79 protein-coding genes and 1 tRNA gene are annotated in these 108421 nt (G+C 40.7%); 64 read left to right on the plus strand and 16 right to left on the minus strand.

Features of this window, described 5'->3' with window-relative positions:
- Both argS and WJP93_RS10085 read left to right on the plus strand, forming a co-directional pair.
- Positions 1-1644: arginine--tRNA ligase (gene argS / locus WJP93_RS10080; protein ID WP_337548089.1), on the plus strand; the 1644-nt coding region annotated here is incomplete at its 5' end.
- A 124-nt stretch (positions 1645-1768) separates the two neighbouring features.
- Positions 1769-5038: a DEAD/DEAH box helicase gene (locus WJP93_RS10085; RefSeq protein WP_337548090.1), complete on the plus strand. Its 3270-nt coding sequence runs from the start codon at positions 1769-1771 to the stop codon at positions 5036-5038.
- Here the strand turns inward: WJP93_RS10085 and WJP93_RS10090 are convergent.
- Positions 4994-6400 (minus strand): hypothetical protein, encoded by a 1407-nt coding sequence (locus tag WJP93_RS10090; RefSeq protein ID WP_337548092.1) that lies wholly within the window; start codon positions 6398-6400, stop codon positions 4994-4996. The genes WJP93_RS10085 and WJP93_RS10090 overlap by 45 nt on opposite strands.
- Before the next feature lie 85 nt (positions 6401-6485).
- On the opposite strand from WJP93_RS10090, the gene WJP93_RS10095 reads away from it, so the two are divergent.
- The 3 genes from WJP93_RS10095 to WJP93_RS10105 all read left to right on the plus strand — a co-directional run bounded on the left by WJP93_RS10095 (position 6486) and on the right by WJP93_RS10105 (position 9699).
- Positions 6486-7328 carry a PHP domain-containing protein gene (locus WJP93_RS10095; protein WP_262537461.1) on the plus strand — a complete coding sequence of 281 codons (843 nt, stop codon included), beginning with the start codon at positions 6486-6488 and terminating at the stop codon, positions 7326-7328.
- Positions 7329-7390: 62 nt separating this feature from the next.
- The gene (locus WJP93_RS10100) at positions 7391-8107 is read left to right on the plus strand and encodes a hypothetical protein (RefSeq protein ID WP_118613048.1); all 717 of its coding nucleotides are present in this window, start codon (positions 7391-7393) and stop codon (positions 8105-8107) included.
- A 32-nt stretch (positions 8108-8139) separates the two neighbouring features.
- On the plus strand, positions 8140-9699 hold the full coding sequence (locus tag WJP93_RS10105) for a glycoside hydrolase family 28 protein (protein WP_262537465.1): 1560 nt from the start codon (positions 8140-8142) through the stop codon (positions 9697-9699).
- A 230-nt stretch (positions 9700-9929) separates the two neighbouring features.
- Here the strand turns inward: WJP93_RS10105 and WJP93_RS10110 are convergent.
- Positions 9930-10017: transfer RNA gene (locus tag WJP93_RS10110), tRNA-Ser, on the minus strand.
- 140 nt (positions 10018-10157) lie between these two features.
- Between WJP93_RS10110 and WJP93_RS10115 the strand changes: the two genes are divergently transcribed.
- The 17 genes from WJP93_RS10115 to WJP93_RS10195 are packed head-to-tail and all read left to right on the plus strand — an operon-like array spanning position 10158 to position 32125.
- On the plus strand, positions 10158-10862 hold the full coding sequence (locus tag WJP93_RS10115; RefSeq protein WP_118613050.1) for an ATP-dependent Clp protease proteolytic subunit: 705 nt from the start codon (positions 10158-10160) through the stop codon (positions 10860-10862).
- A 14-nt stretch (positions 10863-10876) separates the two neighbouring features.
- A complete protein-coding gene (locus tag WJP93_RS10120; RefSeq protein WP_337548096.1) occupies positions 10877-13999 on the plus strand; it encodes a DNA translocase FtsK 4TM domain-containing protein in 3123 nt (1040 codons plus the stop codon).
- A gap of 25 nt (positions 14000-14024) precedes the next feature.
- Positions 14025-15695 (plus strand): formate--tetrahydrofolate ligase, encoded by a 1671-nt coding sequence (locus WJP93_RS10125; RefSeq protein WP_337548098.1) that lies wholly within the window; start codon positions 14025-14027, stop codon positions 15693-15695.
- A 25-nt stretch (positions 15696-15720) separates the two neighbouring features.
- Positions 15721-17223 carry a UDP-N-acetylmuramoyl-L-alanyl-D-glutamate--2,6-diaminopimelate ligase gene (locus WJP93_RS10130; RefSeq protein WP_337548100.1) on the plus strand — a complete coding sequence of 501 codons (1503 nt, stop codon included), beginning with the start codon at positions 15721-15723 and terminating at the stop codon, positions 17221-17223.
- Positions 17220-18593 (plus strand): UDP-N-acetylmuramoyl-tripeptide--D-alanyl-D-alanine ligase, encoded by a 1374-nt coding sequence (murF, locus tag WJP93_RS10135; RefSeq protein ID WP_337548101.1) that lies wholly within the window; start codon positions 17220-17222, stop codon positions 18591-18593. Before WJP93_RS10130 ends, murF begins: the two co-directional genes overlap by 4 nt.
- A gap of 10 nt (positions 18594-18603) precedes the next feature.
- On the plus strand, positions 18604-20814 hold the full coding sequence (gene priA / locus WJP93_RS10140) for a primosomal protein N' (RefSeq protein ID WP_337548103.1): 2211 nt from the start codon (positions 18604-18606) through the stop codon (positions 20812-20814).
- 34 nt (positions 20815-20848) lie between these two features.
- Complete coding sequence (def, locus tag WJP93_RS10145; RefSeq protein ID WP_066562252.1) at positions 20849-21382, plus strand: peptide deformylase; 534 nt, start codon at positions 20849-20851, stop codon at positions 21380-21382.
- Positions 21383-21409: 27 nt separating this feature from the next.
- Complete coding sequence (fmt, locus tag WJP93_RS10150) at positions 21410-22363, plus strand: methionyl-tRNA formyltransferase (protein WP_227099949.1); 954 nt, start codon at positions 21410-21412, stop codon at positions 22361-22363.
- Positions 22364-22399: 36 nt separating this feature from the next.
- Positions 22400-23104: a zinc metallopeptidase gene (locus WJP93_RS10155; protein WP_337548105.1), complete on the plus strand. Its 705-nt coding sequence runs from the start codon at positions 22400-22402 to the stop codon at positions 23102-23104.
- Positions 23097-24437 (plus strand): 16S rRNA (cytosine(967)-C(5))-methyltransferase RsmB, encoded by a 1341-nt coding sequence (gene rsmB, locus WJP93_RS10160; RefSeq protein WP_337548107.1) that lies wholly within the window; start codon positions 23097-23099, stop codon positions 24435-24437. Before WJP93_RS10155 ends, rsmB begins: the two co-directional genes overlap by 8 nt.
- 16 nt (positions 24438-24453) lie before the next feature.
- A complete protein-coding gene (gene rlmN / locus WJP93_RS10165; RefSeq protein ID WP_227099947.1) occupies positions 24454-25491 on the plus strand; it encodes a 23S rRNA (adenine(2503)-C(2))-methyltransferase RlmN in 1038 nt (345 codons plus the stop codon).
- Positions 25492-25505: 14 nt separating this feature from the next.
- On the plus strand, positions 25506-26231 hold the full coding sequence (locus WJP93_RS10170; protein WP_066562244.1) for a Stp1/IreP family PP2C-type Ser/Thr phosphatase: 726 nt from the start codon (positions 25506-25508) through the stop codon (positions 26229-26231).
- Between the two features lie 25 nt (positions 26232-26256).
- Positions 26257-28818, plus strand: coding sequence for a Stk1 family PASTA domain-containing Ser/Thr kinase (pknB, locus tag WJP93_RS10175; protein WP_337548109.1), 2562 nt, complete (start codon positions 26257-26259; stop codon positions 28816-28818).
- 23 nt (positions 28819-28841) lie between these two features.
- Positions 28842-29729 (plus strand): ribosome small subunit-dependent GTPase A, encoded by an 888-nt coding sequence (gene rsgA / locus WJP93_RS10180; protein ID WP_308731847.1) that lies wholly within the window; start codon positions 28842-28844, stop codon positions 29727-29729.
- A gap of 18 nt (positions 29730-29747) precedes the next feature.
- Positions 29748-30416, plus strand: a complete 669-nt coding sequence (gene rpe, locus WJP93_RS10185) for a ribulose-phosphate 3-epimerase (RefSeq protein WP_066562237.1) — start codon at positions 29748-29750, stop codon at positions 30414-30416.
- Positions 30417-30455: 39 nt separating this feature from the next.
- Positions 30456-31109, plus strand: a complete 654-nt coding sequence (locus WJP93_RS10190; RefSeq protein WP_337548112.1) for a thiamine diphosphokinase — start codon at positions 30456-30458, stop codon at positions 31107-31109.
- Positions 31110-31135: 26 nt separating this feature from the next.
- Positions 31136-32125, plus strand: coding sequence for a peptidylprolyl isomerase (locus WJP93_RS10195; protein ID WP_337548114.1), 990 nt, complete (start codon positions 31136-31138; stop codon positions 32123-32125).
- 152 nt (positions 32126-32277) lie between these two features.
- Here WJP93_RS10195 and WJP93_RS10200 read toward each other — a convergent pair whose 3' ends face one another.
- Positions 32278-35709, minus strand: coding sequence for a family 78 glycoside hydrolase catalytic domain (locus WJP93_RS10200; protein WP_337548116.1), 3432 nt, complete (start codon positions 35707-35709; stop codon positions 32278-32280).
- 172 nt (positions 35710-35881) lie between these two features.
- On the opposite strand from WJP93_RS10200, the gene WJP93_RS10205 reads away from it, so the two are divergent.
- The gene (locus tag WJP93_RS10205; RefSeq protein WP_337548117.1) at positions 35882-37366 is read left to right on the plus strand and encodes a C69 family dipeptidase; all 1485 of its coding nucleotides are present in this window, start codon (positions 35882-35884) and stop codon (positions 37364-37366) included.
- 18 nt (positions 37367-37384) lie between these two features.
- On the opposite strand, the gene WJP93_RS10210 is transcribed toward WJP93_RS10205, so the two are convergent.
- Positions 37385-38326, minus strand: coding sequence for an AraC family transcriptional regulator (locus WJP93_RS10210; RefSeq protein ID WP_337548119.1), 942 nt, complete (start codon positions 38324-38326; stop codon positions 37385-37387).
- A gap of 181 nt (positions 38327-38507) precedes the next feature.
- Here WJP93_RS10210 and WJP93_RS10215 point away from each other — a divergent pair, with 181 nt between their 5' ends.
- The 6 genes from WJP93_RS10215 (at position 38508) to WJP93_RS10240 (ending at position 46842) form a co-directional block, all read left to right on the plus strand.
- On the plus strand, positions 38508-39635 hold the full coding sequence (locus WJP93_RS10215; RefSeq protein ID WP_337548121.1) for an aminoglycoside phosphotransferase family protein: 1128 nt from the start codon (positions 38508-38510) through the stop codon (positions 39633-39635).
- Positions 39636-39703: 68 nt separating this feature from the next.
- On the plus strand, positions 39704-41491 hold the full coding sequence (locus WJP93_RS10220; protein ID WP_337548123.1) for a sensor histidine kinase: 1788 nt from the start codon (positions 39704-39706) through the stop codon (positions 41489-41491).
- Positions 41467-43044, plus strand: a complete 1578-nt coding sequence (locus WJP93_RS10225; protein WP_337548124.1) for a response regulator — start codon at positions 41467-41469, stop codon at positions 43042-43044. Before WJP93_RS10220 ends, WJP93_RS10225 begins: the two co-directional genes overlap by 25 nt.
- A 125-nt stretch (positions 43045-43169) precedes the next feature.
- Entirely contained in the window at positions 43170-44867 is a 1698-nt protein-coding gene (locus WJP93_RS10230) for an extracellular solute-binding protein (RefSeq protein ID WP_337548126.1), read from the plus strand.
- 82 nt (positions 44868-44949) lie between these two features.
- Complete coding sequence (locus WJP93_RS10235; RefSeq protein ID WP_337548127.1) at positions 44950-45888, plus strand: ABC transporter permease subunit; 939 nt, start codon at positions 44950-44952, stop codon at positions 45886-45888.
- A gap of 12 nt (positions 45889-45900) precedes the next feature.
- A complete protein-coding gene (locus tag WJP93_RS10240) occupies positions 45901-46842 on the plus strand; it encodes a carbohydrate ABC transporter permease (RefSeq protein WP_337548128.1) in 942 nt (313 codons plus the stop codon).
- Between the two features lie 2 nt (positions 46843-46844).
- On the opposite strand, the gene WJP93_RS10245 is transcribed toward WJP93_RS10240, so the two are convergent.
- The gene (locus WJP93_RS10245) at positions 46845-47786 is read right to left on the minus strand and encodes a helix-turn-helix domain-containing protein (protein ID WP_337548130.1); all 942 of its coding nucleotides are present in this window, start codon (positions 47784-47786) and stop codon (positions 46845-46847) included.
- An 86-nt stretch (positions 47787-47872) separates the two neighbouring features.
- Here WJP93_RS10245 and WJP93_RS10250 point away from each other — a divergent pair, with 86 nt between their 5' ends.
- The 7 genes from WJP93_RS10250 to WJP93_RS10280 all read left to right on the plus strand — a co-directional run bounded on the left by WJP93_RS10250 (position 47873) and on the right by WJP93_RS10280 (position 61008).
- Positions 47873-49075, plus strand: coding sequence for a glycosyl hydrolase family 8 (locus WJP93_RS10250; protein ID WP_337548132.1), 1203 nt, complete (start codon positions 47873-47875; stop codon positions 49073-49075).
- Between the two features lie 197 nt (positions 49076-49272).
- Positions 49273-51606 (plus strand): glycoside hydrolase family 95 protein, encoded by a 2334-nt coding sequence (locus WJP93_RS10255; protein WP_337548134.1) that lies wholly within the window; start codon positions 49273-49275, stop codon positions 51604-51606.
- 33 nt (positions 51607-51639) lie between these two features.
- Positions 51640-53202 carry a glycoside hydrolase 43 family protein gene (locus WJP93_RS10260; RefSeq protein WP_337548136.1) on the plus strand — a complete coding sequence of 521 codons (1563 nt, stop codon included), beginning with the start codon at positions 51640-51642 and terminating at the stop codon, positions 53200-53202.
- Positions 53199-55805, plus strand: a complete 2607-nt coding sequence (locus WJP93_RS10265) for a glycoside hydrolase family 2 TIM barrel-domain containing protein (protein WP_337548138.1) — start codon at positions 53199-53201, stop codon at positions 55803-55805. The genes WJP93_RS10260 and WJP93_RS10265 overlap by 4 nt, the downstream gene beginning before the upstream one ends.
- Entirely contained in the window at positions 55798-57342 is a 1545-nt protein-coding gene (locus WJP93_RS10270; RefSeq protein ID WP_337548139.1) for a glycosyl hydrolase, read from the plus strand. The genes WJP93_RS10265 and WJP93_RS10270 overlap by 8 nt, the downstream gene beginning before the upstream one ends.
- 107 nt (positions 57343-57449) lie before the next feature.
- Positions 57450-59186, plus strand: a complete 1737-nt coding sequence (locus tag WJP93_RS10275; protein ID WP_337548198.1) for an ABC transporter ATP-binding protein — start codon at positions 57450-57452, stop codon at positions 59184-59186.
- A complete protein-coding gene (locus WJP93_RS10280) occupies positions 59170-61008 on the plus strand; it encodes an ABC transporter ATP-binding protein (protein WP_337548140.1) in 1839 nt (612 codons plus the stop codon). The genes WJP93_RS10275 and WJP93_RS10280 overlap by 17 nt, the downstream gene beginning before the upstream one ends.
- Positions 61009-61083: 75 nt before the next feature.
- On the opposite strand, the gene WJP93_RS10285 is transcribed toward WJP93_RS10280, so the two are convergent.
- Complete coding sequence (locus tag WJP93_RS10285) at positions 61084-62481, minus strand: sodium:alanine symporter family protein (RefSeq protein ID WP_337548141.1); 1398 nt, start codon at positions 62479-62481, stop codon at positions 61084-61086.
- 184 nt (positions 62482-62665) lie between these two features.
- Here WJP93_RS10285 and WJP93_RS10290 point away from each other — a divergent pair, with 184 nt between their 5' ends.
- Complete coding sequence (locus WJP93_RS10290) at positions 62666-63202, plus strand: GNAT family N-acetyltransferase (protein ID WP_337548142.1); 537 nt, start codon at positions 62666-62668, stop codon at positions 63200-63202.
- Positions 63203-63208: 6 nt separating this feature from the next.
- On the opposite strand, the gene WJP93_RS10295 is transcribed toward WJP93_RS10290, so the two are convergent.
- Positions 63209-64096 carry an MBL fold metallo-hydrolase gene (locus WJP93_RS10295; protein ID WP_337548143.1) on the minus strand — a complete coding sequence of 296 codons (888 nt, stop codon included), beginning with the start codon at positions 64094-64096 and terminating at the stop codon, positions 63209-63211.
- Between the two features lie 86 nt (positions 64097-64182).
- Here WJP93_RS10295 and WJP93_RS10300 point away from each other — a divergent pair, with 86 nt between their 5' ends.
- Complete coding sequence (locus WJP93_RS10300; protein ID WP_337548144.1) at positions 64183-64815, plus strand: epoxyqueuosine reductase QueH; 633 nt, start codon at positions 64183-64185, stop codon at positions 64813-64815.
- Complete coding sequence (locus tag WJP93_RS10305) at positions 64815-65867, plus strand: acyltransferase (protein ID WP_337548146.1); 1053 nt, start codon at positions 64815-64817, stop codon at positions 65865-65867. The genes WJP93_RS10300 and WJP93_RS10305 overlap by 1 nt, the downstream gene beginning before the upstream one ends.
- Positions 65868-65881: 14 nt before the next feature.
- Here WJP93_RS10305 and WJP93_RS10310 read toward each other — a convergent pair whose 3' ends face one another.
- Positions 65882-67027 carry a hypothetical protein gene (locus WJP93_RS10310; protein WP_337548147.1) on the minus strand — a complete coding sequence of 382 codons (1146 nt, stop codon included), beginning with the start codon at positions 67025-67027 and terminating at the stop codon, positions 65882-65884.
- Between the two features lie 328 nt (positions 67028-67355).
- On the opposite strand from WJP93_RS10310, the gene WJP93_RS10315 reads away from it, so the two are divergent.
- The 9 genes from WJP93_RS10315 to WJP93_RS10355 all read left to right on the plus strand — a co-directional run bounded on the left by WJP93_RS10315 (position 67356) and on the right by WJP93_RS10355 (position 76216).
- Positions 67356-68891, plus strand: coding sequence for an ABC transporter substrate-binding protein (locus WJP93_RS10315; protein WP_337548149.1), 1536 nt, complete (start codon positions 67356-67358; stop codon positions 68889-68891).
- A complete protein-coding gene (locus WJP93_RS10320) occupies positions 68881-69831 on the plus strand; it encodes an ABC transporter permease (RefSeq protein ID WP_337548150.1) in 951 nt (316 codons plus the stop codon). The genes WJP93_RS10315 and WJP93_RS10320 overlap by 11 nt, the downstream gene beginning before the upstream one ends.
- Before the next feature lie 56 nt (positions 69832-69887).
- Positions 69888-70712 carry an ABC transporter permease gene (locus WJP93_RS10325; RefSeq protein ID WP_337548151.1) on the plus strand — a complete coding sequence of 275 codons (825 nt, stop codon included), beginning with the start codon at positions 69888-69890 and terminating at the stop codon, positions 70710-70712.
- Positions 70713-70737: 25 nt separating this feature from the next.
- Positions 70738-71532, plus strand: coding sequence for an ABC transporter ATP-binding protein (locus tag WJP93_RS10330; RefSeq protein WP_337548153.1), 795 nt, complete (start codon positions 70738-70740; stop codon positions 71530-71532).
- A 42-nt stretch (positions 71533-71574) separates the two neighbouring features.
- Positions 71575-72351 carry an ABC transporter ATP-binding protein gene (locus WJP93_RS10335; protein ID WP_337548155.1) on the plus strand — a complete coding sequence of 259 codons (777 nt, stop codon included), beginning with the start codon at positions 71575-71577 and terminating at the stop codon, positions 72349-72351.
- 55 nt (positions 72352-72406) lie between these two features.
- Positions 72407-73462: an amidohydrolase family protein gene (locus tag WJP93_RS10340; protein WP_337548157.1), complete on the plus strand. Its 1056-nt coding sequence runs from the start codon at positions 72407-72409 to the stop codon at positions 73460-73462.
- Between the two features lie 238 nt (positions 73463-73700).
- Complete coding sequence (locus WJP93_RS10345; RefSeq protein WP_337548159.1) at positions 73701-74501, plus strand: ATP-binding cassette domain-containing protein; 801 nt, start codon at positions 73701-73703, stop codon at positions 74499-74501.
- A gap of 5 nt (positions 74502-74506) precedes the next feature.
- Positions 74507-75310, plus strand: coding sequence for an ABC-2 family transporter protein (locus WJP93_RS10350; RefSeq protein WP_337548161.1), 804 nt, complete (start codon positions 74507-74509; stop codon positions 75308-75310).
- A gap of 3 nt (positions 75311-75313) precedes the next feature.
- A complete protein-coding gene (locus tag WJP93_RS10355) occupies positions 75314-76216 on the plus strand; it encodes an ABC-2 family transporter protein (protein ID WP_337548163.1) in 903 nt (300 codons plus the stop codon).
- Between the two features lie 206 nt (positions 76217-76422).
- On the opposite strand, the gene WJP93_RS10360 is transcribed toward WJP93_RS10355, so the two are convergent.
- Positions 76423-76872, minus strand: coding sequence for a hypothetical protein (locus WJP93_RS10360; protein ID WP_337548165.1), 450 nt, complete (start codon positions 76870-76872; stop codon positions 76423-76425).
- Between the two features lie 170 nt (positions 76873-77042).
- Here WJP93_RS10360 and WJP93_RS10365 point away from each other — a divergent pair, with 170 nt between their 5' ends.
- From WJP93_RS10365 to rsgA (WJP93_RS10375), 3 genes are all read left to right on the plus strand, one after another.
- The gene (locus WJP93_RS10365; protein ID WP_227099913.1) at positions 77043-77561 is read left to right on the plus strand and encodes an NUDIX hydrolase; all 519 of its coding nucleotides are present in this window, start codon (positions 77043-77045) and stop codon (positions 77559-77561) included.
- Positions 77562-77639: 78 nt separating this feature from the next.
- A complete protein-coding gene (gene cas6, locus WJP93_RS10370) occupies positions 77640-78641 on the plus strand; it encodes a CRISPR system precrRNA processing endoribonuclease RAMP protein Cas6 (protein ID WP_337548166.1) in 1002 nt (333 codons plus the stop codon).
- A gap of 143 nt (positions 78642-78784) precedes the next feature.
- Complete coding sequence (gene rsgA, locus WJP93_RS10375) at positions 78785-79819, plus strand: ribosome small subunit-dependent GTPase A (RefSeq protein ID WP_337548167.1); 1035 nt, start codon at positions 78785-78787, stop codon at positions 79817-79819.
- Between the two features lie 66 nt (positions 79820-79885).
- On the opposite strand, the gene WJP93_RS10380 is transcribed toward rsgA (WJP93_RS10375), so the two are convergent.
- Together WJP93_RS10380 and WJP93_RS10385 are read right to left on the minus strand one after the other, a co-directional pair.
- Positions 79886-80731 (minus strand): N-acetyltransferase, encoded by an 846-nt coding sequence (locus WJP93_RS10380; protein ID WP_337548169.1) that lies wholly within the window; start codon positions 80729-80731, stop codon positions 79886-79888.
- Positions 80732-80850: 119 nt separating this feature from the next.
- Complete coding sequence (locus tag WJP93_RS10385) at positions 80851-82281, minus strand: spore germination protein (protein ID WP_308731665.1); 1431 nt, start codon at positions 82279-82281, stop codon at positions 80851-80853.
- Positions 82282-82644: 363 nt separating this feature from the next.
- Here WJP93_RS10385 and ilvN point away from each other — a divergent pair, with 363 nt between their 5' ends.
- The 3 genes from ilvN (at position 82645) to clpX (ending at position 86120) form a co-directional block, all read left to right on the plus strand.
- Positions 82645-83142, plus strand: a complete 498-nt coding sequence (ilvN, locus tag WJP93_RS10390; protein WP_337548179.1) for an acetolactate synthase small subunit — start codon at positions 82645-82647, stop codon at positions 83140-83142.
- Positions 83143-83253: 111 nt separating this feature from the next.
- Complete coding sequence (gene ilvC, locus WJP93_RS10395; protein WP_227099907.1) at positions 83254-84279, plus strand: ketol-acid reductoisomerase; 1026 nt, start codon at positions 83254-83256, stop codon at positions 84277-84279.
- A 377-nt stretch (positions 84280-84656) separates the two neighbouring features.
- Positions 84657-86120, plus strand: coding sequence for an ATP-dependent Clp protease ATP-binding subunit ClpX (gene clpX, locus WJP93_RS10400; RefSeq protein WP_337548180.1), 1464 nt, complete (start codon positions 84657-84659; stop codon positions 86118-86120).
- A gap of 73 nt (positions 86121-86193) precedes the next feature.
- On the opposite strand, the gene WJP93_RS10405 is transcribed toward clpX, so the two are convergent.
- Positions 86194-87048, minus strand: a complete 855-nt coding sequence (locus WJP93_RS10405) for an AraC family transcriptional regulator (protein ID WP_262535690.1) — start codon at positions 87046-87048, stop codon at positions 86194-86196.
- Positions 87049-87382: 334 nt separating this feature from the next.
- On the opposite strand from WJP93_RS10405, the gene WJP93_RS10410 reads away from it, so the two are divergent.
- From WJP93_RS10410 to WJP93_RS10450, 9 genes are all read left to right on the plus strand, one after another.
- Positions 87383-88678, plus strand: coding sequence for an extracellular solute-binding protein (locus WJP93_RS10410; protein ID WP_337548181.1), 1296 nt, complete (start codon positions 87383-87385; stop codon positions 88676-88678).
- 177 nt (positions 88679-88855) lie between these two features.
- Positions 88856-89725 carry a sugar ABC transporter permease gene (locus tag WJP93_RS10415; protein WP_262535867.1) on the plus strand — a complete coding sequence of 290 codons (870 nt, stop codon included), beginning with the start codon at positions 88856-88858 and terminating at the stop codon, positions 89723-89725.
- Positions 89718-90524, plus strand: a complete 807-nt coding sequence (locus WJP93_RS10420; protein ID WP_262535692.1) for a carbohydrate ABC transporter permease — start codon at positions 89718-89720, stop codon at positions 90522-90524. The genes WJP93_RS10415 and WJP93_RS10420 overlap by 8 nt, the downstream gene beginning before the upstream one ends.
- On the plus strand, positions 90524-90976 hold the full coding sequence (locus tag WJP93_RS10425; protein WP_337548182.1) for a hypothetical protein: 453 nt from the start codon (positions 90524-90526) through the stop codon (positions 90974-90976). The genes WJP93_RS10420 and WJP93_RS10425 overlap by 1 nt, the downstream gene beginning before the upstream one ends.
- Positions 90936-92249 carry a polyhydroxyalkanoate depolymerase gene (locus WJP93_RS10430; protein WP_337548183.1) on the plus strand — a complete coding sequence of 438 codons (1314 nt, stop codon included), beginning with the start codon at positions 90936-90938 and terminating at the stop codon, positions 92247-92249. Before WJP93_RS10425 ends, WJP93_RS10430 begins: the two co-directional genes overlap by 41 nt.
- 54 nt (positions 92250-92303) lie before the next feature.
- Positions 92304-94466, plus strand: a complete 2163-nt coding sequence (gene gnpA, locus WJP93_RS10435) for a 1,3-beta-galactosyl-N-acetylhexosamine phosphorylase (protein ID WP_337548184.1) — start codon at positions 92304-92306, stop codon at positions 94464-94466.
- A 79-nt stretch (positions 94467-94545) separates the two neighbouring features.
- Positions 94546-96306, plus strand: a complete 1761-nt coding sequence (locus WJP93_RS10440; RefSeq protein WP_337548186.1) for a S8 family peptidase — start codon at positions 94546-94548, stop codon at positions 96304-96306.
- 179 nt (positions 96307-96485) lie between these two features.
- Positions 96486-98228 (plus strand): heparinase II/III family protein, encoded by a 1743-nt coding sequence (locus WJP93_RS10445; RefSeq protein WP_337548187.1) that lies wholly within the window; start codon positions 96486-96488, stop codon positions 98226-98228.
- A 63-nt stretch (positions 98229-98291) separates the two neighbouring features.
- Complete coding sequence (locus WJP93_RS10450) at positions 98292-103073, plus strand: DUF5722 domain-containing protein (RefSeq protein WP_337548188.1); 4782 nt, start codon at positions 98292-98294, stop codon at positions 103071-103073.
- A gap of 101 nt (positions 103074-103174) precedes the next feature.
- Here the strand turns inward: WJP93_RS10450 and WJP93_RS10455 are convergent, their stop codons facing one another.
- From WJP93_RS10455 to WJP93_RS10470, 4 genes are all read right to left on the minus strand, one after another.
- Entirely contained in the window at positions 103175-104452 is a 1278-nt protein-coding gene (locus WJP93_RS10455) for a hypothetical protein (protein ID WP_337548190.1), read from the minus strand.
- Positions 104442-105581, minus strand: coding sequence for a DUF58 domain-containing protein (locus WJP93_RS10460; protein ID WP_118615585.1), 1140 nt, complete (start codon positions 105579-105581; stop codon positions 104442-104444). Before WJP93_RS10460 ends, WJP93_RS10455 begins: the two co-directional genes overlap by 11 nt.
- 15 nt (positions 105582-105596) lie before the next feature.
- Complete coding sequence (locus WJP93_RS10465; RefSeq protein ID WP_118615583.1) at positions 105597-106538, minus strand: MoxR family ATPase; 942 nt, start codon at positions 106536-106538, stop codon at positions 105597-105599.
- Between the two features lie 78 nt (positions 106539-106616).
- Positions 106617-107255 carry a polysaccharide deacetylase family protein gene (locus WJP93_RS10470; RefSeq protein WP_337548194.1) on the minus strand — a complete coding sequence of 213 codons (639 nt, stop codon included), beginning with the start codon at positions 107253-107255 and terminating at the stop codon, positions 106617-106619.
- 289 nt (positions 107256-107544) lie between these two features.
- Here WJP93_RS10470 and WJP93_RS10475 point away from each other — a divergent pair.
- Positions 107545-108421: histidinol-phosphate transaminase (locus WJP93_RS10475; RefSeq protein ID WP_337548196.1), on the plus strand; the 877-nt coding region annotated here is incomplete at its 3' end.

Here is a 108421-nt window from a genome sequence, read left to right on the forward strand (position 1 = left end):
TGTGAATATCAGTGTAATGGCGCAATGGCTGGTGCAAAGAAATATCACAAAGCTCCTTTTATGATAGCAGATGAGGTGGCAGAGAAGCTGCAGTCTTCAAAGGTAGTAAAGGATGTAGCATCTGTAAAGCCAGGATTTTTAAATTTCAATCTTGATAATGAATACTTGGCATCTTATATTAATCAGATGAAGACAAGTAAGAAGCATGGAATTGAGCTGTCAACACCAGAGAAGATTGTAATTGACTACGGCGGACCAAATGTAGCAAAGCCGCTTCATGTTGGTCATCTGCGTTCTGCAATTATCGGAGAGAGCGTAAAGAGAATCCTTCGTTATGCAGGAAATGAAGTTATTGGTGATGCGCATCTTGGTGACTGGGGCCTTCAGATGGGTCTGATTATTACTGAGTTAAAGGAGAGAAAGCCAGATCTTGTTTATTTTGATCATGAATATACTGGTGAATATCCTGAGGAAGCGCCATTTACAATCTCTGAGTTAGAGGAAATCTATCCGTGCGCAAGCGGTAAGGCAAAGATAGATGAGGAGTTTGCAAAGCGTGCACATGATGCAACTGTTATGCTGCAGAATAAGGATCGCGGCTACACTGCGATTTGGAATCACATTTTGAAGGTTTCTATCGAAGATCTTCAGAAGAACTACAGCAAGCTAGACGTTCATTTTGATCTGTGGAAGAAAGAGAGTGATGCGCAGCCGTATATTCCGGACATGGTTCAGATGTTAAAGGATAAGGGATTGGCTTATATTTCAAATGGTGCACTTGTTGTTGACGTTGCAAAGCCGGAGGATACAAAGGAAGTTCCGCCGTGTATTATCTTAAAGTCAGATGGTGCAAGCCTTTACCAGACAACAGATCTTGCTACTATCGTAGAAAGAGAAAAGCTGTTTAAGCCAAACCGCATTATTTATGTTGTTGATAAGCGTCAAGAGATGCATTTTACACAGGTATTCCGCGTATCCAGATTGGCAGAGCTTGTTCCAGAAGATACAAAACTTCAGTTTTTAGGCTTTGGAACTATGAACGGAAAGGATGGAAAGCCGTTTAAGACAAGACAGGGCGGTGTTATGCGTCTTGAGCACCTGATTCGTGATATTAACGATGCAGTTTATGATAAAATCATGGCAAGCCGCGATGAGGATGAAGAGACAGCACGTGAGAATGCAAAGATCATTGGTCTTTCTGCAATTAAGTATGGTGATTTGTCTAATCAGGCATCAAAGGATTATGTCTTTGATGTAGATCGTTTCACTTCTTTCGAGGGAAATACAGGTCCGTACATTCTGTATACCATCGTAAGAATCAAATCTATATTAAAGAAGTTTGGTCAGGAGATTCCAACTGCAATCACTGTGCCGAACGGTGCCGCACAGAAGGCACTTATGCTTGATATGACAAGATTTTCAGATGTATTTGCACAGGCAAGTGCTGAGTATGCACCACATAAGCTGTGTGCATATATTTATGATTTAGCAAATGATTTCAATCGTTTCTATCATGAGACAAAGATTTTGGCAGAAGAAGATCAGGATAAGAAGAATGGTTACATTGCTCTGATTTCTTATTGCAAAGATATTCTGGAGACCTGCATTGAACTGTTAGGATTTAGTGCACCAGAGAAGATGTGATGCAACAGTTCACGCGTTCAGACAAATTCGAAAAATCCCATGCTTGCATGAGGATTTTTTGAAGTGGCTGAACGAAAGAAACTGTTTTATAAAATAAAAACCTTTAGTGTATATGGGGAGAAGTATGGAGAAAACCTACGAAATGCTGCAGCAGTATGCGGTAAACTCTTTGGAATATCAGAAAGGACGTGCCCTTCATCAGCGCGGACAGGCAGCTTTGTCAAGCGCTGAGGAGGCACATGGAAGAACACAGATACAGGCAACGGTTAGAGATTTAAGCAGACGCTATGATGTAGAGGTGACAATACAATCAACAGGTCTTGCAGCTGATGGAAATTGGGGAGACTTTGATATAGAGGAATCTTCATGTTCCTGCGGCGAGTATCATACACCGGGAAAACTTTGCCGTCATGAGATTGCGGCAGTTTTGCAATATTTTTGTGAGGGAGAGCTTGTATCAAGTGTTCATACCTCAGCTGCCTGCATAAGTATGATTCAGGCATACGAGAAGCGTTATACGCTGCAGTATCAAAAATCCAATATTTCAGATGTAAAAGTAGTACCAAAGTTTGTGACAGAGGGAAAGAAAATCGGGCTGGAATTTTTTGCCGGAACACGTCATCTTTATCCTATTCGCGATCTGACTGCCTTTAAACAGAGCTATCAAAAAGGTGAGGACATTTCTTTTGGTAAGCAGCTTTCGTATCCAAACTGTGAATATTCTTATGATTCTGATTCGGCAGCATTGATTCAGGTCATTTGTCTGCAGATTGATTCCTATTTGAATCATTGGTCTCAGCAAGAAAAATATACATTTGATAGGAAAATTTCAAATGTTGAGCTTGAGGAAGGCTTTGCCGATTTGTATATGAAAGCATTTTGCGGCAGAGAGCTTGAACTAATCGAGGATGGCAAGAGCCGTATGGTTCATGTTGTAAAGGAAAATCCGCAGGTAAAACTGATATTAGAGAAAAAGGGAAAGGATGGCGCAAGACTGTGGCTTCCAGATAAGTGGAAGTTAGCAGAGGGAAATCGCCATATCTATCTTTTTGGAGAAGATACAGTTTATATTTGTGATGAGTATTACAGCCGCGCTCTTAGGATTTTCTACAGAAATCTGCTGCAGGTTGCTTATCCGGGAAGCGGATATATGGATATTAACAATAGTGATTTTCCGTCATTTATTCATTATGTGCTTCCGGAGATTCAGGAAAATATTAATTTGGAATGCCGCGACTTGTCGTTGGAGGAATTTGTTCCGCCAATGCTTCAGGTGAAATTTACCATAAATTTGTGGGATATTCTTGAGCTGAAGATGGAGACACGCTATGGCAAAAGAATAGTTCATCTTGGTGAAAAGTCAGATATGAACCTTGTGCGTGATGTGGAAAAGGAGCAGGCATTAAAAGATCTTCTTGAAAGATATCTTCCAAGCATGGAAAAAGATGAAGAAAATGGTCAGGAAGATTGCGAGCGCTATATTATCGAAAATGGAGATGATATTGGACGCTTTTTGGAGTTTTGCCTGCCGCAGCTATATTCATTTGGAAGTGTTGTGCTAGAAGATGGTCTGGCTGATCTTCATTTTGATGAGGCACCTCAGATCAAGGCCGGTATGCGCTTTATGGATCATTTTTTGGAGCTTGGCTTTGAGAGTGATGAGTTAAGTGAAAAGCAGTTAAAGGATGTGCTTAGGGCTTACCATGAAAAACAGCATTATCATCGCCTTGAGGATGGCAGAATCTTAAAGCTAAGTGATGAGTTTGCTGATAAGCTGGCAGAGTTTGAGGATGTGATGGATATTGATGCCCGTGAAGCAGTTGACAGGCCAGTGAGTCTTCCAGGGTATCGCTTCTTATTTGCAGATGAGATGCTTGCGTCTATGCAGGGCATTGATTATCAGCCAGGCAAGGAAATTCGCGACATGGCAGAGCGCATGAAACGCACTGAGCTGGAAATGTATCCAGTTCCAGAAACTATTGGAGCAACGCTTCGTGAGTATCAGATCTATGGATATCGTTGGCTTAAAATGCTGCAGGATTACCATTTTAATGGAATATTGGCAGATGATATGGGTCTTGGAAAAACTTTGCAGACGATTACACTGCTAGTATCTGATCAGGGAAAGGGAAGCTCAATTATTGTCTGTCCGGCATCGCTTATTTATAACTGGCAGCATGAGCTGGAATTATTTGCATCAAACTTGCGCATTCAGGTTGTGGCTGGAAATGCAAAAGAGAGAAAAGAACTAATTGAGCAATATACATCGTATGATGTTTTGATTACGTCATACGACCTTCTTCGCCGAGATCTTGAGATCTATGAAGGCTGTAAATTTTTCTATCAGATTCTTGATGAGGCACAGTATATCAAAAACCATATGACAATGAATGCAAAGGCTGTTAAGCAGATAAATGCAGCATATCGTCTTGCTCTTACGGGAACTCCGATTGAAAATAGTTTAAGTGAGCTATGGAGTATTTTCGACTATCTGATGCCAGGTTATCTGTACAGCTATACACGTTTTAGAAAACAATTTGAGATGCCGATCATGAAAAATGAGGATGCAGCGGCGAGAAATCGCCTGCGAAAAATGACAGCACCATTTTTGCTTCGAAGATCAAAGTCTCAGGTGCTTTCAGACCTTCCTGAAAAGGATGAAAAGACTATTTATTCTGGAATGGAAGATGAGCAAAGAAAGCTGTATCTTGCTGCTCATAAGCAGCTTGTTGATCAGCTGCAGGGTATCGACAGTGCATATTATGAGAAGAACAAGATATTTATCTTGAGTCAGCTGACAAAGCTTCGTCAAATTTGTTGTCATCCAGCGCTTTGTTACGATGATTATCAGGGAAGCTCTGCTAAGCTTGAGGCATGTATGGAGCTTGTGCAGCGTGCTGTAAAGGGAAAACATAAGGTATTATTGTTCTCTCAGTTTACATCAATGTTAGATCTGATTCGTGAGCGCTTAGCTGAGCAAAATACAAAGTATTATTGTCTGACAGGAAATACAGATAAGCAGGAGCGTCAGCGCCTTGTTGATGAGTTCCAGAATGACGATACACCTGTATTTTTGATTTCACTAAAAGCCGGCGGCACGGGATTAAACTTAACGGCGGCAGATATTGTAATTCACTACGATCCGTGGTGGAATGTGGCAGCACAGAATCAGGCAACTGACCGTGCACACAGAATTGGACAGAAAAACACAGTAACGGTGTACCGTTTGATCGCAAAGGACTCTCTCGAGGAGGGAATAATAAAGCTCCAGGAGTCCAAGAAAGCATTATCAGACGATATTCTTTCCATGGACTTCGGAGCTATTGCGTCGATGTCTAAGGATGAGCTGTTAGCTCTTCTTTCTACGGGAGAGGTAGCTAATCAGGCAAAGTAACATAAATACTGCCATAATAACAATAAAAATAGGCATATATTTAAGGGTGGCATTCCACATCGGAGTCTTAAACAGGGCAACGCTGTAGGTGTCACCCTTATATGATTTAATGGAATACGTGACCAAATTGTTATCGCCGCTTGATCCTGCATCAGAGAGTTTTTTGCTCTCTGCATTTCTGACAATCAATGATGAATAGCCATCTGGAAGAGATACAGTTACAGTATCCAAAACTTTTGCATATGATGCAGTATCTTTTGAAAGCTGTGCGCTTAATGTGACTTCTTTTTTGGAAAGTTCAGTTTCACGCTCAGTCCATGCAAATGCAGAAGATCCTGCCGGAACGGTGACAGTATACTGATGAACGAGGAAACGCTTCTGCTGGGTCAGCCAGTCAATTGTCGGAAGCAGATCGATAGAAACTGTTACTGAGCTTCGATTAAAGTAGTCAGCCAGATTGGAAAGAAGAAGCTCTGGTGTTGCCTGTGTGTTGTCTTTATTTTGATCCAGATACCAGTCACAGCAAAATTCAAGGTAGGATTTCAGATCAGAGGATTCATCGTCCATTGAGAATTTCTCGGCATCGGTCTTAGCATTTTCATTCTCAATTAGTGAAACAGTGAAATCAGTATTTTCTTTTCCAGTCAGGAAAACATAGCAGTCAAAGAAATTTTCACTAATAGAAAGCTCATAGCCATTATCTGTTGTGGAATAGCTGCAGCCGAGCGGATAAATATGGCAGCTGTCACTAAGCCCTGAGATAGACAGACATACTTTTTCATCAAGTACAGAATCAGTGAGAGGTCTTGACAGGTGATAGAGGACACCCTTATCCTCTGGGATTGCAGTATTGTAAATCTGACCCTGATACAGTTCGTCAAGTGTCAGAGTACTTTCACCAAGTCCGTTTGCTGAAAATAAAGGAGAATAGTATGACGATTCCTCAAAGGAAGCAGTATCAGTATCTGCAAACAGATCAAGCAATTTAAGTGCATCGCTGTCTGTTGTATCGTATGCATGTGCATAGAAGTTATACAGCTTTTCTGGTTCTGATGCCAATGATGCAATCTGTGGAATCAGAATGTCAAACGAAACATCGGTATCGGATTCATTTTGAATCAGATAGTTGTCTTTCATCAGATTATTGTCGTAATCCAGACAGATATTGTGTGTCACCTTGACGCCCTCTGGTTGTTCATCTGTACTATACAGACCGGATGTATACAGTGGTGTAGAAAAAACTTCTGTAGCATTTGCAGCGTCAGCAGAACTTGTGCTTTCAGCAAATGTACAGATTGTGCCGGAAAAACAAGTTCCGGCTGCAAGAAGTAAAGAGGTAAATTTTGTCGTATGCTTTAACATGGAAAACCTGACCTTTCTATTGCATGATGGAAGCATTTAATGCTATAATAAGAACATCCAACTCACTTAAAACGAAGGAGGAACTATGGCAGTTGACCTACACACGCATTCCTGCTGTTCAGATGGCTCTCTTACACCGTCTGAGCTGATGGAACTTGCATATGAGAAAAAGCTTTCGGCAATTGCATTGACAGATCATGATACTGTAAGTGGTATCAAGGAGGCAAAGAAGGTAGCAGAAGATCTGTCTATTACATTAATTCCAGGAATTGAGATTTCCAGTCTATATGATCTTGGAAATGTTGTGAAGGAATTTCACATTCTTGGTCTTGGTGTTGATGAGACAGATGTACAATTTTTAAAAAAGTTGGAGCAATATGGTGCGCTTCGTCAAGAAAGAAACGAGAAAATGCTGCGTCTAATCAGCGAAAACGTTTGCAATATTGACAAGGACGAATTTTATGCTCGTTTTGACCGATCTGTAATCACGAGAGCTCATTTTGCACAATATCTTTACGAAAAGGGTATCGTATCCTCTGTAAAAGAGGCATTTGACCGCTACCTTGGAGATGGAAAGCCGTGCTACATTCCGAAAGAAGGGGTAACTGCAAAAGAGGCAATTACCTGTATTCGTGAGGCAGGAGGACATCCAGTTTTGGCACATCCACCGCAGTATCGTCTTAGTCTGACCGTATTAGATAAGGTCATAAAGGACTTAAAGGAATGTGGATTAGAAGGAATCGAGGTTGTCTACTCTACCTATACAAATGCGCAGGAGCGGGAACTTCGTACACTTGCCGTAAAAAATGAGCTTCACATGACCGGAGGTTCAGATTACCATGGAACTCCTAAGCCAGATATTCAGCTTGGGACAGGACTGGGAAATCTTTATGTACCGGATGCATTTGCAAATTGGCTGCTTGCATAAATGCTTATTTTATAATAATAACATAAACAGGAATTGATGTCCAGTAAGAAAGGGGATTTACCATGATACAGGAAGAAATCCAGAATTGGATCTACGAAATAAAGGAGGTGGATGCGCTCAGTGCAAAGGCACTTCTGCGTGTTTACGAGCAGCTTGGCTTAAGTGCAGCTGCAGATCGGCTTGGTGCAATAAGCAGCGAGCAGACAAATGTAGAATATGCCAGTGTTTGGTTGTGGGCTGTTGAGCGAAATCCGGAAAGACGCGAATCATTAAATAAAATTCGCGAAGAGCTGACTGCGAAATATTGTAGCGAAAATAGTAAAGATGTTCACTTGACAGGTCAGCAGGTGTTCTACGAACTTAGTTTCTTTACAGAGTATGAGACTAAATATGGTACACTCCAGTATTACGAGAATATTTATCGCCAACTGTGTCAGGTAGAGAAAACGCAGCGTGATGGCTGGTATCTGTATGGTTTGACACAGATTAAAAAGGCAATGAAAGAGGGTGTTTTTGAGTATCAGGCTCAGATCACCGATCTTTTCAAAGAGACATTTTCTGTGCTTAGAGAAAATTTTGCTACACTTGATGCACTGCAGAGAATTTTGATTGTGGCAGCCGCTTATGAGGCATGCAGTCAGAAAATTTTACTTCCTTATAAATATCAGGGGTTACTTTTAGAATGGTATCGTGTGATTTGCCGTCATGAGCGCAATAATGATCAGCTTGAGGCTGCAATGGTGCTGATGGAGATGGCAAAGCAGAAATTAGAGGCATAACGAAACTGTAATTACATTTAAAGGAGTATATCATGAATTTTCATATATTATTTTGCTCATCCCGACATGTGACAATTGAGTTAGATGAGGATGCAATTTACGAAACTGCGAGCTACGAAATTTGGGTAAATGGTCGCTTAAAGGGTGTTTTCCACAGAATGATTCAGACAATCGATGGGCTGCTTCCAGATACTGATTATGAGATTATGCTGGTGCGTGCAAATGAAGCCTCTGAAACAGTTACATTTCATACCGAGCCGGAACCAATCACATTAAACGTCAGAGATTTTGGCGCATTTGGTGATGGTGTTCATGACGACACAAGCGCAATTCAGGCAGCTATTCTTTGTTGCCCTAAGAATGCAAGAGTTTTGATTCCAAAGGGCACTTATCCTGTAACAGCGCTGTTTTTAAAGAGTGATATGATTCTGGAGCTGCAGGAAAATGCAGTGTTAGCAGGTATTTATGACCGTGCGCGTACACCGATTCTTCCAGGACAGATTGAGTATGACAACGAGGATGGATACTATAATCTTGGAAGCTGGGAGGGAAATCCTATTGACAGCTTTGCATCAATGATTACAGGAATCCATGTAAAAAATGTTACTATCTGCGGTAAGGGTGTTCTTGATGGCCGCGCTGATTTTGAGAATTGGTGGAGCCGTCCAAAGGACAAGATTCGTGCCTGGAGACCAAGAATGATTTTTCTAAATCATTGTGAAAATATTACTGTTGTAGGTGTTACAGTACAAAATTCACCGGCATGGAATCTGCATCCATATTTTTCAAATCAGATTCGCTTCTTAGATATGGAAGTAAAGGGACCGGCAAATTCGCATAATACAGATGGCTGTGATCCAGAGTCCTGTACAAATGTTGAGATTGCAGGCGTTCATTTCTCTGTAGGTGATGATTGTATTGCAATTAAATCAGGAAAGATTTATATGGGCAAGAAATTTAAGGTTCCGTCAAAGCATATCCATATTCGTCAGTCCTGGATGCAGGATGGTCATGGCGCAGTCACGGTAGGAAGTGAGATTGCGGCAGGTGTTGATGATATTCATATTTCAAAGTGTCGTTTCTCAAACACAGACAGAGGTCTTCGTGTAAAAACAAGACGCGGACGCGGAAAAGATTCTGTATTAAAAGGAATTGTATTTGAAGATCTTGAGTTAGAAGGTGTAAAGGCACCGTTTGTAGTAAACAGCTTTTATTTCTGCGACCCAGATGGCCGTACAGAGTATGTTGGAACAAAAGAGGCGCTTCCAGTTGATGAACGTACACCAAAGATTGAATCTATTGAGTTTCGCAATATTGTCTGCCGCAATGCACATTATTGTGGTGCGTACATCTATGGTCTTCCAGAGCAGAAGATAGAGCGTCTTGTATTTGATAATGTTTCTATCACATATGCAAAAGAGGCACAGACAGGCGTTGCAGCCATGATGATGGGATGCGAGCCGGCAAGCAGACTTGGACTTGTGATTGGAAATGTTAAAAATCTGATACTTCATAATGTTTCAATAGATGGTCAGGATGGCGAGAGACTTTGCCTTAGCGGTGTTGAAAATGTAGAAGAAGAGCAGGATTAATTCTGACAAAGATGTTTTTACGTGCCCCTGGTGCTGCAAGCACCGGGGGTATTTTTATATTCATCTAAATCTGTGTCATGTCGTGTCATATTTCGTGTCATATAGATGGCTGAAATGATAAAATAGAATATAAAATATCAAACATCTATATATAATAAAAAATGCCCGAAACCCCTTATTTTAAGCGGATTCTCGAACATTCCAGTAATTATGCGGATATTAACAAAAAGCGGAGCGAGTGGGATTTGAACCCACGTGCCCGGAAACGGACAACCGCATTTCGAGTGCGGCTCGTTATGACCACTTCGATATCGCTCCAACTAGCAGATTAGCATCTGCACTATCTGTTAGTTTACAATAAAAAAGGGTTGTTTGTCAAGCAGATTTTTATGACTTGAATTTTGTATAAATTCGTCTTTTTGTAAGATACTTTCTATATCAAAGCAGGAGGTGAAAGCATGCAGGACAAACTGACAAAGCAGCAGGAGCAAATTCGTGAGAGTGGAGAATTGATACTAGATGAAAATAAAGAGAAACATAAAATTTTTCTGCTAAATATTATCGGAGAAATTGAAGGTCATGAATGTCTAGCATCAAACTTAAAAACGACAAAGTATGAGCATGTGCTGCCGCAGCTTGCTCAGATTGAGGATAGCTGTGAGGTGGATGGACTTTTGATTTTAATTCATACAGTAGGCGGTGATGTGGAGGCAGGTCTGGCAATAGCAGAGATGATTGCAGGTATGTCAATTCCAAGCGTAACGCTTGTGCTTGGCGGAAGTCATTCAATCGGTGTGCCGTTAGCAGTATCGTCTGATTATTCATTTATTGTGCCGACAGCCACGATGATGATTCATCCAGTCAGATTAAATGGAATGATTATCGGTGTGCGTCAGAGCTATGATTACTTTAAGCGCATACAGGATAGGATTACTGGATTTGTGACGAGTCATTGTAAAATTTCAGAAAAGAGGCTTTTGGAACTTATGATGGATACAAAAACATTGACAAGAGATGTGGGCTCAATTCTTGTGGGAGAGGAAGCTGTAAAGGAAGGTTTGATTCATGAAGTTGGTACAATAAAAGAAGCGATTGCAAAACTTCATGAACTGATTGAAAAAAACAAACATGTGTGTTATACTAAAACGGTTATAGAAAAATGAAAGGAAGGGGAATCATGGCTGCAGCACAAAAAAAGCCGGCAGGCACAGCGAAAACGACAGCTCCAAGAACCAGCACAACGGCAAAGAAAACACAGTCAGCCGCAGCAGGCAGGGCACCGAAGACAAAGAAAGCATCGTCATCAAAGCCAGCCGCAGCAAGGTCATCGCGAACAACTACGGCAGTAAAGACAAATAAAAAAACTACAGCGGCAAAGGGGTATTCATCTTCCGCGAAGCGAAAAAAGAACCATTCAAAGAATCAGGTTCAGGTAGATTACACAATTTTAAAAGATATTGCAGTTATTGCAGTATTTGTGTTCTGTGTAATTTTGCAGTTGAGCTGTTTTTTTACAGGCGGAGGTCTGATGCAGCTTCTGCATACATATAATTTTAGATGGTTTGGCGTAATGGCTTATTGTATGCCGCTTATTTTATTTCTTTTGCCATGTTTTATAATAAGTAACTGGCATAACAGCGGATTGATTCAGAAGGTGACAGCGAGTATCTTGCTGTTTTTGTCAATTGAAACAATTTTATCAATTGTCTATGAAACATCAAACATCTTTACAGTAGGAGGAGGTCTTGTTGGCCACACTTTGTTTGGCGTTTTATATAGTGCATTTGGAATCATTGGATCATTTGTCATTATGATTGCATGCCTTTTTATCAGTGTAGTATTGTTTTTCGGCCATTCTGTAGTTACACAGCTGCAGCAAAACTCGAAAAATGCTTATCGTGCAGTTTCTTCCCATCATAAGCTTCAGCAGGGAAGACGTAAGATTCGTGCACAGGAAAAGCGTTTGCACAGAGAGCAGGAAGAAAATGAGCAGCTCAAGATGCAGCGGATGCGTCTGGAAAATTTACAAAAGCAAAGACAGGAAATTCTCGAAAAGAAAAATATCAATCGTGAATTTGTAAATATTCAGCTGGAAGAAAGTAAAAGGCAGGAAGCATTGAATCGTGAGCTGTTAAAGGAACAAGGCTCACAGGGAAAGCGCGAACTGCGTACAAATACAGAGCTTGAAGAAGAAGACCGCAGCATGAAAGAGGTTGTTCTTGGAAAGGAAGAGCAAAAGTCAGCAGAAGATACAAATAAGGTCACACAGCCAAGCATGTTTATTGAAGGTGAGGAAATTACGACACCGCTTCGCCTTGATACAAGCAATATTTTAGAAGAAGAGCCGCAAAAACATGATGATGGCTGGGTGCTTGAGACTGATGATGAAGTAAACGAAGAAGATGATCTGGAGTTTGACGATATTTCAGAAAATATTATAAATAAGGCAATGGAATCATCTTCAGATACTGAGTCATCCGAGAATACGTCATCTGAAAATGCATCATTTGAAAATGTCTCATCCGAAAATGTGTCATCCGATACTGTCTTGACAGATGCTGCAGATGAAACAGAAGAAGATATTTCAGGGGCATCGGCAGCAGGAGATGAGTCGGTGGACTATCGAATGCTTATGCGTGATACAAAAAATACAGGGAAGCATGATGAGGATGAGTCTGTATATACAAAAACAGTTCGTACTGCAACTGGAAAGGTGATAACAGTCGAGCTTGATGGTCTTCCAGGAGAAAATAAGCGTCCGAAGGATTCGGTGAAAATTAAGGAAAGACTAGATCAGTACGATGAAAAGGTTGTTCCGATCGCATATGAGGAGCCAAAAGAATATATCTTTCCGTCAACAGATCTTCTTACACCGGGAACTGCATCAGGCAAGGGGCGCGAAGAGCTTGCTAGAAGTATGCAGGAGACGGCAGATAAGCTAAAGCGTACACTGCAGGATTTTGGTGTAGGTGTTACGATTACAAATATTAGCAGAGGACCGAGTGTTACACGTTATGAGTTACAGCCAGAGCAGGGCGTAAAGGTCAGCAAGATTGTTAATCTGGCTGATGATATTAAGCTTAATCTTGCCGCAGAAGATATTCGTATTGAGGCACCAATTCCAGGAAAGGCAGCGATTGGTATTGAAGTGCCAAACAAGGAAAAACAGATGGTTGCATTTCGTGATCTTCTGGAAAGTGATGAATTTACAAAAGCAAAGTCGAAGACTATTTTTGCCGCAGGAAAGGATATTGCGGGAAAAACTGTCGTTGCCGATATCGAAAAGATGCCGCATCTTTTGATTGCCGGTCAGACCGGTTCAGGAAAATCAGTCTGCATCAATACAATTATTATGAGTATCCTTTACAAAGCAAGACCTTCTGAGGTAAAATTAATTATGATTGATCCGAAAGTGGTTGAGCTTAGTGTTTATAATGGTATTCCACATCTTCTTATTCCGGTTGTAACAGACCCGAAGAAGGCTGCTGCTGCATTAAATTGGGCAGTAAATGAGATGGAGGAGCGATATAAAAAGTTCGCTGAGCATAAAGCAAGGAATATCATTGGATATAATGCACAGATTGATCAGATCGAGGATGTTCCGGGCAAGGATCGTCCGGAAAAAATCCCACAGATCATCGTAATTGTTGATGAGTTGGCAGATCTGATGATGACAGCAGGAACAGATGTAGAGGATGCAATTCAGAAGCTAGCACAGAAAGCCAGAGCAGCTGGTATTCATCTGATTATTGCGACACAGCGACCATCAGTAAATGTCATTACTGGTGTGATCAAGGCAAATATTCCATCAAGAATTGCCTTTAGTGTTGCTAGCGGAATCGATTCCAGAACTATTCTGGATGAGACAGGAGCAGAAAAGCTCCTTGGAAAGGGCGATATGCTGTTTCATCCGTATTATATCAGCAAGCCAGTTCGTGTTCAGGGCGCATTTGTGTCTGATGATGAGGTAACAGAGGTTGTAAACTTCTTAACTCAGCAGAAAAATGTAAGAGGCGGAGAGATCAACACAAATATTGATCTTCAGGCAAATATGCCGGGAAGCAGCCTGCCAGGCGGTGATCAGGATGAGCTGTTTGAGACAGCAGGAAGATTTATCATTGAGCAGGAAAAGGCTTCTATTGGTAATCTGCAGCGCCATCTTAGAATCGGATTCAATCGTGCAGCACGCATCATGGACCAGCTCTATGCAGCGGGAGTGGTCAGCAAGGATGAGGGAACAAAACCGCGCAAGGTCTTAATGAAGGCCGAAGAGTTTGAAGAGTACTTGCAGAGCAGGTAACTACAGGACAAGGGAGGATACGTTTATGAAGACAGACATCCAAATCGCACAGGAGGCACAGATGATGCCGATCCGCGAGGTGACAGCAGGTTTTGGTATTACAGAGGATGACATGGAATTGTATGGAAAGTATAAGGCAAAGCTTTCCGATGAGCTATGGAACCGCATTAAGGACAGACCAGATGGAAAGCTGGTTTTGGTAACTGCAATTAACCCAACTCCGGCAGGAGAGGGAAAGACAACTATCAGCATTGGACTTACACAGGCATTAAACAAGATTGGCAAGAAGGCAATTGTTGCACTGCGTGAGCCTTCTCTTGGACCGTGCTTTGGTGTAAAGGGTGGTGCTGCAGGAGGTGGCTACTCTCAGGTAGTTCCGATGGAGGATATGAACCTTCATTTCACAGGTGATTTCCATGCAATCACATCTGCAAATAATTTGCTGGCAGCGATGCTTGACAATCACATTCAGCAGGGAAATGAACTTCGTATTGACACAAGAAATATTGTGTGGAAGCGTTGTATTGATATGAACGACCGTGTTCTTAGAAATGTGGTTGTTGGATTGGGTGCAAAGGCAGACGGAGTTGTTCGCGAAGATCATTTTGTTATTACTGTTGCATCTGAGATTATGGCAATTCTTTGTCTGTGCAATAACATCCGTGATTTAAAAGAAAGACTGGGAAAGATTATTGTTGCATATAATATGGACGGAGAGCCAGTTACAGCAGCAGACTTAAAGGCAGTTGGTGCAATGGCAGCATTGTTAAAGGATGCCATCAAGCCAAATGTAATCCAGACACTTGAGCATACACCAGCACTTGTACATGGCGGACCGTTTGCCAATATTGCACATGGCTGCAATAGTGTAAAGGCAACTAAGATGGCGCTGAAATTATCTGATATTGCTGTTACAGAGGCAGGCTTTGGTGCAGATCTTGGTGCAGAGAAATTTATGGACATCAAATGCCGTGCAGCAGGTCTAAAGCCGGATGCTGTAGTTATCGTAGCAACTGTAAAGGCATTAAAATACAATGGCGGCGTAAAGAAGGATGAGTTGGCAGCACCGAACCTTGAGGCAGTAAAGAAGGGTATTGTAAACTTAGAGAAGCATATTGAGAATATCCAGAAGTTTGGTGTTCCGATTGTTGTTACCTTAAATTCCTTCTTAACAGATACCGAGGAAGAATATGAATATATTCGCAGTTTCTGTGAGGAGAGAGGATGCGAGTTTGCACTGTCAAAGGTATGGGCAGACGGCGGTGACGGAGGTGTTGAATTGGCAAATAAGGTTGTTAAGACACTTGAGACAAAGAAGTCTGAATATCATCCGCTGTATCCGCTTGAGATGGCGTTAAAAGATAAGATTACTACAATCGCAAAAGAAATTTATGGAGCAGACGGTGTTGTATTCCAGCCGGCAGCTAATCGTGCATTAAAGAAGCTGACAGAGCTCGGTTTTGGTGAGCTTCCGGTATGTATGGCAAAGAATCAGTATTCTTTGTCTGATGATGCAAAGAAATTAGGCAGACCTGAAAACTTCAAGATTACCGTGCGCGATGTATATGTAAGTGCAGGTGCAGGCTTTGTCGTTGTACTGACAGGTGATGTTATGACAATGCCAGGACTGCCGAAGGCACCAGCTGCTTTTAACATTGATGTGGACGATGACGGCCATATCACAGGATTGTTCTAAATATCATTATGAATCAGGAGGCTGAATGAAACTAGATATACTTTTAAAAGAAATCGAGTATCATTTACAGCAGGGAAGCCCAGAAAATTGTGAGATTACAGGGCTTTGTGAAGATTCAAGAAAGATAAAGTGCGGAAATTTATTTTTTTGCCGCACTGGAACACATACAAGTGGAAAACAATATCTGCGGCAGGCACTATCTTTAGGTGCGGCCGCAGTTATCTGTGAGAAATATGATGAAGATAGCAGGCGTATTTTATCTTCTCAAAAGGATATTTGCGTTATAGAAACAGATGTGTCAGCGCAGACACAAGCGCGTCTGGCATCGAATTTTTATGATTTTTCTAAGGAAAAGCTTCTGTTGATCGGCGTGACTGGTACCAAGGGAAAAACAACGGTCTGCGCGATGCTTCAGAAGCTTTTTTTAGATAATCATATGTTATGTGCCACTGTTGGAACAAATGGCTTCTTTTTAAAGGATCGCGTGACAAAAAGCAGTCATACGACACCAGAGCTGTTTGAATTATATGGCTTTATTGCAGAGGCAGTTAAGGCCGGATGCACACATTTTATTGCAGAGGTGTCCTCTCTTGCAGTTAAGCAGGGACGAATAGCAGGTCTTACATTTGATTTGGGAATCTTTACAAATATTTATCCAGATCATATTGGGGGAAATGAACATGCCTCTTTTTTAGAGTATGCCTACTGGAAAAAAAGATTTTTTGAGAATTGCAAAAAAGTACTCTTAAACAGAGATGATCCATTTTCATTTGAGATTGCAGCAGATAAGAATGGTGTGTGCAGCTGGTATTCAGCGAGTGTCTGTGCAGATGGCTATGCATCTGAAATTGAAAAAGATGTCGAGATAGACGGATTATACCAGCATTTTTTATGGCATTGGCAAAAAATGCCTGCAAGAAGTATAAGCTTAAAGCTTCCGGGACTTTGCAATGTCAGCAATGCAGCAGCAGCGCTTTCTGCTTTTTGCCTATTAACATCAGATGAGCAATATGATTCATACCAGTTGGATTTTAGTACATTTTCCGTTCGGGGGCGCTTTGAAATGGTGGGTCATTTTCAAGGCGGAACGATTATGATTGACTATGCACATAATGAAGCCAGCCTGAAAAATCTGTTGGAATCACTTCGGGTATATCATCCAAACAGAATTTTGTGTATGTTTGGATGTGGAGGAAACAGAAGTGCCGTGCGACGCAGTGCGATGGGGCGCGTCAGCAGTGAATTAGCTGATTTGACAATTATCACGCAGGATAATTCCAGAGACGAACCATTTGAGCAAATTTTAGCTGATATACTTTTGGGTGTGACAGGCGACTATGTGGTAATACGGGACCGTAAAGAGGCTATAGGCTACTGCATGAGCCAGATGAGGCCAGGCGATCTTCTTGTACTTGTTGGGAAGGGACATGAAGATACACAGGAAATCGCTGGAAAGGTGGAGGCATTTTCTGAAAGAGATATTGTGGAATCTATCGAAAAGACAAAGAAAGGCAAGGTCAGCAAGTGATTAATATTTGTATAAAAGATATTGTAGAAGCAACAAAGGGAAAATTGCTGTGTGGAGATGAAAAGCAGCAGATCGATCATCTTTCCATTGATTCAAGAAGCAGCCAGGGAAATGACTTGTTTATCCCGATCATTGGAGCAAAAGTAGACGCTCATCGTTTTATTGACGGTGCATTTTCAGTTGGCTGTGTGGCAACTCTGACAAGCGAGCATGACAGCATGGATGATCCGAATCACGCATGGATTCGCGTGGAAGATACTGTACTGGCTCTTCATGAGATTGGAAAGCTCTGCCGCAGCCGTGTTACTGTGCCTGCCATTGGCGTGACAGGAAGCGTTGGAAAGACAACGACAAGAGAGATGATTGCTTATGCGCTTTCAGCAGAAAAGAAGGTATATAAGACACAGAAAAATTATAACAGCTCTGTCGGTCTTCCAATCACCATGTCTTTGATGAGCAACGACTATGATATTGCAGTTTTAGAGCTGGGAATGAATGTTCCTGGAGAGCTAGGCACTATAAGTGAAATTGCGCAGCTTAAGATGGCAGTTCTTACAAATGTAGGAGTTGCTCATATTGAGTTTTATGGCTCACAGGAAGCAATCTGCCATGAAAAGTATACGATTTCAAAGGGCTTTGGAAAAGAGGGTCTTTTGATTGTAAATGGAGACGACGAATTGCTGTATAAGTTTAGAGAGTCTACAGGTTATCCTTATGTTTTGTACGGAACAAAAGAGTATTGTGATTATAGAGCAGAGGATATTCATATGGAAAATGGCCACTATGCATTTACGTTTGTACATAACGAAATGCGTGTGCCAGTTGTATTGTCTGTTTTGGGACAGCACAATGTTTTAAATGCGACAGCAGCACTTGCAGCAGCACATTTAAATGGTGTAGATGTGACATTGGCAGCTAAATCTCTTTATACATTTACTGGTTTTCAGAATCGTTTACAGATCATGGATGTAAAAGATTATAAAGTTATTGATGATACATATAATGCAAGCCCGGCATCTATGGTGGCAGGAGTAAATGTATTAGGCGGCTTTGAAACGTCTGGCAGAAAGATTGCAGTTCTTAGTGAAATGCGTGAGCTTGGAGAAAATACTCTAAAGTATCATCGAGAGGTTGGCGAAAAGATAGCATCAGAGCCTATAAATGAGCTTATCGTAATCGGAGATACAGCAAAAGCAATTGCAGATGGTGCAAGACAAAAAAAATGCAGCTATTTGATACATGAATTTGATGACAAGATGCAGGCTGCAGAATACTTAAATCAGAATTTAAAAGCAGGCGATGTTGTTTACTTAAAGGCATCTAACGCAATCGGATTAAAGGAAATTACAAAATATCTGATGGAGCAGTAAGGAGGCTTTTGTGTACGCAGATATAGTAATTGATATTTCACATGAGTCGCTTGACAGGCCGTTTCAGTACCGTATTCCAGAAAGTCTTGTGGGGCAGGTTCAGCCTGGAATGTGGGTACTTGTCCCATTTGGACGAAGGAATACGCAAAAAAAAGGCTTTGTTTTAAAATTAGGTACGAAAGCTAATATTGATCCTGACAGGATTAAGGAACTTACAGAAATTATTTCAGATGACAATTCATCAGATAAGATAAGAATTGCACTTGCCGTTTGGATGTATCGGGAGTATGGCGGAAATTTGATTCAGTCACTTCGTGTTGTTATGCCAGTCAGAAAAAATGTACGTCCGAAGCAGGTAAGCTTTCTTGTGCGCACATCAGATGAAAAACGTTTTCTAGACTATCTTGATCTTGCAAGGAAAAAGAACTGGAAGGGACGCGTGCGTCTGATGGAGGCTCTTCTTTGCAGAGACTATATTTCATCTGCTTTTGCCAGACAGCAGCTAAAAATTGCATCAGATGCAATTAAAGCTCTTGAAGAAGAAAAACTGATTCAGATTGAGACAAAGCGTTTTTACCGAAGCGTGCTGCCAAAAGAATCTGCCAGCTTAGAAAAAAAACAGTTAAATGAAGAACAGCAAGCTATAGTAGATAAGCTGATTTCTTCCTATCAGGCCGGAGTGCGCACACCGGCCTTACTTTATGGCATAACTGGAAGCGGAAAAACAGAAGTGTATATGCATCTGATTGAGTGGATGATTCATCAGAATAAGCAGGTAATTGTTCTAATTCCAGAAATTTCGTTGACATATCAGGTGATTTTAAATTTCTATAGCCGTTTTGGTGAACAGGTTTCTATGATCAACTCAAGACTTTCAGACGGAGAGCGAAGTGATCAGTTAGAGAGAGCAAGAAATGGAGAAATTTCAATTATGGTTGGACCGCGGTCAGCGCTATTCACACCATTTTCAAATCTGGGTCTTATTATTGTAGATGAAGAACAGGAAAGTGCTTATAACAGTGAGCAGATTCCTCGCTATCACACAAGAGAGACAGCAGACAAGTTGGCGCAGCTAACAAATTCTCTTCTTCTTCTTGGGTCAGCGACTCCTTCAATTGAATCATTTTCAAGAGCTGAATCAGGTGAGTATCGCAAGTTTTGTCTGACGAAACGTGCTGTATTAGGAAGCTGCCTGCCAAATGTGCAGGTTGTGGACATGCGAAAAGAGCTTGCGTCAGGAAACCGTTCTGTTTTTTCAAGAGAGCTTCGTGAAAAAATGGAGGAATGCCTGGCAAAGAAGCAGCAGATGATGTTGTTTATAAATCGCAGAGGTTTTTCTCGTGTAGTCAGCTGTCGTTCATGCGGAAAACCAATTGAATGTCCGCATTGTGATGTTGCATTAACAGAGCATCTAGGAGATAAGCTTGTTTGCCATTATTGTGGTTATACAAAAGCGATGCCGCGCAGCTGTCCTTTGTGTGGTTCACCATATCTGGCAGGCTTTGGTCTTGGTACACAGAAAGCAGAGATGATGATTAAGGCTCAATTTCCATCTGCACGAGTGCTTCGTATGGATATGGATACGACTTCTAAGAAGGATGGTCATGAGCAGATTCTTGATTCATTTAGAAGAAGAGAGGCTGATATTTTAGTCGGCACACAGATGATTGTCAAAGGCCATGATTTTCCAGGTGTTACGTTGGTTGGGATTTTGGCAGCTGATATGTCACTATATAATTGTGATTTTCGAAGCAGCGAGCGTACATTCCAGCTTTTAACGCAGGCAGCGGGACGTGCAGGGCGTGGAATGGAGCCTGGAAATGTAATAATTCAGACATATGATCCAGAAAATTATAGCATTCAGACAGCAGCTAATCAGGATTATGAATCATTTTATAATCAGGAAATTCGTTTTAGAAGGCGGATGCAGTATCCGCCAATCGGCTGGATGTGCGAGGTAATGGCTGTTTCTGCAGATGAGAAACTGGCTAATCAGTGGATTTGGCAGGTACAGTTGTTGATAAATAAAAGATTTTGTGATATAATTAAAATAATTGGGCCTTCAGATGCACCAATTGCAAGGCTCAAGGATATGTGGAGAAAGCATCTTTATATAAGAAGTAACGATCATAAAGCGTATTTAGAGGCTATGGAGCTTATTCAAGAGATAACAGAACAGGCAGCTGTACAGAAAGTATCTATTTTTGTAACTGTCTGCTGATACGTTTTATTGTGATATGAGAGAGGAGTACAATATGGGAATCAGAACAGTTAGAACAGAGGGCGATGAGTGTCTTCGCAAGGTATGCAAGCCAGTAAAGTCTGTAAGTTTAAGAACAAGAATTTTAATCGAGGATATGTTTGATACAATGTATGAGAGCGGCGGTGTAGGCTTGGCAGCTCCGCAGATCGGTGTATTAAAGCGCATTGTTGTTATGGATACAGATGACAATCAGCATGTATTGATCAATCCACAAATTTTAGAGGTTAGCGGTGAGCAGACAGGCTATGAGGGATGTCTTAGCATTCCGGGAAAGAGCGGTATTGTAACAAGACCTGATTATGTAAAGGTAAAGGCATTAAATGAGCGCGGAGAGGAATACGTCTTAGAGGGCGAAGGTCTTCTGGCAAGATGCATTTGTCATGAGTGCGATCATCTTGATGGTATTTTGTACAGTGATAAGGCAGAGGGCGGTCTGATCAATAATGAAGATTTGCCGGAGGATGAGGAAGAAGAACTGTACGAGGATGCTTATGAGGAATTTACTGAAGAAGAAATTCACAAATAAGAAAATCAAGACAAAGGAGTGGTTGGTTTGAGAATTATTTTTATGGGAACACCAGATTTTGCAGTTCCGGTATTACAAAGTCTTATTAATAGCAGACATGAGGTTGTTGCGGTTGTCACACAGCCAGACAGACCAAAGGGCAGAGGAAAAAATATGCAGTTTTCACCGGTAAAGGAGTGTGCACTTGCACATAATATTCCTGTGATGCAGCCAGTAAATGTGAGTGTGCCAGAAGTTATAGATGAGCTTCGTGCCTATGAGCCAGAGTTAATTGTAGTTGTCGCATTTGGCCAGTTTGTTACAAAGAAGATTCGTGAAATGCCAAAGTATGGCTGTATCAATGTGCATGCATCTTTGCTTCCAAAGTATCGCGGTGCAGGTCCGATTCAGTGGGCTGTTATAAATGGCGAAAAGGAAAGCGGTGTTACGACAATGTATATGTGTCGTGAGATCGATAAGGGTGATATGTTGCTTAAGGACACAGTCACACTTGATCCTAAGGAGACAGGAGACAGCCTGCACGATAAGCTTAGCATGATGGGCGGTCCGCTTCTTTTGAAGACAATTGATCAGTTAGAGGATGGAAGTGCAGTTCGTATTCCGCAGTGCGAGGAAGAAAGCACATATGCACCTAAGCTTGAAAAAACAATGGGAAATATTGACTGGACAATGGATGCTGATCGTATTGAGCGATTAGTTCGAGGCTTAAATTCATGGCCAGGTACCTTTACAAAGATACATGGAAAAACAGTTAAGATTTGGGATTGTGATGTAGTTTGTCAGGAAACGCTTACAGAAAGTCAGGCGGCAGCTACGCCAGGAACTGTTATTGTCAGTGAAAAAGATCAGCTGATTGTTAAGGCTGGTAATGGTGCATTGTCACTTCGTATGCTTCAGCCGGAGGGAAAAAAGAACATGACAGTTGATGCTTACCTGAGAGGTTATCCAATTGCACAGGGAGAGTTATTTACACAGGTGTGAAAGGCATAAAAATATAACATCACGGAGGTGAAGTGTATGCCATATTATTACTGGGATCCTACTTATATACTTGTTTTAATTGGTGCACTGTTTTCAGTAGGTGCATCAGCATTAGTAAACAGAACATTTAATCGTTATTCATCTGTCTATGCAAGAAGTGGTCTGACAGGTGCGCAGGCTGCACAAAAGCTTTTGCACTCACAGGGCATTTATGATGTGCAGATTCAGCACATATCAGGCAGTTTGACAGATCATTATGATCCGCGAAACAAAACGCTTAGTCTTTCAGATGCAGTATACAATGCAACAACTGTAGCTGCTATTGGTGTTGCAGCTCATGAGTGTGGTCATGCAATGCAGCATGCGAAAGGCTATGTGCCGCTTTCTATTCGAAGCGCACTCGTTCCAGTTGTCAATTTTGGTTCTTATTTGTCATGGCCGTTAATTGTAATTGGTCTTTTTATTAACAGTTCCACAGGCAGTCTATTTTTAAATGCCGGACTGTTGTTATTTAGTTTAGTTGTATTGTTTCAGCTTGTAACGCTTCCTGTAGAAATCAATGCCTCCAGACGTGCAGTGCGCTTACTTGATCAAGAGCATATACTGATTGGTGACGAAGTTGGACAGACGGCACGTGTGTTAAAAGCAGCAGCATTGACGTATGTAGCTAGTGCAGCAGCATCTATTTTACAGCTGCTTCGTCTTTTGATTTTAACAGGAGGAAGACGCAGAGATGACTGAGACAAAAAAAGAAAATGAGAGAGAGATTGTGCTGGCAATTTTAATTGAGGTGTTAGAGAAGAATCAATTCTCTCATATCGTGATTCGCCAGGCACTTGATAAATATAGTTATCTGCCTCAAAAGGATCGTTCTTTTATCGCGCGTCTTTCACGAGGCTGTGTAGAGCGAAAAATTGAGCTAGATGCAATAATTGACAAGGCAGCATCCGTAAAAGCTTCTAAGCAAAAGCCAGTTATTCGAAACATTTTAAGAATGGCTGCTTATCAGCTGAAATATATGGATGTTCCGGAGCATGCAGTTTGCAGTGAGGCTGTCAAGCTTGCAGCAAAGAAGGGTTTTTGGTCATTAAAAGGATTTGTCAATGCTGTTACGCGAAAGATGGCAGTACTCATTCCAACACTTGACTGGAGCGATCAGCCATCTGTCTATTATTCTGTTCCGCAGTGGCTTTATGATAAGCTGCTTAGCTGGTATCCAAAAGAGACGGCAACAGCATATCTTGAATCTGTTGTTTCTCAGAGCGGCCATCCAATGTATGTGCATTGTCATACAGGAAGATACAGCATAGAAGAAATAGTTTCGTCTTTAGAGAAAGAAGGTATTTCTGTAACGAAAGCACCTTATGCAGACGATTGTCTTGAACTAACAGACGCAGGTGATATTCGCCGTACAAAGGTATTTCAGGATGGTCTTATTCAGATTCAGGATATAAGCTCAGCACTGGCAGCTCAATGTGTTGCACCACAAGAAAATAGTTTTTGTATTGATATGTGCGCAGCGCCGGGAGGAAAAAGCATTCATCTTGCAAATGCGAAAGGCGGCACGACGAAAGTGTTAAGCCGTGATATTTCATGGGAAAAATTGGAACTGATTGAAGAAAACAGAGTGCGCTGTCATGCCGATAATATGCAGATTGAGCAGTGGGATGCATGTGTGCCTGATGAGGAAAGAAAAGAGACAGCAGATTATGTACTGGCTGATGTGCCATGCTCTGGTCTTGGTATTTTATCAAGAAAACCGGATATTAAGTATCAGCTGACACAAGAACGTCTGACTGAGCTTGTAAGCTTACAGCGAGAGATTCTTGTTAATGCAGCTAAGCTTGTAAAGCCGGGTGGTGTTTTAGTTTACAGCACATGCACAATAAATCCAGAAGAAAATGAGGAAAATGTTCGTTATCTTTTAACACAGATGCCATTTGAACTTGAAAGTCTGGCTCCTTTTATTAAGGAAGAAATCGAGGGCAATGATCCATCAAGCGGCATGCTTAAGCTGCTTCCAGGACAAAATCAGTGTGATGGATTCTTTGTTGCACGGCTTCGCAGAAAATAATATTCAGGAGAACGAAATGAAAGAAGATATTAAATCTATGACATTGCCGGAACTGACAACATGGATGAGTGCTCTGGGAGAGAAGGGGTTTCGGGCAAAACAGCTTTATAACTGGATGCATAAGAATCTTGTTTCTTCCTTTGATGAGATGACCAACCTTTCCGGCGCATTGAAAAGCAAATTGAAGGAGCAGGCTGATTTTGTTGTATTAACGCCTGTTGATGTGCGGATCTCCTCAATAGACGGAACAAGAAAATATCTGTTTCGTCTCCAAGATGGAAATGTGATAGAAAGCGTTTTGATGCGTTATCGTTTTGGAAATTCCGTCTGCATTTCCACACAAGTCGGCTGCCGTATGGGCTGTCGTTTTTGTGCTTCTACACTTGATGGATTGGTCAGAAGCCTTCGCCCAAGTGAGATGCTAGAGCAGATCTACAGGATTCAAAAGGATATTGGAGAGCGTATTTCTAATGTTGTTTTGATGGGATCTGGAGAACCATTTGATAATACAGAGAATGTATTTCGCTTTCTAGATTTGATCTCATGTGAGGAAGGATTAAATATTAGTCAGCGAAATTTAACTATTTCGACTTGTGGTTTAATTCCTGGAATTGAGCAGCTTACAGCGCGTCACAGTCAGGTGACATTAGCACTTTCGCTTCATGCACCAAATGATACGGTGCGAAAGGAATTGATGCCGATTGCAAACAAGTATCATATTCAAGATGTGCTGGCAGCCTGTAAAAAGTATTTTGAGGTTACAGGACGGCGCGTTACGTTTGAATACAGCCTGGTAGCTGGTGTCAATGACAATGAAGATGAGGCAAGACAGCTTGCAGCACTTTTGAATGGCTTTCCTTGTCATGTCAATCTGATTCCGGTGAATCCGATTAAAGAAAGAAATTATGTTCAGTCTGGACAGGTTCAGATAGAAAAATTCAAAAAATTGCTTGAAAAAAGTGCAATACATGTTACTATTAGAAGAGAAATGGGCCGTGACATTGACGGCGCATGCGGACAACTCCGAAAAAGCTATCTTGAACAACATACATAAAAGGAGTTTTTGGAATGCAGATTAGTTGTAAAAGTGATATAGGAAGGATGCGTTCCCAGAATCAGGATTCTGTTTTTGCATCCGATAAACCGGTGGGGAAGCTGCCAAATCTTCTGATTGTGGCCGACGGTATGGGCGGTCATAAAGCAGGAGATTTTGCGTCTCGCTATGCAGTAGAGAAATTGGTGGAATGCATCAGCGAATCCGTTTATGAGAATCCGCTTCTTATTGTGAGCGATGCCATTCGCGTGGTAAACCGCAGAATCTATGAAAAGTCACAGGATTATGAAGAATACAGAGGAATGGGAACGACGCTGACGCTTGCATTTGTGGATGAGGCAAGTAAGCTTCATGTTTTTCAGGTAGGCGACAGCAGATTGTATCTGATTTCGGATACAATCCGCCAGATCACAAAAGATCATTCTTATGTGGAGGAAATGTACCGCAAAGGTTTGATTACAAGAGATTCGGAGGAGTACCAGAGCAAGAAAAATATAATTACGAGAGCACTCGGTTCTCATGATTATACCGCAGCAGATATTTTTGAGGAACCTGTTGTACCGGGAGATCTACTTTTGCTGTGCTCGGATGGCTTGACCAACATGGTCGGCGATGATGCAATTTTTGAGATTGCAAAGGGCGCAGCCTCACTGGAAGAAAAGACAAATGTTCTGATTGAACAGGCCAATGAAAACGGAGGTCAGGATAATATCTCTGTTATTTTGGCATCAGTGGAGTAATACCCAAAGGGTTATGGAGGATAAGATGATACGAACAGGAACAATTCTGAGCAGCAGATATGAAATCCTTGAGCAAATTGGTTCCGGCGGCATGGCATATGTATATAAGGCAAGAGACAGAAAGCTAAGCCGTCTGGTAGCAATTAAGATATTAAAAGAAGAGTTCTGTAAGGATAAGAGCTTTGTAGCAAAGTTTCGGATGGAGGCACAGGCAGCAGCCGGCCTTTCACATAACAATGTGGTTGGAGTTTATGATGTCGGTGAAGAAGACAATGTTCACTACATTGTAATGGAACTTATTGATGGTATTACGCTTAAGGAATATATTACACGAAAGAGAAAATTAGGAACAAAAGAGTCTATCGGAATTGCCATTCAGGTAGCTCAGGGTCTTGAGGCTGCACATAAACGTCATATTGTGCACCGTGATATCAAGCCACAGAATATTATTATATCAAAGGATGGCCGTATTAAGGTTGCTGATTTTGGAATTGCAAGAGCGATCACAGATGAGACAACAAACCTTTACGGTGCAGCAGGCTCTGTGCATTATATTTCACCGGAGCAGGCAAGAGGCGGCTACTGTGATGAGAGAAGTGATATTTATTCACTTGGAATTACGATATATGAGATGGTGACTGGCCGTGTCCCGTTTGACGGTGATACGACAGTAGCAGTAGCAATAGCGCATATCAATGAGGCAATGGTGCCGCCAAGCAACATTGAGCCAAGTGTTCCTGTTGCCCTTGAACAGATTATTTTCAAGTGTACACAAAAGCGTCCTAACCAGCGTTATTCAAGCTGCGCAGATCTCATAAAGGATCTTCGCCACGCACTTGTTGCACCAAATGAGCGTTTTGTTCATTTTGTTCAGCTTGAGGAGACTGCAAATGGAGAGACTACTGTTATGAGCGATGAACAGATGCGTGATATACGCAATCGTTCAGACCACGGTCAGCATGAGAATACAGCATATCAGGAAAGAAGCTTAAAGAGTCAGCAGATTAAGCGCTCACCTGCCAGAGAGAGTGCAGCAGCTCAGCAGCGCCGTCACGAGCAGATTGATTTTGAGACATATGGTCCGGGAAATCAGGACGACAATTTTTCAAGTGAAGCTTATAAAAGAGAAAAGCATTCTCGTGCTAAAAAAGTAAAGAGAGATCCAGATGAGGCAACAGCATTTGATAAGATACTGGCAGCAATTGGCTCTGTGCTTGGTGTTGCCATGCTTGCTATGCTTGTGTATATTGTAGGTTCTCTTTCCGGTGCCTTTCAGCGTACACCAACGAGTATATCATCAAATAAAAAAACGACAGCTGCAGCTAATGATCCAATCATCTCAACATATGAGGATGAATCGGGACAGAATGCAGATGGTAGAACAAAGGTGCCAGAGCTTCTTGGTATGAGTATTACAGAAGCAACAAAGGCATTAAAGGAAGCTGATCTTAAGATTGTTTTGGCAAGAACGTATGAGTATTCTGACGAGTATGCGACTGGTCTTGTGTGCCGTCAGCAGTATGACAAGGGTACAGTTGTTGATAAGGGAAGTACCATAAAGGTGTATTTGAGCCTTGGAAGTGATAAGTTTGAGATTAACGGTAAACTGTATGTCAATGGAAATGTTAGTATTCTAAAGTATTATTTGAGGAGCTTTAAGGACATTGATGTAGAGTATGTTGGCGAATACAGTGAGGAATATGCAAAAGATATGGTGCTTCGCATGGAGCCGGATAAAGGATATCTTCAGGCGGGAGATTCTTTAAAGGTTTACATTAGTTTAGGACCTGAATATATTGATGTTCCGAATCTTTATGGTATGACAAAACAGCAGGCAATCGCCAAAATTGAGCAGGCGGGCTTTAGTGTAGGAACGATTAGTGAAGTTAACAGTGACAATACTGAGGCAGGTCAGGTATGCGGTCAGAGCCTTGATCCAGGTACCAGTCAAAAGAGTGGAACTGAGATTGCATTTTCTATAAGTCTTGGACCGAAGATGGCAGTTGTGCCAGGTGTTGTCGGTAATTCAGCAGAAGGATACGCATATTCTGCAATAGGTTCTGCAAATCTTTATTATTCAATTGAATACGCAGAAAGCACATCTGTTCCAGCAGGTACTGTAATTAGTCAGGTACCAGAGGGCGGAACTTCTGTACCAGAGTATTCAACTGTAAAGCTTGTAATTAGTGTTGGACCGCCGACAGTAGGCTTAGGAGCTAATGATTTGACAAATATGACGCAGGAGCAGGCAACATCTACACTTGCAGGTATGTCACTTGGTGCACAGATTCAGTACGAGTCAAGTGATTATGTGGCAGTTGGAAGCGTAACAAGATGGGCTGCAACTAGTGCAGACGGATCCTTGCATGCAGGAGATACTGTAATTGTCTTTATCAGTACAGGTCCGGCAGCAACAGCGCCAAGTACAGATCCGGCGCCGGCACCAAGTACAGATCCAGCACCAGCACCAAGTACAGATCCAGCACCAGCACCAAGTACAGATCCGGCGCCGGCACCAAGCCCAGATCCGGCACCGAGTACTGATGCAGCAGCGCCTCAGGCAGACACAGCAGGCGCTGTAAGCTGAAATAATTGTAAAGGAATTACAGGATGCAGGGAAAAATCATCAAAGGAATTGCCGGATTTTACTATGTACAGGCAGAGAATGAATTGCAGTACGAGTGCAAGGCGAAAGGAATTTTCAGAAAAGACCATAAAAAACCTCTGGTGGGTGATGAAGTGACAATTGAGGTGCTTGATGAGGAAGAAAAGAAAGGCTCCATTACAGAGCTTCTTCCTCGAAGAAGCGAGTTGTTTCGTCCAGCGGTAGCAAATATAGATCAGGCAGTGATCGTATTTGCATGCCGTGAGCCAGAACCAAATTTTAATTTGCTGGATCGTTTTCTTGTTTTAATGGAAAAGCGAAATGTACCAGTTATTCTTTGTTTTACAAAGGCTGATTTGGCGACAGAAGAATTTAAAAAAGAGGTTCAAATGATATATGAGCCAGCTGGTTATCCTGTTTGCTTTACTGACTATCATGATTTTGAAGGAGAAGGACACAAAAAACTGTTTCATCTTCTTTCAGGGAAGGTGACAGCCTTTGCAGGTCCGAGCGGTGTTGGAAAATCAACGCTGGTAAATCATTTTTGTCCGGAAGCAGGGATGGATACTGGCGAAGTCAGTGAGAAAATAAAAAGAGGAAAGCATACGACAAGGCATTCAGAGATTTTTTATCTGGGTCATCAGACATTTTTATTTGATACACCTGGATTTAGCTCATTAGATGTGCTCTCTCTTGAAAAGGAAGAACTCGAGCTGCTTTTTCCAGAGTTTTCACCTTATCTTGGTAAATGCCGCTTTACAGGATGTTCTCATATTTCAGAGCCGTCGTGCGGCATAAAGGAAGCAGTCCAAAATGGAAAAATCAGTCAAAATCGTTATGAAAGCTATACAGCTTTTTATAAAGAATTAAATGCAGTAAGACGATATAAATAAAGGAAAGGAAAGTAACACATGGCAGATTTGGCAGTATCTTTACTATCAGCAGATTTTTCGTGTTTAGAAAAACAACTTCAGGAATTAAAAGAGGCAGACGTGAAATGGCTTCACATTGATGTGATGGATGGCAATTTTGTACCTAGCATCTCATTTGGATTTCCGATTGTCAAAACACTAAGAAAGGCATTTTCAGGTGTATTTGATGTCCATTTGATGATCCAGGAGCCGATCCGTTATATCAAAGAGTTTGCAGAATCCGGAAGTGATATGATCACGATTCATCTGGAAGCATGTGAGGATGTTGAGGCTACTTTAAGGTGGATTCGTGAGTGTGGCTGTAAGGCAGGACTTGCAGTTAACCCACATACCCCGATTGAGGAGGTCTATCCATATCTTCATCTGACAGATATGGTGCTTGCCATGACAGTACAGCCTGGATTTGGAGGACAGAAATATATCCATTCAGTAACGAAAAAGGTGGAGACACTGCATAAGTATTTAAATGAGAATGGATTTGATTCTGTTTTGATTGAAGTGGATGGTGGAATTTGTCTTGAAACTGCTCTGGAAGCAGCAGATGCAGGAAGTGATATTCTTGTCAGCGGAAGCAGTGTGTTTAAAGGCAATATTGGACAAAATGTACACGATCTTCTGGAGGCAATGAACCATTCAGAGAAGGTATGATGTATAGGCACAAATAAAAGCAGGACAGGTATGCAGAGAATGAAGAACTTATTGATTGTATTGGGCGGAACATTAGATGCTTTGTTTTTAAAGGAGTGCTATGAAAAAATGCAGCCACATTTTGTGGTGGCTGCAGATGGAGCACTTGAAAAAGTTTTGGCAGCAGGTATTCCATGCGATTGTGGAATGGGAGATTTTGACACAGTCTCAAAAGATGTGCTTTGTCATTTTGAGGAGGATCAAAATACAAAGTTACTCTCCTTTCCACCTGAAAAGGATGAGACAGATGCAGAGCTTGCTGTGCAGTTTGCAGTAGATCAAAAACCAGATAAGATTTGGATTCTTGGTGCAACAGGAGGCCGTATGGATCATATGCTCGGCAATCTGGAACTTCTTCATATTCCCCTTACAAAAGGCATTGAATGTGAAATAATTGATCAGCAAAATCGAATCAGGCTGCTAGATGGCCCTATTTTGCTTGAAAAAATGGCTGATTGGAAGTATGTATCATTTTTATCCTACACAGATCAGACACAAGGCATTACATTAAAGGGATTTGTTTATAATGTTGAAAATTTCACCTTGAAAAAGGGAAGTACACGCTGTATAAGCAATGAGATATGTGATGAGAAGGCAGCAGTTTCATTTACGAATGGGCTGCTTTACTGTATTCGTTCACGTGATCTAAGATGATTAATGATGAAAAAGAGGTATCAGCATTGAGAAAACAAATAATAGGTTTGACAGCATGTCTGGCAGGGCTTTGCTTTAGTGGATGCAGAGACGTTGTACTTTCTACATCTTTAAATGATCATATTCTTTTTAGCGGAACAAAAACCAGACTGAGCTTAGAAGAGTGCAGTCTGGTCTTTCTGGATTTTCAAACACGTTATAATCTTTATTATGAAAATCTGGGAGAAACCGATTTTTGGAAGGAAAAAGCAGGAGAGAGTGATTTTTCCGATTATCTGCGTGATGGCAGAATAAAAGAAGAACTGTGCACGTTAGTACTTTTAAACGATATGGCATCAGGGCTTGGTGTAACACTTACAGATGAGGAGCGCAGTGCCTGTCAGGCTGCTGCAGCCGATTATTATGGAAGTCTGTCTGATGAGGAGAAAAGCTATATCCAGTCAGACGAGTCAAAAGCAGCATCTTTGTATGAAAAGTATCGCATTGCACAGAAGACAATTGATGAGCTTTGCTCAGGTATAAACACAGAAGTTAGTGATAATGATAAGCGTGTTATGATACTTCAGTTGATCGCAGCACCATCATACGAGGAAATTGAACAGGCGAAGGAGCGCATTTCATCAGGCGAAGATTTTGAGAGTGTTGCAAAAGAAGTAAGTCGCTTTTCGCAGATTGAATATCAGGTAAGCCGCGGAACGCTAAATCCAATTTTGGAGGAAACAGCTATCTACATGAGTGATGGTGAAGTCAGCGATATTATTCAGACAGAGCAGAATTATTATTTGATTCGCTGTGTTGATGATTTTGACGAGGTACTTAGCTCTGAAAATGAAAGTCAGGTATTCGGAAAGCTTCGCTATGCAACATGGTCACAAAGTTTTACGTCATATGCAAAGGAACATACTGTTGGTATTTCAGAGGAGATATGGAAGAATCTGCATTTCTATCAGACATCAGCTTTTACATCAGATGATCTGTATGAGACGTATGATAGGTATTTTTGTAATAGTAATTGACGATAAAATTATTTTTTTCAATAACAAAACGGCGAGCATACATGTGTGTCAAGCAGCATTACTGTCAGGCATACATGATGCTCGCCTTTTTAGTGGATTTCAAAACTACTCAGAGTCACATTTTCAGAATGCATTTTGCTTACTATGAATAGTTAACAAATTTTAAAAGTATAGCTTCCGCTTACAAGCTCGAAGTCAGCCACACCAGATACAGCAGTATCTGCTATTGCAGCACCTTCGAGGATTTGTACACTATTGTGACCAATAGCTGGAAGTGATAAATGGGCAGTTGTGTTTGCTGGTATCGTGCAGTGATACACAATCGAGTTCTCTTTCTTTTCCCAGGAGGAAGTAATTTTTCCAAACGGTGTCGCTTGTTCACCTTTTGCAAAGCTCAGAGCGCCACCCCAGGAAGGTGTCAAGAAAATTCGATGATAGCCAGCCTCGTCTTTTTCTTCTCCTGTCTGAATACCGAGAACGGTGCGGTAGAGCCACTGTCCAATTGAACCATATGCATAGTGGTTGAATGAATTCATTGAAACGTCACCGAATGTGCCTGTTTCTGCAATGTAAGAGTTCCAACGCTCCCAGATAGTAGTTGCACCATTTATAACGCTGTAAAGCCATCCTGGATTACCTTTTTGCTCTAAGAGCGCAAAAGCAAGCTCATTCTGTCCACATTTTGTCAGTGCAGGAAGCAGGTGACTGATTCCAAGGAAACCAACAGAAAGATGATTGTCTCTTCTATGGATCGACTCGACAAAATAATGGGTTGTCTGCGCCATTGTTTCTTCAGGCATGAGATTAAAATCAATCGCAAGTGCATAGGCTGTTTGGCTTGGATGATGGGTGCTTCCTGCATTCTCACAATAGCGTGTCTGATTGATAATAGTACCATCTGCCTGCGGTGTGCCTTTGCTCATCTCACCCCAGTAAGCTAAAGAACCGTCTGGCTGGACCCAAGCCTCACGGAAGGCAGTGCGAATATCTTCGAAACGTTTTTGATAAAAGGCGGCATCATCTGTCTTTCCTAAAATTCGTGCAATGCGAGCTATCAAGTCAGCAACATAAGCGGCATAAGCAGTTGCTGTCAGGATAAATGGAGTAGATTCATCAAATGTCAGATGATCGCCTCGGCTTTGCTGAACCTGAATAAAAGGTTTAGAAGAAAGATCGGACTGATCATGTCTTTGTACACCATCGACAGTGCGAAGACCGCAGTTTTGGCGTGAATCAAGACTTTGGTAAGCAATCCAACGCGCCATGCACTCATAATTTTCTTCAAGAACACGAGTATCGCCGTAGGCCAGATACATTTCCCAAGGAACAATTACAGAAGCATCTGCCCAACCGGCACATCCGGCAGGACGGTTATCGCCGCCAAGAGGTGCCGTATCCGGGACAGCGCCCTGACGATTATACATTAGCTGACCGTCGCGCACATCAAGAAGCCATTTATTCATAAATGACTGAACATCCATGTTAAAGGCAGCAGTCGGTGCGAAGACCTGTGCATCACCAGTCCAGCCCATACGCTCATTTCGCTGTGGGCAATCGGTGTACACAAGAAGAGAATTGCCGCGCTGTCCCCATTGAATGTTGCTCTGAAGCTGATTGACTAACGGATCGGAACACTCAAAGCTTCCAGTTGTTTCTGGTGTGTTGCAAAGAACAAGACCTTCTAAACTTGTTACACAGCTGATATCGTAAAGCTCACAGCCATTTCCTGTGATTTCCACATAGCGAAAACCATGTGATGTAAAGGAAGGAACAAAAGTTTCTCCGTTTTCATCACCGCTAAAGGTATAGGTGTCAGTATTGGCAGCGGAGCGGATATTTTTGATGTAGATTTCGCCGTTTGCATAGCTCATTTCTCCGTAGCGAAGTTTAATTGAAAGGCCACGTTCACCCTTTAAGTGAAGGCGAACTGTTCCGACCATGTTCTGACCAAGATCGTAAACAAAATGACCAGTCGGAATTTCCTGCATAGAGATAGGAGTCAACACACGCTCAATCACAGCGGACGGGCCTTCTTGTGCTGTAAGTTCAAATTTTACAGGATTAGTAAAGGTTCCATTTGTAGGAACTGGCTTGCTTGGCCATGGAAGAACGCCACATGCTTTCCAACGTTTGTCACTATTATCAATATGAGACAAATCCTTTGGAAGCAGGCGCGCATCATAATTTTCACCATCAAGATAGTCAGAGTCAACTACAGCGCCCTTATCAGTAAAAAGCCATGAATTATCGGTCACAAGCTCATCCTTGCTTCCATCGGTGTAGGTAACGATCATGCGTCCCATAAAAGAGTTTTGCTCGCCATATTTCATAGGACCGCTGTAACCGCAGTAACCATTGTAATAACCCTTGCCAACGGTAGCCAAAAGCTGATTTTCGCCCTCATGCAGCAGATTTGTCACATCATATGTCTGATAGAAAATGCGAAGGCGATAATCAGTAAAGCCTGGTGCGAAAAAGCTGCCATCGGCGTCAATGCCATTTACTTTTACACGGTAGGAACCGCGTGCTGTTGCATATAGACGGGCAGAGGCAATCTTTTTGGATGGGTTTGCATGGAAAGTACCAAGCAGATTTATAGCTGGAACAGGGCAAGCCAGTTCAAACTGATTTTTTACAGTCAAGATGCCATCATTACAGGAACCAAGAACAGAGAAAATACTAGATTCATCTGAGAAGCTTTCATTCTGGAAAACAGTGTTGGTTTTCGGGTCAGAAATAACAAGATTGTCATAGTAAGCAGTACTGCCTAACTGCTTAAAGCCTATAGAGAACAGACATCCACGGCGCGGAACAAAAAATCCGGCATTTGGCATCAGGTCAGCTTCTTTTTGAATTATGGTCACATTATTGATAGAAACAGAAAGATCTCGGTTATCCACTGTAATGGAGATTGTATTCCAATCATGCTCTAAGCCCTCAGAAACTGCATCCTTACTAATTATGTAGCCAACTTTGCTGCCAAGAATAGTCACAGTAGGAATATGGCCTTCTTTGGTGCTGCCATCCCAAGCGTTATCGCAATATTCATAAATCATAAGTGTGCGGTTATCCATGTCCACATCAAATAATACGTAGTTATCCTTATTTCGGGCAGAGAGTACAATGCCAGCTTTATTACCGATGTCAGTTTTAAAATCAACGTTCATCTGATAGGAGTACAGGCAGGCAGTATTAGTTGTTTGCTTCGGTGAGCCAATCCACTGTGCATTGTTCCACACGGAAGCGTCCTTTCCCATCAGCCCAGTCTCATACCATGTAACTTCGCTTTCATGCATCATATTTTCTTCATCCCACACGAAGACTTTCCAATAGTAGCGTGTGGAAGGCTCAAGTCTGGTGCAGTCAGCCGTTAACGCGGTGTGCTGTATATAACTCTTTACAATATTACTGTCCCAGATAATGGGAGTCATAGTCTTATCTTTAGAAACGATGATGCGATAAGCGCTCTGCTTAGCACCTGTTCGTGAAGCAGCCATTTGCCAGGAAAACATAGGTGTTTCGCAGTCAACGCCAAGCGGTGTAATTTGTGCCTGTGTGCGGCATTTTACAATAGAAGTGCTCATTATGTCGATCTCCTTTTGCTATTTATTTATCTTTTGGTATCATAGCACAAAAATGGGGGAGTAGCAACCTATGAAGGGTTGTCTGGTCACTAAAATCATGCTATGATAGGGGCAGAGTCTGAATTGCGACTTGAAAAACAAAATATAGTCTGATTATTAGGAGGAGATAGATATGGCTTGCACAACAATATTAGTTGGAAAAAATGCTTCATATGACGGTTCAACAATGATTGCACGAAACGATGATTCAGGAGCCGGACACTATATGCCGAAAAAATTTGTAGTAGTTCATCCAGAGGATAGACAAAAAGTTTATCGCTCTGTGATTTCTCATGTAGAAATTGAACTGCCTGACAATCCGCTTCGCTGTACATCCATGCCAAATGCAGTTGATGGAGAAGGAATTTGGGCAGCTAGTGGTGTGAATGCGAAAAATGTTGCAATGACAGCAACAGAGACAATAACTTCAAATCCGCGTGTGCTTGGTGCAGATCCACTTGTAGTTTACGAGCCTGCAAAGGATGGAAAAGAAGAAAAAGCGGGTGGTATCGGTGAGGAAGATATCGTTTATATAGTGCTTCCATACATAACAAGTGCGAGAGAGGGTGTAAAGCGTCTGGGCAGTCTTCTTGAGACATACGGTACATATGAGATGAATGGAATTGCATTCCAGGATAAGGATGAAATCTGGTGGCTGGAGACTATCGGCGGTCATCACTGGATTGCAAGAAGAGTGCCGGATGATGTTTATGTAGTAATGCCAAATCAGTTTGGAATGGATGAATTTGACTTAGAGGATGCCTATGGTGAACAGAAAGGTTTTATGTGCTCAGCGGATTTAAAAGAATTTGTCGAGAAAAATCATTTAAATCTTTCTCAGGATGGAAGCTTCATTCCGCGTGATATTTTCGGAAGTCATGATGACTCAGATCATGTGTACAATACACCTCGTGCATGGTATATGCTTCGCACATTAAATCCTCAAACCTTTACATGGGATGGACCAGATGCTGATTATACACCACTTTCCGATGACCTTCCGTGGTGCCTGATTCCAGAAAAGAAGATTACAGTGGAAGATGTGAAATATGTACTGTCCTCACATTATCAGGGAACACCATATGATCCATATCTTTCATATGGCGATAAGTCTATGAAGGGTGCATATCGTTCAATCGGTGTAAATCGAACTGATTTCCTTTCTGTTATTCAGATGAGAGCAGATCACGAGGATGACAGCCGCGCAATTGAATGGGTAGCATTTTGCTCCAATGCATTTAATACACTGCTTCCATTCTATGCAGATGTCGAAAAAACACCAGATTATGTAGCAAATACAGATAAAAACGTGTCCACTGATAATTTCTACTGGACAAGCAGGTTAATTGCAGCGATGGCAGATGCATCTTACAAGAGTTCTCTGTTCCATGTTGAGCGTTATCAAGGTCATGTGATGGCAAAGAGTCATGCGCTGATTGCAAAATATGATGCAAAATTAGCACAGACTGCAGATAAGGCGGAGCGACTTGTCATTAAGCATGAGGCAAATGAGGCAATTGCACAGATGGCAAAGGAAGAAGCACTCGCAACACTTGAAAAGGTGCTTTCTGAACTGACCAATCAGATGAAGAATGCATATTCCAGATCAGATGCATAAGAATTCAGGATTTATTAATCATTCGGGAAAACTATTTTCCGCTAACGCCTTAATAGAAGATGAATATTCTGTTGGCGTCATTCCTGTCAGATTCTTAAACTGACGTGAAAAATATTGAACGGACTGATAACCAAGTCCGGCAGAAATCTGTGTGAAATTGAGACGGCCGCTTCTTATTTGCTGCTTGGCCGTCTCAATTTTTAATTGGTGAAAATAATTGATGGCTCCCGTGTTAAACTGCTCTTTCATAAGCTTTTGCAGCTGCGTGCGTCCAATTAAATTGTCGTGACAAATTTGCTCAAGTGTAATCTGTTCATGAATGTGCTGCTTTAGGTAGTTTGTGATCAGATCAAGTATTTCTTCCGTGTTTTTTAATTTATAGGAAGCAGGTTTTTTATCAAGTCCAATACTTTGAGCATTCTCAAAACGGCGCAGCAGATGAAGCAGAAATTCTTCCAGATATAGGCGAATGAGCTGTCCGCTGCCAAGCGGCATAGTTTGCTTAAGAGGCATGGCAGCTAAGTAGGGATCATCAAGGCGGCAGTCAAAGCTTTGCTTTGCCTCTTGAATAATTAAAGCAAGTAAGCGCCGCTCTGTCTGGTCAATGCGAAGAATGCGGTCTGAGAGCGCAAAAAGCTGTTTTTCTGATGAAAGCTGTAAATCAGACTTGTTTGACACAGAAAGATCAAATGAGATAACAATCAGATTCGGTGCAATTTGCCCATCAGAGCGCACGGCATGAAATTCATTTGGCTTATGAAAATAAAGTTCACCTGCCTTTAGCCGAAATTCAGTTTGATCACTTGTAATAATAGTCTCGCCTTTGTCTACATAAACAAACTCCCAAAAATCATGTGTTTCTCCAGAAAAAGTAAAATCAGTACGGTATTCATAATAGTGAATGCTATATATGGTTCTGATAGAAATAGATGTTTGAAAATCAATACCTGGATAATACATAAGCCGCCTCCTTAGCAATATTCTTATACTTTATTATGAATAGAAAGAAGCTTTTTTTCAAGTATGTTTTGTACACAAATATCTTCACTATGTATACAATCGTCCGTTTAGTTTAAAGCCATCTTGCTTCCTATTTTTTGTCATGTTATATTGAAGAAAAAAAGGAAACGAGGTATTTTTTATGGAAAAGAAATTTGAAGTAAGTGAATTTGCACTCGAAGCAGTGCGCCATTTTGAATTCAGCGGTACATTAATAAATGTTCGTCCATTTGGAAACGGTCATATCAATGATACTTATCTGGCAGAGTATGATATTTTTGGAATGGGTCAGGTAAAGGTGATCATTCAGAGAATGAATCGTAATGTATTCAAACAGCCGGAAGAACTTATGGAAAACATTGTAAATGTAACGGAATTTTTGAAGAAAAAAATTGAAAAAAATGGAGGAGATCCGTCAAGAGAAACATTAAATATTATTTCTTCTGTTTATGGAAAACCATTTTATGTAGATTCGCAGGGAGAGTATTGGCGTGCATATAAGTTCATTACAGGGGCATCCAGTTATGATCTTCCAGAGAATCCAAAACAGTTTTATGAGAGTGCGTATGCATTTGGTCATTTCCAGCAGCTGTTGTCTGATTATCCGGCAGAAACATTGCACGAAACTATTGTAGATTTTCATGATACAAAAAAGCGTTATCAAACATTTGAGCGTGCCGTGGCAGAGGATGTTTGTGGACGTGCAGCAAGTGTACAGCGTGAGATTGAATTTATCAGACAGCATAAGGCGGTAGCTAGTGAATTTATGGATCGTCTTGAAAGTGGTGATCTTTCCCTTCGTGTTACGCACAATGATACTAAATTAAATAATGTTATGATTGACGATCTCACAGGAAAGGGAATCTGTGTAATTGATCTTGACACTGTTATGCCAGGCCTTGTGATGAATGATTTTGGTGATTCTATTCGTACTGGAGCCAGCACAGCAGAAGAGGATGAAACTAATTTAAGCCTTGTTTCCTGTAGTATGGAATTGTTTGAGACATACACAAGAGGATTTTTAAAGGGTTGTGGCAATTCATTAACACCGCTTGAGGTAAGCCTTTTGCCGATGGGTGCAAAAATGATGACATATGAAAACGGTATTCGTTTCCTGACTGATTATCTGCAGGGAGATGTATATTTTAAGATAGCAAGAGAAAAGCACAATCTGGATCGTTGCCGTACACAGTTAAAGTTAATTGAAGATATGGAAGCAAAGTGGGATCAGATGCAGGAGATAGTGCAAAAAGTCAGCGCTGAAGTCTGAAATAGTCTTGGCATAATCGAAAAAAAGTAGTAAAATAGGAGAAAAGTTGCAAAAAGGGGTGGCAATGGATGAAAAAGGTAAGACAGCTGGCTCATCATTTCTTCTATAATATAGCATTTGTCAAGAAAATGATCTTTTTATTTTGCATCGGTATTTTGGTTCCGATGATTTTTCAGCAGACAGTTTATTATTTAGAGACAGAACGTGGAATAAAAGAACGTATGTTAGCAACGGTTAATGAGGCACTAGACGATAAAACATTAAAAATAACGTCAGTGCTTTCAGAGACCGCTACATTAGAAAAGCGATATTCAACAAACGAGACGCTGTATCAGTGTCTGGATAAAAAGTATACAAAGGATCTCGACTATCTGATTCAGTATCAGGAAACGTTTCAGGTACTTTTTTCAGAAACAAATCTGTATCCTTATCATATTAGAATGGTTAGATTGTATACAGACAATCCGACACTGATGAATGGCGCCTATGTGAGAAAGACATCCGATATGGAATTAGAATCGCTTGGTGAAACTCTTGATTATGTCAATTTGTATCCAGTGAAGGATCAGACAAATACATATATTCGGACTTCTCATGAAACAAGAAGAATTGCAGGAACATCTGACAGCAGAAGTCTTAGCTTGATTCGTGTGTTTGATTATTATAAGCAGCATGATGCATATCAAAAATTAATTCGTGTTGACATAGAATGTGATGATCTGCTTGCAATTTTGCAGGAGACAAACTTATTTGAAAATATGATATTGACTGATTCTAATAATCAGGTTGTCGTTGCGCTGAATAGTTATGCGAACAGTGGAAAAATGGTGCAGATAAATCCAGAAAAAATAGCGGACAGCGGCAAGCTTTTATTATCACGTGAGCTTTCAAATTTTGGTCTTACGTTATACGGGCTTTATGATATGAGCTCTATTTCAAAGGAGTTTCAAACAAGTAGAATTCAGTCATTTTTTTTGGCAACTGCCAGCATTTTATTTGCACTTGGCTGCGTATATCTTGTGGCAGGAAATATTAGCAGACGGCTAAATCGTCTTGTCACGCAGGCCGATGAGATTGCGCAGGGCAATTTTATCAAAAAGGCAGAATCAAGTACGGCACAGGATGAGTTTGGTGTGCTTGAAAAAAGTATGGATCGTATGAGTGCTCAGCTGGAGGAATTGATTGAGCGTGAATATAAAGCGCAGGTACAGCAGGCACAATTAGAAAGGGAAACAAATCAGGCGCGTTTTTTAGCACTTCAAAGTCAGGTAAATCCACATTTCATGTTTAATGCGCTTGAGAGCATTCGATTAAAGGCGCGTGTGAAGGGGGAGATTGAGACAGCTCAGATGATCAAATATATGGCAAAAATGTTTCGTAATTTGATTGAGTGGGATGATAATATTATTACAGTTCGTGAGGAGATTGCCTTTTTAGATGAGTTTCTTCATATTCAAGAGTATCGTTTCGAGGATGAGTTTTCCTATGAAATTCATGTACAGGAGGAGGCCTATGAGTGTAAAATTCCGAAGATGATTTTACAGCCGCTTGTTGAAAATGCATGTGTGCATGGTCTTGAAGCGATCGAGGATAAACGTTTAGTGGGCATTTGTGTAACAGCCGACTTTACAAAGAATATGCTTTATCTTCAAGTTGAAGACAATGGAGGCGGTATGACAGCAGAGAAGCTTGAGGCGTTAAAGGTTTCTTTTCAGGAAAAGGATGAAAAAGGAAAAAGTGTTGGTTTAAAAAATGTATATCGAAGATTGTCATTATATTATGGGGATCGTATGACATTTGATATTGAAAGTGTCGTAGGAAGGGGGACAATATGCAGGATATGTATACCGTTATGATTGTAGATGATGAGAAAGCAATTCGTGATAGTCTGCCAGCTGTGATTAATTTTGAAATGTATGGTTTTCGTGTTTGTCAGACAGCGAGAAATGGGCAGGATGCACTCGAAAAAATACGGCAGGAGCACCCGGATGTACTGCTTCTCGATATTCGTATGCCAATTTTAGATGGTCTTGGACTTTTAAAAGATTTGTCAGAGCAGATGAAGGAGTATCATCCATTTGTCATTATGTTGTCTGGCTACAGCGATTTTGAGTATGCAAGAACAGCGATTCGCTACGGCGTGAAGGCTTATCTGACTAAGCCGCTAGATGAGGATGAATTGATAAAAGAGTTGGAAGAATTAAGGGAAGAACTAGACAAGCGTCATGCATATCGGGCAAATGAGAAGCTTTTAATGCAGGCAGATGTAGTAAAAAATATGCTTTACAACGAAAAGCCAGGGATGCGTGATTTGATGAAAGGTACTTTCCTGATGCATTGTGTGATTTTAAAGGATGAATCCTGGAGGGAGCAAAAGGATCCGTATGAGGCGGTACGAAGCTGCATTGAAATGGAGCTTGAGTCCGAACAATGCGTATTTGTGCGAAGCAGAGGGTGCGTATTGACATATCTGGTGGCAGAGAATTGCCTGAATGCATATCAGTCAAGTGTGAGTTTGTTGGGACGTCATCTGCGCCATCGGATGAAATCACAGGGTATTAGCTGTGCTATTTTGTTGGACGAGCATATTTTTGACTTTTCTGGAAATCAATTTCGCAGTGAGTACGACAGTCATTTGTATGAGCTGATGACGCGTGTATTTTGGAGCGAAGAAAAAGTAGTGAGCGATCTTAAAGTATCTGAACAGGCACAGTTTCTTGAGCAGGAAAAAGAAGGATTTGCGGCAATTCGCGCTGCATTTTCACAAAATGATAAGGAGGCTGCCGTGCACAGTATGGAGGCATTTATTTCGCAGGCTGTGCAGAAAAAATTAAATATTGTCCTGATTCAGGAGCTTAATTATCGTTTCTTTTATCTTTTGCAGGATTTACTGCAAAAGGCACAAAATACGCAGGTTTCTCTGACAACATTTGACTGGAGAGAAAGTACATGGTATATGCGTCATGATGAGTGGGAGAAAGCAGTTAAGCATCAGTTTTTGATGGCGGCAGATTGTCTGACGACAGGAAACGTAGATGAGAAGGGAACTGCGTCACAGATCCTATCTTATATAAAGAAACATTTCAAAGAGCCGCTTTCGGCAAAAGAGGTGGCAGCACGCTTTTTTATCAGTCCGGTATATGTAGGACGCGTAATACAACAAGCATCTGGAGAAACCTTCAAGCAGTATGTGAATCGTCTTAAAATGGAGGAAGCCAAGCAGCTTCTTAGTTCATCAGACCAGCTTGTCTATGAGATAGCAGAAGAGCTTGGCTTTAAAGACAGCAAATATTTTATTTCACGTTTTACAGAAGAAACGGGTATGAGTCCGGCTGAGTATCGTAGGAAAAAAGGAAAGCAAAAGCAATATTTGCAAAGAGAGCAAGATATACAAATAAAAATGGTTTAAAAAGTGGAATAAAAGCGAAGCTTTCTGTATTGAGGATTGTGAAAAATCACGGTATAATGATGCCATCAAACAAGTTAAGAGAAACCACACAAGACGAAAGAGTGGTTTCAGAAAGAGAGGCATTTATGAAAAAGCGTGGCATGTTAACAATGGTTTTGGCATCAGCAATGGCAGTTAGTGCATTGGCAGCAGTTCCGGCAGCAGCAGATGAGGCAGCTGCAAGCAGTCTTGATATTTACGGTGGATTAACACCAATGGAAGATGCAGACGATCCGATTACCTATACAATTTTTGTACGTGACCCTGGTGTGGCACCATCAGAGGACAATCCGGTAATCAAGAAGATTCAGGAACTGACCGGTGTTACATTAAAGTTTGAATATCTTGTAGGTGATCTTGATCAGAAGCTTGGTGTTATGATTGCTGGTGGCGACTATCCAGATGCGATATTTGCAGGAGATGCAGCTACAAAGCTTATGGATGCAGGTGCATTTATTCCGCTTGAGGATGAGATTCCAAAGTATGAAAATCTGAATGCAATGTACTCTCAGGTAATAGATTATCTGACACAGGAAGATGGTCATATGTACAATATGGAAATTTACGGAACCATGAAGAACGATGTGACAAAGAATCCACCTGTATTTGAGTGTGGTATTGGCTTCTATATTCAAAAGGCAGTTCTTGCAGAAGCTGGTTATCCAGAGATTCACACGGTAGATGAGTATTTTAAGATCATTGAGGATTACATGGCAAAATATCCGGAGATCGATGGCGTTAAGACAACAGGATTTGAAATTTTAGCAGATGGCTGGCGTAACTGGGCACTGTTAAATCCAGTTCAGAATCTTCTCGGAGCAGGAAATGACGGAGCAATCTTTGTTGATCAGGATACATTTGAGACATCCTTCTTCCAGATCAGTGATGATGCATATGATTTCTACAAGAAGTTAAATGAAGAATATCATAGCGGTGTAGTTGATCCAGATACATTTACTCAGGATTATGACCAGTACATCGCAAAGCTGACAACAGGAACCGTTCTTGGTTTTTATGATCAGAACTGGAATTTTGGCAGTGCAATGAATTTGTTAAAGGCCGATGGAAAATATGATCGTACTTATGTTGCTCTTCCAATCACAAATCCTGGTGTAAAGGATGGCTACCTGGATCAGTCAAATGGTATACCGACTGGAACAAATGGAATTGGTATCACCATCAATTGCGAGAATCCAGATCGTCTGCTTCGTTTCTTTGACTGGATGCTTCAAAGAGAGGTACAGGACTACTTACAGTGGGGCGAAGAAGGTACTGACTGGGTTTATAACGAAGATGGAACAGGAAGATTATTGACAGATGAGCGTCGCGCGATCAATTATGATACGGCATTAAAGCGCGATCAGACTGGATTCCCACTGTGGAACTATTGCCCGAAGTGGACAGGACTTTACACGGAAGATGATATGCCATGTGGACCAGACGAGTCAGCTGATGAGTATATGGCAGCGCAGTCTGATTATGATCAGAGCTTTTTAGAGAGTTATGGAATCAAGTATCCGGCAGAGATGTTCTCCGATCCGATAATTCGTCCGGCATACTATCCAGTATGGGCAATGTCACTTGAGGATGGCAGCGCAGCTGCAGTTGCAAGCACAAAGATTACGGACGTGACCATGAAGTTTTATCCAAGATTGATCCTTGCTTCTGATGAGGCAGAATATGACTCTATCTGGGAAGATTTCTTGAGTGAGTTTAATGCAATTGATCTGGATGCATATCAGACTGAGATCGACAGACAGATTGAATTAAAGATGGGCAAGTAAATTTGTGACTTTTGGTAAGAGGAGGGTGCAACTTCCCTCCTCTTGTTTTATAAAAAAGAGCTGTGAGAAAGGGGTCGTGTCGATGAAACAGAAAAAACAAAAACAGCCGTTAAGTAAGACATTCAAAAAAATTGCAACAAACAAAGTTCTCTATATTATGCTGGTTCCTTGCATGATATATACCTTTATTTTTTCGTATTATCCATTAACTGGGTGGATTATGGCATTTGAAAATTACAAACCGGCAAAGGGCTACTGGGGATCCAAATTTGTCGGATTTGATCAGTTTCGATTTTTATTCGAAGATATAGAATTCTGGAGAAGTATGCGAAATACATTGGCTATGTCCGTGATGAATCTGATATTTAGCTTTTTATTTGCAATTGTATTTGCACTTCTTTTAAATGAAATTAAGTCGCTTCCACTCAAAAAGATTACACAGACAGTGTCATATCTTCCACATTTTTTGAGCTGGATTATTGTGTGTTCTTTGATTTCCAAGATGCTTTCTACAAACGATGGTGCAGTCAATAACGTACTTATGAAACTGGGATTGATTAAAGAGCCTTTATTATTTTTAGGTGATCAGAAATATTTTTGGTGGATTACTACATTTGCTAATATCTGGAAGGAAACTGGATGGAATTCGATCATTTACATAGCAGCAATTGCCGGAATAGATCAGTCTCTTTATGAGGCAGCGGAGCTTGATGGTGCAGGACGTTTCGGCAAGATGTGGCATGTCACACTTCCAGGAATCAAGTCCACCATTATCGTGTTGTTAATTATGAATCTTGGATGGGTTATGAATGCAAGCTTTGAGGTTCCGTACATTTTGGGAAGTGGTTTGCTGCAGGATGTTTCCCAAACTATTGATATTTTTGTATTAAAATATGGTATGAACATCGGAAACTATTCACTAGCAACAGCTGCTGGTATTTTTAAATCTGTGATATCACTGTTTCTGGTATTTTCAACTAATGCGATTGCAAATAAAATGGGCGAGAGCAGCCTGATGTAAGGAGGAGTGGTTATGATACGAAGAAGAATGAGAAGGCCGCGCAAGAAATTTTATATCAGTAAGCGTGCGCTGCGTCCGGGAAATGTAATTTTTACGATAGTAAATACACTTATTATGCTATGTGTAATCGTTGTCATGCTGTATCCATTCTGGAATACGATTGCTGTATCGTTTAACGATGCGCAGGATACTCTTCGCGGTGGAATTAAGCTTTTCCCAAGAGTTTTTTCACTTTACAGCTATCAGAGCGTATTTAAAAATAAGCTGATGGTTATTGCAGCAATCAATTCTGTACTTCGAACTTTGATCTCAACTGTGCTTGGAGTTTTGCTTGGATCTATGATTGCGTATGTTTTATCAAGAAAAGAGCTTGTAGCAAAGAAATTTATCACATCATATTTTCTCGTGACGATGTATATTTCAGCAGGATTGATTCCGAATTATTTTTTGATGAAGGATTTAAAGATGATAAACAGCTTTGCTGTCTATGTGGTTCCAGGACTTGTAAGCGTTTATAATATCATTGTTATTCGATCATTTATCCAAGGTCTTCCAGAAAGCTTAACTGAGGCTGCTATGGTGGATGGTGCAGGTCATTTTCGCTGCTATTGGCAGATCGTGCTTCCATGCTGCAAGCCAGTTTTGGCAACAGTTGCACTGTGGTGTGCAGTAGGCGCATGGAATCAGTGGTTTGATACGTTCCTGTATTGTTCAAGTAAAGAAAATCTGACCACGCTTCAGTATGAGATGATGAAACTTTTATCATCGGCCACACAGTCAGGACGAGATCTGTCTAGTGTATATGGAAATGGACAGCAGGTAGCAAATACAATCACACCAACTTCGATACGTGCAGCTGTAACAATTGTTGCTTCTGCTCCAATCCTAGTTGTATATCCATTTTTACAGAAATATTTTGTAAAGGGCGTAACGCTCGGTGCAACGAAAGGGTAACGTTACTTGTTTCGTGCCCTATATTCGCTGGGAGTGCAGCCAATATCCTTTTTAAAACTGCGGTTAAAGGAAGAAACATCGTGAAAACCACAGGCAAGAGCAATTTTACAGATAGCATCATTCGTTTCGACAAGAAGCTGGGAGGCCTTCTTTAACCGAATCTGGTTTATGTAATCCCAGTAGGTATGTCCAGTACAGATACGAAAATGTCTGGCAAAATAAAATTTTGAGAGACCGGTCTGTGTGGCAGCTTCCTCAAGTGAGGGAATGTGTTCAAAGTTTGTTTCAATTTTAGATAAAAGTGTCTGAATGGCAGTTTTGTGATCTGAGTTTGCTAACTGACTTTGTGCATTGGGACTAATTTTACCAGCAAGCAAATTTTGCGTGTAACAAATGAAAAACTGCAGCAAGAGAGAGTATATTTGTAAAATTCGAATAGGGCTGTCACTCCAGTATACTTCTGCACATTGCATGAGAACTGTAATTTCATGCTCATATATATCAGGACAAGTTATCTGGTTTATCAAAACAGCATTAGAAAAAGCACTGCGTACAAAACGAAAATCAAGCATGGAGTTAAAGATTGTCAGCTCAAATAAAAAGATAAAGCGAGATCCTTCACCTTTTGGATTTCCTTGTATGGAGTGCAATGCACCAGGGGGAACGACAAGAATATCACCAGGTTGAAGATGAAAAATCTGGTTTTGTACTGTTACGGTGTAGCAGTTCTCCAGTGCAACAATCATTTCAGTGGCATTATGCCAGTGCGTCATATAGCGATCAGGCTGTTCATTGTACCACAGACGAAGAGCCGCGTTTTCAACAAAAGGTGGATGCTCGTACTCTTCAGGCTCACTTATTTGAAGGCCTTGTGCAAGATCAGGCTGATTGCGATATAAAGCGCGCTTTGATTCGGAAAGAGAAAAAAGATAGCTAGGATTCATATGGCAGCTCCTTTCAGGGCGAAAATAAAGACTTTTTATAGTATAGCACAGAAAACGGCGAAAAGAAAAGATCAGGAGGAAAAAACATGGAAGAACGAATCTATCGAAATATTTGGAAAGAGATAGGAATCAGCGATGCGCAAGTAGAAGAACGCCTGTCACAATTGATTTCTACATTCTTTTACGATGAAAAAGAACGGCTGTATTTCCCTGTGGGGGATGATATGGCGTATATTGAAGATACAGGAAATAATGATGCACGTACAGAGGGCGTGTCTTATGGAATGATGCTTTGTGTGCAGCTAGATATGAAAGAGGAATTTGACCGAATCTGGAAATGGGCAAAAACATATATGTATATGGAAGAAGGCGAAAATGAGGGCTATTTTGCTTGGTCATGCCAGACAGATGGCACAAAAAATTCTTATGGCCCGGCTCCAGACGGTGAGGAATATTTTGCCATGGCTTTGTTTTTTGCATCACACCGTTGGGGGGATGGAGAAGGTATTTTTGCATATGAAAAAGAAGCAAAAGAGCTGCTTCGCGCCTGCATTCATAAAGGAGAAAATGGCAGACCAGGAGAGCCCATGTGGAATCGTGAAAATAAGCAGATTTTGTTTGTGCCAGGATCACCATTTACTGATCCATCGTATCATTTGCCTCATTTTTATGAGTTGTTTGCAAAGTGGGCATACGAGGAAGATCGTCCGTTTTGGGCAGAAGCTGCGAAAGTCAGCCGTGAATTTATGAAGAAGTCAAGTCACCCAAAAACAGGTATGTCGCCAGAGTATGCAGAGTTTGATGGCTCACCTGTAACAAAGGTATTTGAATGGGGGCGCCACGACTGGTTTTACAGTGATGCCTATCGCACAGCAGCGAATATCGGACTTGACTATGCATGGTTTCAGACAGATGTAGGTCAGACACAGGCGGTTTCTCGTTTACAGTATACACTTGGGGTGGTAAATAAAGAAAATCCATATATGACATATGAGGTAGATGGTACAGTTTTAGATCAGGAGGCGCTTCATCCGGTAGGACTTCTTGCGACAACGGCAGAGGGAAGTTTGGCGGTGTTAAAGAAGCCATTAGACTTAGATTTGCAGCAGTTGGCAGGAAATTTCTTGGAGGATAGGTCAATTTGTGAATCAGATGAGGAAAGGTTAGCTCTCTGGTGGATTAAAACATTTTGGGAGACAACGCTTCGAACTGGAAAACGTCGCTACTATGACAACTGCCTGTATATGTTTGCATTTTTGGCGCTGGCCGGAAAGTATCGAATTTGGTAATCTATTGGACTGTGATAGTATGACAACTAATCTATAAATTTGTCGCAAAAATGCAGTGACATTGCAAAAAAATGCGCTATAATCATCTGTAGAAGTTTAAATCGTGTGCTTTCGGGGTCTGGGGTCAGTTCTGCCTGACCCCAGTCTCTAAATAGGATAGGAAACGGCAACAAAATTTGCAAAAAGGAGAGAGGAACATGGAAAAATTATGGTATCAAAAGCCGGCAGATGAGTGGGAAAAAGCGCTACCACTTGGCAACGGACGACTTGGCGCAATGGTATTTGGTCAGATCCAAAAAGAACAGATTCAGGTCAATGAGGAGAGTATTTGGTATGGAAAAAGACGGGAACGAATCAATCCAGATGCTAAGGAAAATTTGCCTAAAATCCGAGAATACATTCGAAATGGTCAGATTCAAAATGCACAGAAACTGATGAGTCTTGCAATGACTGGATGCCCATATGGCGAACGAATGTATCAGACGCTTGGTGAGATCTCGATTGAGATGGATTTGCCGGAGGAAAAGGATGCAGATTCTGCTATAAATACAACTTACTATAGAGAGCTTGATCTGTCAAAAGCCGTGTGCCATGTGCGGTATGATTGTGAAAAATCCGAAGGAAAAACGATGAAGATTGAGAGCACTTACTTTATCTCACATCCAGATGACTGCATGATTATTCATATGAAGGCAAGTAATGGTCAACTAAGCTTTGTCGCAAAACTGGATCGCGATAAATATTTTGATTCAATTGGAAAATGTGATGATCACACAATTTTTCTAAGTGGAAATCTTGGAAAAGAGGCACCTGAATTTGCAATGTGTCTTCGGGCAAAAGTAGTTGGTGGAAGCGTGAGAACAATTGGACAAAGCTTGCTTGTGGAGAAGGCAGATGAAGTGCTTTTATATTTTGGCGCAGACAGTACCTTCCACTATCAAGAGAGCGAAGTACAAAACTGGGGCGATCCACAGCAAAAATTGGTGGAAAAGTTAATTGCTCATTTGGATCTGGTAATGGAAAAAGACTACGAAAAAGTATTAATGGCACATATTCAGGATTACCAGTTTTTGTACAATCGTGTGTCATTTCAATTAAAAGAAGAGAAAAGCATAGAAGCACTTGCAACTGACGAGCGACTTTTGCGAGTAAAAGACGGATGTGAGGACATTGGCCTTTCAAAGCTTTTGTTTGATTATGGTCGATATCTATTAATTTCATGTAGCAGACCAGGTACACTTCCAGCGAATCTTCAAGGCATCTGGAACAAAGAACTTCAACCAGCTTGGGACAGCAAATATACGATCAATATCAATACAGAGATGAACTATTGGCCAGCTGAAAGCTGTGCTCTTTCTGAGTGCCATCAGCCACTATTTGATCATCTAGAGAGAATGAGAATTCATGGACGAAAGGTAGCAAGAGAAATGTATGGCTGCAGAGGTTTTGTGGCTCATCATAATACCGATATATATGCAGACTGCGCACCGCAGGATAATTGCATGTCGTCCACATTTTGGGTGATGGGCGCTGCATGGCTTAGCACCCATCTTTGGACTCACTATGCGTATACAAAAGATCAGGATTTTTTACTCAAAGCGTATCCTATTATGGCAGAGGCAGCTCTATTTTTCTTAGATTATATGGAAGAAAAGAACGGATATCTTGTCACGAATCCATCTTCATCGCCGGAAAATACTTATATTATGCCAAATGGAGAGAGTGGTTGTGTATGCATCGGTTCTGCTATGGATATGGAAATTCTTCGTGATCTATTTACAGAATGTTGCGAGGCAGCTAAAATCTTGAAAGAAAAGATAAATACCTGTGTAATTCCAAGCGTGACCAATGTGTCACTTCTTCAAGGTCAGATTGAGGAAGCTCTAAAAAAGCTTCCGCCGATTCGCATTGATTCAACTGGGCGAATCATGGAGTGGATGGAGGAATATGAGGAAAAAGATCTGGGGCATCGCCATATGTCTCATCTGTATGCGCTGTACCCATCGGATCAGATCAGTGTAGATCAGACACCAGAGCTTGCAGAGGCTGCAAAGAAAACACTAAAAACGCGTCTGTCGCATGGTGGTGGTCATACTGGATGGAGCCGTGCATGGATCATTAATTTTTATGCAAAGCTTCGAGATGCAGAGAGTGCAGCAGAAAACATTCGCCTGATGCTTACAAACTCGACGTATCCAAATATGTTTGATCGTCATCCACCGTTCCAGATTGATGGGAATTTTGGTGTGACAGCAGCGATTGCGCAGATGCTTGTTCAAAGCGGAGAAAACGAGATCATTTTGCTTCCATCATTGCCAAGACAGTGGACAGACGGAAGCGTGAAGGGACTTCGTGTAGTAGGAAATGCTTCGGTTGATTTGGCATGGAAGGATGGAAAATTGGTTGAATTTGCAATCTATGCAGACAGTGAATACAATGGAACACTTGTTTATGGGGAAAAGAAGTGTTTGATTTACATTGAAAAAGGAAAAAGCATTCGAGTAAATGGGAAGCTTGAGCAGAAAAAGTAAGAATATGTTTAAAAAAGGAAGAAGAAAAAGAGAATGGAAATGAAAAAAAAGATAACAGCAAAAAATCCCATTATTGATTCAGATTTTCCAGATCCAGATATCATACGAGTTGGAAACACTTATTATATGGCAAGTACAACGATGTATTTTATGCCGGGTTGTGTGATCTTGCGTTCCTATGATCTGGTAAGATGGGAAATTTTATCACATGCCTATCAAGAACTTGACAATACGCCACGCTATTATATGGAAGGAAACCAAAATATTTATGGCGAAGGCATGTGGGCACCTACGTTTCGATACCATAAGGGTACCTATTATATTGTTTTTACTGCAAATGACACTCATAAGTCCCATCTGCTAACAGCGAACGATCCAAAAGGACCGTGGGAACACCGAACGATTGAGGGCTGGTATCATGACAGTGGCTTATTCTTTGACGACGATGATCAGGTTTATATTGTGCATGGACAAAAAACACTTTTTCTAACTCAGCTAAAAGAGGATTTGTCGGGACCGAAGGAAAATGGATTAAAGCGAATCGTGGTACAGGACCGAGAGGATGCCGACCTTGGCTACGAGGGTTCTCATATGTATAAAAAGAATGGAAAGTACTATATTTTTACTTGCCATATGGAAAAAGGAAAGAAGAAAACGGAGGACTGTTTTGTTTCAGATTCTCTTACAGGAGAATTTATCGGAGGCTGCGTTATTGACGATGATTGCGGCTACCATGGTCTTGGCGTAGCGCAGGGAGGTATGATTGATACGCCGAATGGAGATTGGTATGCATTTATGTTTCAGGATCGAGGTGCGTTAGGGCGAGCACCTGTGTTAATTCCTATGCAGTTTGAACAGGATTTTCCTGTAATTGGAGAAAAAGGAAAAGTTCCAAAAGAAATTCAAGTACCAGATACAGGCTATTGCTATGAAAAGATCAATGGAAGTGATGATTTTTCCTATCTGCCAGATGAAAAAGGCGAGATCCATTTGAAATGCTTTTGGGAATGGAATCACCAATCAATTGATACAGCTTGGTCTGTTACAGAAAATCCTGGGCATCTTCGGCTACATTCAAAGAAGATTTCCCCAACTTTATTTCAAGCATATAATACGCTGACTCAGCGCACTGTTGGGAACAAATGTGCAGCAGAGGTGACAGTTGATTGTTCACAGATGAAAGATGGCGATGTGGCAGGAATCAGTACATTTATTGGCAATTACGGTTTTATTGGTGTGAAAAGAGAAAATGAGCAGTATTATCTAATCATGATGGGGCGTCCTGCGAAGGATAGCAGTGTATTTGGACAGTTTGAATACGAAAATCCAGGCATTGAATATCAGAGGGTTCCAATAAGCGATACATCAGTTTGTCTTCGCGCAGAGGCCGACTTTACTGACAAGAAAGATCTGGCATCCTTTTTCTATAAAAATCGAGAAGGTTGGCAGAAGCTTGGCATTGACCAGCCAATGTATTTTAAGATGGATTTGTTTACTGGATGTCGTTTTGGACTGTTTTACTATTCGACCAAGCAGACTGGAGGATTTGTAGACTTTTCTAAATTCCAATTTTTTGAACCGAAGGAGGAAGGATGAGAGAATGTCGTTTATTAAATAATAATTGGAAATTTACCTATGGAGATCAGGTAACTGCCACAAGTAAAGAGATTGCAAGCTGGCAGGACATTGGAATTCCACATTCATTTGGCATTCCATATTTTATGGAAAAAGAATTCTATATGGGATATGGAACTTACTCAACCTGGATTTCATTGGCGGAGGAAGACTGTAAAAAAAGACTTCGATTGGAATTTTTAGGTGTTTTTCAAAAAGCGCGTGTTTATTTAAATGGAGAAAAGGTTGGGGAGCATAGAGGTGGTTATACACCGTTTTTGGTAGAACTTACAAATGTGGCTCGTCCAGGAAAAAATCATTTGATTGTCAGCGTGGACAATCTGTGGGATGCAAGGCTTGCTCCGCGTGCAGGAGAGCACCAATTTAATGGCGGTATTTACCGTGATGTGCAACTGATTTTAACAGAATTTTGCGGTATTGAGGAATACGGGGTATTTGTACAGACAACGAAGCTTGAAAGAGAAAATGAAGATCCGAATGGATGGAATGCAACTGTAAAAATTGATACACAGGTATTTGATCAGCGCCCTGATATTGGAGAATATCAAAACAATGGGCTATCCCAGATGCAAGAACCACTTTTTCTTGAAACTTGTATTTTGGATGGAGAAACTGTGCTGGCAAAAGAAATCTCACGAATCAACATGAAAACGGAAGGAGAGATTGATTCTGAAAAGAAGGATCGTAACAGTACTTCAAGTCTGAATTCGAAGACAATTACTCAGCAAATTTCGTTGTCAGGTATACAACCGTGGTCACCGAATTCGCCTAAATTGTATACAGTAGTCAGCCGTGTGAGCTATAATGGAATTTTAGTTGACTGTGTGCGAACAAAATTTGGTATTCGAACAGTACGATTTGACAAAGACAATGGATTTTTCTTAAATGGAGAGCATTTTGCCATTTTAGGAGCCAATGTGCATCAGGATCACGCAGGATGGGGCGATGCTGTTACGCGTGCCGGTATTCAAAGAGACATTCGTATGATAAAAGAGTGTGGCATGAACACGATTCGCGGTTCTCACTATCCACATCATCCATATTTTGCACAGGTTTGCGATGAGGAGGGAATCCTATTTTGGTCTGAGATGTGCTTCTGGGGAACTGGTGGTGACAAAAGAGATGGCTTTTGGGTGGCAAGTGCCTATCCGCCCAAAAAAGAAGATCAAAAAGACTTTGAGAAAAGCTGCCTGGATCAGCTAGAGGAGATGATCCGGTCTCAGCGCAGTCATCCATCTATTATCTGCTGGAGCATGTGCAACGAAGTTTTCTTTACCGATGCACCGGTAAAGGATAAGGCAAAAGAGCTGATTCGAAAAATGGTAGAGCGTTCTCATGAGCTTGATCCATCGAGACCAGCAGCAGTGGGCGGTGCGCAGAGAGATGGATTTGACGTGCTAGGAGATCTGGCAGGCTACAATGGGGATGGAGCAGCATTGTACCATGATCCAGGATTTCCGAGTTTGGTTTCTGAATATGGAAGTAGCATAGAGACGCGCCCAGGAAAATTTGAGCCGCGATTCACCGATGGAACTGAGATTGACTATCCGTGGCGAAGCGGAAAGATTTTGTGGTGTGGCTTTCATCATGGCAGTATTTTTGACGGCATGGGTTCAATGGGAATGATCGATTATTATCGTTTGCCACTTGCCTGTTGGTACTGGTACCGAGAGCATTTGGCTGGAAAAAGTGCACCAAAACCAAAGAAAGAAGGCACTCCTTTTCAGATTCGTCTAAGCAGTGATGTTAATAGATTTCGTGCAAACGGACAGGAGGATGCATGGATTTGTGCAGAACTTTTGGATCAAGAAGGAAATCCGATTTCAAATGAAATCGAGCTGACGTTCACAGTAGAAAAAGGAGATGGTATTTTCCCAACTGGAAAGACGATTACGTTCTCACCAGAAAAGAAAAACATGTTGGATGGACTTGCTGCAATCGAATTTCGAAGCTGGTATGGCGGTGAAAATGTGATTTTTGCAACAGCAGATGGTGTAAAATCTGCAAAGATTTGTATTTTTGCAGATGGAGAGCCAAAACCCAAGAACACGGTGTTAAATCCGATGCTTCCACCGCCGTATACAGTAGGAGAGCCAAAGCCAAAAGAAAGGTACGATGAGGCAAAGAGGCATCCAGTATTTGCTGATAGCTTTGAGATCGGGCATGAGCCTTATTTTGTGACAGCAGAGGAAGAAGGCAGTTGGATGCCAAAAATGTCAGATTCATCAAAGCATCTATCAGAACAGATGCTTTGGGTTATGGTTGACCTTGAAGGTGTCAGACGGATCAATCAGTTAGAGGTTAGCTTTGAAGAAGAGCCAGATACACTGGAAAAATCAAAAAAGAACTTGCCACAGACAATTGTGGCAGAACTTCGCTCAGATTTAGAGTGGGAGAAGGTTATATTAAAAAGGAAAAAAGAAAATCAGAAAGGAAACGATTGCAAAGAGTGCTATCAGGCAGAGGGAATCTACTTTACTCGCTATTTTAGAATTGACTGGAATCAAACCAAACTGCCTGTAGCGCAAATCCATCTTTGGACAGGAGGAGAAGAGAATGAATGAAGTGATTCAAAAAACCATTCAAATTGAAGAAAACAAAGAATATGTATTCCGTAATCAGGTAGATTTCTGTATTGGAACAGGACGAATGGGACTTGCGCTGACAAAAGAATATCAGGAGCAGCTGTCACTTGTACAAAAGGAGATTGGCTTTTCTCATATCAGAGGTCATGGACTATTTTGTGATGATATAGGTATTTATCAGGAAACGCCAGAAGGTGAGTCAGAGTACAATTTTACATATCTTGACCGTGTGATGGACAGCTATATCTCGCTTGGTCTGCGTCCATTTTTGGAGCTTGGCTTTATGCCGCAGAAAATGGCATCAGGAACGCAGACTATCTTTTACTGGAAGGGAAACACAACACCGCCAGCAAGCTACAAGAAATGGACTGATATGGTAACAGCGCTTTTGTCTCATCTTTGCGAGCGCTATACCACCGATGAAGTTGTTACTTGGCCAATTGAAGTATGGAATGAGCCAAATCTGCCAGGATTCTGGGAAAAAGCAGATATGCCTGAGTATTTCAAACTGTTTCATACAACATTTGATGCAATAAAAAAGTTAGACAGCAGATTTTTAGTTGGCGGACCAGCTGTGTGCGGAGGAACCGATGAAGTGTGGATCCGTTCCTTTATGGAATATTGTGAAACAAATGATCTTGCCGTAGATTTTGTAACAAGACATCACTATACCTCCGAGCCACCAAAGACACAAGGACATTACAGCTATATTGAGCTGATGGATCCAGAGGAGGGCTTTGCCAATCTTCATACGACAAGAGAGATTATTGACAGTTTCCCTCGCTTTAAGGGACTGCCAATTCACATTACGGAGTTTAACACTTCATATGTGCCAAACTGCCCAATTCACGATACAAATCAAAATGCAGCATACATTGCGCATCAGCTTTCGCGCCTTGGTGATGATAACGAATCATATTCATACTGGACGTTTGGTGATGTATTTGAAGAGTTTGGTGTACCGTTTACTCCATTTCATGGCGGTTTTGGCCTTGTCGCAAATGGCTGTATTCCAAAGCCAACTTTCTGGACATTTGCTTTCTTTAAAAAGTTAAAAGAGAAGAAAGGTATCTGTGTCTACAAGGATGAAACTTGTGTTGTGATGAAATATGAAGATGGTTCTTACAGGGGAATTGCATGGAATGCGACGAGGAATCGTTCTGGAAAAGATCTTTGTTTAAATCTGACGATACCAACCACGCAGTCAGCCTCCACGGATGCATATCTATTTCTGACGCAGACAGTTGATGAAGAGAACTGTAATCCGCTAAAGGTATGGCATGATCTTGGTGAACCGGCAAACCCGACAAAAGATCAGATTGATCTTTTAAAGCAGACAGCCCGTCCACAGATTCACACCGAGCGTATGGTACCTGTATCAATGCCAGAATCACACATTTCGATTGAACTAAATATCAAGGAAAATGGTGTTGTTTACTTTTCTCTTGAACCAAAACCACTTCATCCAGATCGTGGCTACTCATATGAGCTCGTAATGCAGTATGAAAAAAGATAAGGCAAAAAAGTAAAAATAACGTAAAAATCGCATATTGTCAAAAAAAACTCCTTTGCTGTATAATGAACAATGTAAAAAACAGCAAAGGAGTTGAATTTATGAAAGATATGAAGCGACTGTTCGGGTATATGGGGCCTTACAAAAAGGACATGATTCTCGGCGCGCTGTTTGTCATGATCGAGACTGGTTTTGAGCTGTTTATCCCGATCATGATTTCAAACTTGATTGATATCGGAGTGGCAAATCACGATGTCAATTATATTTATGTAAAGGGAGTCCAGATGGCACTGCTTGCACTTGGAGCACTTGTCACTGGTCTTTTGTATGCCCATTTTTCAGCAAAGGCCTCATATGGATGGGGTGCAGAGATTCGAAAGGCAGAATATGCAAGAGTACAGCAGTATGCATTTTCTAATCTTGATCATTTTGTGACATCATCTTTGATTACAAGAATGACAACAGATGTTAATGTACTTCAAAACATGATAATTTCAGGCTTTCGTCCGATTACTAGAGGTCCGTCACTTTTGATCATGGGAATTGGTCTTTCCTTCTATATGAATCCGAAGCTGGCGTTTGTTTTTGTGGTGTGCACACCGATTTTAGCAATCATTCTTTTTTTGATTGTGCGTAAGGTTGCACCGATGTACACCAGACTGCAAAGCATTATGGATCGATTAAATCAGGTTGTGCAGGAAAATCTTACAGCAATTCGTGCTGTCAAGGCATTTGTCCGTGACGAGTATGAAGAGGACAAATTTGAAGAGGTAAACCGTGATATGGCAAAGTCAAGTGAAACTACGTTTCACTATGCGGTGTTGAATCTTCCGGCTTTTCAAGGAATTATGTACACTACGATTGTCATGATTTTGTGGTTTGGAGGAAATATGATCTTAAAATCTGAACTTGCAGTCGGAAATCTGACTGGCTTTTTAAGTTATGTTATGCAGGTCATAAATTCCCTAATGATGCTTGCAAATGTGTTTCTTCTATTGACACGTTCCCTTGCAAGTGCTCATCGTATTGCAGAGATTCTTGACGAAAATATTGTTCTGACCTCACCAGAAAATGGTGAGAAAAAAGTCAAGGATGGAAGCATTGATTTTGAAAATGTGTCATTCAAATATCGTGAGGATGCTCGCGAGTACGCATTAGAGAATGTGAATCTTCATATTCCGGCAGGTCAGACGATTGGTGTTATCGGAACGACAGGATCGGCAAAGACGACACTTGTTCAGCTAATTCCGCGTCTGTACGATGCGACAACGGGCGTTGTTCGTGTTGGCGGTGTCAATGTGCATGATTATGATTTGAGTGTACTTCGTGACAGTGTAAATATTACTCTACAGAAAAACGTACTGTTTTCAGGAACTGTGCGTGAAAATTTGAAGTGGGGAAATCCTTTCGCAGATGATGAAACAATATGGAAGGCATGCCGTGCAGCATGTGCCGATGAGTTTTTAAGTCGGATGCCAGATGGTCTTGACACGATGCTGGAGCAGGGGGGAAACAACCTTTCAGGTGGCCAGAAGCAGCGCCTTTGTATTGCACGTGCACTTCTTGGAAATGCTAAAATTTTGATTTTTGATGACTCTACCAGTGCAGTTGATACAGCCACAGAAAAGAAAATTCGAAAAGCGCTTGCCGATTACAAAGATGTGACAAAAATCATCATTGCACAGCGCATTACCTCCGTTATGAATACTGATCAGATTGTGATTCTCGACGATGGAAAAGTACACCGTGTCGGAACGCATAAGGAACTGCTTGCGAATGATCCAATCTATCAGGAAATTTATGCATCACAGATGAAGGGAGGCAATGACGATGGCTCAGAAGAATAATAAGCGTCCTGAAAACCTTAGACAGACGTTTCGTGTGTTTTTATCATATTTAGGACGCCATAAGCGAATGCTATTTGTTGTAGCAGTTCTTGTCAGTGTAAGCGCAACTGCCAATCTTCTTGGCACTTATATGATTCGCCCTGTTGTAAACAATCTTGCAGACGGCAAGGTATCTACACTTATTGCAGGTGTGGCAATAGCCGCTGTAATTTTTGGAATTGGTGCGCTTTCTGCCTGGGGCTATTCCCAGACAATGGTTAAAGTAGCTCAGCGCGTGATTTACGATATTCGTCACGATTTGTTTGCACATGTACAGAAGCTTCCACTTAAGTTTTTTGATACAAGAAAGAATGGAGATATCATGAGCTTATTCACAAATGATATCGACACGATTTCCGATGCACTTAACAACAGCTTTGCAATGGTAATTCAGACATTTATACAGATGGTCGGAACACTGTTGATTCTCTATATTTTAAACTGGAAATTGTCCTTAATCGTAACAGCCTGCTATGCTTTTATGTTCTGGTATATTCGTTTCAGCGGTGCTAAGAGTAAACAATACTATGGAAAACAGCAGGCAAGCATTGGTGAGTTAAACGGCTACATCGAGGAGATGATAAGCGGACAGAAAGTCATCAAGGTATTCAATCACGAGCAGAAAAGCTTTGAGGAATTCTGTGCAAAGAACGAAGAACTGAGAAAAGCAGGAACTGGTGCACAGGGCTATGCGGCAACGATGGTTCCTATGGTAGTAAGCATTTCCTATATCAATTATGCGATTGTCGCTGTGCTTGGTGGCCTGTTAGCCTTAAATGGTCATACTGATTTAGGAAGTCTGGCAAGTTATCTTGTATTTGTGCGTCAGGCAGCGCTTCCAATCAACCAGTTTACGCAGCAGAGTAATTTCTTACTTGCTGCACTCGCCGGAGCAGAGCGAGTATTTAAAGTAATGGATATGGAGCCAGAGATTGACGAAGGAAAGACAGATCTTATTCGCGTGAAAAAGGAAAATGGAGTGCTGGTTCCATGCAAGGAAAAAACAGGTCTTTGGGCATGGAAAAAGAACGATGGCACTCTTGTTGAGTTAAAAGGTGATGTGCGCTTTGACCATGTAGACTTTGGATACGATGATGATCGCATGATATTAAAGCAGATCAGTCTGTATGCAAAGCCAGGGCAGAAGATTGCATTTGTGGGTTCTACAGGAGCCGGAAAAACTACAATCACGAACTTGATCAATCGTTTCTATGATGTGCAGGGTGGCTCTGTCATTTATGATGGAATCGACGTGCGCGACATCAAAAAAGATGCGCTTCGCCGTTCCCTTGGCATAGTTCTTCAGGATACACACTTATTTACTGGCACTGTTGCCGAAAACATTCGCTTTGGAAAGCTTGATGCGACGCAGGAGGAAATTGAAAAGGCTGCAAAGATCGCAAATGCCGATTCCTTTATCCGTCGTCTTCCACATGGCTATGATACACTTGTTACGGCAGATGGTGCCAATCTGTCACAAGGTCAGCGTCAGCTTCTTGCCATTGCGCGTGCAGCCGTAGCTGATCCGCCGGTGCTCATTCTTGATGAGGCAACCTCATCAGTCGATACACGTACAGAGGCATTGATTGAGCGCGGAATGGATCAGCTGATGGAGGGACGAACTGTATTTGTCATTGCCCATCGTCTTAGTACTGTACGCAATTCTAATGCAATTATGGTTCTAGAGCAGGGAAAGATTGTCGAGAGAGGTGATCACGATGATCTTTTGGAACAAAAAGGAAAGTATTATCAGCTGTATCACGGTATGTTTGAGTTAAGCTGATGAAAATTGGATAAAAAAATATAGGCATTGCGATTCGAGTAAATTCTTGAATCACAATGTCTATTTTTTTATACATTAATTTTTCGAACCCTCACCAGCAAAATATTCTTTGGTTAATCTTACAACCGTACCAGAGAGCAGGAACAGTGCAATTAAGTTAGGGATTGCCATTAAACCATTGAAGGTTTCTGCGATACTCCACATCAGTCCAAGATTTGCTGTTGCACCAAGGATTGCAACGAGAGAATATGCTACCATGAAAGGTTTAATGACTTTCTCTGAGAATAAAAATTCAATACAGCGGGCACCATAGAGTCCCCAGCCAAGAATAGTAGAAAAGGCGAAGCAGCACATTGCAATTGCGGTAAAGATGGAAACCCAGCTTCCGTAAACAGATGTGAATCCAGAAATGGTAAGCTCAGCACCAGCTGCAGCTCCATATTCAATCGTGGTGCCGCTGCAAAGAATAACAAGAGCAGTCAAAGTACAGATAACAATTGTATCAGTAAATACTTCAAATATACCAAACATTCCCTGCTTTACAGGTTTTTTTGTGTCTGCACATGCATGAGCTATGGAACCAGTACCAAGTCCAGCCTCATTAGAGAAGATACCGCGGGAAACTCCTTTTTTCATACTGGTAAACATGCTTCCGACAATGCCGCCGGTTACGGCAGATGGTTTAAATGCACCTTCAAAAATAGAAGCAAATACTGTAGGAATTGTGCTGATATTGATTACGATAACACCGAGAGCAAGAACTATATATAATAATGCCATAAAAGGAACAAGCTTTTCTGTTACTTGTCCGATACGTTTTACACCGCCCAACAAAATTAGTGCAACAAGTACAGCCATTAAAATACCAATGATTAAATTAGAAGTTGACACAGCATCATTAGAGATTACGTGAAAATCAATAAGAGCTGAATTAATAGCAGTGGTGATTGTGTTAACCTGTGTTGCGTTTCCAGTTCCGAATACAGTCAGTACACCAAAGGCGGCAAAAAGATAAGCAAGCCACATCCAACGTTTTCCAAGACCATTTTTTATGTAATACATTGGACCGCCGACCAGATCGCCATCAGCATTTTTCTCACGGAAATGAACGGCAAGTGTTACCTCGGCAAATTTAGTGCACATACCAAGAATAGCAGAGATCCACATCCAAAAGATAGCTCCAGGTCCGCCTATTGCAATCGCACCGGCAACACCGGCAATATTTCCAGTACCAACAGTTGCAGCAAGCGCAGTACATACAGCCTGAAATGGTGTCAAAGCACCATCAGATGCGTTCTTTTTGCGAAACATGCGTCCGATTGTTGTTTTAATTGCATAAGGAAATTTGCGTATCTGGAGAAAACGTGTGCGAAGACTCAAATAAAGGCCAACGCCAAAGATGCAAACCATAGCAGGAACACCCCAGATGAAATTGTTCACGGCTAAGTTGACGGTCTCAATAAATTGAAGCATAAAAAATCCTCTTTCTTGTTAGTTCAAAATTTTACAAAGGACACTATAACACGATATAATTTATGGTTCAAGCGTTATTTTAAAAGTTCAACATGTTGAACTTTTCTTTACATTATTTAGGAAAATTGGTATCCTTAATAATACACGCAAAAAATGTTTTGAAGAAAGGAAAGAAAAAGATACTATGGTAGAATTATTAAAATTTGAAGACTTCGATCAGATGTATTCAATAATGGAACAAAGTTTTCCATATGATGAATATAGAGGATATGAGGGCCAGAAACAATTATTTGAGAATCCAGAATATAAGGTGTTTATACATAGAAATGAAGAAAAAAAAGAAATAGATGGATTTTTATCTGCCTGGGAGTTTGATGATATCTTATTCTTTGAGCATTTTGCAGTAAGCAGCAAAGTACGAAATGGTGGTATCGGAGGACGCATGTTAAGAGAGGTCCTTGCTAATGTAAATAAAATGACATGTCTTGAAGTTGAGCTGCCAGAAGGAGAACTTGAAAAAAGGCGTATTAGCTTTTATGAAAGAAATGGATTTTGCTATAATCCATATCCATATACTCAGCCATCAATTGCTCCGGGAAGAGAACCGATTCCACTTCGTATTATGACATATCAAAGAGCAGTTACTGAAGCTGAATACCAAAAAATAAAAAATCTGCTGTACCGACGTGTATATCACGTATCAGAACAGCAGATGAAATAAATAATATTAAAAGACATCCAAATCTTTTCCGTTTACGGTATAACCTTCATACCCAGCGGTCTTAATCTCATCCAGGATTGCCTCATCGCGCCGAGCCATTTCAGCAGCCAGATTGATGTGGTTATCCTGGATATTCATATGGTAAATTCGGTGGTATGTAACAAGAAGCTTAGGCTGAGCTTTTTTTGCTACCCATGCCAGATCCGTGCTTAATGTATGCACTTCTCTGTGATATTTCTGCCACTTTGGTTCGCGTGCAGAGATACCAGCTGAATATTCTACTTCATGCAGTAAAATGTCGCATCCAGAAGCTTTTTGGGCTACGAGTTCAAGAGGAGCCGTATCGCCGCTGATTACAATTGTGCGATCTGCCGTCACGAATTTATAGCCATAGCAGGTTAGTGTGCCGTGGCTGACAGGAAATGCCTCCACGCTCACATATTCATCCTGATAGATAATGCCAGGATTTTCTTCATTTTCAATTTCGGTCACATCCACCTTATAACCATTTTCATTTGCTTTTTCAAATCCATGAATACGAAAATCAATATCTGTGGAATATGCTTCTAAAATATGGTCAGTCATATGACGCAGTCCCTTTGGACCAAAAACCTTAAGTGGTGTATTGCGCTCAAGCACCCATGGAGTAAAAATAAGATCTGAATATCCGGCAGTGTGATCAGTGTGCAGATGGGTACAAAAAGCAGTGCATAAAAGATCAGGGCGAAGTGCATCAATCCCGTTAAAATAAGCCTTGGAAGCCTGACGGACAACGCCCGGTCCAAAATCAACCAGATACGCACGATTCCCAACAACAATTGCGGAAGACGGGCCGCTTGCATTTGGGCATGCATTAGGCGTTCCCGTTCCAAGAAGAACAAGTTTTGTTTCCATATATATAAAGAATTCCTTTCTTTTTTCATGGAGTTTATTATAATGGAGTTATAGAAAAAAGACAAGAAAGGAACCAAACGAAATTTATGAATAAAATTAATTACCAAAAGCGTCTGGAAGAGACGATAGATAAAGAAACAAAGGCCGGGCATGTTCCGACACTTTTTTTGCACAGCTGTTGTGCACCGTGCAGCAGCTACGTGTTAGAGTATCTGTCCAATTACTTTAAAATCACCGTATTTTACTATAATCCGAATATCACAGAGGAGACAGAGTACAAAAAACGTGTCGCAGAACAGGCACGTCTGATTTCGGAACTTGATACAGTTTATCCGATTCAGCTTGTGGAAGGAACATATGACCCACAGCGCTTTTATGAGATCACGAAAGGAATGGAGCAGATGGACGAGGGCGGTGAGCGCTGCTTCGCCTGTTATAGGCTGCGTTTAGAGGAAGCTGCGAAGTTAGCAGCAGATGGTGGGTTTGACTATGTTACAACGACACTTTCCATAAGTCCAATGAAAAACGCTGAGAAATTAAATGAGATAGGGGCGGAAGTGGGAGCCAAATATGGCATCCCCTGGTTGTTTTCAGATTTTAAGAAAAAGAATGGCTATAAGCGTTCTGTGGAGCTGTCAAAGGAGCATGATTTGTACCGCCAGAGCTATTGTGGCTGCGGCTACTCAAAGGCACAGGCAAAAAGAGAGGGGCGGATCTGATGGAACAGCAAAAAACAAAAGAGAGTAAGAAACGCTATTTTGCCTATGATTTTATGCGTGCGGCTGCCATGCTTTTGATTGTATTTTATCATATGAACTGCGAGTGGAGTGCGCGCCTTATGGAAAGCCCGCTTGTCGTAACGAAAATTGGCACGCAGGGATATCTTGGCTGGCAGGGAGTGTCACTGTTTATTCTGGTGTCCGGCGCCGCGCAGTGTATCTCCTATGAGCGCTGCAGTGACTTAAAAACTTACTATAAAAAGCGCTGGTGGAGTATTTTTCCATCATTTTATATGGCATACTTTGTATGCTACTTGATGGGCGGATTTGGCGGCGGAGTTAAACTTTTTGATTTGTCATTTTTATGGACTATTACCGGACTTGATGGCTATGCATCGTTGTTTGGTATTCAAAGCCACTACCTTGTCGGAGAATGGTTTATCGGAATGATTCTTGTCCTTTACATCGTCTTTCCGGTATTGTATGCACTGGTTAAGCGCTATCCAAAGCCAACACTAATCGCAGCGATTCTTTATTATCTAGTGATGGTACAGCTTCTTGGAAATACGGGAAGAGTGGACAAGGATATCTTATTAAATGTGGTTGTTTTTCTGGCGGGTATTTATCTGTATCGCTATATGAAAAACGTGTCACTTCGCACAGGTGTGGCAGCAGCTGTAGTGTTGTGCCTGGTTGTGTTTGTCCCGCTTCCAGAGCGTGTAACGTGGTATTTATTTGCAGTCGAAGGCATTTTGTGGTATCTGATTTTTATGGCAGCAGGAAATGCGCTGGATCGGATAAAAAATTTGCCGTGCGTGATTCTGAAAAAACTTGTCGGTGTGCTTTCAAAGTATTCATATGAGATATTTTTGCTGCATCATGTACTTATAAGTGTATCGTTATCACCATATGAGCAAAATACATATTATTCGGTGGGACAGTATCTGCTTTGGGCGCTGCGTGCGCTTGCTGTAATAGGAATTGCATCATGGATGATTTATCCTAGATGGAAGCCAAAGACAACGAAAGCGCAGGCAACAAAAACACAGTAAACTAAATGGCATGGTTAATGTGATGTAAGATGCAGACTGCGCTCATAGGCTTCTCGGCTTAGGCTGCATACCTGACTGCGAAGTGTTTCCCAGTAGCCAGAAGAAATCGGATGATCACAAGCGGCAGAAAATGCCTGATTGCCAAGCTCACTTTCGATAACTTCATAAAAGTATTCAACTCCTCGTTCGAGTATGCCACCCTTTGTGGCGGCATTTTTTGTATCTTGTTTCAACTCCTCTTTTGTTTTTACTGCGATGGCAATCGTGTTGAGTGCGTATGAGTAGACATCAAGAGACAGTGCTTCCTCATCAGATACACAGACAGGCATTGAGGTTGTAAAATCGTGAAGACCACCAAACCAGGTATCAGAAAAATGCTGCATAAATTCTAACAATGCAGACGGCAGAAGATCATTACGGCGAAGAGATGGAACTGGATCATCGAAAAATTTCGTAAATGATCTCTGGGCATACTGAAATGCTTTTCCAATATCATTTAGCGTAACTGAAAGACCAGCCTTTTGTGCGGCTTCGTGAATGCAAAAGCAGGCTTCACAGCAGACATGGCTTGTGATTTTTCCAGCAAGAAAGATCAGTGCCTGAGATGCAGATAAAGAAACTGTTTTTCCATAAGGGGTAAGCAGAATGTCAAGCAGTACACGGCGGTTAGAGTGCTTAAAAGCAGGTGTTGGGGATATGGTATTGATGCCGACACTTGTGATATCAATTCCATGAACGTCAGTAAAAATATTTGGAAGAATTTTAACGATAGAAACGTCGTTTCCGAGAAGATTCGCATACCAGTTTTCATCTGGTGTTGGAGTAAATGAATACAAATCTGGCAGTGGCTGTGAGGCGGCACGAAGCGTATTATAATAGGGAAGAAGTATGGTTTTTGCGATATCGACAGCGACAGTCGGCGGCACCGCGACTATGAGAATTGTAGGATGGAACTTGAATAATACAGAGTCAATTGGATCTGTACAAAGCACACAGTCCTTTAATATATTAGTACGCGAAGCCAATTTTTCTGGATGTTTTCCGATGGCACACACATTTCCTACCATTGGTTGTCTTAATTCTGAAAAAAGATAATGAAGTCCCCTGTTTAAATAGCCTGCTATAAAACCAGTTCCAAGTATGACAATGTTTTCCTGCATTGAAAAAACCTCCTGCTAATATCATGTTTGCTCTCGCCTTCTTATGTTGCAGTGTAACACAAAACTAAGAGGACGTAAAGAAAAAAGAAAAATAAATGCAACTCGATATAAGAACATCCTATAGCAAAATATAGGAAAAATCCTTTTCTGATTTTGTTGACAGAAAAAAATAACATGGTATGATAGAACTCAAGCAGTTAAGCTGTTATGAGGGTTTGCAAGTATCCGCATCTAGCATGATGCGTGAACTGTAACTGCAAAATAAAGTTTCCCTGTTGATGGGCGAGAAAAAAGTCTGTTTCGGGGAATGGAAGGGCATGGTACGATTATGAGAAAACATCACATTCTTACAGCAGTAGCGGCGGCAGCCGTTTTCAGTCTTGGAGCTAGTACATTGGCTTTAGCAGGCGAGGAGTCAACATCTGGTGGAACTTTCACTTATGCCAGATCTGATTCTACGACCTCTTTCGATCTTCATCAGGAAATTACAGAAAATAATGCCTTTGCAATTGATAAGGTGTTTGAGTCACTTGTGACTTTTGATAACGATGGAAATATTATTGACTGGCTGGCAGAAGATCATAAGATCAGTGATGATGGTCTTGTATATACCTTTACGCTTCGTGATGGTTTAAAGTTTAGCGATGGCACAGATGTGACAGCAGAGGATGTTAAGTTTTCCATTGAGCGCCATCTTGAAGTTGGAGGTTCACTTCCAATTGAGGCAGATGTAAAATCTGTTGAGGCAGTGGATGAAAAGACAGTAGAGATTACACTGGGAACAGCTTACACACCATTTCTTTCAGAGCTTGCCAATTTCTCAAATGGAATTATTCCAAAGGATTTTGGTGGAAAGACTGAGGAGGAGTTTTTCAAGAATCCAGTTGGTACAGGTCCATTTGCCGTATCCGAGTGGGATCCATCTGGAGATTTGACTTTTGTAAAGAATGAATATTACTGGCAGGAAGGAAAGCCATATATTGATGAGCTGGTATATAAAGTAGTAGATGATGACAATCAGGCACTTAATCAGCTGCTTGCAGGTGAGATTGACGGAATTGAGGATTTGTCACTTAGCAATGCATCAAATGTAGATGGAAATGCTGATACGAAGACAGCAACCAGCTTTAGCTACAATGTAGAAGAGCTGTTCTTTAATACGCTTGATGAGCACTTCAGTGATGAGCATGTACGCCGTGCACTTGCAATGGCAATTGACAGAGAGTCACTGACAAAGGCATTAACCTTTGGCTATGCAGAGATAGCAAACACTGTTCTTCCGCGTGCGCTTTTGTATCAGACAAATGATACGGTAAATGCGCTTTCGTATGATATTGACGCTGCAAAAGAAGAATTGGCACAGTCTGCATATCCTGATGGCTTTGACACTACGATCAGCATCGCATCTGGAAATAATACACGTCTTCAGGAGGCACAGATCATTCAGGCAGCAGGTGCACAGATTGGAATCAATATTGAAATTAATGCACAGGAAATTTCTACATTCCGTTCAGATTTCCGCGATTTAAATTTCTCTATGATGATCAACAGTGCAACAGCTGATTATCCGGATGCAAACTCTATTTTTGCATTTCAGGTCGATCCAGATGGATGGAGCAAGTGCTACTGGACTTCTTATAACAATGAGACAGCAGCAGATTTGATGAGAAAAGGACAAGTGACACCAGACGGAGATGAACGTGCCGCAGTTTACGAAGAGCTGCAGCAGATTTTAGCAGATGAAGTTCCGTATATTCCGCTGTATAATTCAGAGAACGTAGTTGGACTAAGAGATAATGTAGAGGGCTTTACTGTATTGCCGAATGGAAGTGTCCACTTTGAGGATGTTTATTTTGAAGAATAATAGTTATAAAACGATGACAAGAGCGCTTATTAGGGCAGCTCTTGTCATTGCGCTTGTTACAGCAGCAGTTTTTTTACTGATTCGTCTCGTGCCAGGAGATCCAGTTGTTATGGTTCTTGGAGAACATGCGACAGATGAGGCAGTAAACCAATTAAGAGAGCAGCTGCATTTAAATGATTCACTTGGGCAGCAGTTTCTCATTTTTCTGCAAAATGTATTTTTACATGCAGATACGGGCAATTCAATTAAATATGGCGTATCGTGCCGCAGTCTGATTTTACAGTATGCACCAGTGACACTTTTGCTTGTTGTCATGTCAATGACTATTTCAATTGTTATATCACTGCTTCTTTCATTTACGGCAGCCACACATAAAGATGGCATTGCAGACCATTTAATTAGGATTATTCCTATTATTGCGCATGGTATGCCTGTTTTTTGGATCGGACTAATTTTGATTCTTATTTTTTCTGTCAATTTGAAGTGGTTTCCAGTTGGCGGTCTGAAAAAAGGGACAGCAGGCATGATTTATAGTTTGATTTTGCCATCAATAACTGTATCATTTGGGCAGATTCCGCCGCTTGTGCGTTCACTTAGAGAGCAATTGATAGAAACACTTGATGCAGATTTTGTGCTTACGCTTTGTGCAGCAAAGCTTCCAAGACGTGTAATTTTATGGAAACATGTGCTTCATAATGCAGTAGTGCCAACATTGATGCTGCTTTCTGTCAATTTGTCTTATTTAATAGGAGGAACACTTGTGGTTGAGCAGGTATTTGCTGTAAAAGGAATTGGAAAGCTATTATTTGAGGCAATATCCAATCGTGATTTTCCACTTGTAGAGGGAATCACTCTGTACTGCGCATTTTTTGTTATCATTATTAGCTTGATTGTTGATTTGATTGCAAAGAAGATTGATCCGCGAATGGCAAAAGTGTAAAAATTGCGACAGTATAACATATTAAGTAAAATGAAAGGACAAAGGCGCATATTGTTATGAAACAGGCAAAAATAAAAAAAATAAAAAAAACACATGCGCCGACATTGTGGATCGGTCTTTTTATGATGGGTCTACTGGTAGTTTTAGCTATACTGGCGCCTGTGATCTGCCCATATGATCCACTGGAACAAAATCTTGCAGAGTTTCTTAAGGCACCTGGGGCAAAGCACTTGTTTGGAACAGATCAATTAGGGCGTGATTTATTCACAAGAACGCTGTATGCTGCGCGAACTGATCTATGGATTATGGTTATGGCTGAGATAGCACCATTTATAATAGGTATTTCTCTTGGAATGGCAGCAGGATATTTTGGCGGTGCGATTGACTGGCTGGTAGGAATGGCATCAGATACATTTATCGCATTTCCATTTTATTTGCTTGTCATTGTGATCGCATTTGCATCTGGTGCAGGTTCGCACGGTATCTTTATCACATATTTGTTAGTTGGATGGCTTATTTACTGCAAGGTAGCACGAGGACAAAGTGCAGCACTTAAAAATTCAGAGTGGATTGCAGCAGCAAAGATTCTTGGATACTCTGATATCAGAATTTTATTTTGTGAACTGCTCCCCAATATTATTCCGCAGGCAATTGTCCTTTTAATGACAGATATGGTTGGACTTCTTGTCATTATTGTAACGCTTGGATACTTGGGCATTGGAATTTCACCACCCACACCAGATTGGGGTACCATGATCTCAGAGGGACAAACCTTTATGACAAGTGCCTGGTGGCTTTCAGTTTTGCCTGGTATGTTTGTCGTATATACAGGAGTGGCGCTCTCATTTATAGGAGATGGGCTTGCAGATCGTTTTCGTTAAGAAAAAGAAAGGATGTAAGAATTTTATGGAAAAGCAGACTGATTCAGTTGAAACAGTGAAATCCATAGCATCAGATTTAAAAGCAGTAGAACCGATTGTATCAGTAAAAAATTTAATAGTGACTGGAAAAGATGGCCGACTTCTTGTCGATCATCTTTCTTTGCAGTTAAAGCGAGGAGAGACGCTTGGCCTAGTTGGAGAATCAGGTTCAGGAAAGACACTTACATTAAAAAGCCTGATAGGACTGCTTCCTAAAAATCTTTCAGAGAGCTATGAAGAAAAAAAGATTAACGGAAATGTGGCAATGATTTTTCAAAATCCGATGAGTGCACTCGATCTGCTATGTCCTGTTTTTGCACAGCTCATTGAGGTTGTTATGATAAGGCAAAATGTGAGCAAAAAAGAAGCAGTATGCCGCGCTAATGAGCTAATTGAGCGCCTTGGCTTACCGAAAGAGCTTTCTAAAAAGGATCGCCTTCCATCAGAGCTTTCCGGTGGACAATGTCAGAGAATTTTGATTGCCATGGCACTTGCCTGTAACCCAGATGTGCTTTTATGTGATGAACCGACCACGGCGCTTGATGTTACTGTTCAAAAGCAGACACTTGATTTGATCTTGTCGCTGCAAAAAGAGATGAATTTTGCCATATTGTTCGTCACTCACAATTTGGCAGTGGCAGCAGGCATATGCAGTCATCTTGCTGTGATGCATCATGGAAAAATTGTGGAAAGAGCTGCAACAAAGGAGATTTTATTAACGCCTAAGGATGAGTATACGAAAATGCTTTTGTCAGCAATTTTGCGTATTCCACATAGATGACCCCAACATAATAACATATCATTAAGAAGGAGCGGCAGCAAAATGCAAAAAAGTGATGTACTTTTAGAAATTAGAAACATTCAGGCATCATACAAAGAATACCCTGCATTAAATAATGTCAGTCTTGATATTAAAAAAAATACAGTACTTGGTCTTGTTGGAGAATCAGGTTCAGGAAAGTCAACACTGGCAAAGGTTATCACTGGGCTTTTGCAGGCTGATACGGGAGAAGTTGTATTTGATGGAGAAATGCTTTATAGCAAGAAAAATCATCTGCATCGCAAGCAGCAGTGTAAACAAATTCAAATGGTATTTCAAAATCCAGAAGGCTCATTAAATCCAAAGCACACAATAGAAAAAATACTTTCTGATGCAATGCTGTTTCATAAAGTTACAGACAGGGCGCATGTAAAGGAAAAATGTCAGGAATGGGTACAGCGCATGGAACTTCCAGAAGATACACTTTCACGTTTTCCATCATCTTTTTCCGGCGGACAAAAGCAGCGAATTGCACTTGCAAGAGCGCTCTGTGTTTCACCAAAATTTTTGATTGCAGATGAGCCAACTAGTGCTTTAGATGTTTCAGTGCAGCTTCGTATGCTGCAGTTAATCAAAGAACTTAAACGGGAGATGGGGCTGACAATTCTTTTCATCTCGCATGATATGGGTGTTATTTATGATATCTGTGATGAGGTGGCTGTCATGAAGGATGGAAAAATTGAAGAGACAGGAGAAAAGAAAGCTTTTTTTGCGAATCCTAAAACAGAGTATGGAAAACTTCTACTTGACAGTGTGCCAACTCTGCCGTATTTGGAGTGAAGAAGTGGACCGTGAAAGATGAGAGAAAAGTCAATGAGAGGAAACAGAAGAAACCATGGAAAAGAGAGCAGATTGGATAAAAGAAATTTATGTAGATCAGGCAGATAATTCAAACAAATTAAAAGCACAAACAGATGTGACCGATTCAAAAGTGTTAACAGGCATCAGTCAGATACAATATGAAATTCCAGGTTTTGTAGATTTCCACCTCCATGCAGGATGGACTGATTTTGATCATGATGATCAGGAAAAGAGAAGTAGCTTGGATGTAGAAGGACGCATTAAGCGCTGCCTTAATGAACTTGTTGCTATGGGTTTTCGTATAGTTCGCGATGCAGGCGGGCTAGAGTGCATCAAGGCAGATGCATGGAAACAAAGCACTAAAGAAAATGCGCTTTCTGTTGTCGAATGCTCTGGAATGGTGAATGGTGAAAATGCTAAAGACAGTGCTTTTCAGAATTGTATAAAAAAACGAAACAGTCTGTGGGTAAAGATTTTTGCAACAGGCGGTGTCGGTGCACCACCAGAGAAAGTACTGATTCCAACAATGAAAAAAGAAATATTTTTCAAGCTGGTACAAGACTATCATGCAGCTGGAAAACTTGTCATGGTTCATACATGGGGCGGAGACAGCCTAGACTGGTGCATTGAGGCAGGTGTGGATTCAGTCGAGCATGGTATTTACATGAATCAAAGACAGGCATATGAATTATCATCAAAAAACATACTCTATGTCCCGACAGCAGCAATTTATCAGCTGCTTGCCGCTAATGATAATCCACTGAAGGTCGCATCATTTTTTGCAGAGCATGCGCGTCCGGCTGTTATAGCACATCAAAAAGCAGTAGAATATTGTGTAAAAGAAGGTGTTCGCATGACATGCGGCACTGATTTTTATTCTGATCCAAAGCTGTTAGCTTACGAATATGAGGAAGTTTTTGCATTGCAGCGCTATGGTGTGCCTAAAGAGGAAGCTTGGGCGGCATTTTGTGGGCAGACCATTACAAAAAAGGAGACAGGTGCGTGTCTTCATTCGACAATCCGATTAAAACGCCATCCGTATGAGATTAATTCACCAGAAGAATTAAAAGCTGAGATTTGCAGAATGTGAAGAATAAGTTCTTGACATATGCCTGAAAATACGCTATAGTAAAAGTCCTTTTGCAAAAGAATGTACAGCATGTACGAGAACGGACAAACCCTAGAACGGACGGGCCCGAAGGTGGGACAAACCGGATCAGATAGGTATTTTATGGCAAAATCCATAAAAGGCAGACCTACTTGGCAAGATACAGTTCACACATATGTGAGAACCGTGATAAGTTGTATGACTACCAGGAGGAAGTACGATGATTACAGTACAAAATTTATGTAAGACCTATAAGGTCGCAAAGAGAAAAGCAGGCATGAGAGAAGCCTGCCGCAGCTTATTTCGGCGTGAATACGAAGAAATTCACGCACTTGATCACATTAGTTTTCAGATTGGTGACGGAGAAATGGTTGGATACATTGGTAAAAATGGAGCTGGCAAGAGTTCAACAATTAAGGTACTAAGTGGCATTTTAACGCCGGATGAGGGAACTTGTGTTGTCAACGGAAAAATTCCATGGAAGGATCGCATTTCCTATGTAAAGGATATCGGAGTTGTGTTTGGGCAGCGAAGTCAGCTTTGGTGGGATGTGCCGGTAATTGACTCATTTGAACTTTTGAGGGATATTTATTCCATTTCACAGGCAATGTATAAAAATAATCTCGAAGAACTGACAGAACTTCTAAATTTATCAGAATTATTAAAAACACCAGCAAGACAGCTCTCACTTGGACAGCGAATGCGCTGTGAGATTGCTGCATCGCTACTTCACAGTCCAAGCATTCTTTTCTTAGATGAACCGACGATTGGACTGGATGCTGTGTCTAAGCTTGCAGTGCGCGATTTTATTAAGCAATTAAATCAAGACCACAAGACGACTGTCATTTTGACAACCCATGATATGCAAGATATTGAGGCATTGACAAATCGCATTTTGCTGATTGGAAAAGGGCGCATTTTGATGGATGGAAGCCCGGAAGAACTAAAGCAAGATGCCGCATCCATGGACGAGGCCGTTGTAAAGCTATATCGAAGCTTTGACGAGAATGAAGGGAGATAAGTCAAATGAAAAAGTATCTCTCTTTTTTTCGCATGCGCTTTTTGATGGGATTACAATATCGCGCGGCTGCAGCAGCTGGAGTCGTCACCCAGTTTACATGGGGATTTATGGAACTTCTTGTCTTTAGAGCATTTTATCAGGCAGATGCGTCTGCCTTTCCAATGAGATTTGAAGCTGTCGCCAGCTATATTTGGCTGCAACAGGCATTTTTGGCATTGTTCATGGCATGGATGATGGAACCTGAGATTTTTTCATCTATTATGGACGGGAATATTGCGTATGAGATGTGCCGCCCTGTCCATATTTATTCCATGTGGTTTGCAAGAAGTGTCGCGAACCGTGTGTCAAAGGCATTGCTTCGCTGTGCGCCAATTTTAGTTGTGGCTCTATTTTTGCCAAAGCCATATCGATTGATGCTTCCACAGGATCCAATGACGCTTTTCTTATTTTTACTGACAATGATACTTGGAACACTAGTAACAGTTGCAATTGGCGTGATTATTTATACCAGCTGTTGCTTTACGATTTCAGCCCAAGGAATTCGCATTTTTTACGCGTCTGCCTGTGAGCTTTTATCGGGGCAAATTGTGCCGCTTCCATTTATGCCAGAGGTGGTACAGCGTGTGTTAAAGGTGCTTCCGTTTGCTGCTATGCAGAATGTGCCATTTCGAATTTATTCAGGCGATTTATCAGGTCGAGCCATGGCAGAGGCAATTTTTCTTCAAATATTTTGGCTCATTGTGCTTGTTGGAGCTGGATGGCGATTTGCTAAATTTGCTGAAAAAAAGCTAGTTGTGCAGGGAGGGTGAGCCATGGAAAGAATGAATAGAAGAATCGAAAGAAACAAAAATAGAAATCATAATGGAAATCAAAATGAAAAAAGGCACAGAAAAAGAAGTAGAGGCAACATGAAAGCTGAGAATGCAAGGATTTCAGCAGTTCGTCTGTATTTGCACTATATCAGTATTCATATTCGAAGTGCAATGCAGTATAAGACTTCCTTCTTTTTGACGACACTTGGCCAGTTTTTGTTTTCATTTAACGTGTTTATGGGAATTACATTCATGTTTCAGCGATTCCACGAGGTGAAAGGTTTTACCTATAGTGAAGTATTGATTTGCTATGCACTTGTTTTGGTTGAGTTTTCATTGGCAGAAATGTTTGCAAGAGGCTTTGACTCATTTTCTGGAATGGTGCGCCATGCCGAGTTTGATCGAGTCCTTGTAAGACCACGCAACGAAATTTTGCAGGTATTAGGAAGCAAATTTGAATTATCAAGAATCGGAAGAAGCTTTCAAGCAATTATCTTGTTTATTTATGGCGTCATGACTGTACAGATCGACTGGAATCTGACGCGCGTGTTAACAGTTATTTTTATGCTGATCGGCGGAGCCGCTGTATTTTCGGGATTATTTATGGTTTATGCAGCGCTTTGCTTCTTTACACTTGATGGTCTTGAGTTCATGAACATACTAACAGACGGAGCAAGAGAGTACGGCAAATATCCAATTGGTATTTATGGGAAGGGTATGCTTCAATTTTGTACACTCGTTGTTCCGTATGCGTTGATTCAATATTATCCGCTCTTATATTTGCTAGGAAGAACCACTTCTCTTTGGAACATGGTGATGCCACTATTTGCTGTTATTTTTTTAATCCCGTGTTATGCGCTGTGGCGCGTTGGCGTGCACCACTACAAGTCTAGCGGATCGTGAGAGTGCAATGATAGACACGAAGTTCATACGATTGAGGCAGCTGCAGAGCTTGGCTTTGGAAGCAGAGAGTATGAACTGGTGACAGTAGAGTAAACTTTTGTATCAAAAAACATAAAAATATCCAGACATTGCTTCGAAAGAGAACGCGAGTGTCTGGATGTTTTGCTGTTTTGTAAGGTGTTTTGCGTGCCTCCGATATTTCAAGTTTAGCTTTCTGAGTCTTCGTGATAGTTGACCGAGCGATCATAGTGATGAAATTGTGTGATGCGATCTGGCTTCTTACAGGAAGCCGGAAGCTTTATCTTTAATTCATCCATCTCAGAAGTGGTAAGATGCGTATAGGCATCTTCAGAGCGGCGCACATAGTAGCGAAACGAGAAAAGATCACGCTTCTCCTCGGCGGCTTCTTCTGTTGTCCAGAACTCATGGAACGAGGTAAAACGCTTGTCGTAGAAATCTTTTTCAAAGCGGTCAAAGCCGGTTTGATTTTCATAGAAATAATGGCGGTTTCCATCCTTATATATCACTTCAATATAAGAAAAGACCTCCTCAGTGCCCTGTCCCGGACAGCAGCATCCAAGGTTAAATACGATATCATTCATAACATGGCCCTCACGCCATGCAGAAACGTTTTCTGTTGATAAAGAAAAATTCATAATAATGCCTCCTGTGTAATGAGTTACTGTTCATGGGGCTTTGCCGTGAACTGTAATGTTAAATGAACCTGCTATTTTTGTATTATCATATCATATATTGACAAAGTGGGCAACTCCTAGTAGACTTAATTGGAAAATAGTAGAAGTAAAGAGGAAGAGAGGAAAACACTATGCAGGCAAAACAGGAAAAATGGGACTTATATGATCAGCAGGGCAGAAAAACAGGAAAGACCATTCAGGCAGGCGAGAATGTTCCGTATGGATATTGCCTGTACTGTGTTGGTATCTGGGTAATTGACAGCGAAAAAAAGATTTTGCTCACAAAGCGTAGCAGTCAAAAACGTTATGCACCTGGCAAGTGGGAGAACACAGGCGGTCATATGATTTCAGGAGAGACAAGCAGACATGCCATTGTGCGTGAGCTTAAGGAAGAAACAGGCATTCAGATTGAAGAAGATGAGCTGATTGAGCTTGGAGATAATCATATTGGTCAGTTCCTTGGCGATAATTATGCCGTTTTTAAAGATGTGGCACTTGATGAGGTTCATCTTGAAGAGGGAGAGACAGAGGATGTTATCAAGGTAACACTTCCACAGCTTGAGGAAATGGCAGAGAAGAAGATGCTTAGTCCTGCAGTGTGGGATCACATGGCTGGATATAAGGATGAGTTTTATCGTTTGTTCGATTAAGCAGATATTAAAATCAAAGCCAATACAAGTATATTTGCAGAAGAGGCTTTGTAGTGAAAATGAAGAAGGAGGTGCAGCATGAGTCAGCTGTTAATAAAGTCACAGGACATTCGCTATACAAAGCTTACATTTGTAGTACAATTTACAGAGGATACCATGTTGCCTAAACAGAAGGTATCTACTATTCGCGGTGGAATCGGAGAAATGCTGCTGCGTGCTAATTGCGTGCGTGGGCGCGAATGTGAAAAATGTGATTTTTTAGATGAATGTATCGTGCAGCGCATCATGTATTCTAAATATGAAAAGAAGCCATCTTTTGTGACAATGGGCGAGAGCGTAGGCTATGTGCTTGAATGTGATAATTATAAGGAAGAGTTTTATCAGGGAGATCAGTTAAGCTTTCAGTTAATTCTTTTCGGAAAGAATATTGTTTACTTTAATCAATATCTTCAGGCAATCAGTATGCTCGGAGTATCAGGTCTTGGCAAGCATCAGGCACATTTTATTATTGTTTCTGTTAAAAATCAGTATTGGCAGGATATTCTTGTAAATAACAGCATTCAAATGGGAAACTATCAAATTTCCACGCTAGGAGAATATATTGATTACCGAATGAGACAGCTAAAAAAAGTACAGATAAAGGAATCACAGCTGCAAAAAGAACAACAAGGAAGTTTGTCTAAGGTAAGTGACGCTTGTTATTCAGGGATGCTGGCATTTCACACACCATTCACAGTAAAATATCAAGGAGAATTTATTCGTGATCTTCAAATGGATCCAATCATCGCGTCCATTCGCCGCCGCCTTTATATGCTGGACTGCTTTGAAGGTATCGAAGCAGAAATATTTTGGGATGAAACGCCAGAGACAGCTGTTACTACGCGTCAGCAGTCAAGATTAGAAGGAGTCAATCGCTATTCAAATAGAAGAGACAGTGCAATGACACTTCGTGGAATCAAAGGAAAAGTTTGGTTTGATGGTGCAAATGAAGATACAATGAAACTGCTGTTTGCAGGAGAATTGCTTCATATTGGAAAAAACAGCAGCTTTGGATTTGGAGAGTATCAGGTGATGTGGTAATAGCCCGTGAGGGCATTAGAGCAAGAATGGATGGAAAAATTCTCGGGACACCTGTAATATTGACATATACAAGTTGAATTTTTATAATCTTGTTAAAAACAGAGATCAATTGATTTCTGGCATAAAGACAGGAGAGATTAGAATTGAAAGAAAGAAAAGAAGAATACCATCAGACAGGCGAAGGCAGAAAAGAGCTGGACGTATTTGATGAACAGTGGTTACACACAGAACGCTTAGGGCGTATCAGCGAAGTACAGAAAAATAGTTACCTGATTCGATATTTGGAAAAGGAGATTCCGGCAAAATTAAGTGGAAAATTTTATAAGGAAGAAACCATGTTCCCAGTAGTTGGAGATTATGTGACTTTTCGTTACAATCCAAAAGGTGATTCAAAAATTATAGAGATCTGTGAACGAAAAAATTTTCTGACGCGTCCAGATACGGCAAAAAGTATGAAAGAACAGCCAATGGCAGCAAATATTGACTATGCCTTTCTTGTCATGTCGTTGAATGACAATTTTAATCTTAATCGAGCAGTGCGCTATGCAGCGACTGTGTTGCAGGAGGGCGTACAGCCGATAGTAATTTTGACTAAAGTGGATTTATGTCCAGATGTGGAAAAATTGAAAGAACAGCTTAAAGAAATGCTTCCACAGATAAAAGTTCATGCGGTCAGTGCTTTGACAGGTGATGGGATGGATAAATTACAGGTGTATCTGCAGCCAGGAAAAACAATTGCACTTCTAGGATCCTCAGGTGTTGGAAAATCAACACTTGTCAATGCATTAGCAGGAACAGAGATTATGAAAACAGGTGAGATTCGCGAAAAAGATGCGAAAGGACGCCATACAACAACATATCGAGAAATGATTGAGTTACCAAGTGGTGTAATTGTGATTGACACACCAGGTATGAGAGAGATTGGACTTTGTGATGTAGACGAAGGAATTGATGATACATTTGAAGATATTGCAGAACTGGCGGCGCAGTGTCGTTTTCGTGATTGTACACACACAAACGAGCCGCGCTGTGCAGTAAGGCAGGCATTGGAGAATGGTCAATTATCAAAAGAGCGTTTTGAACTGTATCGTTCACTTCATGTCGAAAGCAGAAAAAGTGCAGATATGAAGGCAATTGCAAAGGCAAGGAAAGCATTGAATAAGACAAGAAAAAAGTGAAAAAAATGCCGCGAGTCATATGACCAGCGGCATTTTTGTCGTGTGATTTTTGTTGCCTTACATTAGTTAGTACCAATACTCCATCAATTCTTGTGTAGTAACAAATCCCATCCCTTTATAAATCTTAAATGCCGCTTCATTTTCCTCTGTCACATGTAGTGTAACTGGAAAGGTGATCGCTGGCTTTTGTAAAAGCACGTTTACTGCATCGCGACCATAGCCTTTTCCCTGATACTCCGGATGAATTGCAAGTCCATAGAGATTTGTCTGGTCTGGCTGGATTGAGGTTAATACAAGGCCGACAATTGTACCGCCTGTAGCAATGCACCAGATGGTTTCTCCAGTATCAAATGACTGCTCTAAGAATGCGATGGAATCTTCTTTTTCCATATCGAAGGCGGCACTGTGAACTGCGACAAGTGCAAGTAAGTCATCTTTTGTTGCCGGATAAAGAGTAACGGTGGCATTATTTTCTGCAATTGCAGCATCCCCAGCCACCTCAGGTCTTTTCTCTAACCTCATCAAATGCTCTGTTCCACTATATTCACAATCTAATACTTCCATTGTCATCAGCGCATCATAGCTGTTTCCATCTGGATAGAAGCATACTGGAGTTTCCTCGTATCCTTCCATAAGCTTCTGGAACAGACTTGTGAAAGCACCCTGGCAGCGATGAGCAGGACTTGTGAAGGCGCTAACCTCGAGATAATCCTCAAGATCATAGCAAAAAAGTACACTGATGAGCTTTGGATTTTTTGAAGACTGATAATATAAATATGCAGTGCCGTCTTCTTCATTCAAATCTGGTACGGCAAGTTCAAGCTGCTCATAGCGGATACAGTCATCAATAAGCTCACGGATGGAAGCTTTATCCTTTTCTGTCAATTCAGTAAATTCTTTTATTTTAATCATGGAATACCTTTAACCTTTCTGCAGCAGATACCATAGGAATCTGTCTGCGCTCACAAACTGCAGTCAGTATACCATGAGTAGACAGAAAAAGACAAGAGATTCCTGAAAACAGTGGTCATTTATTTAGATTCAACGTCTGTAAGCCGTGACCGGAAAAATCGCCTTGAAAGTGCCTTCCATGAGAATGGAATGACTGGATACAGATAAGGATAGCCGCTTATCGTCTTGTTGCAGATCATAGAGCTGATAAATAAAATAACACCTGCTGCAAAGCCCCAGAAGTCAAAAATAGCAGTTAAAATAAGAGTCAGTATTCTCATAAATTTGAGTGCATAACCAAATTCGTAGCTTGATTGTGTATAATTGGCTACAAAAATAAATGCCATATAGACCATAGATTCCGAATTGAACCAGCCAGATTTAACTGAAAACTCACCTAAGACAATACCAGCTGTGATGCTAAGAGGTGTGGACAGCATATTTGGTGTGTTTACAGCTGCAAGACGAAGACCATCAAGTGCCAGCTCTAAAATAAGAAGCTGTAAAATGATGGGAACATTGATATTATCTTTTATAGCAATGAATGATAACCAATCAGGAAGCATTGTTGGGTGCATTGTAGAAAGCAGATACAAAACGGGAACAAAATATGTCATGAGTGCAATCAGAGCTCTTGTTAGACGAAGGTAGGTGCCGGTGAGCGGAGGAAAATAATAATCGTCTGCTTCCTCAACAATATCAAACAAAGAAGAAGGAAGAATCATGGCACTTGGAGAGTTATCAACAAGTATTATCAGATTGCCCTCAAATACGGCAGCGCATGCAGCGTCAGGGCGTTCTGTAAATTTAAATTTGGGAAATGGATTAAACCATTTGTATGGAAAAATACATTCAGCTAAACTTTCCTGGTTCATAGTAAGTGATTGTACAGTGATATTTTGAATCCGTTTCCGTATAGATGATAAAAGCTTTTTATCAACAAGATCGTCTAAATAGCATAAGCAGATATCTGTTTTGGAGCGTGTTCCAGCCTGCTGCATTTCCATGATTAGCTTCGGATCGCGGATTCGCCGCCGTATCAAGGCAGTATTACATACAAGTGTTTCAACAAAACCGTCGCGAGAGCCGCGCATGGTTTTATCTTTGTCTGGTTCAGATATGCTTCGTGCAGGGTAGCTACGGCAGTCTATTATAAAAAGCTGATCATAGCCATCTATAATAAGAAGGCTCATTCCCTTTAATAGCGAGGTGACGGCAGGCGCAAAGTTTGCTTCCAGTTTGATTTCACAGTAGGGAAGCAAGAGGGTCAAAAAAGAAGATGCATCCGTTGGAAAATCTTCAGGCTGTTTGAAGGAGTCTGTTTTTTTAAACATAAATTCCAAAAGCTTTTCAAGTGTGTCGCTTTTGACAAAGCCATCAATGCAGTAAATAGCAGCTTTGTGTCCTTTTAATTCAATGACACGTGTGATAAGATCAAAGCTTTTGTTGATACAAAGAAGCTTGGAAAGATAGTTCATGTTGATATCTATATTTTTTGAAAGTTTTTCCATAATTGTAGTCCTTTCTGGTGGATCTTGTTTTAGTTTTTACCTATTTGAAGCGAATATGCTTTGAATCATTTTCCATTTTGGACAAAAATGTTAAAATATGGAATAAAATTTGTCGGTGATTTGTAGTTAAAAAAAGATTTTACACATGTAGCAGTAAGTTACAAAAAATCAATAAAAGTCGATTGCACATCAAATTAAATGAGATTAAAGGGCAAAAGAGATTAAATTCGCACGGATCAACATTAAATTTGTCACTTGACAATGAAACTAAACATTGTTATGATTAGTCGTGCAGGCAGCCAAAAAAATATTTGGGATGTTTGCAGCGAAAGCGTTGAATCGGAAGGATACAAGGGTGATTACATGAGTAATAAAGTTGTTTTTTCATTGTTGGTAGATAATGAAGCCGGTGTGCTGAGCCGCGTTGCCGGATTATTCAGCCGCAGAGGTTATAACATTGACAGCCTGACGGTTGGAGAGACACAGGATAAGTGTCACTCCAGAATGACAGTTGTGGCAGAGGGTGAGCCAGAGGTGCTTGAGCAGATTGAAAAGCAGCTCGCAAAGCTGGTAGATGTATCAAAGATTCAGATGTTGCCTGCTGATGCGTCTGTCTGTAGAGAATTGATTTTGATTAAGGTAGCAGCAAAACCGGAGGAAAGAGCGCAGGTAATTGCGATTGCAGATATCTTCCGTGCAAAGATCGTAGATGTCGGAGAAGAATCTATGATGATTGAGCTTACCGGAAATGAAAGCAAGCTGGATGCTTGCACAAAGCTTCTTGAGAAGTTTACGATACTTGAGTTAGCAAGAACTGGTATCACAGGTTTGTCAAGAGGTTCTGAAAATAGCCTTTCCTAATGGAAATGCTTTAAAACATATCAATAGTTATATTAAAACGCGACATTGCAACTCTCTAATTTTAGAGTCTTGTTTTGCATATTTAGTAGGGCAGTTGCTCTACAACACTATATGGAGGATAAAGTTATGGCAACAATTTATTATCAGAAGGACTGCAACCTGTCTTTACTGGAGGGTAAGACCATTGCAATTATCGGATATGGCAGCCAGGGACATGCACATGCAAAGAACGCAAAGGAATCTGGATGCAATGTCATTATTGGTCTGTACAAGGGATCCAAGTCTTGGGCAAAGGCAGAAGCAGAAGGATTTGAAGTATATACAGCGGCAGAGGCTACTAAGAGAGCAGATATTGTCATGATTCTGATTAATGATGAGAAGCAGGCAGCTATGTACAATGAGAGTGTAGCTCCGAACTTAAGACCAGGTATGATGTTAATGTTCGCTCATGGCTTTGCAATCCATTTCAATCAGATCGTTCCGCCGGCAGATGTTGATGTTACAATGATCGCACCGAAGGGACCAGGTCACACAGTACGTTCTACTTATCAGGAAGGCAAGGGTGTTCCGTGTCTGATCGCTGTTCATCAGAATGCTACTGGTAAGGCACATGATCTGGCACTGGCTTACGCATTGGCTATCGGCGGCGCAAGAGCAGGTGTTCTGGAGACAACATTCCGTCAGGAGACTGAGACTGACTTGTTCGGTGAGCAGGCAGTTCTTTGCGGTGGTGTTTGTGCATTGATGAAGACTGGTTATGAGGTACTTGTTGAGGCAGGTTATGAGCCAGAGTCAGCTTACTTTGAGTGTATTCATGAGATGAAGCTGATCGTTGATCTGATCAATGAGTCTGGTTTTGCTGGAATGAGATACTCCATCTCCAATACTGCTGAGTATGGTGATTACATCACTGGACCGAAGATCATTACTGAGGATACTAAGAACGCAATGCGTAAGGTTCTGGCTGATATCCAGAGTGGAGCATTCGCTAAGGAATGGCTGTTAGAGAGTAAGGTTGGTATGCCACACTTCTTGGCTATGAGACGTATGCAGGCTGAGCATCCAGTTGAGAAGGTTGGCGAGGAGTTAAGAAGTCTGATGAGCTGGAAGGATACAAAGAAGCTGATCGATAACTGATTTGATACAACAGCTCATTCTAGCACAGTCGTTCAGAATAAAACATGCTTGCATGTTTTTTCTGAATGTTGTGCTAGGAAGGAGCGCCGCTTCATAAGCAAAACAGCTGCAAAGCAGCGATTAAGCCCTAAGGGGCGGTTTTGCGCATGGTAGGCGCGGGTGAGCTTTTTAATATGTATTTGAACTCACTTTATAAAAATTTTAGGGACTGGTGGAGAAATCTGCCAGTCTTTTTTTCGAAAAATCTTGTTTTTCTTTCGTGTATCAAGTATACTACAAGGGATATGAAAAAACCGATAGGTAATGACTGGATCTATTTGTGCAGCAGGCTGGCTGCTGATCAGTCAATAAAATAGAAAGATTGAGGAGTTTTCGTTATGGCAAATCAGAATGCAAATGATAATGATACAAATGTAATAAATGCGGATAATAATAGCAGCAATGCTAATAGCAATAGAAATGATGATCATGATGCATATGAGAAGGTCTGCTATGTCTGCCGCAGACCAGAGAGCAAGGCAGGAAAGATGATCACAATTTCTCCGGATATTACTATATGTAATGATTGTATGCAAAAAGCATTTAATCAGGTTAACAGTGGTAATTTCCCGAAAATGTTTGGAATCCCAGAGGGATTTCCATTTGCTGGTATGCCAGATGATCTGATGAATATGATGAGCGGCATGAATATGGGAATGCCGGAGAAGCAAAAAATTAAGAAAAAGAAGCCAGATGATCAGGTAAAGCCAATTGACTTAAAGGCAATTCCGTCTCCGCATCAGATTCATGCAAGCTTAAACGAATATGTCGTAGGCCAAGAGCACGCAAAGAAGGTTATGTCTGTCGCTGTATATAATCACTATAAGAGAGTGGCAGCACTTCAGCAAAAAAAGGATGTTGAGATTGAAAAATCAAATATGCTTATGATTGGACCAACAGGAAGCGGTAAAACATATCTAGTTAAGACATTAGCGAAGCTTCTTGATGTGCCGCTTGCTATTGCAGATGCAACATCTCTTACGGAAGCTGGATATATCGGTGATGATATTGAGAGTGTTATCAGTAAGCTTCTTGCAGCAGCAGACAATGATGTAGAGAAAGCACAGACGGGAATTGTGTTTATTGATGAGATTGATAAGCTTGCAAGAAAGAGAGAGACAAATCATCGTGATGTAAATGGTGAGAGTGTTCAGCAGGGTCTGTTAAAGCTTCTTGAAGGTGCTGAGGTAGAAGTTCCTGTTGGTGCATCAAGCAAGAATGCGATGGTGCCTATGGTAACGGTAGATACGACTAATATTTTATTTATCTGTGGCGGCGCTTTTCCAGATCTTGATCAGGTCATTCGCGAGCGTCTGGCAAAGAAATCTTCGATGGGCTTTAATGCAGAGCTTAAAGATCACTATGATAATGAGAAGAATATTTTTCGCTATGTTGAGACAGAGGACCTTAGAAACTTTGGTATGATTCCAGAGTTTTTGGGACGTCTTCCGATTGTCTTTACATTGGATGCACTTGATGAGAAGATGCTGACAAGAATTTTGAGTGAGCCAAAGAATGCACTTTTAAAGCAGTACAGAGAGCTTCTTGCAATGGATGAAGTAGATCTTATATTTGAGCCGGATGCACTTGAGGCAATTGCTGCAAAGGCATTAAAAAAGGATACGGGAGCCAGAGCGCTTCGTGCCATTATTGAAGATTTTATGCTCGATATCATGTATGAGATTCCAAAGGATGATAATATTGGCCGTGTACGTATTACACGCGCTTACGTGGAGCATACAGGCGGACCTGTTATAGAACTTAGAGGACAGGAACCGCTTAGACTGGCGAGTGAAAACTGATCTATAAAATATAATCCATATAATAAGAAAAAGGTGTCAAAACAGTTTAAAGTCTGTTTTTGACACCTTATTTTTAATTATTTGCTTCGTGTTCTGATTTGCTTTTCTTTCGATATGCACTCGGAGAAAGACCTGTAATTTTCTTAAATGTCTGTGAGAAATAGCCAGATGAAGCAAATCCACAGGAACTGCTAATTACAGACATAGAATAATCAGTTGTGGCCAGCAATTTTTCAGCTTTTTTGACACGTGCCTGCATAAGATAATTGATTGGAGAAATGCCATATTCATTAGTAAATGCATGAACAAGATAATATTTGTTGACATGAGAAAATCTTGCCAGCTGTTCTAGTGTGATATCTTCCTCACAGTTTTGGTTGAGATACCGGCGTACAGAATCACATAGGTGAGAAGCTTTCTTGTTTGCTGGAGTAAGAATTGTTGAGAAATTTGTCTGGCGTCCAAAAAGAACAATAAGAATTTCCATTAAATCCTGACATATAGCTTCATGCCCAGGTGCACGTGTTTCAATTTCTTTTAGCATCATCTGTAAATAGAAAACCATCGTATCCTTAATTTCTTTAAAATTAACAATACAAAAATTAGAATGATCATTTTCAGAGGAAAGTTCCAGACCTTCAATGCCAAGTACAATATATTTCATTGGATGGGAGTGAAGTCCAAGCTCAGTGTGTGAAATATTTGGATTGATGATAATTAAGTCATTTGCTTTAACAGGGAAGATTTTGTCTTCTACCTGAAACTGTCCAATGCCTTCAAGAACATAAAAAAGCTCAGAACAATAGTGCGTATGAGGTGTGCTAAGCCAGTCGCCGCTGTAGGTAGCGGAGGAAATATAAAGAAGCTTAGCCTTGTTTCGGATTAAATATTCTTTTGTAATTGAGATGTCGTAACGTTCATCTGCCATAAAATCTCCTTTCAGTGAAAAAGAATCGTCGTAATGCTATGATAGCATAGAAAAAAAGAAAAGTTTATAATAAATTGTTATAAATTTAAAGAATATTGCTGAGCAATATCAATAAAGTAAAAAGGAAAAACTGTTAAAATATACGATAAAATAGTGCTTTATCCTAAGAAAAAATATAAAATGCTGAAAAATATAGACGTGAAATCGCAAAAAAACGCTTGAAATAGCAAGATAATAACAAAACAGAGCAATATAAAAGTAGAAATAAGGAGATGGGAAAGTTATAATAAGATCATCAAGAACAGAAAAACAAATTTTTAAGGAGGAATTTATTATGAGAAAGAAATTAACAGCAGTCCTTCCGGCAGCAGCTATGTTTGCATATGCGCTTGCAGGAACTACGGGAATTGCACAGAATGTTTACGCAGCGGATGAAGAGGAGACATTAACAGTATGGTGTTGGGATCCTACATTCAACGTATATGCAATGAAGCAGGCTGAGGCTGAATACCAGAAGGATCACCCGAATTTCAAGCTTGACATTCAGGAGAAGGTTTACTCTGATATTGAGCAGAGCTTGATTACAGCAGCAGAGGCTGGTACATATGATACGCTGCCAGATATCTTTTTAATGCAGGATTATTCTTTCCATAAGAATGTAACTAATTATCCGGAGATTTTCACTGAGTTAACAGATTCAGGAATTGATTTTTCACAGTTCTCAGCAGGTAAGCTGGCAGACTCTACAGTAGATGAAAAGAATTATGGTGTTCCGTTTGATAATGGTGCGACCATCATGGCAATTCGTTCTGATATGGTAGAGAAGGCTGGACTTAAGGTAGAAGATTTCATGGATACTACATGGTCTGAATTTATCGAGCTGGCAAAGAAGGTAGTAGAAGCAAATGATGTTCCGATGCTGACAAGCTCAGGCGGTTCAGAGATCGTAATTGAGATGCTGCAGTCTGCAGGCGCATCTCCGATTGTAGATGGAGAAGTTAAACTTGTAGATAACGAAGCACTGAAGGCAGCAATTGAAGTATATAAGCAACTGATCGACGAGGGTATCATGGTAGACTACACTGACTGGGATCAGTATATCGCTTCCATGAACAAGGGAACAGCAGCAGGCGTTATTCAGGGATGCTGGATCATGTCTTCCATTCAGGCAGCAGAGGATCAGTCTGGTAAGTGGGCGATCGTAAATATGCCGGCACTTGATGATATCGAGGGAGCAACAAACTACGCAAACTGTGGCGGTGCGAGCTGGGCAGTATCTTCTAACTGCAAGAATACAGAACTTGCTTTTGATTTCTTGAACTCTACTTTTGGCGCAGATGTTGATCTTTACGATGATCTGCTTGTAAATGCAGGTGCAATCGCAAGTTATCTGCCAGCTGCAGAGTCTGATGTATACAATGAGACTTCTGATTTCTACGGCGGACAGGCTGTATATAAGGATATCGTTGAATTTGCAGGACAGGTTCCGGGAATTGATTATGGCGCATATTATTCTGATATCAGAAGTGCACTGACGGATGCTGTTACAAATGTGGTTCAGAATGATGCTGACATTGATGAAGAGATTCAGAATGCACAGGATACCGTTGAGTTTAACATTAGCGAGTAATTAAGGAAATTCTGGTACCGGGGATGCAGTGCGTTCCCGGTATATTTTTATCACCATATTTGCCATAAAAATTGAATTTCTGCTTTAATACAGACATCTACAGAAAGCATTTTTGCATGGCTCTGAATAATTACAAAATAGAAAGGCGTGGTTAACGTGAAAAGACAAAAAACAAAGATGAGCCTGGAAAAAAGACATAATCTTACAGGATGGTTTTTCTTAATTCCAGCCGCACTTCTCATTTTTATATTCTGCTTTTATCCGATGGTGCAGGCATTTGTGCTTTCTTTTTCAAAAAAGGGTACAGGTGGTGCAAGCACTTTTGCAGGATTGGCAAATTATAAGAGAATCTTGAAGGATAAAACATTCCAACAATGCTTGTTTAATACTGTATTTTACTTTTTGATCCAAGTGCCGATTATGTTAATTTTGGCACTTTGTCTTGCTCAGCTTCTGAATAATCCAAAGATTAAAGGAAAAAGTATTTTCCGTACATTGATTTTCCTTCCATGTGCGACATCACTTGTATCATATTCTATGATTTTCAAATCCTTGTTTGCACAGGATGGTCTTGTTAACAATGTTATTGCAGCGATTGGTTTGACACCAGTAAATTGGTTCCAGGATGCATGGGCAGCACGTTTTGTAATTGTAATTGCATTGATTTGGCGATGGACTGGCTACAATATGGTATTTTATCTTGCTGGATTGCAGAATATTGATTATTCAGTCTATGAGGCAAGCTACATTGACGGTGCAAGTCCATTCAAGCAGTTTACACGTATCACCATTCCACTGTTAAAGCCGACCATTTTGTTAACTGCAATTATGTCCACATCAGGAACATTGCAGTTGTTTGATGAGTCAGTGAACCTGACGGGCGGAGGTCCAGGAAAATCGACTATGACACTGGCACATTATGTTTATAATATTTCCTTTGTAGAGACACCAAAATTTAATTATGCCGCAGCAATTTCGGTATTTATTTTGGTAAGCGTGGCAATTCTGTCAGCGATTCAGATGAAAGTAGGTGATAAACGTGACTAAAGTAAAAACAACAATATCCTATGTGATTTTGGTTCTTGCAAGTTTTCTGTCAGCGTTTCCTCTATATTATATGATATCAGGTGCGACAAACGCTAGCATCGACATTGTTAGAGGAAAACTGATTCCTGGAACTCATCTGTTGGAAAATTATAGGACATTGATTGAGACACAAAATTTAGGTCTTGCAATGTTTAACTCTTTTAGAAATGCGATTGTAATAACGGTAATCTCACTTCTTGTCTGCTCAATTGCAGGTTACGGTTTTGAGATTTATCATGATAAGGGAAAGGATATTTTAATGAATATCCTTCTGCTTGCAATGATGCTTCCGTTTGTTGCTATTATGATTCCATTATTTAAGCTGTTTGCATCATGGAAGCTTGTAAATACTTGGATTGCACTGGCATTGCCTTCTATTTCGACGCCATTTTTGATTATGATGTTTCGTCAGGCAGCAAGATCTTTCCCTCATGATATTATTGAGGCTGCACGATTAGAGGGATTAAGCGAGATTAAGATTTTCTTTACGATGTTTATTCCTGTTATGAAATCTACCTATGGTGCAGCTATGACGGTAACATTTATGAATGCATGGAACAATTATCTGTGGCCAACAATTATCCTTCAGGATAAAAATGAGGTCACAATGCCGATGTTAGTAGCAAATTTAAAGAGTGGCTATAGTGTAGATTACGGAATGCTTATGTTAGGTGTACTGATCTGTACACTGCCGACAGCGATTATTTTCCTTTGTCTGCAGAAGAGCTTTGCAAATGGAATTGCAGGAGCAGTAAAATAATGAAAAATAAGTATTGTCTGTATGAAAAAGATTGGCAAAAGGCAAAGGCTGCGCTTTTGCTGGCAAAAAACTTTGGTCTGATTCTTGACGACAGCTTAGAAGCGTTAGAAGAGCGCCGCAAAGAAAAAAATGAAGAGAACAGGCATAAGCAGGAAAAAGGGGAACTGTTTTATGGGCCATGTTTTTATACGCCACCGATGTATCTTCAATATGAGCTGACAAGATTTCGCCTGGATTTTGTACAGCCATCTGAAAAAATCAAACAGCTGGGTGTTTGTCCATCCTTTACACGGGAAGAAAGACTGAATTTTTATGAAAATAATCATGATCTTTTTGGACGTTATCATGGAGATTATTTCACATTTGAGGATGTAGAGCAGATCATTGAGAAAAGATTGAGAGAGGAAGCATATGACAAACTCATTCAAAACATATTATGTCAGTCAGATTGACGGAAATGATACAAATGATGGTTTGAGCAAATCATCTGCATTTGCAACTTTGTTTGCCATTAACCGTTTGACGCTGAAGCCAGGAGATCGTGTGCTTTTAGCCAGGGGATCTGTTTTTGAAGGACAGTTTTTACAGATCAAAGACAGTGGAACAAAAGAATCTCCGATTGAGATTGGTGCATATTTGCCAGAGAGCGGCGAGGAATTTTATGAGGAAGTATTGCCGGTGATTGCAGCAAATGGACAGGGAATCTGGTATCAGGATTATGGCACAGAATTAGATTCGCCAACACATGTGTATCAGGGATATGTGTCATCAGCAGTGCTGCTGTACGATGCAGAATATATCTGGATTCATGATATTGAGATTACAAACAGTGCAGAGAACATCATTGGAGAAACATATAGTGCACCTTATAAGATGAATCGCACAGGAGTTGCTGTTACTGCAAGGGACAAGGGAGTAAGAAGTGGTATTTACCTGCAGAATCTTTATGTTCATGACGTTAATGGAAATGTTTACGATAAGCATATGAATAATGGCGGCATTTACATGACAGCATTAAAGCCGGCAAATGAAGATATTACAGGGGCAGCTCGTTTTTGTGATATTACAGTAGAAAGCTGCTTTGTCTACCGGACAAGTCGCTGGGGAATTGCAGTTGGATATACATATGCACATGATAAATTTCAGGGAGCTATATTGGACGAAGTAGCATTCCTTAAGTATGGTCATGAACATGTGGTGATTCGCAATAATTATGTCAAGGAAGCAGGCGGAGATGGCATTACAGCTATGTATGCGCTTCGTCCGCTTGTGGAACACAATATGACGGATTGTGTAGCGCAGGAAATTAATGATCGTATTTATTGTTGTCCAAAAAATCGTGCAGGAAAGGTAGCGGCAGCCATTTGGCCATGGAAATGTAAGGATGCGCTGTTTCGTTACAATGAAGCAGCGGATACGAGATTAAATCAGGATGGAATGGCTTATGATGCAGATTCTGGAGATGGAACGACATATGAATATAATTACAGCAGACAAAATGAAGGCGGATGTGTGATGTTTTGTCTTGATGAAGCAATTCATAATACTTTCAGTCACAATGTAAGTTATGATGATCTTGGAGGAACAATAAGTCCATCCTTGAATCCTGATGCATTGCTTTCTCATAATATTTTCTATGTCAGAGAAGGTGTTCCATTTGTGAGAAATCAGATGGGCGGCGGAAACTATACTGAGGAAGAAAACCAGATTATTGTGTTGAAATAAGAGCAGTAAAACAAAAAGAGAATGAGAAAATTTTCGATAGGAGGATAACGTAAGATGAGCCAGACAAAGGGAAGAGTTACGATTCCGACCAATCTAGACGTTGTACCAGAAACAATTGAACTAATGAAACGCTGGGGAGCGGATGCAATACGTGACTGTGATGGAACTGAATTTCCAGAGGAATTGACAAAAACGGGTGCAAAAATTTATGCGACTTATTATACAACAAGAAAAGATAATGAGTGGGCAAAGGCAAATCCAGATGAGGTGCAGCAGTGCTATGTGATGACAGCCTTTTATACAGCGGTTGACAAAGAACTTTCCATCCCGCTTATGAAGGGAATATCAGATGAACTGATGAAGGTCAATACAAGAGATGATATCAAAAGATGGTGGGAAGTTATTGATCGTTCAACAGGTGAGATCGTGCCGACAACGAATTGGAATTATCAGGAAGAGACTGGCTGTGTGGTGATCTGCGACGCTGTGCCATTCCATGAATATACGGTTAGCTTTTTAGCATATATTATCTGGGATCCAGTTCATATGTATAATGCAGTAACAAATGAATGGAAGGACTTTGAGCATCAGATTACTTTTGATGTGCGCCAGCCAAAGACACATAAGTATTCATTAGAGCGTCTTCGCAAGTATTGTGAAGAACATCCATATGTGAATGTTATTCGTTATACAACATTTTTCCATCAGTTTACTCTTATGTTTGACGAGTTGAAGAGAGAAAAATATGTGGATTGGTATGGTTATTCTGCATCAGTCAGTCCTTATATTTTAGAGCAGTTTGAAAAAGAGGTGGGTTATCCATTCCGTCCGGAGTATATAATCGATCAGGGCTATTATAATAACCAGTATCGCGTTCCGAGCAAGGAATTTAAAGATTTCCAGGCATTCCAGCGCAGAGAAGTCGCAAAGCTGGCAAAGGAAATGGTAGATATTACTCACGAGTGTGGTAAAGAAGCCATGATGTTTTTAGGCGATCATTGGATTGGAACAGAACCGTTTATGGAAGAGTTTGCTACAATTGGACTCGATGCAGTTGTAGGAAGCGTTGGAAATGGAAGTACATTGCGTCTGATTTCTGATATTAAGGGCGTAAAATATACAGAAGGCCGTTTCCTGCCTTACTTCTTCCCAGATACATTCCATGAGAATGGAGATCCAGTGAAGGAAGCAAAGGAAAACTGGATTACAGCAAGGCGGGCGATTTTAAGAAAACCGATTGATCGCATCGGATATGGCGGCTACTTAAAACTGACACTCGATTTCCCTGAATTTTTACAGTATGTTGAGGATGTATGTAATGAGTTTCGTGAGTTATATGAAAATGCAAAGGGAACGACACCATATTGTGTGAAAAAGGTGGCAGTGCTCAATAGCTGGGGCAAGATTCGCAGCTGGGGATGTCATATGGTACATCATGCGCTGTATCAGAAGCAAAATTATAGCTATGCTGGAATTATTGAGGCACTTAGCGGAGCACCATTTGATGTTTGCTTCATTTCATTTGATGATATTCTTCAAAATCCGCATATATTAAAGGATATTGATGTTATTATCAATGTTGGAGATGGTGACACAGCTCATACTGGTGGAAGTGTTTGGGAAAATCCCCAAATCTCATCTGCAATTCGTGAATTTGTTTACAATGGAGGTGGATTTATTGGTGTTGGTGAACCATCTGGTCATCAATTCCAGGGTCATTTCTTACAGCTGGCGGATTTGATTGGTGTTGAGAAAGAGACAGGATTTACTTTGAATTACGATAAGTATAACTGGGAAGAACATCAGGATCATTTCATTCTTGCCGATACAACAAAGCCGGTAGACTTTGGAGAGGGAAAGAAGAGTATGTACGCATATGCCGGTACAGAAATTCTTGTACAGCGTGAAAAGGAAGTACAGATGGCTGTAAATGAGTTTGGTAAGGGTCGAAGCGTATATATTAGCGGTCTGCCATATAATTTTGAGAACAGCCGTATCTTATATCGAAGCATTTTGTGGAGTGCGCATGGTGAGGCTGTTTTAAATCAGTGGTTTAGCACAAACTTTAATGTAGAAGTCCATGCTTATGTAAAGAATGGAAAATTCTGCGTGGTGAATAATACTTATGAGCCACAGAAGACTACTGTTTACCGCGGTGACAAAAGCAGCTTTGAGTTGGAAATGGCGCCGAATGAGATTAAGTGGTACATGATTTAACAAAATAATAAAAAGACTTTCTAAAACAATCATAACGTACATATGCTAGTATGACGAGATTTGTTTTAGGGAGTCTTTTTTGAACTGTCAGGATCAGATTTATTCAGAGGAATATATTGATTTTATTGGGAATCGAAGTCTTATTGAGTCAAAGTATACGCTTGATTGCAAACAGCCATTAGGTGCTAGGTTTGCATCTCTTTACCTGAAGCTTTCGGATGGATATGAAGATGGAACTGTCTATGGCTATTATAACATTCCAAAGCTGTTTGGTTTGCAGGATACAGGAAGTATGGAATCATCTGGTATTTTGCAGGTAAGGGAAAATCCATATCTTAAGCTTGATGGAAGTGGTGTTTTGATTGGATTTGTGGATACGGGAATTGATTATGCAGGTTCCATTTTTCTAAAACAAGATGGAACAACTAGAGTAACAGCAATCTGGGATCAGACAATACCGGCCGGAAGCCCAATCAGACTGTCTGCGCAGCCAGAGCTTCCAGAGACGCCAGAGAACATTACAAGAACGCCGGAAGGATTTTTATATGGAAGCGAATTTACGCATGAGCAGTTAAACGCAGCAGTAAAAATGGCAGATGCTTATGAAGGAATTTCGTCAAGGGATGAAAATGGTCATGGAACTTTTTTGGCTTCTATAGCGGCAGGAAATGAGCTGCCAGATGGAAGCTTTACTGGTGCAGCGCCAAAAGCAGATATTGCAATGGTAAAGTTAAAGCCTGCTAAGAATCGTTTGCGAGCTTATTATCAGATTAAAGAGGATGCGGTGGCCTATCAGGAAAATGATATTATGGCAGGTGTTCTTTATCTTGTATCGCTGGCAAAGAAGCGTCAACAGCCACTTGTGATTTGTCTGGGACTGGGAACGAATGCTGGATCACATCGAGGCGGCTTGCCGCTTGCAAGAATGCTTGAAGAGCTTGGAAGTTCAGTTGGCATCACAATTGTGGCAGGAACAGGAAATGAGACATCAAGAGGTCATCATTTTGAAGGACAAATTTCATCAGAAAGCGGATATGAGGATGTAGAGATCCGTGTGGCAGAGGGAGAGAATGGCTTCTTTCTTGAATTGTGGGCAAGTGCACCAGAAACATATTCAGTTGCGATACGTTCTCCGAATGGAGAAGTAATTCCAAGAATATATGTGAGGCCAGGGCGCATTGAAATTTTAAATTTTGCACTGGCACAGACAAGAGTAGAGGTTTCTTACAGACTCTCTGTTACGGGAACAGGTGAGTTTCTTGCACTGCTTCGTTTTATCAATATTACACCAGGTGTCTGGACAGTACGTGTATATAATGATCTTTTTATAACAGGTCATTATCATATGTGGCTTCCGATAGAATCATTTTTGAGGCAGGATACTGTATTCCTTCGTCCTTCAGAATTTATAACGCTTACTTCGCCGTCTGATGCAGCAAATGTGATTTCAGTCAGCAATTACAATTATCAAAATAATAGTGTTTACTTGTATTCAGGGCGTGGCTATACTACAGATGGAAGGATTTGTCCGGATTTGGCGGCGCCTGGCGTTGGAATTGAAGGCTTTACATCGTCATTATCAGGTGTGGGAAATGAACTTCGTCGTGTGCAAAGAAGTGGTTCAAGTGTCGCAGCAGCACATATGGCGGGTGCAGCGGCATTATTTTGTCAGTGGACAAGAGAAAGTGGGATTCGCTATTTTAGCAGTACAGACGTAAAGACGTATTTTATAAGAGGTGCAAAAAGGGATTCATCGAGAACATATCCTAATAGGGAATGGGGATTTGGAACGCTTGATTTGTATGGCGTTTTTAGAAATTTTCAGACGCAGATTTTCTGAAGTCGTTATAATTCACGCGTAATGTGAACTGTAACCTGAATTCTAGTAAAAAAAATACTGTACAGATTCGAGAAAAAGAGGTATAATCTTAACAGATATTTCGGTAAAAATGGCGAAAAATCTGTTAAAAAGAAAAATTATTATGCATCAGACGAAAGGGATGAAAGGAGAAAATCAATATGGAGATGCAAAATCAGATAAAGAAATATGTGGCACTATATGAAAGTGAAGTTAGAAAACTGGCAGACCAGTTAAGAAATGAAAGCATGCCACAGCTAACAGAGGAGCTTTTTAGCGAATTTGAAACAAATGGAAACCGTATGCGATATGAGGCTGTTTACTTTGGAAGAAGAAAATTCTTATCAGTGCTTGGTCTTGCAAGTGTGATCTGGCATGAAAAAGAAGATATTCAAAAGTTAGAAGAGGTAATACGGGAAATATGTGCAGAGGAGTGTTGGGCACTTCCGGCACACGTAAGAAGAAAGGAAAATCCTAATTGGAGAGGTGTAATCGATCTTTTTGCAAGTGAAACAGGTCAGACACTTGCACATATTACAACTCTTTTAAAGGATGAGCTTTCAGAAGATGTGATTACGCTTGCGCAAAATGAAGTGAAGGCTCGCATTCTTAAGCCATTTATAGAGTCGAAGGTGCCATATGCAAGCTGGGAACAGGCAACGAATAATTGGAATGCTGTTTGCTGTGGTAATGTGGGAAGTGCAGCTCTTCTTCTTATGGAGGAAGGAACAGAAAAGAAAAAATTGTTAGAACGACTTAATTATGCACTGGAACATTATTATTTAGAAGGTTTTGGCATGGATGGAGCGTGTCAGGAGGGACTTGGTTACTGGGTATATGGCTTTACGTATTTTACATTATTTGCATTAGCACAAAGAGAATACGATCCATCAAAGGATCTGATGGCATCTGAAAAGGTAAATGCGATAGCTCATTTTCAACAGAAGTGTTATTTTGCCGGAGGTCGTACGATTAGCTTTTCTGATGGTGATTCAAGAGGAACATATCCAATGGGACTTACATGTTGTCTGGCAGATCAGTACAGTGATATTCGTTTTCCAGATACATTATATGCGCAAAAGCTTGATGGAGACAGCTGTTGGAGATGGGTTGGCATTTACTGGAGCTGGTATTGGACGCATCGCTATTTAGACGATGTACAGAATAAAAAGGCAGAAGAACCAAAGCCGTTAGAACAAAGCGGTGCTTGTGTTTTACAGGATGCGCAGTGGTGTATTTTAAGAGGTGCAAAACAAACAGCTGTTATTGCAAAGGGTGGAAATAATGGTGAACCACATAATCATAATGATGTTGGAAGTTTTCATTACCTGGTAGACGGAGAAGCTTTTTTGGATGATTTAGGCGCTGGAGAATACACAAAGGATTATTTTTCTGAAAAACGTTATGAGGTTTTCTGTAATAGAGGCGAGAGCCACAATATTCCGATCATTGGAGATGTTGATCAAAAGGCAGGAAAGGAATACTGTGCCGACAGATTTGAATTAACGAAAGATCGCAATATTTTGATTTCATTTGGAAAAGCATATGGAATTGAAGCACAGAAGGTATACCGTGAGATTTGGCTAGATGAAAATACGGGAAAACTTACTGTATGTGATTATATTCAGTGCAGACCGGGTGTTGAAGTTCATGAAAATCTTGTTACCAGACTGCCTGTAAGTGTTGAAAATGATAGTGTCGTAATTCATGGAGAAAAGCATTGTGTTATTTTACATGCAGAGGGACGTAAGGGTGAATTTAAAATCAAAACAGTAGAACATTCTAACCATCAAGGTATCTTGGAGAATATTAATGTTATTCGCTGGGACGTTTGCTGTGATGAACCTCAAAACAGCAAAATTGGTATTGCAGACAGCAAAATTTGTCTACACATAACAGAATAAAACTAGTATAATTGAATGGGCAGGTAGTAACCTGCCTATTCTTTTAAAAGATGGGAGGAATAAATGAGAAGGCAGCAGTTAAAAACAAGAATAAGCGCACTTCTTATGGCTGTTTCACTTTCTGTAGTGGGAAGCTTTGCTGGAGTAAAAACAATACCAGCAGCAGAAGAAATGAGCACAACCGACATTAGCTTGTATCAGGAAGAGAATCAGACGCAAGAGAAAATCGAAGTGCAGACTGAGACTAGTCCACAGCTAGAAACTTCAGCAGTAATAACAGAAAGTCCACAGTCGGAAAGCATACAGCCAGAGAGTACACAACCGGAAAGTACATCGTTAGAGACTGAGTCAACGATAGAAACAGCTTCTGAACATGAAGAAACAACAGTGGGAGAAGATGTAAGTGAAACAATAACTGAAACAGCTATTGAAACGACAGTAGAAGAATCTCCTGAAGAATCATCTGGAGAAAATATATTTGCAGAAGAATCTTCTGAGGAAGTATCATCGGAAGAAATGACAGAAGAGGAGTCAACTGAGGAAATAGAAGAGGAAACTACCGAGTTTGAATATGGAATTGACTTTTTAGATCTTGGAGATGTGACTCAGATTATTCAAATTTTATCATGTCGGATAGAGGGAAGTCAAGTCATTGTCAAGGGAAAGCTTAACCATAAGTTTAAGACAGCAGATGAGAAATTGTATCTGTTTGAGGAGCCGATGTATCAAAAAGATATTACAGGCAGTCCGATTGCAGATGTGAAAAAAGAAGATACGTTTGAATTTTCTGTTCCGCTGAATAATAATACAGCACAGTCAAAGTTGTATTCTAAATTTTTTGTTGGAATGAAATTTAGGGATGGTACGTATCAGGCATTGAGTGATGGATGCTTTATTACAAATCCAGAAGCATTGGCAGAAAATCAGTCATCATATCCGCAGGCAAGAAGCAAAAAAGGGCTTCTCACAGATATTGCTTTTGGAACAGATATTGAAGAATTAGGCCTTAGTTATACAAATGTAAATATTATAATGAATGAGCTAATTAATGGCAGCGGATATTCCTATACATATAATGGGAAAACATATCAGTATTCGTCAAATTGTATTGCTAAGTTAGATCAAACACTTCTTATGTACGACCGAAATAATATTATTGTGAATGCGATTTTATTATGGCAGCCAGATCAAAACCCACATAGCTTTGGCTATCCTGGTGCAAATGCATCAATTGGTGCATATCATGGATGGAACGTTGTCTCAAAGGAAGGAATTGAATGTATTTCAGCAGCAATTCATTTTCTTGGTGAACGATATGGCAGAAGTGATCATGCATATGGACATATTGCAAGCTGGATAGTTGGAAATGAAGTTAATGCAGATACTTCGTGGAATTACACAGGTCACCAGTCTGCACCGGATTATGCATATATTTATACCAATATGATGAGAATTACAAGCCAGGCAGTGAAAAGCAGCTGTGCACATGCGCGAGTTTTTATGTCGTTAGACATGTATTGGCATGGTGTGTCTGGAGGAACACGTTATGATGGAAAAGAGCTAATTGACTATGTAAACACCTATATGAAGGCAGAGGGTGATATTGAGTGGGGAGTAGCATTCCATCCATATGGAAATCCACTTACGGAGGCAGAGTGGTGGAATGATAATGCAACCTTTAATGAAAATGCGATTTTTATTTCAATGGAGAATATTTCAGTTTTAACTGGATATTTGTGTAAAAATGGATTGCGAAATCCAGATGGCTCCGTAAAGCATGTGATATTGTCTGAGCAGGGATATACATCACATTCGTTTAACCAGGGAAATGTAGAGTGGAAGCAGGCAGCGGCACTTGCTTATGCGTATTATGTGACTGAAGCCAATCCTTATATTGATGCATTTATTGCAATGAGAGAAGTAGATGCGAAGCCGGAGGCAGATGCGGGAATACATCAGGGCCTTTGGTATAATGATGAAAATAAGGCATGGTGTACATTTGCAAAGAAGCCTGCGTGGACTGTGTGGAAATACATTGATACAGATCAATCATTTGCGTATACAGATTCACTTGCATCGCTTGTCGGATTGCCGTCATTTTCATCTGTATATGGTTCTGTAATGGCGTCAAAAAACAGGAGTGCAGATTTAGGTACCGGCGGATATGCCGCGTCATGTAATGTTGGAACGACTCTTATGAATGGCTGGTATGGTGAGTATGGATTAACTTCCTGCAGTGCAGACAGCCAGAAGATTGCCGTAAATGCAGGAGCAAACAGTCCATTCACATATGCAGGAATTGCACGCGCAGGAAATGTTGATTTTTCTTCACAGCGTTATTTTTGTTTTAATATTTCAGGAACGGCTGGAGATAATCAAAATTTGAGAGTGCGCATGCGTTTTACAAGCGGTCAGGACACGCTTGAAACGGAGCTTGCACTGAAAAAGAATGTAAATCAGATGATATATGCTGATCTTGGAAACTGGAAGGGAAAAAGCAATGTTTCTAAGATTCAGATTTGGGTGCAGCAGGATGGAACTGAAAAATGGCAGAATGGAAGCTTTACAATTCAGAATGTATGCCAAAGCAGTAGTATAAGTACAACATCAGCACCATCACTTACAATTACAGAATCGGGATACACAGGAGTAACTCAAGATGCATTTACTGCATATTGCAAGGTGAGCGGAACAAAGCCGGTTGCAAGAGTAGAATATAGTGCATGGAATATTGCATTCAGCACAGAGAAAACAGTTACAAAGCAGGGAAGCATTTCTGGTGGATATTCTCAGTGCAGTTTCTCAATTTCTGAGTTTGGGTGGAGAACAGGTGCATATGGTGTTCGAATTGTGGCATATGATACGGACAATGTAGCTTCAAAGCCAGTGCTAGTTAGTGTTACTGTGAAGGGTGCGGCAGAGGCACTTGTTATTTACAATGTTTATACAACAGATATTTCTTATAATGGATTTACACTTACAGTAGAAGCAGCCAGTGATTATGGTCTTTCTGGAAATTCTTCTGTGGCAGTATGGAGCAGTACCGCAGGACAGGCAAAGACTCTTATCTGGTATCCGCTTCAATTTGTAAATGGACGGGCAAGTGTTCGCGTAAATATTTCAAATCATGGAAATTATAGAGGTGAATATAATTGTCATGCGTATGTTACTGATAATAGGGGAACAAAAAAGCTGTATGCATTAACAGCATCTGTTCCTACGCCAGTTCCTAAGATTACATCTGCATCTGTAACGGAAGTTAGTGCTTTGGGATATCAGGTGAATGCAAATTTTGATTGTCCGCTTGGTGTGTCAAAGGCAGAGATGAAAACATGGACAGACAAACTTGGCTTAGGCGCTGCAGTGACAACGAATATGACGGTCAATGGATCAAGTGTAATGGCATATGTAATGACATCTGCTCATCAAAATAAAAGTGGAACGTATCATTCTGTTATTTATTTGTATGATAAAGCAGGAAATTGCGTAACGCGAACACTTGATGTTCAGATTCCAGAGGATTTGGAGCGAGAAAGCGGAAAACCGCAAATTACAGCTTCATGTACACAGACAAATTCCGATAATTATCGAATTTCGTTCCAGTATAGTACACTTTTTGGTGTAAATGCGATTCGCGTTGCAACATGGACAGCAGAGAATGGTCAGGATGATCTTGTTTGGAGAGATATAAATTATAATCCATCAACAAAGTCAGGATACATTGATCTTCCGGCAAAAGATAAAAAGGGAGGCCCATATATTAATGATGTGTATATATGGGATTACGCAGGACAGTTTAGTATGTATCGTGTTATTACGAATACACCTTCTAAAATGCCAAAAATTGTTAAGATTACAGTATCAGAAGTGAGCAGTACTGGATATCGTGTAACAGCTCAGATCGAGGCTTCAAGAGGAATATCGAAAGTGCTGATGCCGACATGGACAGAGGCAAATGGTCAGGATGATTTAGTTTGGCATCAGGCAAGTGTTTCACAGAATACTGCAACATGTTATATCCGTACGTCAGATCATAAAAATGAGTATGGAACCTATATTACACATGTTTATGTATATGATGCGGATGGAGATTTTGCACTTGAAGGAACGTATGTGCCACTTGACCAGAATACACAAAATGGCTATACAGGTTTGCTTCTTCGTGATGGAAAATGGAAGTATTATCAGAATGGAGCGTTAGAGGAAAATTATATAGGACTTGTAAGCAATGGTGGAAGCTGGTATTATGTAGAGCGAGCAGAGGTGAACTGGAATTATACAGGATTGACCTACTACGAGGGCAGTTGGTACTATGTGAGAGCAGGTGTTGTTGACTGGTTATATACTGGATTGTGCTTACATGATGGTGCTTGGTATTATATAAAAAATGGTTTATTAGATTGGTCTTACACCGGATTGTGTTTCCACAGCAAAGTCTGGTATTATATTAAGAATGGTCAGATAAACTGGAATTATACTGGTCCATGTCAGTATAATGGAGAGTGTTATTATGTAGAAAATGGTGTGTTGAATTGGAGCCATGATTTGAATAACGATAGTGGAAAGACATATGCATCTGTTCTTGTAGAACCAGATGTAGATAATCAGAAGGCAGCAGCGATATTGGAAGAGAAGGCAATTATGATTGAAGAGGATCATGCACAGCCGACAGTTTTTACGGCACAGTCAGAACCAGAAGTAAAAATGCCACTACAATCAGAAATGCCATCAGAGGCAGATGCAACACTACCAGTGCAATCAGATAAACAGCAGATTGAATTGAATTGGTTTGTTATTATTGTAAAAACATTTCTTTCATACATTAAAGAGTGTATTGGTATGTAATCTGGAGCAACAATAAAATATTAGCAATATATATAAAACGTCAGGAAGCAATTGGAAATACAATAGCTCCTGACGTTTTATCTATGCTTTTCACTATATTGTTATGATTTCTTAAATGAAGCAACATCTTCTTTTGTACATCCGTCTTTTGAATATCGCGCTTTTTCATAAAGGGCATGCAGAAGATGTGTGCGCTCATCATCTGGCAGTTTTGCATACTGTTCAAGCTCCAGAGGAGTCAGTGATACAGGAATGAAATTGCCAGCCTTTTTGTTTAAATGGCTTCCCTGCTGAATCTGCTTTTTAAATTTTTTTCGAATCGTGGTATTCGGATTAAACAGCATAGAAAAAAGAGAATCACGTTCTTTTTTTTCAGAATCCTGAAGAAAAGTAGATTCTGTTTCTTCATTAATAAATTCCTGTATATCGCCAGTTACTGCAGATGGCTTGTAGAAACGATGTACAAGCATCAGTATTGTATAGCCAATTCCTACAAGCGCACCTGCACTGACAACAAATAAAATGGCAGCAAATAAAATATCATAAAGCATTTTAAGCCAGGCAGGTGTAGGTTTAACATCGCCAAACATAGCAGATTGTCCAGAGGTGGCAAGTGACTCAGCTGCTGTTTCTATGACTGTCTGTTCTTCACTGGAGAAATGAGAGAAAATCCATCGCAAAAAATCACGTATAGCGATGCCGATGGAATAAACAATATGATCTAGTGGAAGAAGTGGAACAACAAGCATGACCACAAGAGCCAGTATTGAAAAGGCAATCATGAGTGCACGGTTCGTAGAAATAATCTGTTTGCCGGGAAGGTTTGCTATATTGCGTCTGCTGTAAAGATAGCGATTAAGGCTTTTTAAATTCGTGTATACAAGAAAATCAGTCAGCCAGGCAAATGTAATCCAGTAGAGTATTGTTTGAAGATCATTTCGTTTTAGCAGCAAGGCGATAAAAAAGAGAAGAACAAAATACCCTAAAAAGCCGGCACTTGGCGAATCAAAAAGACCACCTGATTCAATTACGTTTTCATCCACAATTTCATAGTCGTCTGTTTTTTGAAGACGGGAAGGAATACGGATTAGCATGATAGCTACTGAAAGAATCAAAAAGTACAGTTTCTCCCAAAAGTTGCTTCCAATAAAAAACAGCAAAATGGCACATGCAATACCAATAATGAAATAGCTGACAAAATGCTTGATTTTTTCCTGGCCATAAGCAGTAACTGCAAATGGAATCAGCAAAAGAAAACTGTGAAAAAAGTAGAATAAGTAACGAGAAGGAAAAATAAGACAGGAGAGAAATGCAGTAATTCCAAGAATTAACAAAAATCCATGAATATGCTCTGTCAGAGCCTGAAGCTTAATTCTCATATTTGTTTACCTCCCATCGTATAATTTCCATATTTGGCACTTTCCGTACGCGAAGCTCCATGTCCTCGTAGAGAGGTGCAATCCACATAGCGCTGCTGCCAGTTTTGATCAGCTGTTCAAATGCATCCTGCAGGGAATTGCTCATAGAGTTAGAGATCATGATATAAAGCGGAGCAGAAGTCGAGTTTGCCATTTTATTTGTGAGTTCATGCAGTTGGTCTGTACAGGATACAACTGTTCGTGTAAGATCGATTCTTGCAAGAACCTCAGCAATAGCATTAACATGACGAAGACCACTTCCAGTAGGAATTACGGCAACCTGATCAGTAATACAGTCACTTCCATTGCATATCATTCTGGTGGGAACACCAGTATTAAGGAAGTAGTAGCTGATTGATGCGGCAAGCCGGATTGCGATTTCGTGAAGCTGTTCATATACCCATACAGTTTCTGTTTCCAGATTTAAAATAATAATGGCTTCCTGAGAAGATGTAGAGTCGTGAACATTAACCATAAGCTCACCAGTTCGTGCACTGGCAGTCCAGTTTACGCTATTCATCGGGTCAGTAGATGTGTAATCTCGTATGCCGCGAAACTCAAAAGGATCCTCATATAAAAATTGGCGGCTAGTCATGGTTCCTATCATTTTTCGAAACGGTACGTCAAGACAATCAATATTTAGATATCTAGGATAAACATATAAATAGGTATTTTGATTCAATGTGCTGATATATTCACTTGTCATAAGTAGATTGGATGAGATGATATCAGATTGTGTAATCTCATAGTATCCGCGCTTTTGACAGGAGAAGACAAGCGTTCTTCGTATTCTCTGGTGAAACAAAACAGAAAAAACATCGTTTTTATAGTTGAAATCAGAAACGCTTGTATTTTCCATATTTTGAAATACAAGATTGCGGCTGACCTGAAACTTAACGTTAAGGTAGGCAAGCGGAAGAAGCTTTCTGTTTTCAATAACCTCTGTCAGTGTGGCTTGTTCGCCTTCTAGAACCGCCTTGTCTTGAAAGTGGATTGAGACAGAGAGATTTTTGTCCCAAAAAGTTTTGTAGATCAAATCCTGCAATATGTATAAAAGACCTGCTGCGGCTAATAAAAGAAGTATTTTCATGGCAAATCCTCAGTCTTATTCGTGTTTTCCCCAGTTTTCAGTAGGAACGGCAACATCAGACAGTAGCTTTTCAATAATTTCAGTACCGGTTGACTGGCTGCCAACGCCGCGGCTTAAGACAAGTCGGTGTGCGAGAACAAAGACTGCTACTGCCTTGATATCTTCTGGAACTACAAAGCTTCGTTCATGTAAAAAGGCATACGCCTTTGATGCGTTCAAAAGTGCAAGTGTTCCTCGTGGGCTTACTCCAGTAACTACATAAGGATGACGTCTGCTTTGCTGTGAAAGCTCTGTCATGTAATCAAGCAGAAGCGGATGAACAAAAACTTTTTTATAATCCTTTTGTGCTGCAACAATTTCCTCAGTAGTGCATACAGCAGACAGTTCAGCAAGCGGCTGGGCATGTTCAAAACGCGTCAGGATAGAAAGCTCCTCTTCTTTAGATGGAAGACCCATAGAAAGCTTCATGAAGAAACGGTCAAGCTGTGCCTCAGGCAGAGGAAATGTTCCAGTTGTCTCGACAGGATTTTGTGTTGCGATAACAATAAAAGGAGCAGGAAGGGGTCTGGTCTTTCCATCAACAGTAACCTGACGCTCCTCCATGCATTCTAAAAGTGCAGATTGTGTTCTTGGTGTAGCACGGTTAATTTCGTCTGCCAATAAAATATTGCAGAAAACAGGGCCTGATTTAAATACGAACTCACCCTGCTTCTGATTGTAATAGTTTAATCCAGTTACATCAGATGGCAGCAAATCTGGTGTAAACTGTACACGGGAAAAGGAGGCATCCAAAGAGCGGGCAAGTGACTTAGCCATAACTGTTTTGCCTGTTCCAGGAACGTCCTCCAATAGAATATGACCGCCGGCAATTAAGGAAGTCATGACCATATCGATCACCTTTCCCTTTCCAACGATCACGGATTCAATGTTTTCTTTTAATTTCGTTAGTGTACTCATAAAATCTCCTTTTCTGAAGCATTTAAATTTTGTTTTCAGTATAGCATAGTTATTAAAAAAAGTGGAAAAAAGATGTAATTAATCAGGAATTTGTTTGCCAGAAGGATCCATGTGAAAATGATCTTTATAAACAAGCTCAGACAGCGTTACAAATTCATAACCCTTTGACTGAAGTGTTGAAATAACAGTTTCAAGTGCATCTTTTGTATATTTGGCACCATTATGCATCAAAATGATGGATCCGTTTGAAAGCTCAGGATTTAATGCAGTTCTATCAATGATAGATTGAACACCGTAGTCTTTCCAATCTAAGCTGTCAATATCCCACTGAATACTAAGATATCCACATTCTGTTGCTGTTTGTATTAAAAGATTGTTGTAGTCGCCGTAAGGTGGTCTGAAAAAGCACATATTTTGACCAGTCAGTTCCTTTACATTTTTGTGTACCTGCATTAACTCATCGCGGATCTGTTCTTTTGAAAGTGTGCTCATCTCTGGATGTGTCTGTGAATGATTTCCTATATCGTGTCCGGCAGCAGCAATTGCCTTGACATCATCAGGATAGGCATCTACCCAGCTTCCTGTTAAGAAAAAGGTAGCATGAACTTGATTTCGTGCCAGAATTGACAAAAGATCAGCTGTATCTTCATTGCCCCAGGCTGCGTCAAATGTAAGCGCAATTTTCTTTTGATCAGTCTGAACACAATAAATTGGCAATTCTCGTGAACCTTGGGTAGTGCTTACCATTACGGCGGCGGGAAGTGTAAAAGCGGTAAGCAGAAGAAGCAAAAAAGCAGCAGAAATTAAAAGAGTTTTGAAAGAAAATGGATGAAAGACACCTTTTTGAAAATTGAACATGGAAGGACACCTGATACCTTTTTAATAACTGATATGTAAAGAAGGTTGGATTCATGATGATTTTTCTTATTGTATGTTTTGATTATCTGTAGTACAATAAAAACAAGAGAAAAAAATTGTTACATTATGAGAGGATGGTTTTCAAATTATGTATTATGTAGATGAACATATTAAAAATACAAATCGCGTTTTTCCGCAGCAGGGCCGTTATGATTATCTGCGCTATGATATGAATGAAAATCCGGAGGGACTGCCAAAGGAATTTGTAGACAGCGTATTAAAAGAGATTACACCAGAATTTCTTTCGATATATCCTGAGCCGGATCGCTTCTTGAATAAGTATGCAGCCTATATTGGCGCATCATATGAAAATGTAGTAGCAGTAAATGGTTCTGATATGGGAATACGTTATCTGTTAGAGACATTTGGTGAAAAAGGAAAAGATGTTGTCACAGTTGCACCAAGCTTTGAAATGTATTGGGTAAACTGCAGCATTCTTGGCCTTCATCATGTTCCGGTTGCATATGAGCCGGATATGACGATTTCGATTGATAAAATTTTAGATGCCGTTACAGAAAATACTAGAATTGTAGTGCTATTAAATCCAAACAATCCGATCGGCAATGTTTACACTGAAGATGAATTGGAAAAGGTAATCGAAAAAACAAAGAAAGTCGGTGCAATCGTTATTATTGATGAAGCGTATCATTATTTTTATCCAAATACTTTCTTAAAATATGCACTGAATGAAGAAAATGTTGTGCTTTTGCGTACATTTTCAAAGTTGTTTTCGATTGCTGCATGTCGTCTTGGCGTTGTAATCAGCAATCCTCAGATTATTCATTATGTGAAAAATGCGAAGCTGACATTTGATGCAAATGCGATTGCGTTATTGTTTGCAGAACGCATTTTAGATCATCCAGAGATGATTGAGCAGCTAATAGAAACGGAAAAAGAGGGAAAGGCATATACTCTTGCAGAACTCACAAAGCATGGATACGAGACAAGAGACTGCCGTGGAAATT

This window comes from Anthropogastromicrobium sp. (assembly GCF_037349415.1).
GTDB classification, from domain to species: domain Bacteria; phylum Bacillota; class Clostridia; order Lachnospirales; family Lachnospiraceae; genus Anthropogastromicrobium; species Anthropogastromicrobium aceti.

Excerpts from the sequence above, each read along its gene's own strand:
- WJP93_RS10085 (WP_337548090.1), top strand. The coding sequence starts at position 1,769 with ATGGAGAAAACCTACGAAATGCTGCAGCAGTATGCGGTAAACTCTTTG.
- WJP93_RS10090 (WP_337548092.1), bottom strand. The coding sequence starts at position 6,400 with ATGTTAAAGCATACGACAAAATTTACCTCTTTACTTCTTGCAGCCGGA.
- WJP93_RS10095 (WP_262537461.1), top strand. The coding sequence starts at position 6,486 with ATGGCAGTTGACCTACACACGCATTCCTGCTGTTCAGATGGCTCTCTT.
- WJP93_RS10100 (WP_118613048.1), top strand. The coding sequence starts at position 7,391 with ATGATACAGGAAGAAATCCAGAATTGGATCTACGAAATAAAGGAGGTG.
- WJP93_RS10105 (WP_262537465.1), top strand. The coding sequence starts at position 8,140 with ATGAATTTTCATATATTATTTTGCTCATCCCGACATGTGACAATTGAG.
- WJP93_RS10115 (WP_118613050.1), top strand. The coding sequence starts at position 10,158 with ATGCAGGACAAACTGACAAAGCAGCAGGAGCAAATTCGTGAGAGTGGA.
- WJP93_RS10120 (WP_337548096.1), top strand. The coding sequence starts at position 10,877 with ATGGCTGCAGCACAAAAAAAGCCGGCAGGCACAGCGAAAACGACAGCT.
- WJP93_RS10125 (WP_337548098.1), top strand. The coding sequence starts at position 14,025 with ATGAAGACAGACATCCAAATCGCACAGGAGGCACAGATGATGCCGATC.
- WJP93_RS10130 (WP_337548100.1), top strand. The coding sequence starts at position 15,721 with ATGAAACTAGATATACTTTTAAAAGAAATCGAGTATCATTTACAGCAG.
- def (WP_066562252.1), top strand. The coding sequence starts at position 20,849 with ATGGGAATCAGAACAGTTAGAACAGAGGGCGATGAGTGTCTTCGCAAG.
- WJP93_RS10155 (WP_337548105.1), top strand. The coding sequence starts at position 22,400 with ATGCCATATTATTACTGGGATCCTACTTATATACTTGTTTTAATTGGT.
- rsmB (WP_337548107.1), top strand. The coding sequence starts at position 23,097 with ATGACTGAGACAAAAAAAGAAAATGAGAGAGAGATTGTGCTGGCAATT.
- rlmN (WP_227099947.1), top strand. The coding sequence starts at position 24,454 with ATGAAAGAAGATATTAAATCTATGACATTGCCGGAACTGACAACATGG.
- WJP93_RS10170 (WP_066562244.1), top strand. The coding sequence starts at position 25,506 with ATGCAGATTAGTTGTAAAAGTGATATAGGAAGGATGCGTTCCCAGAAT.
- pknB (WP_337548109.1), top strand. The coding sequence starts at position 26,257 with ATGATACGAACAGGAACAATTCTGAGCAGCAGATATGAAATCCTTGAG.
- rsgA (WP_308731847.1), top strand. The coding sequence starts at position 28,842 with ATGCAGGGAAAAATCATCAAAGGAATTGCCGGATTTTACTATGTACAG.
- rpe (WP_066562237.1), top strand. The coding sequence starts at position 29,748 with ATGGCAGATTTGGCAGTATCTTTACTATCAGCAGATTTTTCGTGTTTA.
- WJP93_RS10190 (WP_337548112.1), top strand. The coding sequence starts at position 30,456 with ATGAAGAACTTATTGATTGTATTGGGCGGAACATTAGATGCTTTGTTT.
- WJP93_RS10200 (WP_337548116.1), bottom strand. The coding sequence starts at position 35,709 with ATGAGCACTTCTATTGTAAAATGCCGCACACAGGCACAAATTACACCG.
- WJP93_RS10205 (WP_337548117.1), top strand. The coding sequence starts at position 35,882 with ATGGCTTGCACAACAATATTAGTTGGAAAAAATGCTTCATATGACGGT.
- WJP93_RS10210 (WP_337548119.1), bottom strand. The coding sequence starts at position 38,326 with ATGTATTATCCAGGTATTGATTTTCAAACATCTATTTCTATCAGAACC.
- WJP93_RS10215 (WP_337548121.1), top strand. The coding sequence starts at position 38,508 with ATGGAAAAGAAATTTGAAGTAAGTGAATTTGCACTCGAAGCAGTGCGC.
- WJP93_RS10220 (WP_337548123.1), top strand. The coding sequence starts at position 39,704 with ATGAAAAAGGTAAGACAGCTGGCTCATCATTTCTTCTATAATATAGCA.
- WJP93_RS10225 (WP_337548124.1), top strand. The coding sequence starts at position 41,467 with ATGCAGGATATGTATACCGTTATGATTGTAGATGATGAGAAAGCAATT.
- WJP93_RS10230 (WP_337548126.1), top strand. The coding sequence starts at position 43,170 with ATGAAAAAGCGTGGCATGTTAACAATGGTTTTGGCATCAGCAATGGCA.
- WJP93_RS10235 (WP_337548127.1), top strand. The coding sequence starts at position 44,950 with ATGAAACAGAAAAAACAAAAACAGCCGTTAAGTAAGACATTCAAAAAA.
- WJP93_RS10240 (WP_337548128.1), top strand. The coding sequence starts at position 45,901 with ATGATACGAAGAAGAATGAGAAGGCCGCGCAAGAAATTTTATATCAGT.
- WJP93_RS10245 (WP_337548130.1), bottom strand. The coding sequence starts at position 47,786 with ATGAATCCTAGCTATCTTTTTTCTCTTTCCGAATCAAAGCGCGCTTTA.
- WJP93_RS10250 (WP_337548132.1), top strand. The coding sequence starts at position 47,873 with ATGGAAGAACGAATCTATCGAAATATTTGGAAAGAGATAGGAATCAGC.
- WJP93_RS10255 (WP_337548134.1), top strand. The coding sequence starts at position 49,273 with ATGGAAAAATTATGGTATCAAAAGCCGGCAGATGAGTGGGAAAAAGCG.
- WJP93_RS10260 (WP_337548136.1), top strand. The coding sequence starts at position 51,640 with ATGGAAATGAAAAAAAAGATAACAGCAAAAAATCCCATTATTGATTCA.
- WJP93_RS10265 (WP_337548138.1), top strand. The coding sequence starts at position 53,199 with ATGAGAGAATGTCGTTTATTAAATAATAATTGGAAATTTACCTATGGA.
- WJP93_RS10270 (WP_337548139.1), top strand. The coding sequence starts at position 55,798 with ATGAATGAAGTGATTCAAAAAACCATTCAAATTGAAGAAAACAAAGAA.
- WJP93_RS10275 (WP_337548198.1), top strand. The coding sequence starts at position 57,450 with ATGAAGCGACTGTTCGGGTATATGGGGCCTTACAAAAAGGACATGATT.
- WJP93_RS10280 (WP_337548140.1), top strand. The coding sequence starts at position 59,170 with ATGGCTCAGAAGAATAATAAGCGTCCTGAAAACCTTAGACAGACGTTT.
- WJP93_RS10285 (WP_337548141.1), bottom strand. The coding sequence starts at position 62,481 with ATGCTTCAATTTATTGAGACCGTCAACTTAGCCGTGAACAATTTCATC.
- WJP93_RS10290 (WP_337548142.1), top strand. The coding sequence starts at position 62,666 with ATGGTAGAATTATTAAAATTTGAAGACTTCGATCAGATGTATTCAATA.
- WJP93_RS10295 (WP_337548143.1), bottom strand. The coding sequence starts at position 64,096 with ATGGAAACAAAACTTGTTCTTCTTGGAACGGGAACGCCTAATGCATGC.
- WJP93_RS10300 (WP_337548144.1), top strand. The coding sequence starts at position 64,183 with ATGAATAAAATTAATTACCAAAAGCGTCTGGAAGAGACGATAGATAAA.
- WJP93_RS10305 (WP_337548146.1), top strand. The coding sequence starts at position 64,815 with ATGGAACAGCAAAAAACAAAAGAGAGTAAGAAACGCTATTTTGCCTAT.
- WJP93_RS10310 (WP_337548147.1), bottom strand. The coding sequence starts at position 67,027 with ATGCAGGAAAACATTGTCATACTTGGAACTGGTTTTATAGCAGGCTAT.
- WJP93_RS10315 (WP_337548149.1), top strand. The coding sequence starts at position 67,356 with ATGAGAAAACATCACATTCTTACAGCAGTAGCGGCGGCAGCCGTTTTC.
- WJP93_RS10325 (WP_337548151.1), top strand. The coding sequence starts at position 69,888 with ATGAAACAGGCAAAAATAAAAAAAATAAAAAAAACACATGCGCCGACA.
- WJP93_RS10330 (WP_337548153.1), top strand. The coding sequence starts at position 70,738 with ATGGAAAAGCAGACTGATTCAGTTGAAACAGTGAAATCCATAGCATCA.
- WJP93_RS10335 (WP_337548155.1), top strand. The coding sequence starts at position 71,575 with ATGCAAAAAAGTGATGTACTTTTAGAAATTAGAAACATTCAGGCATCA.
- WJP93_RS10340 (WP_337548157.1), top strand. The coding sequence starts at position 72,407 with ATGGAAAAGAGAGCAGATTGGATAAAAGAAATTTATGTAGATCAGGCA.
- WJP93_RS10345 (WP_337548159.1), top strand. The coding sequence starts at position 73,701 with ATGATTACAGTACAAAATTTATGTAAGACCTATAAGGTCGCAAAGAGA.
- WJP93_RS10350 (WP_337548161.1), top strand. The coding sequence starts at position 74,507 with ATGAAAAAGTATCTCTCTTTTTTTCGCATGCGCTTTTTGATGGGATTA.
- WJP93_RS10355 (WP_337548163.1), top strand. The coding sequence starts at position 75,314 with ATGGAAAGAATGAATAGAAGAATCGAAAGAAACAAAAATAGAAATCAT.
- WJP93_RS10360 (WP_337548165.1), bottom strand. The coding sequence starts at position 76,872 with ATGAATTTTTCTTTATCAACAGAAAACGTTTCTGCATGGCGTGAGGGC.
- WJP93_RS10365 (WP_227099913.1), top strand. The coding sequence starts at position 77,043 with ATGCAGGCAAAACAGGAAAAATGGGACTTATATGATCAGCAGGGCAGA.
- cas6 (WP_337548166.1), top strand. The coding sequence starts at position 77,640 with ATGAGTCAGCTGTTAATAAAGTCACAGGACATTCGCTATACAAAGCTT.
- WJP93_RS10380 (WP_337548169.1), bottom strand. The coding sequence starts at position 80,731 with ATGATTAAAATAAAAGAATTTACTGAATTGACAGAAAAGGATAAAGCT.
- WJP93_RS10385 (WP_308731665.1), bottom strand. The coding sequence starts at position 82,281 with ATGGAAAAACTTTCAAAAAATATAGATATCAACATGAACTATCTTTCC.
- ilvN (WP_337548179.1), top strand. The coding sequence starts at position 82,645 with ATGAGTAATAAAGTTGTTTTTTCATTGTTGGTAGATAATGAAGCCGGT.
- ilvC (WP_227099907.1), top strand. The coding sequence starts at position 83,254 with ATGGAGGATAAAGTTATGGCAACAATTTATTATCAGAAGGACTGCAAC.
- clpX (WP_337548180.1), top strand. The coding sequence starts at position 84,657 with ATGGCAAATCAGAATGCAAATGATAATGATACAAATGTAATAAATGCG.
- WJP93_RS10405 (WP_262535690.1), bottom strand. The coding sequence starts at position 87,048 with ATGGCAGATGAACGTTACGACATCTCAATTACAAAAGAATATTTAATC.
- WJP93_RS10410 (WP_337548181.1), top strand. The coding sequence starts at position 87,383 with ATGAGAAAGAAATTAACAGCAGTCCTTCCGGCAGCAGCTATGTTTGCA.
- WJP93_RS10415 (WP_262535867.1), top strand. The coding sequence starts at position 88,856 with ATGAGCCTGGAAAAAAGACATAATCTTACAGGATGGTTTTTCTTAATT.
- WJP93_RS10425 (WP_337548182.1), top strand. The coding sequence starts at position 90,524 with ATGAAAAATAAGTATTGTCTGTATGAAAAAGATTGGCAAAAGGCAAAG.
- WJP93_RS10430 (WP_337548183.1), top strand. The coding sequence starts at position 90,936 with ATGACAAACTCATTCAAAACATATTATGTCAGTCAGATTGACGGAAAT.
- gnpA (WP_337548184.1), top strand. The coding sequence starts at position 92,304 with ATGAGCCAGACAAAGGGAAGAGTTACGATTCCGACCAATCTAGACGTT.
- WJP93_RS10445 (WP_337548187.1), top strand. The coding sequence starts at position 96,486 with ATGGAGATGCAAAATCAGATAAAGAAATATGTGGCACTATATGAAAGT.
- WJP93_RS10450 (WP_337548188.1), top strand. The coding sequence starts at position 98,292 with ATGAGAAGGCAGCAGTTAAAAACAAGAATAAGCGCACTTCTTATGGCT.
- WJP93_RS10455 (WP_337548190.1), bottom strand. The coding sequence starts at position 104,452 with ATGAGAATTAAGCTTCAGGCTCTGACAGAGCATATTCATGGATTTTTG.
- WJP93_RS10460 (WP_118615585.1), bottom strand. The coding sequence starts at position 105,581 with ATGAAAATACTTCTTTTATTAGCCGCAGCAGGTCTTTTATACATATTG.
- WJP93_RS10465 (WP_118615583.1), bottom strand. The coding sequence starts at position 106,538 with ATGAGTACACTAACGAAATTAAAAGAAAACATTGAATCCGTGATCGTT.